104 protein-coding genes and 2 pseudogenes (2 of these 106 cut by a window edge) are annotated in these 115,343 nt (G+C 58.1%); 52 read left to right on the top strand and 54 right to left on the bottom strand.

The features are described from left to right. The 3 genes from ACXAH8_RS17730 to ACXAH8_RS17740 all read right to left on the bottom strand — a co-directional run. Nucleotides 1–81, bottom strand: the start of a protein-coding gene (locus ACXAH8_RS17730; RefSeq protein WP_475220075.1) for a FecCD family ABC transporter permease. 993 nt of this gene lie to the left of the window's left edge; the window shows 81 of its 1,074 coding nt (coding positions 1–81); it begins with the start codon at nt 79–81; its stop codon lies beyond the left edge, outside the window. Continuing rightward, the gene (locus tag ACXAH8_RS17735) at nt 78–857 is read right to left on the bottom strand and encodes a heme/hemin ABC transporter substrate-binding protein (RefSeq protein ID WP_475220076.1); all 780 of its coding nucleotides are present in this window, start codon (nt 855–857) and stop codon (nt 78–80) included. Before ACXAH8_RS17735 ends, ACXAH8_RS17730 begins: the two co-directional genes overlap by 4 nt. 71 nt (nt 858–928) lie before the next feature. Continuing rightward, on the bottom strand, nt 929–1,981 hold the full coding sequence (locus ACXAH8_RS17740) for a hemin-degrading factor (RefSeq protein ID WP_475220077.1): 1,053 nt from the start codon (nt 1,979–1,981) through the stop codon (nt 929–931). A gap of 238 nt (nt 1,982–2,219) precedes the next feature. Here ACXAH8_RS17740 and ACXAH8_RS17745 point away from each other — a divergent pair, with 238 nt between their 5' ends. Genes ACXAH8_RS17745 through ACXAH8_RS17770 form a run of 6 tightly spaced genes read left to right on the top strand, consistent with a single transcriptional unit; the run spans nt 2,220 to nt 6,963 of the window. Next, nucleotides 2,220–4,259, top strand: coding sequence for a TonB-dependent receptor domain-containing protein (locus tag ACXAH8_RS17745; protein WP_475220078.1), 2,040 nt, complete (start codon nt 2,220–2,222; stop codon nt 4,257–4,259). 22 nt (nt 4,260–4,281) lie between these two features. Next, a complete protein-coding gene (locus ACXAH8_RS17750) occupies nt 4,282–4,719 on the top strand; it encodes a hypothetical protein (RefSeq protein WP_475220079.1) in 438 nt (145 codons plus the stop codon). A 4-nt stretch (nt 4,720–4,723) separates the two neighbouring features. After that, nucleotides 4,724–5,389 carry a MotA/TolQ/ExbB proton channel family protein gene (locus ACXAH8_RS17755; RefSeq protein ID WP_475220080.1) on the top strand — a complete coding sequence of 222 codons (666 nt, stop codon included), beginning with the start codon at nt 4,724–4,726 and terminating at the stop codon, nt 5,387–5,389. Then, nucleotides 5,379–5,750 carry a biopolymer transporter ExbD gene (locus ACXAH8_RS17760; protein WP_475220081.1) on the top strand — a complete coding sequence of 124 codons (372 nt, stop codon included), beginning with the start codon at nt 5,379–5,381 and terminating at the stop codon, nt 5,748–5,750. The genes ACXAH8_RS17755 and ACXAH8_RS17760 overlap by 11 nt, the downstream gene beginning before the upstream one ends. Further along, complete coding sequence (locus ACXAH8_RS17765) at nt 5,747–6,142, top strand: ExbD/TolR family protein (RefSeq protein WP_475220082.1); 396 nt, start codon at nt 5,747–5,749, stop codon at nt 6,140–6,142. Before ACXAH8_RS17760 ends, ACXAH8_RS17765 begins: the two co-directional genes overlap by 4 nt. Further along, nucleotides 6,139–6,963, top strand: a complete 825-nt coding sequence (locus ACXAH8_RS17770) for a cell envelope integrity TolA family protein (protein WP_475220083.1) — start codon at nt 6,139–6,141, stop codon at nt 6,961–6,963. Before ACXAH8_RS17765 ends, ACXAH8_RS17770 begins: the two co-directional genes overlap by 4 nt. Before the next feature lie 174 nt (nt 6,964–7,137). Here the strand turns inward: ACXAH8_RS17770 and ACXAH8_RS17775 are convergent. From ACXAH8_RS17775 to ACXAH8_RS17850, 16 genes and pseudogenes are all read right to left on the bottom strand, one after another. Continuing rightward, nucleotides 7,138–7,897: pseudogene (locus ACXAH8_RS17775) on the bottom strand (IS5 family transposase). Between the two features lie 358 nt (nt 7,898–8,255). After that, nucleotides 8,256–8,951 carry an RraA family protein gene (locus tag ACXAH8_RS17780; RefSeq protein ID WP_475220084.1) on the bottom strand — a complete coding sequence of 232 codons (696 nt, stop codon included), beginning with the start codon at nt 8,949–8,951 and terminating at the stop codon, nt 8,256–8,258. Next, nucleotides 8,948–9,643, bottom strand: a complete 696-nt coding sequence (locus tag ACXAH8_RS17785; protein ID WP_475220085.1) for an alpha/beta fold hydrolase — start codon at nt 9,641–9,643, stop codon at nt 8,948–8,950. The genes ACXAH8_RS17780 and ACXAH8_RS17785 overlap by 4 nt, the downstream gene beginning before the upstream one ends. Further along, entirely contained in the window at nt 9,640–10,764 is a 1,125-nt protein-coding gene (locus ACXAH8_RS17790) for a cobalamin-independent methionine synthase II family protein (RefSeq protein ID WP_475220086.1), read from the bottom strand. The genes ACXAH8_RS17785 and ACXAH8_RS17790 overlap by 4 nt, the downstream gene beginning before the upstream one ends. A gap of 10 nt (nt 10,765–10,774) precedes the next feature. Continuing rightward, nucleotides 10,775–11,377 (bottom strand): class I SAM-dependent DNA methyltransferase, encoded by a 603-nt coding sequence (locus ACXAH8_RS17795; protein WP_475220087.1) that lies wholly within the window; start codon nt 11,375–11,377, stop codon nt 10,775–10,777. Beyond that, nucleotides 11,374–12,333: a cupin domain-containing protein gene (locus ACXAH8_RS17800; RefSeq protein WP_475220088.1), complete on the bottom strand. Its 960-nt coding sequence runs from the start codon at nt 12,331–12,333 to the stop codon at nt 11,374–11,376. Before ACXAH8_RS17800 ends, ACXAH8_RS17795 begins: the two co-directional genes overlap by 4 nt. A 148-nt stretch (nt 12,334–12,481) precedes the next feature. After that, on the bottom strand, nt 12,482–13,471 hold the full coding sequence (locus tag ACXAH8_RS17805) for a nuclear transport factor 2 family protein (RefSeq protein WP_170768220.1): 990 nt from the start codon (nt 13,469–13,471) through the stop codon (nt 12,482–12,484). Then, nucleotides 13,468–14,511 carry a LacI family DNA-binding transcriptional regulator gene (locus ACXAH8_RS17810; RefSeq protein WP_475220089.1) on the bottom strand — a complete coding sequence of 348 codons (1,044 nt, stop codon included), beginning with the start codon at nt 14,509–14,511 and terminating at the stop codon, nt 13,468–13,470. Before ACXAH8_RS17810 ends, ACXAH8_RS17805 begins: the two co-directional genes overlap by 4 nt. Then, nucleotides 14,511–15,275, bottom strand: a complete 765-nt coding sequence (locus ACXAH8_RS17815) for an SDR family NAD(P)-dependent oxidoreductase (RefSeq protein ID WP_475220090.1) — start codon at nt 15,273–15,275, stop codon at nt 14,511–14,513. Before ACXAH8_RS17815 ends, ACXAH8_RS17810 begins: the two co-directional genes overlap by 1 nt. Then, nucleotides 15,275–16,327 carry an ester cyclase gene (locus tag ACXAH8_RS17820; protein ID WP_475220091.1) on the bottom strand — a complete coding sequence of 351 codons (1,053 nt, stop codon included), beginning with the start codon at nt 16,325–16,327 and terminating at the stop codon, nt 15,275–15,277. Before ACXAH8_RS17820 ends, ACXAH8_RS17815 begins: the two co-directional genes overlap by 1 nt. Continuing rightward, nucleotides 16,324–17,655 (bottom strand): histidinol dehydrogenase, encoded by a 1,332-nt coding sequence (gene hisD / locus ACXAH8_RS17825; protein WP_475220092.1) that lies wholly within the window; start codon nt 17,653–17,655, stop codon nt 16,324–16,326. Before hisD ends, ACXAH8_RS17820 begins: the two co-directional genes overlap by 4 nt. Before the next feature lie 11 nt (nt 17,656–17,666). Continuing rightward, nucleotides 17,667–18,197 (bottom strand): ester cyclase, encoded by a 531-nt coding sequence (locus ACXAH8_RS17830; protein WP_475220093.1) that lies wholly within the window; start codon nt 18,195–18,197, stop codon nt 17,667–17,669. A 4-nt stretch (nt 18,198–18,201) separates the two neighbouring features. Further along, nucleotides 18,202–19,356: a carbohydrate ABC transporter permease gene (locus ACXAH8_RS17835; RefSeq protein ID WP_475220094.1), complete on the bottom strand. Its 1,155-nt coding sequence runs from the start codon at nt 19,354–19,356 to the stop codon at nt 18,202–18,204. A gap of 1 nt (nt 19,357) precedes the next feature. Next, on the bottom strand, nt 19,358–20,380 hold the full coding sequence (locus ACXAH8_RS17840; RefSeq protein ID WP_170380322.1) for a carbohydrate ABC transporter permease: 1,023 nt from the start codon (nt 20,378–20,380) through the stop codon (nt 19,358–19,360). Between the two features lie 67 nt (nt 20,381–20,447). Then, the gene (locus ACXAH8_RS17845; RefSeq protein ID WP_170641198.1) at nt 20,448–21,659 is read right to left on the bottom strand and encodes an extracellular solute-binding protein; all 1,212 of its coding nucleotides are present in this window, start codon (nt 21,657–21,659) and stop codon (nt 20,448–20,450) included. A gap of 75 nt (nt 21,660–21,734) precedes the next feature. After that, nucleotides 21,735–22,781 carry an ABC transporter ATP-binding protein gene (locus ACXAH8_RS17850; protein ID WP_170641200.1) on the bottom strand — a complete coding sequence of 349 codons (1,047 nt, stop codon included), beginning with the start codon at nt 22,779–22,781 and terminating at the stop codon, nt 21,735–21,737. 152 nt (nt 22,782–22,933) lie between these two features. Here ACXAH8_RS17850 and ACXAH8_RS17855 point away from each other — a divergent pair, with 152 nt between their 5' ends. Together ACXAH8_RS17855 and ACXAH8_RS17860 are read left to right on the top strand one after the other, a co-directional pair. Next, complete coding sequence (locus tag ACXAH8_RS17855; protein WP_475220095.1) at nt 22,934–23,947, top strand: ester cyclase; 1,014 nt, start codon at nt 22,934–22,936, stop codon at nt 23,945–23,947. After that, a complete protein-coding gene (locus ACXAH8_RS17860; protein ID WP_475220096.1) occupies nt 23,944–24,816 on the top strand; it encodes an amidohydrolase family protein in 873 nt (290 codons plus the stop codon). The genes ACXAH8_RS17855 and ACXAH8_RS17860 overlap by 4 nt, the downstream gene beginning before the upstream one ends. Nucleotides 24,817–25,025: 209 nt before the next feature. On the opposite strand, the gene ACXAH8_RS17865 is transcribed toward ACXAH8_RS17860, so the two are convergent. Then, nucleotides 25,026–26,273, bottom strand: a complete 1,248-nt coding sequence (locus ACXAH8_RS17865) for a flavin-containing monooxygenase (protein WP_475220097.1) — start codon at nt 26,271–26,273, stop codon at nt 25,026–25,028. A gap of 200 nt (nt 26,274–26,473) precedes the next feature. On the opposite strand from ACXAH8_RS17865, the gene ACXAH8_RS17870 reads away from it, so the two are divergent. From ACXAH8_RS17870 to ACXAH8_RS17940, 15 genes are all read left to right on the top strand, one after another. After that, nucleotides 26,474–27,616 (top strand): aromatic ring-hydroxylating oxygenase subunit alpha, encoded by a 1,143-nt coding sequence (locus ACXAH8_RS17870; RefSeq protein ID WP_475220098.1) that lies wholly within the window; start codon nt 26,474–26,476, stop codon nt 27,614–27,616. Nucleotides 27,617–27,618: 2 nt separating this feature from the next. Beyond that, complete coding sequence (locus ACXAH8_RS17875) at nt 27,619–28,035, top strand: RidA family protein (RefSeq protein WP_475220099.1); 417 nt, start codon at nt 27,619–27,621, stop codon at nt 28,033–28,035. 4 nt (nt 28,036–28,039) lie between these two features. Beyond that, complete coding sequence (locus tag ACXAH8_RS17880; RefSeq protein WP_475220100.1) at nt 28,040–28,714, top strand: DUF1028 domain-containing protein; 675 nt, start codon at nt 28,040–28,042, stop codon at nt 28,712–28,714. Between the two features lie 24 nt (nt 28,715–28,738). Further along, on the top strand, nt 28,739–29,848 hold the full coding sequence (locus tag ACXAH8_RS17885; RefSeq protein WP_475220101.1) for an aromatic ring-hydroxylating oxygenase subunit alpha: 1,110 nt from the start codon (nt 28,739–28,741) through the stop codon (nt 29,846–29,848). Between the two features lie 54 nt (nt 29,849–29,902). Continuing rightward, nucleotides 29,903–30,838: a LysR family transcriptional regulator gene (locus tag ACXAH8_RS17890; RefSeq protein ID WP_475220102.1), complete on the top strand. Its 936-nt coding sequence runs from the start codon at nt 29,903–29,905 to the stop codon at nt 30,836–30,838. Beyond that, the gene (argE, locus tag ACXAH8_RS17895; protein WP_475220103.1) at nt 30,835–31,980 is read left to right on the top strand and encodes an acetylornithine deacetylase; all 1,146 of its coding nucleotides are present in this window, start codon (nt 30,835–30,837) and stop codon (nt 31,978–31,980) included. Before ACXAH8_RS17890 ends, argE begins: the two co-directional genes overlap by 4 nt. 632 nt (nt 31,981–32,612) lie before the next feature. Continuing rightward, nucleotides 32,613–35,036, top strand: coding sequence for a DUF3141 domain-containing protein (locus ACXAH8_RS17900; protein ID WP_475220104.1), 2,424 nt, complete (start codon nt 32,613–32,615; stop codon nt 35,034–35,036). A 153-nt stretch (nt 35,037–35,189) separates the two neighbouring features. Beyond that, nucleotides 35,190–36,551, top strand: coding sequence for a V-type ATP synthase subunit B (locus ACXAH8_RS17905; RefSeq protein WP_475220105.1), 1,362 nt, complete (start codon nt 35,190–35,192; stop codon nt 36,549–36,551). Beyond that, nucleotides 36,529–37,134: a V-type ATP synthase subunit D gene (locus ACXAH8_RS17910; protein ID WP_170641219.1), complete on the top strand. Its 606-nt coding sequence runs from the start codon at nt 36,529–36,531 to the stop codon at nt 37,132–37,134. Before ACXAH8_RS17905 ends, ACXAH8_RS17910 begins: the two co-directional genes overlap by 23 nt. Beyond that, nucleotides 37,131–38,927 carry a V-type ATP synthase subunit I gene (locus tag ACXAH8_RS17915; protein ID WP_475220106.1) on the top strand — a complete coding sequence of 599 codons (1,797 nt, stop codon included), beginning with the start codon at nt 37,131–37,133 and terminating at the stop codon, nt 38,925–38,927. Before ACXAH8_RS17910 ends, ACXAH8_RS17915 begins: the two co-directional genes overlap by 4 nt. Continuing rightward, on the top strand, nt 38,924–39,367 hold the full coding sequence (locus tag ACXAH8_RS17920; RefSeq protein ID WP_170324458.1) for an ATP synthase subunit C: 444 nt from the start codon (nt 38,924–38,926) through the stop codon (nt 39,365–39,367). The genes ACXAH8_RS17915 and ACXAH8_RS17920 overlap by 4 nt, the downstream gene beginning before the upstream one ends. Continuing rightward, entirely contained in the window at nt 39,367–40,044 is a 678-nt protein-coding gene (locus ACXAH8_RS17925; protein ID WP_475220107.1) for a hypothetical protein, read from the top strand. Before ACXAH8_RS17920 ends, ACXAH8_RS17925 begins: the two co-directional genes overlap by 1 nt. 1 nt (nt 40,045) lies before the next feature. Continuing rightward, nucleotides 40,046–40,738, top strand: a complete 693-nt coding sequence (locus ACXAH8_RS17930) for a hypothetical protein (protein WP_475220108.1) — start codon at nt 40,046–40,048, stop codon at nt 40,736–40,738. Further along, nucleotides 40,735–42,576, top strand: coding sequence for a V-type ATP synthase subunit A (locus tag ACXAH8_RS17935; protein ID WP_475220109.1), 1,842 nt, complete (start codon nt 40,735–40,737; stop codon nt 42,574–42,576). The genes ACXAH8_RS17930 and ACXAH8_RS17935 overlap by 4 nt, the downstream gene beginning before the upstream one ends. Nucleotides 42,577–42,952: 376 nt before the next feature. Continuing rightward, the gene (locus tag ACXAH8_RS17940; RefSeq protein ID WP_475220110.1) at nt 42,953–44,695 is read left to right on the top strand and encodes a sugar phosphorylase; all 1,743 of its coding nucleotides are present in this window, start codon (nt 42,953–42,955) and stop codon (nt 44,693–44,695) included. Here the strand turns inward: ACXAH8_RS17940 and ACXAH8_RS17945 are convergent. After that, a complete protein-coding gene (locus tag ACXAH8_RS17945) occupies nt 44,673–45,908 on the bottom strand; it encodes a glycosyltransferase family protein (protein ID WP_170680121.1) in 1,236 nt (411 codons plus the stop codon). The genes ACXAH8_RS17940 and ACXAH8_RS17945 overlap by 23 nt on opposite strands. 18 nt (nt 45,909–45,926) lie before the next feature. Then, nucleotides 45,927–46,703: an HAD-IIB family hydrolase gene (locus ACXAH8_RS17950; RefSeq protein WP_475220111.1), complete on the bottom strand. Its 777-nt coding sequence runs from the start codon at nt 46,701–46,703 to the stop codon at nt 45,927–45,929. A 263-nt stretch (nt 46,704–46,966) separates the two neighbouring features. Here ACXAH8_RS17950 and ACXAH8_RS17955 point away from each other — a divergent pair, with 263 nt between their 5' ends. From ACXAH8_RS17955 to ACXAH8_RS17990, 8 genes are all read left to right on the top strand, one after another. Then, nucleotides 46,967–47,866, top strand: coding sequence for a LysR substrate-binding domain-containing protein (locus tag ACXAH8_RS17955; RefSeq protein WP_475220112.1), 900 nt, complete (start codon nt 46,967–46,969; stop codon nt 47,864–47,866). 93 nt (nt 47,867–47,959) lie between these two features. Continuing rightward, nucleotides 47,960–50,011: an ABC transporter substrate-binding protein gene (locus ACXAH8_RS17960; RefSeq protein ID WP_475220113.1), complete on the top strand. Its 2,052-nt coding sequence runs from the start codon at nt 47,960–47,962 to the stop codon at nt 50,009–50,011. An 89-nt stretch (nt 50,012–50,100) separates the two neighbouring features. Next, nucleotides 50,101–51,093, top strand: a complete 993-nt coding sequence (locus ACXAH8_RS17965; RefSeq protein ID WP_475220114.1) for an ABC transporter permease — start codon at nt 50,101–50,103, stop codon at nt 51,091–51,093. Nucleotide 51,094: 1 nt separating this feature from the next. Next, nucleotides 51,095–52,258, top strand: coding sequence for an ABC transporter permease (locus tag ACXAH8_RS17970; protein WP_475220115.1), 1,164 nt, complete (start codon nt 51,095–51,097; stop codon nt 52,256–52,258). After that, nucleotides 52,258–54,192: an ABC transporter ATP-binding protein gene (locus ACXAH8_RS17975; protein ID WP_475220116.1), complete on the top strand. Its 1,935-nt coding sequence runs from the start codon at nt 52,258–52,260 to the stop codon at nt 54,190–54,192. Before ACXAH8_RS17970 ends, ACXAH8_RS17975 begins: the two co-directional genes overlap by 1 nt. Nucleotides 54,193–54,288: 96 nt before the next feature. Next, nucleotides 54,289–55,476 (top strand): 2-aminoethylphosphonate--pyruvate transaminase, encoded by a 1,188-nt coding sequence (locus ACXAH8_RS17980; protein WP_475220117.1) that lies wholly within the window; start codon nt 54,289–54,291, stop codon nt 55,474–55,476. A gap of 14 nt (nt 55,477–55,490) precedes the next feature. Further along, on the top strand, nt 55,491–56,279 hold the full coding sequence (gene phnX / locus ACXAH8_RS17985) for a phosphonoacetaldehyde hydrolase (RefSeq protein WP_475220118.1): 789 nt from the start codon (nt 55,491–55,493) through the stop codon (nt 56,277–56,279). Between the two features lie 4 nt (nt 56,280–56,283). Further along, on the top strand, nt 56,284–57,720 hold the full coding sequence (locus tag ACXAH8_RS17990) for a sulfatase-like hydrolase/transferase (RefSeq protein WP_475220119.1): 1,437 nt from the start codon (nt 56,284–56,286) through the stop codon (nt 57,718–57,720). A gap of 54 nt (nt 57,721–57,774) precedes the next feature. On the opposite strand, the gene ACXAH8_RS17995 is transcribed toward ACXAH8_RS17990, so the two are convergent. Beyond that, nucleotides 57,775–58,608: an IclR family transcriptional regulator gene (locus ACXAH8_RS17995; RefSeq protein ID WP_475220120.1), complete on the bottom strand. Its 834-nt coding sequence runs from the start codon at nt 58,606–58,608 to the stop codon at nt 57,775–57,777. Nucleotides 58,609–58,854: 246 nt separating this feature from the next. On the opposite strand from ACXAH8_RS17995, the gene ACXAH8_RS18000 reads away from it, so the two are divergent. From ACXAH8_RS18000 to ACXAH8_RS18030, 7 genes are all read left to right on the top strand, one after another. After that, nucleotides 58,855–59,949, top strand: a complete 1,095-nt coding sequence (locus tag ACXAH8_RS18000; RefSeq protein ID WP_170556021.1) for a TRAP transporter substrate-binding protein — start codon at nt 58,855–58,857, stop codon at nt 59,947–59,949. Between the two features lie 81 nt (nt 59,950–60,030). Next, entirely contained in the window at nt 60,031–60,639 is a 609-nt protein-coding gene (locus ACXAH8_RS18005) for a TRAP transporter small permease subunit (RefSeq protein WP_170380353.1), read from the top strand. After that, nucleotides 60,632–61,996 (top strand): TRAP transporter large permease, encoded by a 1,365-nt coding sequence (locus ACXAH8_RS18010; RefSeq protein WP_170380354.1) that lies wholly within the window; start codon nt 60,632–60,634, stop codon nt 61,994–61,996. Before ACXAH8_RS18005 ends, ACXAH8_RS18010 begins: the two co-directional genes overlap by 8 nt. After that, on the top strand, nt 61,993–63,336 hold the full coding sequence (locus ACXAH8_RS18015; protein WP_475220121.1) for an amidase: 1,344 nt from the start codon (nt 61,993–61,995) through the stop codon (nt 63,334–63,336). The genes ACXAH8_RS18010 and ACXAH8_RS18015 overlap by 4 nt, the downstream gene beginning before the upstream one ends. A gap of 16 nt (nt 63,337–63,352) precedes the next feature. Then, nucleotides 63,353–63,547 (top strand): hypothetical protein, encoded by a 195-nt coding sequence (locus tag ACXAH8_RS18020; RefSeq protein ID WP_170380356.1) that lies wholly within the window; start codon nt 63,353–63,355, stop codon nt 63,545–63,547. 4 nt (nt 63,548–63,551) lie between these two features. Continuing rightward, on the top strand, nt 63,552–64,514 hold the full coding sequence (locus ACXAH8_RS18025; RefSeq protein WP_475220122.1) for a 2-hydroxyacid dehydrogenase: 963 nt from the start codon (nt 63,552–63,554) through the stop codon (nt 64,512–64,514). 15 nt (nt 64,515–64,529) lie between these two features. Further along, entirely contained in the window at nt 64,530–65,402 is an 873-nt protein-coding gene (locus ACXAH8_RS18030; RefSeq protein WP_475220123.1) for an NAD(P)-dependent oxidoreductase, read from the top strand. Nucleotides 65,403–65,506: 104 nt separating this feature from the next. On the opposite strand, the gene ACXAH8_RS18035 is transcribed toward ACXAH8_RS18030, so the two are convergent. The 7 genes from ACXAH8_RS18035 to ACXAH8_RS18065 all read right to left on the bottom strand — a co-directional run bounded on the left by ACXAH8_RS18035 (nt 65,507) and on the right by ACXAH8_RS18065 (nt 73,098). Further along, on the bottom strand, nt 65,507–66,652 hold the full coding sequence (locus tag ACXAH8_RS18035) for an ABC transporter permease (RefSeq protein WP_475220124.1): 1,146 nt from the start codon (nt 66,650–66,652) through the stop codon (nt 65,507–65,509). After that, the gene (locus tag ACXAH8_RS18040) at nt 66,649–67,575 is read right to left on the bottom strand and encodes an ABC transporter ATP-binding protein (protein ID WP_475220125.1); all 927 of its coding nucleotides are present in this window, start codon (nt 67,573–67,575) and stop codon (nt 66,649–66,651) included. The genes ACXAH8_RS18035 and ACXAH8_RS18040 overlap by 4 nt, the downstream gene beginning before the upstream one ends. Further along, nucleotides 67,572–68,534, bottom strand: a complete 963-nt coding sequence (locus ACXAH8_RS18045; RefSeq protein ID WP_475220126.1) for an HlyD family secretion protein — start codon at nt 68,532–68,534, stop codon at nt 67,572–67,574. Before ACXAH8_RS18045 ends, ACXAH8_RS18040 begins: the two co-directional genes overlap by 4 nt. A gap of 217 nt (nt 68,535–68,751) precedes the next feature. After that, nucleotides 68,752–69,534 (bottom strand): FkbM family methyltransferase, encoded by a 783-nt coding sequence (locus ACXAH8_RS18050; RefSeq protein WP_475220127.1) that lies wholly within the window; start codon nt 69,532–69,534, stop codon nt 68,752–68,754. Next, nucleotides 69,531–70,592 (bottom strand): glycosyltransferase family 4 protein, encoded by a 1,062-nt coding sequence (locus ACXAH8_RS18055; RefSeq protein ID WP_475220128.1) that lies wholly within the window; start codon nt 70,590–70,592, stop codon nt 69,531–69,533. Before ACXAH8_RS18055 ends, ACXAH8_RS18050 begins: the two co-directional genes overlap by 4 nt. Nucleotides 70,593–70,844: 252 nt before the next feature. Beyond that, entirely contained in the window at nt 70,845–71,972 is a 1,128-nt protein-coding gene (locus ACXAH8_RS18060; protein WP_475220129.1) for a Hint domain-containing protein, read from the bottom strand. Nucleotides 71,973–72,186: 214 nt separating this feature from the next. Next, nucleotides 72,187–73,098, bottom strand: a complete 912-nt coding sequence (locus tag ACXAH8_RS18065; protein ID WP_475220130.1) for a LysR substrate-binding domain-containing protein — start codon at nt 73,096–73,098, stop codon at nt 72,187–72,189. A gap of 90 nt (nt 73,099–73,188) precedes the next feature. Between ACXAH8_RS18065 and ACXAH8_RS18070 the strand changes: the two genes are divergently transcribed. From ACXAH8_RS18070 to ACXAH8_RS18080, 3 genes are all read left to right on the top strand, one after another. Then, complete coding sequence (locus ACXAH8_RS18070) at nt 73,189–74,709, top strand: trimethylamine methyltransferase family protein (protein ID WP_475220131.1); 1,521 nt, start codon at nt 73,189–73,191, stop codon at nt 74,707–74,709. Between the two features lie 119 nt (nt 74,710–74,828). Continuing rightward, nucleotides 74,829–77,297, top strand: a complete 2,469-nt coding sequence (locus ACXAH8_RS18075; RefSeq protein ID WP_475220132.1) for a GcvT family protein — start codon at nt 74,829–74,831, stop codon at nt 77,295–77,297. A gap of 15 nt (nt 77,298–77,312) precedes the next feature. After that, nucleotides 77,313–78,302 carry a GlxA family transcriptional regulator gene (locus ACXAH8_RS18080; protein WP_475220133.1) on the top strand — a complete coding sequence of 330 codons (990 nt, stop codon included), beginning with the start codon at nt 77,313–77,315 and terminating at the stop codon, nt 78,300–78,302. 30 nt (nt 78,303–78,332) lie between these two features. Here ACXAH8_RS18080 and speB read toward each other — a convergent pair whose 3' ends face one another. The 6 genes from speB to ACXAH8_RS18110 all read right to left on the bottom strand — a co-directional run bounded on the left by speB (nt 78,333) and on the right by ACXAH8_RS18110 (nt 84,212). Continuing rightward, nucleotides 78,333–79,316, bottom strand: coding sequence for an agmatinase (gene speB / locus ACXAH8_RS18085; RefSeq protein ID WP_475220134.1), 984 nt, complete (start codon nt 79,314–79,316; stop codon nt 78,333–78,335). 97 nt (nt 79,317–79,413) lie between these two features. Beyond that, the gene (locus ACXAH8_RS18090; RefSeq protein WP_475220135.1) at nt 79,414–80,892 is read right to left on the bottom strand and encodes an aldehyde dehydrogenase; all 1,479 of its coding nucleotides are present in this window, start codon (nt 80,890–80,892) and stop codon (nt 79,414–79,416) included. Between the two features lie 9 nt (nt 80,893–80,901). Then, nucleotides 80,902–81,936, bottom strand: a complete 1,035-nt coding sequence (locus ACXAH8_RS18095; RefSeq protein ID WP_475220168.1) for an LLM class flavin-dependent oxidoreductase — start codon at nt 81,934–81,936, stop codon at nt 80,902–80,904. Further along, nucleotides 81,936–82,856 carry a flavin reductase gene (locus tag ACXAH8_RS18100; RefSeq protein ID WP_475220136.1) on the bottom strand — a complete coding sequence of 307 codons (921 nt, stop codon included), beginning with the start codon at nt 82,854–82,856 and terminating at the stop codon, nt 81,936–81,938. Before ACXAH8_RS18100 ends, ACXAH8_RS18095 begins: the two co-directional genes overlap by 1 nt. Beyond that, nucleotides 82,853–83,641 carry an alpha/beta fold hydrolase gene (locus ACXAH8_RS18105; protein ID WP_475220137.1) on the bottom strand — a complete coding sequence of 263 codons (789 nt, stop codon included), beginning with the start codon at nt 83,639–83,641 and terminating at the stop codon, nt 82,853–82,855. The genes ACXAH8_RS18100 and ACXAH8_RS18105 overlap by 4 nt, the downstream gene beginning before the upstream one ends. Continuing rightward, nucleotides 83,613–84,212 carry an amino acid synthesis family protein gene (locus tag ACXAH8_RS18110; protein ID WP_475220138.1) on the bottom strand — a complete coding sequence of 200 codons (600 nt, stop codon included), beginning with the start codon at nt 84,210–84,212 and terminating at the stop codon, nt 83,613–83,615. Before ACXAH8_RS18110 ends, ACXAH8_RS18105 begins: the two co-directional genes overlap by 29 nt. Nucleotides 84,213–84,318: 106 nt before the next feature. On the opposite strand from ACXAH8_RS18110, the gene ACXAH8_RS18115 reads away from it, so the two are divergent. The 9 genes from ACXAH8_RS18115 to ACXAH8_RS18155 all read left to right on the top strand — a co-directional run bounded on the left by ACXAH8_RS18115 (nt 84,319) and on the right by ACXAH8_RS18155 (nt 94,480). Then, a complete protein-coding gene (locus tag ACXAH8_RS18115; protein WP_475220139.1) occupies nt 84,319–85,158 on the top strand; it encodes a LysR family transcriptional regulator in 840 nt (279 codons plus the stop codon). Between the two features lie 64 nt (nt 85,159–85,222). Beyond that, entirely contained in the window at nt 85,223–86,266 is a 1,044-nt protein-coding gene (locus tag ACXAH8_RS18120) for a pyridoxal-phosphate dependent enzyme (RefSeq protein WP_475220140.1), read from the top strand. Next, complete coding sequence (locus ACXAH8_RS18125) at nt 86,263–87,408, top strand: M24 family metallopeptidase (RefSeq protein WP_475220141.1); 1,146 nt, start codon at nt 86,263–86,265, stop codon at nt 87,406–87,408. The genes ACXAH8_RS18120 and ACXAH8_RS18125 overlap by 4 nt, the downstream gene beginning before the upstream one ends. Further along, the gene (locus ACXAH8_RS18130; protein WP_475220142.1) at nt 87,405–88,115 is read left to right on the top strand and encodes a maleate cis-trans isomerase family protein; all 711 of its coding nucleotides are present in this window, start codon (nt 87,405–87,407) and stop codon (nt 88,113–88,115) included. The genes ACXAH8_RS18125 and ACXAH8_RS18130 overlap by 4 nt, the downstream gene beginning before the upstream one ends. 136 nt (nt 88,116–88,251) lie before the next feature. Then, nucleotides 88,252–89,352 carry an ABC transporter ATP-binding protein gene (locus tag ACXAH8_RS18135; RefSeq protein ID WP_170556042.1) on the top strand — a complete coding sequence of 367 codons (1,101 nt, stop codon included), beginning with the start codon at nt 88,252–88,254 and terminating at the stop codon, nt 89,350–89,352. A 102-nt stretch (nt 89,353–89,454) separates the two neighbouring features. Continuing rightward, on the top strand, nt 89,455–90,546 hold the full coding sequence (locus tag ACXAH8_RS18140; protein WP_475220143.1) for an extracellular solute-binding protein: 1,092 nt from the start codon (nt 89,455–89,457) through the stop codon (nt 90,544–90,546). A gap of 70 nt (nt 90,547–90,616) precedes the next feature. Beyond that, entirely contained in the window at nt 90,617–91,891 is a 1,275-nt protein-coding gene (locus ACXAH8_RS18145) for an ABC transporter permease (RefSeq protein ID WP_475220144.1), read from the top strand. 5 nt (nt 91,892–91,896) lie between these two features. Further along, nucleotides 91,897–93,108 (top strand): ABC transporter permease, encoded by a 1,212-nt coding sequence (locus ACXAH8_RS18150; RefSeq protein WP_170680175.1) that lies wholly within the window; start codon nt 91,897–91,899, stop codon nt 93,106–93,108. 160 nt (nt 93,109–93,268) lie between these two features. After that, nucleotides 93,269–94,480, top strand: a complete 1,212-nt coding sequence (locus ACXAH8_RS18155) for an aminopeptidase P family protein (RefSeq protein WP_475220145.1) — start codon at nt 93,269–93,271, stop codon at nt 94,478–94,480. Between the two features lie 56 nt (nt 94,481–94,536). Here the strand turns inward: ACXAH8_RS18155 and ACXAH8_RS18160 are convergent, their stop codons facing one another. After that, on the bottom strand, nt 94,537–94,836 hold the full coding sequence (locus tag ACXAH8_RS18160) for a hypothetical protein (RefSeq protein ID WP_475220146.1): 300 nt from the start codon (nt 94,834–94,836) through the stop codon (nt 94,537–94,539). Between the two features lie 145 nt (nt 94,837–94,981). On the opposite strand from ACXAH8_RS18160, the gene ACXAH8_RS18165 reads away from it, so the two are divergent. Then, nucleotides 94,982–96,145: a Hint domain-containing protein gene (locus ACXAH8_RS18165; RefSeq protein WP_475220147.1), complete on the top strand. Its 1,164-nt coding sequence runs from the start codon at nt 94,982–94,984 to the stop codon at nt 96,143–96,145. Between the two features lie 92 nt (nt 96,146–96,237). Here ACXAH8_RS18165 and ACXAH8_RS18170 read toward each other — a convergent pair whose 3' ends face one another. Further along, nucleotides 96,238–96,975 carry an anti-sigma factor gene (locus ACXAH8_RS18170; RefSeq protein ID WP_475220148.1) on the bottom strand — a complete coding sequence of 246 codons (738 nt, stop codon included), beginning with the start codon at nt 96,973–96,975 and terminating at the stop codon, nt 96,238–96,240. Beyond that, nucleotides 96,972–97,544, bottom strand: coding sequence for an RNA polymerase sigma factor (locus tag ACXAH8_RS18175; protein ID WP_475220149.1), 573 nt, complete (start codon nt 97,542–97,544; stop codon nt 96,972–96,974). The genes ACXAH8_RS18170 and ACXAH8_RS18175 overlap by 4 nt, the downstream gene beginning before the upstream one ends. A 48-nt stretch (nt 97,545–97,592) precedes the next feature. Between ACXAH8_RS18175 and ACXAH8_RS18180 the strand changes: the two genes are divergently transcribed. Beyond that, nucleotides 97,593–98,531, top strand: a complete 939-nt coding sequence (locus ACXAH8_RS18180; RefSeq protein ID WP_475220150.1) for a c-type cytochrome — start codon at nt 97,593–97,595, stop codon at nt 98,529–98,531. A gap of 63 nt (nt 98,532–98,594) precedes the next feature. Here the strand turns inward: ACXAH8_RS18180 and ACXAH8_RS18185 are convergent, their stop codons facing one another. From ACXAH8_RS18185 to ACXAH8_RS18255, 15 genes and pseudogenes are all read right to left on the bottom strand, one after another. After that, nucleotides 98,595–99,047, bottom strand: a complete 453-nt coding sequence (locus ACXAH8_RS18185) for an SRPBCC family protein (RefSeq protein ID WP_170556048.1) — start codon at nt 99,045–99,047, stop codon at nt 98,595–98,597. Between the two features lie 106 nt (nt 99,048–99,153). Beyond that, the gene (locus ACXAH8_RS18190; protein WP_475220151.1) at nt 99,154–99,966 is read right to left on the bottom strand and encodes an XdhC family protein; all 813 of its coding nucleotides are present in this window, start codon (nt 99,964–99,966) and stop codon (nt 99,154–99,156) included. A gap of 12 nt (nt 99,967–99,978) precedes the next feature. Next, nucleotides 99,979–101,169, bottom strand: a complete 1,191-nt coding sequence (locus ACXAH8_RS18195) for a vWA domain-containing protein (protein ID WP_475220152.1) — start codon at nt 101,167–101,169, stop codon at nt 99,979–99,981. Next, nucleotides 101,169–102,035, bottom strand: coding sequence for an AAA family ATPase (locus ACXAH8_RS18200; protein WP_475220153.1), 867 nt, complete (start codon nt 102,033–102,035; stop codon nt 101,169–101,171). Before ACXAH8_RS18200 ends, ACXAH8_RS18195 begins: the two co-directional genes overlap by 1 nt. Nucleotides 102,036–102,135: 100 nt before the next feature. Continuing rightward, complete coding sequence (locus tag ACXAH8_RS18205; RefSeq protein ID WP_475220154.1) at nt 102,136–104,553, bottom strand: aerobic carbon-monoxide dehydrogenase large subunit; 2,418 nt, start codon at nt 104,551–104,553, stop codon at nt 102,136–102,138. Then, entirely contained in the window at nt 104,550–105,044 is a 495-nt protein-coding gene (locus tag ACXAH8_RS18210; protein ID WP_475220155.1) for a (2Fe-2S)-binding protein, read from the bottom strand. The genes ACXAH8_RS18205 and ACXAH8_RS18210 overlap by 4 nt, the downstream gene beginning before the upstream one ends. Nucleotides 105,045–105,056: 12 nt before the next feature. Next, nucleotides 105,057–105,890, bottom strand: coding sequence for an FAD binding domain-containing protein (locus ACXAH8_RS18215; protein WP_475220156.1), 834 nt, complete (start codon nt 105,888–105,890; stop codon nt 105,057–105,059). 139 nt (nt 105,891–106,029) lie between these two features. After that, entirely contained in the window at nt 106,030–107,127 is a 1,098-nt protein-coding gene (locus tag ACXAH8_RS18220; protein ID WP_475220157.1) for an MHYT domain-containing protein, read from the bottom strand. 138 nt (nt 107,128–107,265) lie between these two features. After that, entirely contained in the window at nt 107,266–108,357 is a 1,092-nt protein-coding gene (locus ACXAH8_RS18225; protein ID WP_475220158.1) for a ferritin-like domain-containing protein, read from the bottom strand. Beyond that, the gene (locus ACXAH8_RS18230) at nt 108,354–110,258 is read right to left on the bottom strand and encodes a GMC family oxidoreductase (RefSeq protein WP_475220159.1); all 1,905 of its coding nucleotides are present in this window, start codon (nt 110,256–110,258) and stop codon (nt 108,354–108,356) included. Before ACXAH8_RS18230 ends, ACXAH8_RS18225 begins: the two co-directional genes overlap by 4 nt. After that, complete coding sequence (locus ACXAH8_RS18235) at nt 110,255–110,731, bottom strand: hypothetical protein (RefSeq protein WP_475220160.1); 477 nt, start codon at nt 110,729–110,731, stop codon at nt 110,255–110,257. The genes ACXAH8_RS18230 and ACXAH8_RS18235 overlap by 4 nt, the downstream gene beginning before the upstream one ends. Further along, nucleotides 110,718–111,659, bottom strand: coding sequence for a hypothetical protein (locus tag ACXAH8_RS18240; protein WP_170463365.1), 942 nt, complete (start codon nt 111,657–111,659; stop codon nt 110,718–110,720). Before ACXAH8_RS18240 ends, ACXAH8_RS18235 begins: the two co-directional genes overlap by 14 nt. 57 nt (nt 111,660–111,716) lie before the next feature. Then, nucleotides 111,717–114,890 carry an adenylate/guanylate cyclase domain-containing protein gene (locus tag ACXAH8_RS18245; protein WP_475220169.1) on the bottom strand — a complete coding sequence of 1,058 codons (3,174 nt, stop codon included), beginning with the start codon at nt 114,888–114,890 and terminating at the stop codon, nt 111,717–111,719. A 21-nt stretch (nt 114,891–114,911) separates the two neighbouring features. After that, nucleotides 114,912–115,316: pseudogene (locus ACXAH8_RS18250) on the bottom strand (zinc ribbon domain-containing protein); the annotation flags it as partial. Continuing rightward, nucleotides 115,213–115,343, bottom strand: the 3' portion of a protein-coding gene (locus ACXAH8_RS18255) for a putative quinol monooxygenase (protein WP_475220161.1). Its footprint extends 223 nt past the window's final position; only the last 131 of its 354 coding nucleotides appear in the window; the start codon falls outside the window, past its right edge; the stop codon is at nt 115,213–115,215. The gene ACXAH8_RS18255 and the pseudogene ACXAH8_RS18250, both read right to left, overlap by 104 nt.

A 115,343-nucleotide genomic window follows, 5' to 3' on the forward strand; every position in this document is an offset into this window, starting at 1 on the left:
TAGAAACAGCGTCACGCGCCTGGCCCTGATCCTTCGCGCGTCAACGCGCATCGGAGCGCCGTGGTCCAACGCCAGCGTCATGATCCGCTCGCGTTTTGCAGCGCCGCCGATAGGTCCAAAATTGCATCTGCTGTACGCGGGCCAAAGCCCAGAAGATACGCACCTGCCATACGGATCAGGGCTTTGTTCTGCCCTGCCGGGGTCAGTTGGATCGCGGGCATTGCAAAAAGGTCTTCGTCCGAAGTTCCGTGATTGCCGCGCCGCTCCATCATCAGGATCACGTCGGGCGCGGTGACTGCCAACGCTTCTGACGTCATGGTCTTGAATCCATAAACGCCTGCCGCAGCGTTTTCACCGCCCGCCATGCTGATAATGCTGTCGGCCTGTGTGTCGGCCCCGCCAACGGTGATTTCTCCATCCTGCGCCGAGAGGATGAACAACACATTCAAGGGGTCCGCATCCGCGGCGGCCGAAGCGCTCTCTTGCGCCTGATCCAGTTGTTGAGCTGCGCTTGCGGCCAACTTTTCAGCCTCAGTCTCAACGCCCAAAGCAGCGCCCACTGCGCGGATTTTTTCTACTATCCCATCTCGGGTAAACTCTTCGTCGATTGTGACAAATTCCACACCGGCTTCTTGAAGCACCGAAATGGCATCTGGCGGGCCGGAGCCTTCCAATGCCAGGATTAGGTCGGGTGCGACGGACAGCACGCCTTCGGGCGAAAGAGCGCGCCGATAACCCACATCCGGCAAATCCATCGCATCGGCCGGGTAAGTTGAGGTCCGATCACGGCCCACCAGCCGGTCTTGTTGCCCGAGAGCATAGATGATCTCGGTGATTGAACTGCCGATCGCGATCACGCGTTGTTCTTCTGCTTGCAGAGTAGTGGCTGAGAGAAAAGCAGCTGTGCAGAGTGATAAGAACCGTCGCACTACACCACCTCTTTTTTGACTTCGTCGGGCAATCCTGCGACCAAAGCATCCCAGGCGGGGCGGTGGTCAGTATCGCCGGCGCGTCGACCGAATATCTGAAAAATCAATCCGCCTTCAGCGTCAAACGCTTCAACTGAAACAGCGGGTCCTCGTTGGGTGGGTTTGGTGACGGCCCAGACCTCGGCATTATAATCGGTGCGCAGATGTAGGTTGAAATCCGGGTCCAGCACGTTCAACCAAGGCCCCATCTGTTTCAGGGTTTTGACTGGGCCACCATGGATTTCAATGCAACCGCGATTGCCGACAAAGATCATGACCTCAAGTCCTTGGTCGCGCACCTGTTCGAACATTTGCGGAATTGTGTCTGGGTCAAGCGCCCGAACCAGAGGCGCACCGGCTATACGATAGGCCCCCAACCGGTTCATCTTGAGCTTGGACGTCAAGCGCAGGAACTGATGCGTATCCGTCATCTTGGCCCACTCGGTGCGCAGGATTTCAGCCTTGTCCGGATTGGCCTTAGGTGCCTCGGCTGGCTTGCGCTGCTCGACAGTCATCGTCTGCGATTGATCGTCCGCGGCCAGCGTCTGGACCAGATGTGCCCAGTGATCCAGATCTGAGCCGTCCCGCAGAAAAATCTTGTGAACCGCATCTCCGGCCGCATCAAATACTTGAATCGAGCGGCGTGTTCCGGGATTCGTTTCACGCTCGACCGCGAAGGCATGAACCCAATGGCTGGGGAACATGCGCAGGTCAATCTCTTGGGTCAGGACCATCGCGGCATGGGCGCCGGGATGATAGTTGTCGTATTGCCCGACTTTCTCGATCACGCAGGACGGGTTGCGAGTCAGCGCCATGAGCTCTCCCAACCCGCTCAACTGACCAAAAAGCGCGTCTATGTCTGATTTCAGCCTTGTTGCGCCTTGCCCAGCGAAGGCCGCCACCAGCTGCCCTTCGGACAAACCAAGTGATTCCGCCAGATCGCGATCACGTTTGCCAGCCTTCTCTGCATAGGCAGCACGAATATCCTGAGGGGCAGTAAGCACCTGTTCCATAGTGGATTTCCCATCTTCGAGTGGTTCTGTGAGGCGCTGGCCCGGCCCATGATCCCGTCATTGGCCCGCTGGCAGTGACTGAAAAATCAGTCACGGAAATATGTTGACTCTTTTAGTAAGCTTTATTAGCGAGCACAAGTCATCGCTGAAAGGCGATTCCAAAAAACACCAAAAAAGACTGACCTTAGCCAGCGAGCTGCAAGCATCTCCGGTCCTCAAACCACTCGAAGGGACAGAAATGCGTGCTTCAATTCGAAAGGCGGGCCTGCTTGGCACCGCCTCTTGCCTCAGTTTGATCGCAGCGGCCGCTTGGGCGCAGGAACAGGATGATGGGTTTCTAGGCACACTTGAGCTTGGCGAAAGCAAACGGGAAATCCAGACCGATACCGCAGTACCTATTACCAACATTGATCAGGAAGAGATCAACGACCGTCAGGCCAACACGGTTGCAGAGCTGATCGACACGGTGCCTGGTGTGACTCTGGTGAATGGCTCGACACCGCAGGGGTCAGGTATCAACATTCGCGGCTTCGGTGCCAACAGCACTTTCGGCACCGACCAGAAAGTTCTCATTCTGATCGACGGGGCAACAACCGGTTCGGAAGAGCTGTATCGGATCGGCAACCAACTCTTCACCGATCCACAGCTTTACAAAAGCGTGTCGGTGATCCGGGGCACTGTCGGGTCGTTTGAATTCGGCTCGGGCGTCGTCGGCGGTGTGGTTCAATTGGAAACCAAAGACGCCTCGGATTTCACCGGCGGTGAACCCGGGTTCCGGTTCCGCCAGACGCTTGAAGGGTATTCGAACGGTAGCGGCTTTGCCTCATCGTCGATTCTGGCGTGGCAACCGAACGAGCAGACCGAGTTCCTGTTCAACTACACCTATCGCGATCAGGACGATCAGAAAGACGGGAATGGCGATACAATCGGCAACAGCGCCTTTACCCTGCCTTCCCTTTTGGCGAAAGGTAAATACAGCTTCGGCGACAACCTGGAGCATTCTATCACCGCATCATGGAACCAATCGACCTCGGAAGAACGGGACGTTCCATATGACTCATTCGGTACATCTGCAGACGCTTTTGGAAATGTGGATCGTGATATCGAAACCCGGATTGGCATCCTGCGGTATCAATACCGGCCAGCAGACAACGATCTGATCGATTTGGATGTGAACCTCAGTTATTCCGAGCAGTCCATCGACAGCAGCTATGTTCCTGGCTCTTCCAGTTTAGAGGGAACCCCGTTTTTCCCAAGCATACGGGCTCTGGCGGACGCGTCACACAACTATGAAACCACCAAACTGACGATCAAAAATACCTCGTATTTCCAAACTGGAATCGCTTCGCATGATCTTCGAGCCGGGATCGAGTTCATCAATCGAGAGCGTCTGGATGCCCCGTCAGCTCCTGGTGGGACTGATCGTCGGATTGCCTTGTTCGCTGTCGATGACATTCAGATCGGCGATCAACTGACCATCACACCGGCGCTGCGTTACGAAACGCAGGACATCAAGGGGGATGGCGATACAGCACCTTTCGATGAGAGCTACGATAACGATGCTCTGATGGGGGGTCTGTCGGCGCGGTACGAATTCGCAAACGGTTTCGGCATCTTTGGCGGCGGTGCATACACTGAAAGCCTGCCCATCATCGACGACCTTGGTACCCCGGTATTCATGACCCAGCCCGAGAAATCGCGCACCTGGGAAGCAGGGTTTTCGTTCAATCGCGGAGATATCTTTGCCGAGGGCGACATCATACGCGCCAAGGTGAATTTCTACGACACTAACTTGCGGGATGTCACATCGTACAATCAGTCGAATCCGATTACCGGAGCCTCTGTTCTTTTGGACAAGGTCGAAACGCGCGGTGTGGAAATTGAAGCATCATACGCGAAAGTTGGCGGATTCTATGTCGACTTTAACGCGAATGTCGTAAGCGGCACGGAAACCAATGAAAACGGGCAGGAGTTCCGCTGGCGCAACGAACCATCGGATTCGGGGCGGATCACATTCGGCAAACGGTTTGGCGAAACGCTTGATGTCAGCTGGGAGCTTTTCGGAGCCAGGTCTGGCTTTGATTCCTCAGGCGACCCGGTTGCCGGATATGGCGTGAACACACTGCGCGCGTCCTACTTCCCGCAAGAAGGCGCGCTCGCAGGGTTCGAAGTTAGGGCAGGTATCGAGAACATCTTCGACAAAAACTACCTGCAGAACCTGTCGACGCGCAATGCGCCGGGCCGGAACTTCAAGCTGACCGTCGCCAAAACCTTCTGATCAAGAAAAGAAAGGACCAATAATGCGAATAGCGTCGAAAAGAAATGCTCGGTTGGTCCTGCTGGCCTTGCTCCCAATTCTGGGGGCAGGCCTTGCCTCCGCCGAAGAGGTCGGTGGCATTTCGATAGAGCTGAGTTCTGCGGAAGACCGAGGCCAAAGTTGCCTCATCAGCTTCTTAGTCAAGAATACCTATAACGCCGATATCGAAAGCGCCGTCTACGAAATGGTCTTATTCGGTGCCGAAGGTGGCGTTGCTCTGCTCACGCTTCTGGATTTCGAGGATCTGCCCGCAGGGCGCCCTCGAGTCCGCCAATTTCAGTTCGATGGAATGGCCTGCAACCACATCACTCGTATCCTAATCAACGACGCTCAGGAATGTGCGCATCAAGGAGGCATGGAGAATGCCTGCATGTCGAACCTGACACTCAAAAGCCGCCTTGAAACGGAAATAATTGGATAGGCCAATGGATACGATCATTCGGAAATTAACAGACGTCCTTGCGCTTGGAGGGCCGGTTGTTGCGATCCTGATCGCAACCTCGGTCGCAACCCTATCGCTAGTCATCTACAAGCTGTGGCAATATGGGGCCGCCGGGGTCGGTCGCCATATCGAGCTGTCTTTGGCGATTGAAGCCTGGGACCGCCGGGACCGGGTTGCTGCGATGGCGCATCTGGACAAAAGCCGCAGCTATCTGGCCCCAGTGATCGCCATGTCGTTCAGTGATGATAGCAGCACTCTGTCCGAGCGTGCCGATGCCGAGGCCGAAGCGCGCTTTGCTGGGCTTGAACGGGGCCTCAACGTACTTGATCTGGTGTCACAGCTTGCACCGCTACTGGGGCTATTCGGCACTGTTCTTGGCATGATCGAAGCCTTCCAAACCTTACAAGGCGCAGGAAATTCGGTAGACCCTGCACTGTTAGCAGGTGGTATTTGGGTTGCCTTGCTGACAACGGCTGCAGGGTTGGCCGTAGCCATGCCAACCTCGCTTGTGCTGACTTGGTTCGAGGCACGCATGACGCGTGAGCGCATTTTTACCAACCGTGCCCTACGCACCGTTTTCGCACCTGGTCACGCCGCAGAATGCAAAGCGACCGGGATACCAAAAGCAGCCCTTGCCCATGGCACTTGAGACCCGCGCCAAGCGGCGCAAGCGCCTGTCGATGACCTCGTTGATCGACGTCATCTTTTTGCTGCTGCTGTTTTTCATGCTTACTTCAACCTTTTCGAAATTCGGCGAGATTGAGTTTTCAACGGCTTCGGCAAGCGGGTCAGACCAAGACATCCCGATCCGTTTTATGAAGCTAGAACAGGGTCGTCTTCTGGTCGACGGGACCGAAACAACCATGGATAGCGTTACAGAGCTTTTCGACGGGACCTCCGAACAAATGGCATTGATCAGTCTCGGCAAGAACGTAACCTCGCAACAACTGATTGACCTGCTGACGGCTTTGAAAGGCGTGGCGCAGTTGCGGACGCAGGTGATCGGATGATGCAACTGAAGCCAAAAGCAAGGCGAACCCGAGAACCCACAATTGCGCTGATCAACGTCGTCTTCCTGATGCTGGTTTTCTTCATGATTGCCGGTACGCTTGCCCCACCGCTTGGCAATTCGGTGCAACTGGTCGAAACGCAGGACCTTGAAGGGCGCGAGCCGACAGATGCGCTCGTCATCCGTGCCGACGGTGTGCTCGAGTATCGCGGGGCCGAGCTGACAGATGTTGAAGCCTATGTTGAACGTGCCTCGATTGATCTGCCGCTGGAAATAGTGCGCTTGGTTCCTGACCGCGCGCTTCCGGCGGTGCGGCTGAAAGCGGTTAGTGATGCCCTTCGTGCCTTGGGCGCAAACAAGGTCTTTGTGGTCACACAAAGAGCGCTGCAATGATCCCCAAGTCCCGGGCCATAGCCGCATCTGCGATTGTATTGGCCGCCGCCACCCACGGTCTTGGTTTGCATGACTTTGGCACACAAACGACGACGCAAATCGAAGGTGGAAGCTCGGTCGACACTGCGGCACTTGGGACGTCCTTTAAGGATTTCACTCCTGGAACCATAGCGGCCGCGCCCATCGCGGTCCGGAACACGACTGTAGAGCCTGATCAACCAGTAAAACGAGCAAACCCCGAGGTGCTGGCGGCGAAGACTGCAAAACCTATCGCAAAACAGGTCGCGCCTTCGGCGAAAGGAGCATTGAAGCTAAAGGTTCTTCAAAAGGCAAGCCAGCCCGAATTGACCCAAGCCGAACAGCCTGAGGCTGAGCCCAAACGCAAAACTCCAAAGCCTCCCGTGCAAAACGCAGAACTTGAGGAGAAGAAAGTCGCCCAGCCCGCTGCGAAAGCAGGCAATGGTGAACGCACTAGAAAAAAAGGCAGTACAACGGGCAAAACCGCCAAGGGAGAAACCGCCGCAGAAAAGACAGCCCGTTCAACCTCGGCCCAGGGCAATGCCGATGCAAGCAACTACGCGGGCAAGGTCAAACGCAAGATCCTTCGTGTGCGACGCAAAAGCGTGAACATCCGCGGCGTGGTTCTAGTGACGTTTCGCATCGCTGACAGCGGAGCTTTGGTATCGGCCAACATTGCCCGCAGTTCAGGTTCAAAGCGTTTGGATCGGATCGCCTTGTCACAGGTGCGCGCGGCTGCACCTTTCCCAATTCCGCCTGCCGGGGCCCGTCGAGAATACACTATAGAAATTTTGAGCAAGTAGAGGTGAATGCACGAGGCCGGAAGGTTTCTGAGTACCATAAGATCAGCACCAGATCGCGACACCGTGAGTGCGAAAGACAAACTCGGAATGCGACACGGCACGCATTGGCTGACCTGTGCAACTGCCGTACAGGTTCTTCCGATTGGGGAAATTTTGCCACTTTAGGGTCAGGATTCATAACCGATGGATGACGGTTGCCGCGAGGAGGGCGATGGAAGAGAGGAAGACTTTCGGGCAACGGTCGTATTGGGTTGCCACGCGCCGCCAGTCCTTAAGCCTTCCAAACATGATCTCGATCCGGTTGCGGCGTTTGTACCTGCGCTTGTCGTATTTGACCTGAGTCTCGCGTTGTTTGCGGTCTAGGATGCAGGCGCTTATCAAGTTGTTTTTAAACGCTTCTCTGAACCAGCCGGCATCACAATCCCGGTCACCGAGTAGCCAATCGACGTCCTTAAGGCTGCTTAACGACTCCGGTGCACCAATTTAGTCACTGACCAGATCGGTAGTGACAAAGAGGTTGATCGGTTTGCACAAACTATCTCAGATGGCATTTAGCTTCGTGTAAGTGTAGGCTGGCGCCGACCCACTAGGCGTTCACGCGCCTCTTTTTGACGCTAAATCTGGTCGCTGTGCGGTGCGCGTTCAGGTAAGTCGCGTTGATCATCACGGTCTTCTCTTCGCCATGCGCGGTGGCCAGAGCAGCCATCATCCGGGCGAAGATGCCCTTATCGCTCCATAGCTTCAAACGGATGTACCGCGTCTTATGAGGCCCAGATACTACCGGGGCATCACGCTATCGCATGCCTTCGATTTTGATGACGAGAAACCCGCTCAATACGCGCCGGTCATCAACGCATGGCTTGTCACGGGACTTCGAGAAGAAAGGCCCGGGACGCGCCATCTGCGCGTCCGTCATCCAGAATAGATCTGATATGTTCAAAACTCAATTTTCAAATCGTGAATCATACCGCCTGAAGGATATCATGGATCTTGTCTCCAGTAGTCGTTCATTGGACCGATTTAGTCGCGGGGTCAGATGCTACGCGACCAAGCGGTGGAACTGCGCGGGAGTTCCGGTTTTGCCTGTTCCAGAGCCGAGGACTAATAGCCAGTAGATGAAAAGTGATGCCAATGCCATGGAAGAGGAGGGAACCTTCGGGCCTTCGCAGCAAACGTCAAAATTGGAAGCTGATTGACGCGCATAGGGCCTAGCTCACCGGCAGTTCAGAGCTACTCTTTCGCTAGCGCGAAGTCTTACTTTTCATGGTCGATCCGTCACTTGTTTGCTGCAATCAAACTCTTGCCTTTTCGAACTCGGCCCATGCGGTTTCAAAGGTTTCAAAATCAAACCCAGATTGGCGTGCAGCATCCAAGACGATACGCTCTGTCACCAGCAGTTTCTGGATTGCCGCTTCCAGTTGCACAGTAATATCCTCTGGTATCACCAGTGCTCCGTGACGGTCAGCGTGTACCAAATCACCTGGGCTTACAGTCATGCCAAACACGGAAACCGGTGTATCAATCTCGCGTATGTGGACGAAGCCATGGCTAGGGCCGACCGAACCAGCGACCACCGGAAACCCATCGGGTAGGTCCCCAAGATCGCGCATCACGCCATTGGTGACGACCCCCGACATGCCGAACCCTTTGTGGACCGATGTGTTGATCTCACCCCAATAGGCGCCGATACAGTCCGGGTAGTCTACATCCTCAATCACCGCGACAGATGGCTCCGGGGCCTCAGCCATATATTTGTAATAGGCCATGCGCCGCGCCCGGATCACATCTGCTGGCTCGGATGGGGGGTGAATGGCGGCGATTTTGGCGGTGCGTGCATAGCCGACAATTGCTGGCTCATCGGGGGCAGAGCACAGCATGGTGCCCCGGGTGAACTGATCAAAGCCTCGTTTGCCCTGCGCCACTTCAATGGCGTTGCATACGGTGGGCGTGTCGACCTTGCGAAGCAGAGACAGAAGCGATGGGGTCATGAGTCCTCCAGCCAGCGGATCAGGGCCGCTGTGGTTTCTTGTGGTTGTTCCAGTGTGGGCAGGTGCCCTGCGTCTTCAATGATCGTTAGCGCGCTGTTAGGCAGAAGATCGTGCATGAGTTGGTGGCGTTCGACAGGGCAAAGGCCGTCGGCACGCCCGCACAGAACCAGCGTTTTGCCGGTATAGGCCGACAGGGTCGCGCGTTGGTCGATGCGATCCATCAGCGCTTGCGACTGACGTAGAAAGACGTCCGGCCCCAGATCCGTGGCCATAGCCATGCACAGGTCCAGAACGGCGCCCTGTCGCGGACCGTCTGCCAGATAGTTGGGCTTCATCTCATCGCGCATCACCTGCCGCAAGCGCCCTTCGCGCACGGCGGCCATCTGCGGCGCACGGCGCGCTTTGACCTCGGACGCTTCTGCCAGCGGGTTGGTATCCAGCAAAGCCAGCCGTTCCACCCGATCCGGGGCCTGACGCAGCACTTCCATCGCAACAATCCCACCCATCGACAGCCCCGCCAAAGCGAAGCGCGGAGGGGCGTTGTTCAGAATCTCGGTGGCCATGGCCCCAACGCTGTTCTGCTCGCTCAGAGGGAAGCTCATCAACGGCACCCTGTTTGACAGTGCGTCGATCTGCGGACCAAAGAGGCGCGCGTCGCACATCATGCCGGGCAACAAGATCAAAGGCGTCATGACGCGGCCAGCTTTGCCCCTGCCGACAGCGCCGCCAATTTGGCATAGGCGATCTGCGGATCGACCGCCCCGAAGCCCGCGAAGGTGCCAAAACCGCAATCGCTGCCTGCAATCACCCGATCCGCCCCTACGATGCCCGAGAACCGGTCGATGCGCTGCGCCACAAGCTCGGGGTGTTCGATGAAGTTGGTGGTGGTGTCGACAACGCCTGGCACAAGTACCTTGTCATCAGGTATCTCATCTTTCCGGTCGCGGAACACGGTCCATTCATGGGCGTGTCGCGGGTTCGAAGTTTCAAACAGCACATAGCGCGATTTGGTCGCCATCAGAGTGGAGAACACCTTGTCCATTGCGATGTCACAGCAATGCGGACCCTCGTAGTTGCCCCAACAGATATGCACGCGCACACGGTCCTGCGGGACGTTCTGCAGAGCGTGATTCAGGGCCTCGACATGCATATTGGCGATCTTCACGAACGCGTCGTCCGACAGATCGGTGAACAACATATGGCGCGAAAGGGCCAGATCTGGGCAATCCAGTTGCAGGTCCAGACCGGCGGCCACAATTGTTTCGTATTCTTCTTTCATCGCATCGGCCAGTGCGGCCAGATACGCTTCGCGCGTTGGGTAGTGGTCATTCTGCAGAAACAGCGAAATCACCCCCGGCGACGCGGCATTCATGAAGCCTCGGTCGATCCCATGTTGGGACATCGCTGACTTGAGGTTGGCGATGTCCTTCTGCAATTCGCCTTGCCCTTTTGAACGCACCTCGCCCGTACACATGGGTCGCGCATATTTCGGGGTACCACCATCATCGGCCAAACGCTGCAAAAAGCTGGGAAACATCTTCAGATCCGCAGGTGCATTGCGCGGGCTGTCACCGGAAAAACCGGTATAGCGGTCTTTGACATAAGTGGCGTAGGAAATCTTCGAGGTCTCGCCATCGCTGACGATATCTACCCCGGCTTCGACCTGTTTGCGCACCGTCTCGGAGACCGCTTCGGTCATGCATGCATCAAAACCTGCGGGATCATAGGGCTTGCCGTTTTCACGGGCGAAGATGAAATCCACCACGTCCTGCGAGCGTGGCAGTGATCCAACATGCGTGGTCTTTATGATCATCGGGACCTCCTCAGATTTTGCGAGCCATCAGGATTGTGTGGCTTTGGGTTTCGGGGTCTTCGGCCAGAAACCCAGTCAATTGCAGCCCGTTCTCTTCGAGGCAAACGGCATAGCCTGCCGGAGACAGCGACGCGTGATAGACACGTTCCGATCCAACGGTTCCGCTTTCCTCTCCTGCGCGCGGACCGACGGTCAGCATCAGCATTCCACCGGGCCGCAAGTGACGGGACATGCGGGCGATGCAATCCCTTTGCTCGTCCGCTGTCAGATGGAAAAAGCTGTTCCAGGCGATGATGCCATCGAAGGTCTGATCCAGTTCGAAATCGCGCATATCGCCATGACGCCAATCGCCATCGGGCCATCGGGTTCGGGCAATAGTCAGCATCGCTTCGGAAAAATCGACACCCGTGACGTCAAACCCTTCGGCCTTGAACCACCGCGCAATGGGATCGCCTGTCCCGCAACCTAAATCCAGAACGCGATCGCCTGGCTTCAGGCTGGCAGTGAAGCGCGCCAGCCAGCGCGCTTCGAACAAGGCCTTTGAACGGCGCTTGTCATAGTCGGTCGCCTGCCGTTCATAAATGGCATGCGTGTCGTTTGGATCTGCGGTCATCCTGTCCAGGTGGCTCCTGCCGGGTCATCGGTCGCTGTAATCCGGTACAGACCTGCCTGTCCGGTCATCGACGGTTCAACGCTATAGCGTTCCCCTGGCAGAACCAAGGCAGTGTCTCCATTTGACAGAGTGGTCTCATATCCATCAATCGAGATGCGCCAGTGACCGCTGGCGGGCATTAGAACAACTGGCTTTTCAGCGACAATCGGATCATTGACACTCGACCCGCGCCCGAGGAAGTCGACCTCGAACCCTGGTTTATCTTTGATCAGAGCGTTTTCGCCAATCACCTGTGCTGGTTTATTTGCCGACAGCGCCATGAGATCCCAGTAGCGGGCGACGTATTTGCCCACCACATCCGCGACCGGCACCTCGGGGTAGTCTTTCAACTGTTCCTCGGTCAGCAGCGGCATCGGGCGCACGTTGTGGGGCAGCCCTTGGCCTTTCTTGCTGTCATACAGAACGCCATTGTCACCCAGCATCAGCCCGTGGGCCTGCGCGTCTTGAATGACTTGCGGCGCCCATGTCACACCACCCCCGGCATCGTCGCCGCCGAGGATCGACATGATCATCCCGTAATCCTGCCCCACATTTTCGAACCCGCGAAAAATGCCGGTTGGAATGTTGAAGATGTCGCCTTCCTCGGCAATGAACTCACCTGCAGTGCCATAGCGACCCCAGAAGAACCGCCAGCGGCCCTTGGCGACAAAGAACACCTCGGCCGTGGTGTGGCTGTGCAGAGAGTTCCGGCATTTCGGAGGCTGGCCCGCAGCGCCGATGTTAAAGCCGATCTTGTCGGTGATGTGGACGTGTTGATCGGGGCTTTCGGACACGCCGCCGCCGATGATGGTGAAGTTTTCCTTCTGATCGCTGCCCGGCGTGTGGGCGTCGATGAAGGCGGTTTTGCAGGGTTGCAGCTCGCCGTAGCGGACGATGCGTTGTTGGATTGTGCTCATGATGGTCTCCTTGAAAATGGGGGTGATGGGATCAAGCCCGTCCCCCGGGAGGTCGGTTGTTCAAACGCCGCGCGCGCAGTGAGGCGCGATGCGTGTGAAAGCGCCGTGCCGTCTGACTGGCGTTCAGGGAGAGGCCCATCGCAACCACTCAGCTCTCCTGTTCCTGTAGCAGGATCTGTTTCCAGACCGATGTCTCGTCGAATAGGGTGTATTCCCGGCGCAGCTGCGGCTGGCCGGTGATCAACTCGCCGAACTCGCCGTGGCTGATGCCCAGAACATAGACCTGTGCACCCGTTGGCGCGCCAAAGACACCCCAGCCATCATGCTTGCCCCACAGGCTCCAGCGGATCGCGGCGCGAGGCGGCATATTCGGGTCATCGCGGCCAATCTGGTGTTCGATCTTAAATTCGGCGTTGGGGAAGCTGGCGCGCAAGCCCATCCAGAACCGATCCACCGAGTCCCAGCCATGGCCGGTGACCCCACCTACATACTCGGACTGTATAGCGCGATCATATTCGGTTTCGATTGCACCCATATCGGCATTCATGATCCGGGTCAGGATATCGGCGTAGCGCTGACCCCATTCATTGTCGTTGCCGGTGCCCATGTAGGGGCCGGGCTGGTCGATCTCGGGTGTCAGCGGTTTGACGCAGTTCTCAGGACCACCTTCGCGCGCGATCAGATCGGCGGCGTATTCCTTGGGATCCCAACCCATCTGGCGCACGATCGCCCCCTGATCGCGGATCAGCCATTCGTCATTGATCTGATTGTCGATGGCGTGGCAGTCGGCGAGAATCCGATAGCGCAATTTGGTTCCGGTCGCTTTACCGTAAACGCCCTCAGCCAAATGTGTCGCGGTCGAGATGATCCGGTGAGAGCTCAGCATCCCTTCTTCCGGCGTACCGGACCAGATAACATCCTCGCCCAGCAATTGACGGTCGGGAAATTCGGCCAGCGTCGCCATGGTCGCGCCGATCACGTTCTGGTTGCCAAGCACCACCGACCCAGGCGAGCGCACGACGATGTCTTTGCTGTAATAGTCATGCAGCGTGGCGATGCCGCGATCTTCCCAGATCTCTTTGGTGATCCCGATGATGTAGTCCGGGAAATCCCGGAATTTCGGATCAAAGCCCTTCATGTTTCAGTCCTTTGTGGTTTCCACCCCTTCGGTAAACGCGCCGAGGTCCGCACGATCAGCGGCCCGTCAATGGCCACTTTGCGTGGTTCGGCCGTGGCCGGGGTGTCGATATGGTCAAGCAGTGCGGTGACGGTTTCAGCCACCATCAGATTTGCGCGCTGGCGGATTGTCGTCAGGTTATAGGCAGGCCACCCGGCGGGCGGCACGTCGTCATAGCCGATGACCGAGACATCCTCGGGCACACGCAGGCCTAGTTCGAAGCGGATCACGTCCATCACGGCCAAAGCCATGTGATCATTGGCCACAAATACCGCGTCGGGCCGTTTGCCGGGCGCCACATCAAACATCCGGCGGGCGGCGGCGCGGGCGTTTTCGGTGTGGAAATCTCCGACATCATGGGCGAACACATCCTGCCCGCCTTCTGCCAATGCCGCACGGAACCCCGCCTCGCGGTCGCGCTGGGTCGAGGCGCCCTGCCAACCCGCGATATAGGCGATACGATTATGCCCTCCGGCCAGCAGAAACTCGGCCACTTTGCGCCCGCCCGCATAGTTGTCCGAGGCCACTGTGGTGATCCCGTCTAGATCCTGCGTACGGTTGAACAATACAACCGGAACACCGGCCTGCTGGCAGCGCGTGGCAATATCCGAGGACATCGGAACCGAGGCCAGAATAACCCCGTCAACCTGATAATCCAGAATCTCGTCCATCACGTCGTCAATATTACCGGCCGAGCGTGAGGCCATGAAAATCAGCACGTGATAGCCCTGTTCCTGCAGCGCGTTGGAGAGCTTTTCTAACGCCTCGGGGTAGAAGTAATTCTCGAGATACCCCACCACCAGACCAATGATCCGGCTTTTGCCCGACACCATTGCGCGGGCCAGAACATTGGGTCTGTACCCGAGTTCGGCGGCCGCCTTGCGCACTTTGTCTTCGGTTTTTTTGCTGACCGAGGCACCGGGCGTGAACACCCGGCTAACTGCCGATTGGCTGACACCGGCCAGTTGCGCAACCTGCAGGGATGTGACTTTTTCAGCCATCAGTCCGCCGTCCACCCGCCGTCAATCAGCATCGAGGTGCCCGTCACCAAAGCCGAGGCGTCCGAGGCCAGATAGGTCACCGCGCCCATTATGTCTTCAACCTCGCCCACGCGGTCGAGCTTGATCTTGTCCATGATCCACGCGGCCCGTTCGGGGTTGTCGAAGGTGGATTGTGTCAGCGGCGTGCGGATGAAGGTCGGGCAAACCGTGTTGATGCGGATGCGCTGTTTGCCCCATTCTATCGCCATGGCTTTTACCATGCCCTCAAGCCCGTGTTTGGTGGCGCAGTACAGCGCCCGGTCCACACCGCCGACATGGCCCATCTGGCTTGAGATATGGATGATCGACCCCGGCCGCCCCGCCTCAAGCAGCGCTTTGGCCGCGTAGGATGACAAGAAATAGGCCGAGCGCAGGTTGACGTCGGTCACCGCGTCGAAATCCTCGGGCGTGGTGTCGATTGCCGGGCCGTGGCGCGCGGTTCCGGCGGAATTGACCACCACGTCAAAGGCGCGGCTTTCGAACAGCTGTTTCAGCGCCTGCAAGTCACCCTGATCCACCACAGCAGCCTCGGCCGACCAGCCCTGCGCCCGCAGCGCGGCGACGGTCTCTGCCAGTCGGTCTGCCCCGCGCGCCGCACAAACCACATGCGCCCCGGCTTCGGCCAGCGCCACGGCGCAGCCCTGACCGATACCCGAGGAGGCACCGGTAACCAGCGCGGTTTTACCGCTCAGCGAAAACGAGGGGGTGCGGGGCAGTTCAGTCATCAGCTCATTCCATCCGGTATTTCAATTCGGCCCATATTCCGGGCCTTGTTGAATTCCCGCAGACGGGCGAACACGTCAACGCCAAGTTGGCGATAAGCGTCCAGAAGATCGACCAGAACCCAGTTTTCGCGGATCAGGCCATTCTCGAGCCGCCAGAAATCAAGGCTGCGCATGGTGATCCGCTGGCCCGAGGGCGCAATCCCCATCCAGCCGTCATGGGTTACCGTCTGGATCATGTTCGGCCAGCCGGTGACAGCGGCATAGTCGCCATCGCCGAAGAAGTGATAGGTGATGTCATCCACATACTTCCCGCGATCCGGCATCCCATTCAGGAACGGAATCTGGTGCCAGTTACGAAACCCAGCATAGCCGCGCCCGGTGCCGATCCCTGCCGGGCCGTACCAGTTCATGCGGGGATGCCAGAACTTCTCCATCTCCATCACCTCTGGCCCGCCTTCCGAGGGGTGTTTTTTGAGGTGATCCAGCATGTCGATGATGTGCTGGCATGTCTGCTGGCCCTTAGCGGCATCATATGGCCCCGGTACCAAACCTTCCTGCGTCGCGGGACCTGGCACATGCCATTCGAGCCCCAGACTTGGGGCCATGGGCCAAGCGTTGGCCTGCATCATCACTTCGGGGATGTCCCACAGCGCCTGCATCTCGACAATCTTGCCTTCGCGGAAGCGATAGAACTCATGGAACCGCATCGTCACCTGATGGCCGGTCGGGGGGATATCCAGCCACGGCCCAATGAAGGTGCCGGTATAGTAGCCGCCGCACCCGACCCAATCCGCGCCGTGTTCATCCGGCCCGGCTATGACGATGTAGTCGCGCCGTTCCAGATCAGGCCACGCGTTCAGCAGGCCCTTAAAGGCGGTGTCATAAAACGCGTCGCTGCCTGTGCTGTCGCCGAACGGGTGGCACAACCGAAACAGGGCATCCGGAGCGCTGACATTTGCCAGCGACTGCCGCACACCCGTTTCTGTAAAGTCATACATAGCCGCCCTGAGAGGAGCGATCAGGGATTTGTGCTGCGTATGGACATCACTCATTCCGCTGCGTCCCGATACGGGGCCGCCTCGCCATAGGGCACGTTGATCCCGCCATAGCGCCGCACCCGGACATTGCATTGTTCGGCATGGCCAACAAAGCCTTCCAGCATGCACAGGCGAGAGCCGTATTCGCCGATCAGCGTCGCAGCCTCATCGGTCAGAACCTTTTGGTAGCTGTGTGTTTTCAGGTATTTACCCACCCAGAGTCCGCCGGTATAGCGCCCGGCCTTTTTAGTGGGCAGCGTATGGTTGGTGCCAATCACCTTGTCCCCGTTCGACACATTGGTGCGCGGGCCAAGGAATAGCGCGCCGTAGCACGTCATGTTCTCAAGGAACCAGTCATCGCGGTCGGTCATTACCTGCACATGCTCGGATGCGATGTCGTCGGCAACTTTCAGCATCTCGTCGTAGGTGTCGCAGACAATCACCTCGCCATATTCGGCCCAGGACACTTTCGCGGTGTCGGCGGTGGGCAGGATGCCCAGCAGGCGGTCGACCTCGGCCAGAGTATCCTCGGCCAGTTTGCGCGAATTGGTCAGCAACACGCAGGGACTGTTATAGCCATGCTCGGCCTGACCCAACAGGTCGGTTGCGCAGAGTTCCGCGTCTGCTGCGGTCTCGTCGGCGATCACCATGGTCTCGGTCGGGCCAGCAAACAGGTCGATGCCCACACGGCCAAACAGTTGGCGCTTGGCCTCGGCCACAAAGGCGTTGCCGGGGCCAACCAGCATGTGCACGGGATCAATGGTTTCGGTTCCCAGCGCCATCGCGCCGATGGCCTGAATACCACCCATCACATAGATCTCATGCGCGCCACCCAGATGCATGGCAGCAATCACCGCCGGGTTCGGCTTGCCCTGGAACGGAGGCGTGCAGGCGATGATGCGCGGTACGCCCGCCACGCTGGCCGTCGCAACCGACATATGGGCTGAGGCCACCATCGGGAATTTGCCGCCGGGCACATAGCAGCCAACCGATTGCACGGGGATGTTCTTGTGGCCCAAAATGACGCCGGGAAGGGTTTCAACCTCGATATCCAGCATCGAGTCCCGCTGCGCCTGTGCAAAGTTGCGCACCTGTTCCTGGGCGAACTTGATATCGTCTAGCTCGCGGTCGGTCAGCTGGCCGATCAGATCGTCGATCTGCTCCTGCGACAAGCGGAACGAGGCGGGGGAATAGTTGTCGAACTTCTCGCTCAGCTCGCGCACGGCGGCGTCACCACGGGTTTCGATGTCTTTCAGCGTGGCCTCGACCACGGCTCGGGTTTTTGCGTCATCTTCGGCCCGATCAGCGTCGGATTTGCCGCGTTTGAGATACTCGATTGCCATAATCCTGATCCTTACTTGTCGGGGCGGGGCGCGGTTTTCTCTCCCCGGTCATAGGATTCCCAGCCCTCACCGTTGAACAGATCGACCCCCAGCTGCGCGGCCACATGGGCGAAATCCACATTCACCCAGTTGTCGACGATCTTGCCGTCGACAACTTTCCAGAAATCCATGTAACGGATTTCAACCCGCTTTCCGGTGGGGGCGATGCCCAGAAACTCACCGGAATGGGTGGCCTCTTGCCGACCAAAGGCGGCGGCCCATTCGCCCATATAGAGGCGTGCCTCATCGATGCAGGTTTTGTCCGAAAACGCGGCCTGGAAGGGGCGCTGCCAGTTGTCCTGAAACTCTTTCAGGCCGGTCTTGGTGCCGCAGCCCTGATTGCCCATCCAGCGGAAACCCTGCGAAAAGAACTCGCCGATATCGTCAATACGGTGGTCGTTCAGACCGTCCACCATGGTTTCGATCACGCGGCGCGTGTCTTCGGTTTTGCTCAGATCCGTGTCACGGGTCAGAACGGCTTGTTCCGGGCGGGACCCCTTCATTTCTTTATCCTTTTACTGCGCCAGCGGTCAGTCCGCTTACGATTTGGCGTTGGAAGATCATCACAAGGAAGAACAGCGGGGCGATAATCGACACCGCAGCTGCCACGGCGACCACCTGATCGGTTGTCGTCGTCTCGCGGTTGAACATGCCCGCAATGGCAGGGACCATCGTCTGGTTCTGCGCATCGAGCAGCAGCGAGGTCACCAGAAAGTCGTTATAGGCCAGCAGGAAGCTGAACAGCCCGGTCGTGATCACCCCTGGCCACATCACCGGCATGATCACGCGGCGGAAGGCCTGAAAGTGGTTGCAGCCATCAACCCGCGCCGCCTCGTCCAGTTCGGCCGGAATGTTCTGGAAGAACGAGCGCAGCATCCAGATCGTGAACGGCTGGTTGATCGCAACCAGCACCGCGATCACGGCGAAAGGCTTACCATAAAGCGTCGGTGCATTCTCACCCAGAATTGGCGCCAGCCATTCGGCCGAGTTGATGAAGACCGGCAGATAGCCCGCCACCAGAACCGAATGTGGCAGCGCGCGAAAGATCAGCGCAATCAGCAAAATCCAGAAGGCCAGTGTTGAGCCCGACCGCGCCAGACCATAACCGGCCAGCGTGCCTACGGTCAGCGATACGGTCACAACTCCGGCGGTCACGATCAGCGAGTTTTTGAAGTTGTTGGAAAAGCCTCGGTCGACCCAGACGGTTTTGTAGTGCTCGGTCGTCACACCCAGCACATCGCGACCCAGAGGGCCGAACAGCGGGTTCAACACGTTCAGAACCGCAGGCAAGACTACAAAGAACACCAGCAGGAAGGCGATCAGGGCGACAAGCACTCCAACGACCCAGCCGAACCACGCCTGACCCGGCGCGGTGTATTCCTTGATTTTCGCGGGCAGCACCTTGGTTACGACCACGGCCGCACCCCAGATCACCGCGATCCCGAGAATGATATCCAGAACCGAAAGTCCGTTCCCGGTGGCCAGCGTTGCCGGGCCAAAGATCACGTTCAGCGCGTTGCTGTCATAGGCGTCAACGGGGGATTTGACGCTCATGATCGCAATCCAGACGATCGGGAAGGCGGCGACAAGGCACCAGAATGCCAGGAAGATGTTCGAGGTCAGCCGCAGGCTGAGAGGTTGGCGAAGCGCGCGCGAGGACATATCAGTGGCCTCCTTTATGGTCGCGCCAGGTGCGGCGCAGCGGCAGGATCAGCAGAATGACGATCCCGATCATGGTCAGCATCGCGCTGGCCGAGGCCCGGCTGATCGACCGGTTGCCCGCCTGATCCGGCACGAGGAAGTCGAAGGTCAGCCATTGCAGCGAGATTACATAAGCTTGGCTGGAGAAACCGACGATCTCTTCGAACACCCGGTAGGCGTCCATCAGGTGGATCATCGACACGAAGATGATCAGCGGCATCAGATGCGGAATGACGATGTATTTCATCCGCTGCCAACGCGTCGCCCCATCGATCACGGCGCTTTCCAGACTGTCCTGATTGACGGTCTGTAGCCCGGCATAGAACACCACGGCCGCAAAGGGGGCCACGTGCCAGACGCGGTAGAACATCATCAGTATTTCAATCGTCCAGGCCTGCGCGAACAGGGCGATGTCTCGGTTCAACCACCATTCCAGTAACGCCGTCAGGATGCCGTCACCGCGGAACAGCCAGTTGATCGACAGCGCGCCGATCACCGGCGTGATGATGAAGGGCAGCAGAGAGATGAAGATGACCGGCCCGCGGATCGACCCCGCGGCGTTGTTGATCAGAACCGCGATGCCCAACCCGAACCCAATGACCAGAGGCAGCGTGATCAGCGTGAAAGTCAGCGTGAATCGCAGCGCCTTCCAGAAGTTGATGGTGGACAGAACGGACCAGTTGCCCTCGGTGATCGCGCGCCAGGCCCGCTCGGGTTCCAGCACGTTGCGATAACTTTGCAGGCCGACATATTCGGTCTGGGTGATCACCTCGCCATGTTCGTCCAACTTGGGCTGCGATTTCTGCTCGGTCACGCAAGTCTGGGTCAGGAAGCCAGGGGTACAGGTTTCGACCTCGACCATCTCATAGACAGGCTGCGTGATGTAAAAGCTCTGCTTGAACACGCTGACCAACGGGAAAGCGATAAAGAGAAGCATCATAAAGACAGAGGGGCCAACAAAGGCGGCAAATGTCCTGAAATTCATGGCTCTGCCTTTCTCATGGTTCTCGGGTGGGGAAATAGGGAGGGCACGGGGCCCTCCCTAGAGAGGATCAGTTGCTGATCAGACCAGCTTCTTTCGCGGCGGTGATGTAGTCCGCCTCGATATCGGCCAGCGCAGTCTGTGCGTCCTTGGCGCCGGTCAGGTAATCGGCCAGACCGTTGCCAAGGGCGCTGTGCAGAACACCCATGGCGGCGCTGGCCGGGTAGGCCCCCGCACCGTTTTCCGCCGAGGCGGCAGCGCCTGCAGCCAGTTCGCCGGGCTGGTAGGCCGCGTTTAGCCAGACGGCAGTGTCATTGTTGGCACTGACCATGTCACCGTCGATCCCTTCCATGACCAAACGGAAGGCAGCGTCGGCCTCCTCATCGCTCATGTTCGAGGCCAGAACGATGCCGTCCCACCAGATCGTGGTCGAGGGGCGCTCGGATCCCATCGGAGCTGAGGCCATGGTGACCTTGCCGACCACTTGGCTTTCGGCCTCGTCATTCATGGCAGCAGCGCGGCTGGCCCACAGGTTCGCCATGGCGATCTTGCCCTGTTGGAACTGCTGCTGGACATAAGTGGAATCGGACACGAGGTATTCGGGATCCATGAACTCGGTCATGGCCTTCATCGTCTCAAGCGCTTTGACGCCCTTTTCGTTGTTGATCGCGGGCATATTGCCCTCACCGATGAACGTGCCGCCTTCGCCCATATACATGTTGACGAATTCCTGAGCCAGGTTCCAACCGGTTTTGAACGTGCCGCCGATTGGGTATTCCATCACGCCGGCCTCTTTGATCTTGGCTGCGGCAGCCAGAACGTCGTCATAGGTCTTGGGTTCTTCGATGCCCAGCTCGGCCAGAACATCATTGCGATACATCAGGTGCTGCGCGTTCACCATCATAGCGATCGCCATCACCTTGCCATCCACCTTGATCAGCTGGTTGGGCAGCAGGTCTTGCCCGTATTTCGCGACAAGATCATCCAGCGGGCGGATCGTGCCCGCGTTCAGAAGCGGGATCATGGTTTCGTTCGCCACGCCGCCAATCTGATAGAGCGAGGGGTTGGCAGCGAAAGCTTCGGGCTGCTTCTCGCGGAATTCCTGATCCAGCGAGGCGCTGAAATTGCCGCACTCGGCCATCGCATCCGTCACTGCTTTCCAGGCTTCGAACCCTGCCGACAGCGATTTCAGCGGCACTTCGTTTTCATAGGAACAGGCTGCCGATGCACCGCTTGCCGCGATGGCCATGGCGCCTGCCATTAGGATCGTCTTGAGTTTCATGCGTTTCTCCCTGTCAGGATGGGTCCGTCGTCGACGCCCGGACCGCTGTTATGCCCCGAAGGGCTGTTGGCGGGGTTACTCCCCGATCCGCGCACCGCTTCCAGCTTCGAAGAGGTGACAGATTTCTGTAGGCACCGAGAATGAGACATCATCCCCGATCTCGGCGCGGAAAGATTTATCGGCCTTGACCGACACCAAAGCCCCACCGACCCGGACCGATATCATGGTCGCGTCGCCCAGAAGCTCGAGCGTGTAGATCGGTGCGGTGATCTGGCCTGCGCCTTCGGCAAGACTGGCATCCTCAGCCCGGAAACCCAGTGTCATGGGGCCATCGGGCGCGTTGACTGGGATCTCAACATGTTCCGCACGGAACACGCCGCCCGCGACCTCACCCTCCATCAGGTTCATGGCGGGCGAGCCGATAAAGCTGGCGACAAATGTATTCGCGGGTCGGTCATAGATTTCGGTCGGGCTGCCGACCTGCTGCACCACGCCCTGTTTCATCACCACAACGCGGTCAGCCAGTGTCATCGCTTCGATCTGGTCATGGGTCACATAGATCGTCGTCACCGCCAGCTCATGGCTGAGGTTTTTGATCTGCGCCCGGGTCGAGACCCGCAGCTTGGCATCCAGGTTCGACAGAGGCTCGTCCATCAGGAACACGTTCGGTTCACGTACGATGGCGCGGGCCAAAGCCACGCGCTGCCGCTGACCGCCCGACAGTTCCGCGGGTTTGCGATGCAGGAAATCATCTAGCTCGACCATTGCGCTGGCACGGCGCACCTTGTCGTCATGGGTCGCCGGGTCGATGCCGCGGACTTTCAGCGGAAAGCGGATGTTCTCATAAACATTCATGTTGGGGTAGAGCGCATAGCTTTGGAACACCATCGCCACGTCGCGGTCTTTGGGTTCCAGATCGTTGACGACCTTGCCGTCGATCAAAATATCGCCCTCGGTCACGTCCTCAAGCCCGGCGATCATCCGCATCGTGGTGGTCTTGCCGCAACCCGATGGACCCAGCAGCACCAGAAACTCGCGATCTGCGATGGTTAGGTCAAAATTGTGGACCCCCACAAACGAACCCCATCGTTTGCCGACGTTACGCAGTTGAATTTCCGCCATGGTGCCCCCAACTAGGATTCGTTTTGCATACGTTTGCAAAACTGTAGTTCGCATGTATCAAATCAGGCAAGACTTTTTTGCATACGTATGCAAGAATGTGGAAAATACCCGATTCATTCTAGCGACACAAAACGCGCAACACCCTGACACAAATGGAAAATACCGTGACCTTCCAGAAAGAGAAAAAAGTTATCTCTGACTTTCATTCCGCATTGGATTCAGTGACGCCCCAAGACGTTCCCAACGTCATGAGCCGTTTCTGTACGCCTGATTCAGTTTGGCGCGGCTTTCACCCATTCAACTTAATCAATGATGCTGAACAGGTGGCCCAGCAATTCTGGATGCCCCTGAAATCCAGTCTGACACGATTGCAAAATCGGGTGGATATCATGTTCGCCGGGCAGAATTCGCTGCGTGATGAATCAGATGTGTGGGTCGTCACTATGGGGCATTTGATGGGCCTGTTCGACCATCCCTGGTTGGGCATTCGCCCGACCGGAAAGCTGGTGTTTCTGCGATATTGCGCCTTCTACAAGGTCGCCGATGGCAAGATCACGGAAACGGCGATGTATTTCGACATACCACACCTGATGGTGCAGGCCGGGCAGAACCCGTTTCCTCCGCAAACAGCGGCGCATCTGGTGCAACCCGGCCCAATGCCACATGACGGCCTGCTGCTCACGGAACAGCCGGTTGGAGAGGGTGAAAAAACACTGGCATTGATCAATGCGATGATCTCGGATCTTGGCCAGTGGAAAGGCGGGTTACCGCTTGAAGAGGAATTGGCCCGAACCTGGCATCAAGACATGATCTGGTGGGGACCCGAGGGAATTGGCGCGACCTACACGATCGAACGCTATGCCAAGCAACACTCGGGACCGTTCCGCGCGGGTTTCAAAGACCGGTCAAAGACAAAGCATATCTGCCGTCTGGCCGAAGGGCGTTATGGCGGCTTCTTTGGCTGGCCCAACTTCACCGCTACGCCCTCAGGTGGGTTCATGGGTATGCCGGCTACTGGCAAACCGGGCGAGTTCAGGGTTATCGACATTTATCGCCGCGCTGAGGACAAGCTGGCCGAAAACTGGATTTTCATAGACCTGCTGCATTTCTGGAAACAACAGGGCGTCGACGTACTGGGCCGCACTGCTGGGATCGAAACACCATGAAGATAGACGCGCATCACCATCTGTGGGATCTGAACGCGGTAGAGTATCCTTGGTTGATGGAAAAGGGCGCTGTTCGGTTCTTTGGCGACCCCACGCCGATCCAGCGCGACTATTTATTACCAGAGTATCGCGCGGATGCGTCGGCACAGGGCTTCTCGGCTTCGGTCCATATCCAGGTCGGCGCCGCCGATCCTTGGGCCGAGGCGCAGTGGGTACAATCCGTGGCCGACAAAAATCCGGATTGGCCGCTGTTTCAGGTCGTGTTCTGTGATTTGACAGCCGATAATCTGGAATACCAGCTGGATCGCTTTCAATCGCTACCCTCGGTCCGGGGTGTTCGTCAGATCGTCGGGCGCGCGCCAGGCGAAGATGCCAAGACCGGCACAAACAGATTGCTTGAAAACCCGGATTTCCGGACCGGCCTGAAAGCCGTGGGCGAGCGAGGCCTTTCCTTTGACCTGCAATTGCTTCCTGAACTGATGGAACAAACTGCCGAAGTGCTTTCTCATGCACCAAGTACGCCTGTCGCTCTTTGTCATGCTGGCTCACCACATGACCGCAGTGTTGAGGGGTTAAGTCACTGGGAAGAGGCGCTTAGTTCCCTGTCCAAACTGCCTCACGTCCATTGCAAACTCTCTGGGCTTGGCATGTTTGATCACAATTGGAGCGCCCAAAGCGTCGCGCCAATCGTTTCAACCTGCTTGTCGCAATTCGGCGCCGATCGTTGCATGTTCGGATCGAACTTTCCGGTCGACAGTCTTTCTTCGACTTACCATGAACTGGTGTCGCGCCTTCAAGAACTGATCCCTGACGCGCATCAGAACAGCGTGTTCCAAGATACTGCAAAGAGGTTCTACCGTTTTGAATGAGTTTGGAAACTGTATTCGAAGTTGATCGGCCCGTTGCAATTGAGGGTACCGCGTGGGGCGATACGTTTAGATATGCGCACGCCCGGATTCATTCGGTTTCAACATGTCAGGCAATCACAGCCAGACTTTCGACTTCAAATTAAAACCGAGCCAGGCAGATCAGGCCGCTCATGAGAACGGCCTGTATCTCTTTTGCTGATCAACACCTCTCAAGGAGAATTTGGTGCATAGGCCAGATAGTTTTCCTGAATAGAGATCTGGTCCGCGATGAACTTTGCATCATGCCAAACGCCCCAGATAAACGATGATCCGCGGCGCGATTGCCAAGGCAGCCCGACAAAATAGAGCCCCGGCACCGGAGAGACACCGCGTTGATGGATCGGTCTGCCCCGGTCGTCCAGCGTGTCTGCCTCCAGCCAGTCATAGTCAAACTGGAACCCGGTTGCCCAGATCACGGTGCGTATATTGTTACGCTCAAGGTCCAGCTCGCGAATGGGGTCCGACACACAAGCGGGATCGTCCGCTATGACCCAGGCCTCGGGCTCTTCTGGCAGGTCCATGCCGGTGCGCGCGACGTAGGCATCGGCGGCTTCGAGCAGGGACAACATGTTTGCGTCGCCCGCATCAAGATTGGCTTTGAGGTCATCTGCAATGTGGAGAACGCCGTTTTCATATCCCGACGACATCCCCAGCAAAGTGATGCCGCGCTGGGCAAGTTTCCTGAAATCTACGGATTTGCCGCCATGCGCACCACTGACCGCGATTGTGACATGCTCAGTGCCGGGCGCCGGTGTATCCAAATTCCAAATGCCGAGAACACCCAGCCACCAGACATTGTCTCGCCCACGATAGCGACGCGGAGGTCGGTCATGGGGGCCGATGGAGAAGAAAACCTCGCGCCCTGCATCATGCAACTCGGCTGCGATCTGCGATCCGGAGGAACCTCCGCCGATGACCAGAACGGCGCCCTCAGGCAAAGCCTCGGGATTGCGATAGGCGGTGGAATGCATCTGCAGAACGTTAGAGGATTCGGGAATGATCGGCGGAATCGACGGTTTCTGAAACGGCCCCGTGGCACAGACGAGGTGGCGCGCTTCTATGGGACCTTGCGAGGTTTCGACCAAAAAGCCCGCGCGGTTTTCATGCGGGCGCGCACGCGTCACCGTAACGCCGGTGCGCACGGGCGCGTCGATCATTTTGGCGTAGTCTTCAAAATACTGTGCCACGCATTCCTTGCGCGGAAAGGCGTCGCGGTCGCCGGAAAACTCGAGGCCCGGGAAGCGATCATGCCATGCCGGACCATTTGCAACGAGTGAATCCCACCGCTCGGATCGCCAACGTTCGGCAATGCGGCCCCGCTCCAAGAGGACGTGTTCTATGCCTTGGGTACGGAGATGCTCGCTTGTGGCAATGCCCGCCTGACCTGCGCCAATCACCACCGTGTCGAAGTTTTCCATCGCGTCACCTTTTTTGCCGTGCTGGGTATCTTTTGGCCCGGCTGCTTCTTTTGCTTGTGCAACCCTAATTTTGTATCATCTTATGTCGATTAGATTTTACCTAATCACCGGTAAGATAGACTTTTGGTTTGTTTCCGGCAAAAGCCGTCTCAGTATGTGAACGCGGTGGCCGCCCGCGACTCAGGCAAAGAGGTTCGTTCATGCCCAAAGACCACGTTGATCCTATCGCTGCTCTGCGCGCGAATACCTCGGTCCCCTTTGAACGTGCGCGGGCCATGCCGACCGAGGTCTATACCGAGCAGAGCTTTGTCGATGCAGAGCTTGAGCACATCTTCCGCAAGGACTGGTATTGTGTGGGCCGGGCCGACGCCTTGTCGTCTGTCGGGGACTATGTGGCCTGCGAACTGGCCGGGCAGCCAATCGTCGTGTTGCGCGACAGGGACGGAGATCTGCGCGCGATGAGCAATGTGTGCCTGCACCGCATGTCGACACTTTTGCATGGGCGCGGGAATGCAAAGACAATCGTCTGCCCCTATCACGCCTGGACCTATAACCTCGACGGCAAGCTACGCGGAGCACCCGCGATGAAGCAGAACGAGGGGTTTTGTAAAGAAAACTACGCGTTGCCTCAAGTCCGCTGCGAAGAATGGCTAGGCTGGGTCTTTGTCTGCCTTGATCAAAATGTAGCCGCCGTGGCCGAGCAACTGTCCGAAGTAGCGACAATGATCGAAGGCTATGACATGGCCAACTATTCCGAGGCGTTCTACGAAGAACACGTCTGGGATACCAACTGGAAGGTGTTGGCCGAGAATTTCATGGAAAGCTACCATTTGCCGGTGTGCCACGCGGGCACGATTGGTGGGTTGTCGCGGCTGGAGGACATGATTTGCCCACCCGGCAGCACGGCCTTCAACTACCACACGATTCTGAAGGATGAATCCCTGCGCATCGCCATGGCGCACCCCAGCAATGATCGGCTGAAAGGCGATGAACGCCGCACGACCTTTCTTCTGGCGCTTTATCCAAGCCTGATGATCACGCTAACGCCAGGGTATTTCTGGTATCTGTCCTTGCACCCCAAAGGGCCGGGTCAGGTGCATATCCGCTTTGGCGGCGGCATGTCGAATGACTTTGCGGATGACCCAGACGCGCAAGACAATTTCACCGCGCTCAAGGCTCTTCTGGATGACGTGAATGTCGAAGATCGCGGCTGTACCGAAAAAGTGTTCCGGGGCTTGTGTTCAGAGGCGGCAACGCCCGGGCATCTCAGCCATCTGGAACGCCCGAACTATGACTTTGCGCAGTATCTGATGTCAAAGATCGACGCAGGAGGCGCGTCCTAAATATGGCTCACACCCGCATCCGCCGTTTCAATACCGGCGATACCTACCCTGAACAGTCGCTCGACAATGACCTGTGCCAAGCCGTCGTCACACGCGGCGGGAGTACTGTCTGGATGCGCGGGCAGTGCCCGCAGAACCTGGACGATGCCAAGAACATCGACAGCCACGACCCGGCAGAGCAGACCCACAAGGTGATGCAGAACATCAAGCAATTGATCGAAGAAGCAGGCGGCGAAATGGAGCACCTCGTCAAAGTGGTCGTATACATCACCGACGTTCGCCACCGTGAGGCTGTGTATCGGACAATGGGCGAATACATTAAAGGCGTGCATCCTGTCTCGACCGGTCTGGTGGTGCAGGCTCTGGCGCGGCCCGAATGGCTGGTGGAGATTGACGCCACCGCCGTGATCCCGGACTAACCCCGTGACTTTCTCTCTTGTGGCCCGCTGCGCGCAGACCGGCATGTTTGGCATGGCGATCTCGTCTTCTTCTCCGGCAGTTGCAGCCCGTTGCGCCTATGCCCGTGCAGGCGTTGGTGCGGTGGCAAGTCAGAATGTCACCGATCCGAGCCTTGGCCCAAAGACGCTCGATCTGATGGAACAGGGCGCCTCGGCTGAGGCGGCGGTGCGCCAAATCATTGGTGAGGCCGCGCACATCGCGTACAGGCAGCTTCTGGCAATTGACGGAAACGGAACTACAGCCATCCACTCTGGCCAAAACGTGCTGGGCAACTGGAACGAAGCGCAGGGCAGGGATGTTGCATCGGGGGGCAATCTTCTGGCCCATGATGGTGTACCCGCTGCCATCGTGTCCGCTTTTGAGGACGCTAAGGGTCACTTGGGTAACCGGCTGATTGCTGCACTCCGCGCTGGGCTTGCTGCCGGGGGCGAGGCCGGGCCGGTTCATTCCGCAGGTCTGATACTGGTCGACAAAGTCAGCTGGCCCGTGGCCGACCTGCGCTGCGACTGGACCGAGGATTGCCCAATTGAAGCGGTTGCAACTGCCTGGGACGTCTACAAACCACAACTGGACGACTACGTGCGCCGCGCACTCGATCCCTCCGCCGCGCCCTCCTATGGCGTGCCCGGGGACGCGTAAGACATAACAACAAGGGAGGCCGGGATGACCCATTTGCGAACGAAACTTCAAGACTTGGCCGCCTTGCCCGCGGATCGCCCGATGGGTATGCCCGGCGCGTTCTACACCTCGCAGGAGCAATTTGACCACGAGGCGCAGACTGTGCTGCGCGGCGGGTGGCACTGTTTGGGTCGGGTCGACGAAATCCCGGAACCCGGTGATTTCTTTACCGTCCAGCTTCTGAATGAACCCTTGCTTGTCGTGCGCGGCGATGAGGGTGAAATCCGCGCCCTTGCGAATGTGTGTCGGCATCGCGGAATGCCACTGGCAGAAGGAAGCGGCAATACAAAGCGGTTTGTTTGCTCGTATCACGCATGGGCCTATGGGCGCGACGGTGCCTTGCTGCGTGCCCCACGGATGGAGAATGCGGGCTTTGACCCCAAATCCTGCAGGCTGCCGGAACACCAAGTGCAGCTTTGGAACGGGTTCATCTACGTGAATCTGACGCCGAACGCCCCGCCGTTTGAACATCCCGAGCTTGATGCCATGCTGGCGCCCTATGAGACTGAGGATTTCCGCCTTGTGCATGTGGCTGAAGAAAACTGGCAGACTAACTGGAAATGCTTGGTTGAGAACTTCATGGAAGGCTACCACCTGAGTGTAGTCCATCCGCAAACCCTTCACGGCTACACCCCGTCAGGGCTGTCGCGCAAGCTGGTCAGCGGGGATGGCTACACCTCCTACGCTGCCAATTACCCGGACAATATCACGCCGCGCGGAGACGGCGCGGCGGGCCTGAGCGAGGCAGAACGAAAACGGTCGTCCCTCTTTGCCAAGTTTCCCACGCAGGTGGCCAGCCAAGCCGCCAGCCTGCTTGTGTCACTTTCTATTTTCCCGATCAACGCGAACCTGATCCGCGTCAAATGGACGATGTCCGTCTATCGCGATAACCTCGATCACGACACGATCCAGGGGCGAATCGCGCTCTGGGAAGAGGTCAACCGCGAGGATCGCGAAAAGCTTGAGCGCATGCAGGTCGCGCTGCATTCAGCCCACGCGATCGAAGGGCCGCTGGCAGGGGATGACTATGAAGGCACGATCCGCGATTTCCAGACATGGCTGGCCCAACAGGATAGTGCCCCTGATCTGGCCTGAGACTATGCGAGCCGCTAAGACCTCTGCCAACGTTTCTAAAATAGGAGCGTCTGCGTGCCGCGTTTGACTCTCCGGCAGTTGGAGTACCTCGTTGCGGTTGGCGAAACAGGCAGTATAGCGCGGGCCGCAGACCGGCTGAACGTCTCGTCGCCGTCAATCTCTTCGGCCATCACCCAGCTTGAAGAAGAGTTGGCGATTTCGTTGTTCGTACGTCAACACGCGCAGGGCCTGTCACTGACACAAGGTGGGCAAAGGGTGCTTGAAAAAGCCCGCCAGGTCCTGAACGACGCAAGAGAGATCGCAAACATTGCCGCCGATATTTCTGGTACGGCGCGCGGCCCTCTTGCAGTGGGCTGCCTCCTGACCTTTGCGCAACTTGTTTTACCGCGGTTGCGGCGCGGGTTTGAAACCGGATTTCCCGATGTCAGGATCGCCCAGAAAGAACTGAACCAGGCCGAAATTTTCAACGCGTTGCAACGGTCCGAGATCGACATTGCGCTGACCTATGACATGGATATTCCAACCGATCTGAATTTCATAGGGCTGGTGCGCCTGAACCCTTTTGCATTGCTGCATGCCGGGCATGAATTGGCGACACGGACAACCGTATCCATTGATGATCTGGCGGACCTGCCAATGATCCTCCTCGATTTGCCGATCAGTACCGACTACTTCCTGTCGCTGTTTACGGCATCCTCGCGCCAGCCTCGTATCGTGGAGCTGACGCGAGACATGGCCGTGATGCGTTCAATGGTTGGGAACGCCTTTGGCTATTCCATCGCCAATGTGCGCCCGCAAAGCAATACATCACCGGACGGCAATCCGCTTGTTTGCGTGCCGATTACCGGGCCGGTTCGGTCCTTGAGAATGGGCCTTTTGACCACCCACGGTGCGGAAAAGTCGCGCACGGTGTCTGCGTTCATAGACTATGCGCAGGCTCAGGCCCGCGCGGGCGCCTTCCGCGCCATCGGAGGAGAAGCGCTTTTATGAGTGTCTCGCTAGAGGTTCTGGAGCGTCTGGTCGCCTTTGAAACCGTCAGTGCCCGATCCAACCTCGATATGATCGCCTATATCGAAGACTTTCTGCGAAATCGCGGCTTTCGGGTGCAGCGCATCGCGGATCCTAACGAACCCAAGGCAGGGCTTTTTGCAGAAATCGGGCCATCTGTTGAAGGTGGGCTGTTGCTCTCTGCGCATTCTGACGTGGTGCCGGTTGAGGGGCAGGATTGGAGCGTAAGCCCCTTCAAACTCACCCGTCAGGGCGACCGGTTGTTCGGACGTGGAACGACCGACATGAAAGGCTTTTTAGCTGAGATGCTGGCCCTCGCCGATGCCGTGCACGGTCGGGAGCTGAAAACGCCCCTAAAGCTCTTGGTGTCTTACGACGAAGAGATCGGCTGCGTCGGGATTTCACGCATGAAAAAGCAGCTGCCGTCGCTGTTGGGGCGTCCCAGACTGGCCATTGTAGGCGAGCCGACCGAGATGAAGGTCGCCATCGGCCATAAAGGCAAGCGTGCCTACCGCGCCGACATTAAAGGAGAGGCCGGACATTCCGCGCTCGCCCCGCAATTTGTCAACGCACTCCATGTTGCCGTCGATTTCGTCGCAAAGTTGCGCCAGATGCAGCAGAAGGCCCAACAAACCGGGATCCGCAACGACGCCTACGATGTTCCCTATACGACCTTCCATGTTGGCCAGCTGTCCGGCGGCACAGCTCTCAACCTTGTACCCGACAAGGCGACGCTTGTGTTTGAGTTCCGGCATCTGGCGGAAGATGACCCCGACGAGATCGAAGCCGAGCTTCAGCAGGCAGCAGACGCGGTTTTGGCCAAGTTTCCAACGGCTGCCCAAATCTCGCTTCGGGCGTTGGCGGGATACCCCGGGCTGTCGGTCGCCAGCTCTGAACCGGTGGTCTCACTTGTCAAATCCTCTGGCGGCGGCGACACAAGCCACGTTGCATTCGGAACTGAGGCTGGCGTTCTGTCAGACCTCGGCATCGCGACAGTGGTGTGCGGCCCAGGCTCTATGGCGGAACAAGGCCACAAGCCTGATGAGTACGTTTCCGAGGAACAATTGGTTGCTTGTTCCCTCATGCTCAGAAAAGTCGCGAATGCGGTGTTGTTTGGCGCTTAGAGCAGACGTGTTTTTGATGAGGTCAGTTGTGAAGCTTCTGAAAATTGACGCCCACAATTGCTTCGCATGAATGCCGTCTGCTCTGCGAGGGGGCGATCCGGGATTGGCGTGCAGCCATCATGTTAACCCTTGACCGTACTCTTGGATCGGTCGCACATCTGTTTCCTTCGATGCGCCACGTCGGAGATTGCTGCGGAATAGGATGGGCCACGAGCTCGCTTCTGGACGACTTTTACGCAGCGTTTGCGAGATAGTTTGACCATTCAATTGTTTCGAATCGATTGAGAAGTGGTATGCTGCACTGCAGAAATCGAGGCGCCACGATGTTCCACCTGAATAGGTCAAAAGCTGTCGTCATCGGAGTAGCGAGCGATCGGTCGATCGCGTGGGGTTATGCACGCGCGCTGCAGTCGCAAAGCGAAGATGTCGCCAGGCCTTCTGAAAACCCGCGTCGTCACCGGGATAGCCAATTGTGGTGCGCTGCAGCAAAGCATGCAACCACACATCACTTCGCGACCATCGAAGATGTCGACCTGTGCATCGTTTCTTGCAAGCAGCGAGGCGTTCAATTTGACCGGGGGCATACTCCCCATCGACGGTGAAACCAACATCGTCCGAGGAAGGATAGATCAATGGCTCGGAATTCATTCGCGAATGAAAAGGCATCGAACCTTGCAACGGGTGAAAACATAACGGCCGTGAACAGCAAATTGTTTGACGCGATTTCCAACGTGCTCGATCAATCTGGTGTTCAGTATGAAATTCTGTCCCGAGCCGCCACCATTCAGACACAGAAAATAACTGAGCACCATTCGGATCGGGTTCTGAACCTGACAAACGAACTGCGAGATCTTGCGGTGCAATTCACGCAGACGAAATCTGTTGGCTCGGCTTGGGCGGACTATCTCAAGGATGCTGGTCAGCGCGTCGCCTTGACGATGGACGCCTTGCGTGAGCGTGGTGATGTTTTCCTCGAACATGAAGCGGCCGGTTGCCCGCCGGTGCTTGCTTATGACTACGAAGTGATCGTTGATGGGGCCGAACTCGACCGGCCCTGTAACTATCACCTATTGCGCATCGTTCCTCCGCAAGGAATCCACGTAGACGATCACAAACGCCCCTACATTATCATCGACCCGCGTGCTGGGCACGGTGGAGGTATTGGTGGTTTCAAGTCCGACAGCCAGGTTGGCGTGGCGCTAGCCAAGGGCCATCCGGTCTATTTTGTGAGCTTCGACCGTGATCCGGTTGAAGGTCAAACATTAGCCGACGTCATGCATGCCGAGGCTGGATTTGTTCGCACAGTCAGCGCGCGTCACCCCAAAAGCCCGCAACCAGTTGTGACAGGAAACTGCCAGGGCGGTTGGGCGACATTGCTGATGGCGGCCTGCAACCCCGATCTGACCGGGCCTTTGGTGCTCAATGGAGCGCCGGTTGCACCTTGGTCGGGTGAAGTTGGTGAAAACCCCATGCGCTACAATGGTGGTATGCTTGGCGGCACCTGGCAGCCGATGTACTGGTCAGATTTGGGGGATGGTAAGTTCGACGGCGCCAATCTGGTGATGAATTTCGAGCAGCTAAACCCCAGCCGAAACTACTTTGGAAAATACTTCGATCTGTATCGCGATCCCGAAGGTGGTCGGCAACGTTTCATCGATTTTGAGCGCTGGTGGGGTGGGTTCTTCATTCTGAACGAGGCCGAAATTCGATGGATTGTAGAACAGCTGTTCGTTGGAAACCGGCTGGTCAAGAATACCGCGCAACTGGAACCCGGAGTTCCAGTTGATCTCAAGGCGATCAAAGCGCCGATATTTGTCTTTGCAAGCCATGGCGACAATATAACGCCGCCTCAACAGGCGTTGAACTGGATAGCCGAAACCTATGCAGACGAAGAAGAGATACGGGTACGCGGCCAGCGCATCATCTACATGCTTCATGAAGAAGTGGGGCATCTGGGCATCTTTGTTTCCTCCAAGGTCGCGCGCAAAGAGCACGCAGGCTTGGCCTCTACACTTGAGACGGTCGAGGCAATGGCGCCCGGTCTCTATGAAATGGTCATTGATAGCATCGAAGGGGACGGGGTCGATAAATCCTTCGAAGTTCGTTTCGTCGAACGCTCGCTGTCGGATGTCGCGGCATTGGATGACGGTCGGCAGGATGAAACCAGCTTTGCCGCAGTGGCGCAAATGTCCGAATTGCAAGCAGGGGCTTATGAAACCTTCGGTCGCCCGGCGGTGCAAGCCCTGTCGTCACCGGTGATGGCCCAAGCTTTGCGCAATGCACATCCATTGCGTGCACAGCGCGCTTCGATGTCTTCAGGCACATCTTTGGGGAAAGGAATCGAAACTCTGGCGAAGAATGCCAGAGCGCAGCGCGCTCCCGCCGATGCTGAAAATCCGTTTCTGAAATGGGAAAAAGTCACCGGTGAATGGATTGAGCAGTCGATGGATTTTGGCCGTGATCTGCGCGACGCCTGGTATGAGGCGTCGTTCTACGCAATTTGGGGCGGGCCGTTTGCGTCTTGGTTCGGGCAAAGGAATGCAACGCGCCGAACCCTGCCAGACCCGGCGACTTTGCGCGATCTGCCCGAGGTCAGCGCGGTGCTTGCTCATACGCGGCAAGGTGGTCTACCCGAGGCAGTCATTCGTATATTGGTTCTATTGGCTGACAGTCACAAAGGCTTTCGTGCCGAGATTTTACACCGGTGGGCGCATATCTTTCACCACGAAGCGCCGTTTAAATCCCTTTCGGTCACCGACCGTCAACGTATTCTGCATGAGCAATCTCTGCTCGCCACCTTCGATCCGAAGGGCGCGGTCGACACGTTGCCTTATCTATTGCCCGACAAAGCGCGGCGCACTGAAGCCGTCGAGCTTGTCAAGCACATCATAGGTGAAGTCCGAACGCCCTCTAAAGAACTGGAAGAAATGGCCAATCTGCTTGTACGGGTTTTGGACTACAGTGGGGATGCTGAAACTGAGGCAAAGCCAGCGTCAGAGTCATCACCGGCAAGACCCAGAAAGCGAAGAGTAAAGACAAAATCCAGTCTGAATTAAAACGATTTCATTGCTTTAGGCTGGAAACGTCTATTTACTTGGCGGCAACCAGATTTGCCAGATCAATATAAATCCCTCCGGCGCTGATGCTTTGGTGGGCAGCACGAAGGTGGAAAGAATTTAAACTCTTAAACATGCGACTTAGGGTAGGCGATGTCTCAGAGTCTTTTGAAGTATACACGTGTATTGGAAATTGTCGGAGACACGATCAAGGTTCGTGTGCCGGTTGACGATGGTGGCGCGCCGGCTGTTCGGTTCAATGATCTGGCGGTGATCGAAACGGTCGATGGGCATAAAACGCTGGCCCAGGCGATCTTTATCGACCGGGATGTGGTGACGCTGCAAGTGTTCTCGGGCACCAAGGGCATCTCGACCGAGGCGACAGCGACCTTCCTGGGTCACCCGATGCAGACGCCGTATTCCGCCAATATTCTGGGACGCGTTTTTGACGGAGCGGGAGAGCCGATAGACGGCGGCCCTGACCTGTCGGCCGAACCGCGGATCGAGATAGGCGGGCCAACTGTGAACCCGGCCGAGCGGGCCGTGCCCAACAAGATGATCCGCACCGACGTGCCAATGATCGACGTGTTCAATACGCTGGTCGAAAGTCAGAAGATCCCGATCTTTTCGGTCTCGGGCGAACCGTTCAACGCCTTCCTCAGCCGCATCGGGATACAGGCGGACGCGGATATCGTGGTCTTCGGCGGGTTGGGGTTGATCTTCGATGACTACCACACGTTTCGGACTTCGTTTGAGGATGCAGGGGTGTTCTCGCGCACCGTGATGTTCGTCAATCAGGCTATGGACCCTCTGGTGGAACGCCTTCTGGTGCCAGACATGGTGCTGGCCGTGGCGGAGAAATTCGCGGTGGAAGAGGGCAAGCGCGTTCTCGTGCTTCTGACCGACATGACCGCCTATGCTGATGCGATGAAAGAGGTGGGAATCAGTCAGGAGCGCGTCCCTTCGCAGCGTGGCTATATGGGCGATCTCTATTCGCAACTGGCGCGACGCTACGAGAAAGCCTGTGATTATGCCAAGGGGGGTTCGGTGACTGTTTTGACCGTCACGACGATGCCCGGCAATGATGTGACCCATCCGGTGCCGGACAACACGGGCTACATCACTGAGGGGCAGTTCTACCTGCATTCGGGTGTGATTGACCCATTCGGCAGCCTCTCGCGCCTGAAGCAGAACGTCATAGGCAAGACTACACGTGAGGATCACGGGCAGATCATGAACACGATGATCCGCTTCTATTCGGAAAGCCGGGATGCCGCGCAGAAGCAGGCGATGGCCTTTGATCTGTCGGACTACGATCACCAACTGCTGAAATTCGGCGCGCTGTTCCGCAAGCGGTTCATGGATATCAATGTCTCGATCCCGTTGGAGGACGCGCTGGATCTGGGTTGGAAAACACTGGCCGAGTGTTTTGCGCCTGAACAATTGCTGATGAAGCAAGCTCTGATCGACAAGTATTTCCCAAAGGACGGTGATGGCGCGGTTGCAGCTGAATAAGTCGTCGCTCGCCCGCGAGCAGACACAGCTGAAAAGCTATGAGCGGTTCCTGCCGTCGCTGGACCTGAAGCGCCAGCAGTTGATGGCCGAACGCGCCAAGGCACGAGAAGATGTAAAGCGTCTGGAAGACGAAGTGAGCGATCTGGCGCAACAGGTTGGCGCAAAGCTCCCCATGCTGGCGCAGAAGGGCATTGATCTTGATGGCTTGGTACAGCTGACAGACTACAAAGTCAAAGAGGTGAATGTCGTGGGCGTCAAGATGCCCGCCCTTGACCGGATTGAGGTTTCGGTTCGGCCGTACTCACGGCTGGCCAAGCCCCATTGGGTCGACGCCGCCGCGCAGTTGCTGCACGACATGATTGAGGCGCGTCTGCGGGTCAAAGTGGCGGAAGAGCGGGTGAAGATATTCGACAAGGCCGTCGCCACGATCACGCAGCGGGTCAATCTGTTCGAAAAGGTTCTGATCCCGCGCGCCAAGGCCAATATCAAGAAGATCCGCATCTATCTGAGTGATGAGCAGATGCAGGCCGTCGTGCGCTCGAAGATCTCCAAGCGCAAACATGCGCAGGAGGCCATGTCATGAGTGTTGCACGGCTTAAGAAGCTGTCTTTGGTGGGACGGGCGGCGCAGAAGATCGAAACGCTTGAGGCGCTGCAGGCTCTGGGCTGTATGCATGTTCTGCCCCTGGCGCCGCCGCCGGCTGAGCCGGAAAAGGTCAACGAACGGGGCGCGCATGAAGCATACAAGGCGCTGCGTTTCCTGACCGATGTCCCCGAGCCTCGCAGGCAAATACAACGCGATCCTGAGTTCCAGATGGATCAGTTCGTCAAAGACGTGCTGGACCTGATGCAGCGTACGCGTGACATGTCGGACCGGCGGGATTTTCTGGCCCATCGAATTGCTCAGGTGCAGCCTTGGGGGGATTTGGATTTCCCGCCCGACGATGTTCTGGCGGGCAACCGGTTGTGGTTCTACCAACTGCCCCTAAAGCACCGGGATGCGTTGGAAGGTCTTGCGCTGCCTTGGGCCATTCTCGAACAGGATCACCGCTTCATCTATGCCGTCCTGATTGCGCCAGACGAACCGGCCGACGATATCCTGCCGGTCCCGCGCACGCATACCGGGTCTTTGCCGATCCACGAGTTGGAAGCACAGCTGGAAGAGGCAGAGATCGCGATCGAAGCGCTTGAGGCGGAACGGGTTGCGCAGACCCGATATCTAACGCTGATGCGGCGCAACCTGTCCGTAGCTGAAAGTGCGGCAGAGCTAGCCCACGCCACCCAGAAGGTCCGCGACGAAGAGGCGATGTTTGCCCTGCAGGGCTGGGTGCCAGAAGATCGGATTGATGCGGTTCTGGAGATGGCGGGGGCGAAAGATGCCGCCGTTCTGATCGAAGACCCGGGCGCCGATGACACCCCGCCCACATTGCTGGAGCAGCCGGAACAGCGCAGCGCTGCTGTGGACTTGGCGCTGTTTTACCAAGTGCCGGGCTACAAGGACTGGGACCCGAGCGTGATCGTCGCTGCCTCTTTCGCATTCTTCTTTGCAATGATCGTGGCAGATGCTGGATACGGGGCCGTCATTCTGCTGGGCCTGTTGCTATTCTGGAAGCGTTTGGGCGGGACTGTCAGCCAACAATCCTGGAGGCGCTACGGTGTGATCGTCTCGGTGGCGACCATCCTCTATGGCGTGTTGGTCGGCAGCTATTTCGGGGTCGCACCGCCCGATGGGTCCCTTCTGGCAAAGGCAAAACTGCTGGATCTCAATAACTTCGGCGCGATGATGATGATCTCGATTGTTGTCGGTGTCTTGCATCTTGTGCTGGCCAACGCTTTAGCCGCGCGTGCGGCATGGGGGCAGCGCAAAGCTGTTGCCAATCTTGGTTGGATCGCGGCGCTGATCGGCGGGTTCGTCTTGTGGCTCAGCTACATGAAAGGCCAATCAGCAGCGCCGGGCGCGATGATATTGGGCGCGGGTCTTTTGGCGATCCTGCTGTTTACCAGCGAGAGGCAGATCAAAAAACCAATCGACTGGCTCTGGCGACTTATTGACGGTGTGCAGGGTCTTGCCGGGGCCATGGGCGCATTCGGAGATGTCCTCAGCTACATGCGCCTGTTTGCGCTTGGCTTGGCTTCGGCCTCGCTTGCGATCACATTCAACGATCTGGCGATCTCGGTGATCCACGCGCTGAAAGGGCCGGGCATTTTGTTCGGCCTGCTAATCCTGATCATTGGCCACATACTGAACTTCGCCCTCGCCATGATGAGCGGCGTCGTCCACGGTTTACGTCTCAATTACATCGAATTCTTTAAATGGGGTCTGCCGGACGAAGGCATCGTCTTTCGTCCGTTCGCCCGCAAGGAGGTTCAGGAATGAATGAGCTTGTTCTGACATTGGGTTGGCTGGGCATCTACGCCCCCATGGCGCTGGGCGCGGCGGCCAGTGCGATTGGCTGTTCGATAGCGGGCATGGCCAGTATTGGTGCGATGACCGAGACCGAGGGCGGCTATGGCCGCTTCGTCGGCGTCTCGGCCTTTCCGTCAACGATGGTGATCTACGGGATCGTCATCATGTTCACGCTCAACCGCGATGTAACGCCGGAAAACGCAGGTGGGTTGTTCGGGATCGGCATCCTGTCGGGCATCGCATTGATGTATTGCGGTATCTGGCAGGGTCGCGCCTGTGCCGCCGCGATCAATGCGACGAAAGAGAAGCCCGAAATATTCGGCCTCTCCTTGGCTCCGGCCGCTATTATCGAAGGCTTTGGAGTCTTCGCCTTCGTCTTCGCCCTCGTGATCAGCGCGGGGATCAGTTGATGGCACAGGATGGCATGATCTCGCATGGCGTTGACGCGCTGATCGACAAACTGCGCAGTGATGGGGTGGCCGCCGGGCAGGCGGATGCTGAGAAGCTGAGGGCGGATGCCAAGGCCGAGGCAGCAAAGATTTTGGCGGACGCCAAGCGTGAGGCGGACGCGTACCAGAAAAAGGCCCGCAGCGACTCCGATAGCTATCGTGCGGCAGGCGAAGAGGCGTTGAACACCGCCATGCGGGACGCGGTTCTGACCATGAAAGCGGGCCTGACGGATCGGTTTCGAGAGGATGTGGCGCGCCTCGTCACCAAGGAAATGGCAGACCCGGACCTGTTGAAACAGATGATCCTGGAGGTTGTAGGGCGCGCTTCTGAGGGGGCCAATCTCGAGGGCAAGGTTCAGGTCATCCTGCCGGCAAAGGTCGCCACGCAAGAGGATATCAAGCAAAACGCTGATGACATCCAGTCCGGTAAGTTGACGAAATACGTGCTTGGCCTGACCGCCGAAATGCTGCGCGAGCAGGTGGAGTTGCATGCTGCGGACGATACTCAGGATGGCATCCGAGTGCGGGCCGAAGATCAGGGCGTGGTTCTGGACCTGACCAACAAAGCCGTGGCCTCGTTGTTGATGCAGCATCTACAACCTCGTTTCCGCGCTGTGCTGGAAGGGGTGATCCGGTAAGATGTCGGACCCCGACGCCTATATCGCTTTGATCAGCAGCCTGCCGGGCTCGGAACGGTTGTTTGTCGCCAAGCAGCCGCCCTTGTCGCGCCTCCGCCTTGAGCGGCGTTTGACGGCGCTGACATCCGAGGACGCGCGCGTTTTGAAGGCGTTGGAGCATGCTCTGAACTGGAGCGGCTATGACATGGACGTGACGGATGCTCAGGCCATTGAGCGATGCAAAGAAGCACTGGAGGATACGCCGCAACCAACTTTGCGGAAGATCCTTGTGGAACGCATGGATCTGCGCACCGTCGTTGCCGCGCTTCGCCTGCGTAAGCAAGGCGGTGGCGCCCCGTCAGGGGTATTCGGAATGGGCCGTTGGAGCCGGCACATCCCCGAAAACTGGGGCGATCCGCATTTCCGTCTTGAAGGGGCGATGCCATGGATCAAGGACGCGAAACAGCTATTGGAGGCCGAAGATCCACTAGGACTTGAACGGTTGCTCTTGTCGGTCAGTCACAAGCAACTGAAACGGCACGCATCTCGTCACTACTTCGATTTCGAAGCCGTGGCGATCTACGTGCTGAAATGGAACATCTTCGACCGCTGGGCGCAAAGCAACGCGCAGGACGCGGCCAAGAGATTTGAGCATCTGGCGCAACAGGCCATGGCCGATGTCGCTGATATCGATTTTGAGGGAGCATACGCATGACCGCCCCAACCCCCGCCACGCAGACCGCCACCGCCCGCGTCGTTTCGGTGCAGGAGGGGCTGGTGCAGATCCAAGCGAACGCAGATGCCTCGGGCCAGCCCGGACAGCTGGTCAAGAACGAGGTGGTGTTCATCCTGCCCACGCGCCCCGGCCCAGGCGGCAGGCAAGAGCGGCTGAAGGCCGAAGTGTTGCGCGTACGCGGTGATACAGCGGATGTTCAGGTCTATGAGAGCACCGACGGTGTCGCGGTCGGCGATCCGGTAGAACAATCGGGCCAGTTGCTGTCGGTCGAACTCGGGCCTGGCTTGCTGGGGCAGGTGTTTGATGGCCTGCAGTCGCCGCTGCCCAAGGTGGCCAGCGAGTTTGGAACATTCCTGCCGCGCGGGGCAGACGTTGCCCCGCTGGATGATCAGGCAAAATGGTCGTTCACGCCGTCCGTTAAGGTTGGGGATACGGTCACAGCAGGCGACAGCATCGGAACGGTGCCCGAAGGCCACTTCAGCCACAAGATCATGTTGCCCTTCAATTGGACAGGCGACTACAAGGTCGTTTGGGTCCAGAAGGGCGCGGCCACGATCCACGACATCGTTGCCCGGCTGGAGGATGAGCAGGGCGGTGAACACACACTCACCCTTTCGCAGAAATGGCCGGTACGGCGCCCCTTGCCAGAGAGTATCCTCAAACGCGCCCTGTCCGAACGCCTCTACCCGACCGAGCCGGTTCTGACCTCGCAGCGCCTGATTGATACATTCTTCCCAATCGCCCGCGGCGGAACGGCCTGTATTCCCGGCCCGTTTGGAGCGGGCAAGACGGTGCTGCAAAACCTGATCGCGCGGAACGCCAAGGTAGATATCGTCATCGTCGTGGCCTGTGGCGAACGCGCCGGTGAGGTGGTCGAGACGATCCACGAATTCCCCAAGATGACCGACCCGACAACTGGCGGCAGCCTGATGGATCGCACGATCATCATCTGTAACACGTCCTCAATGCCAGTCGCCGCGCGCGAGGCTTCGATCTTCACCGGCATCACGTTGGGCGAGTATTACCGCCAGATGGGCTACGACGTTCTGCTGATCGCCGACAGCACCAGCCGTTGGGCGCAGGCGATGCGCGAAACCTCTGGTAAGTTGGAAGAAATTCCAGGCGAGGAGGGCTTTCCGGCCTACTTGGAAAGCTCGATCAAGGGTTTGTACGAACGCGCGGGCGCGTTGAAAACCAATGATGACGATCTGGGCAGCCTGACCCTGATCGGGACTGTGTCACCTGCCGGAGGCAACTTTGATGAACCGGTCACGCAGTCCACTCTGTCTACCGTGAAATGCTTCCTCGGCCTGTCCTCGGAGCGGGCCTATAAGCGGTTCTATCCCGCTGTTGATCCGATGCTCAGCTGGTCGCGCTACACGGATCAGCTTTCCGACTGGTACGACAAGAACGCGGAACCCGGATGGACAGGTAAGGTCCGGGACCTGTTGGCCCTGATCGAAAAAGGTGAGCAGGTCGACCAGATGATGCAGGTCACCGGCGAAGAGGGCGTCACCATCGAGGATTTTGTCACCCAACAAAAAGCGCTGTTTGTGGATATGGTCTACCTTCAGCAGGATGCCTTTGACCAGGTGGACGCAACCGTGCCGCTGGAGCGGCAAAAGATGACCTTCAAACTGGTCTACGACGTGACCCAGTCGAGTGCCGATTTCGCCGACAAAGCCGAGGTGCGGCAGGTGTTTACGCAACTCACCGGATTGATGAAAAACTTTCACTACGCAGCCGAGAACACGCCGGAATTCAAATCAATCTGGCAACAGATCAAGGACCTCTGCCATGAAAAATTCGGAGTCTGACGAGTTGCTGGCCATTGAGGACGGAAAGCCGACTGGTGAGGACAATGTCCGTGAGTATTCTGGTTGGCTTAAGCATCGGTCCCAAAGCTGTTGCATACTTTTGACAGCCCAAAGTGTCTTGGGCCGGAGCATGCCTTTCGATGTCATCGCGTTGAGAACCTATCCATGATTCCGTCATAGTACTCGATATCCGAAGGATGCTATGCGCGAGGGCCATATCGTAGGCGCGTTATTTTTTCTTTTACATTGACCAATTTACAGGCAGATGGATCGACAAACCTCGGGAAGATGCGCAGCTGGAATTGGACTTGTTTGACAGATCTACTGCTCTGGCGAACAATTGGCATTTGACGAAGCCGAGCCAAGCACAACGACCATGAGCCAGAATTTCTCCCGGCGACTGACGGATCTTCTGATCCGTATCTACCCGGACCATGACCATGCAGAATTATCCGAGCAGATTGTGCAAGCGTTCTGGCCGCCAGGGCACCACCAAAGAAAGCAGGGGCGAAAGCCCGGCAATGGTCTTTGGTCGGAGCGAGACAGTGTTCTGATCACTTACGGCAATTCCATCGAAGATCAGGTTCATAAACCACTGGACTTGTTGCACGATTTTCTTGTGCGTCATCTGCAAGGGGTCGTGAACGGCGTGCATATCCTGCCATTCTTTCCCTTCACATCCGACGATGGATTTGCGGTTTCGGATTACTACAGCGTCAGCGCGCAATTGGGGGATTGGCCGGACATTACGCGTATCGCGGATGATTTCCACCTGATGTCGGATCTTGTGCTCAACCACGTGTCCAGTCAGGGGCTGTGGTTCAACAACTACCTGCAGGGGAAACCGCCGCATGACAGGTTCTTCTTCGAGGCTAGGCCTGAAGATGATCTGCAACCGGTGGTACGGCCCAGAACCACGCCGCTTTTGCGTCAGGTTGAAACCAGCCGTGGCGACCGTCACGTCTGGTGTACTTTTAGCCACGATCAGATTGATCTGGATTTCCGCAATCCAGAGGTTTTGATCGAAATGCTTCGGATCATCCGACTGCATATCGACAAGGGCGTGCGCATCCTGCGGCTGGACGCCGTTGCCTTCATCTGGAAAGAGGTGGGTACGACCTCGATCCACCTTCCTCAGACGCACGCGATCGTGCAACTGCTTCGGCTGCTTTGCGATTTCACGACTGAGACGGTCGTCCTGCTGACCGAAACCAATGTTCCGCGTACAGAAAATTTGAGCTATTTCGGCAATCGGAACGAGGCGCATGCGGTCTACAACTTCCCCCTGCCTCCGTTGATCCTGCACGCCATGCAGTCCGGCACGGCCCGGTACTTGCGTGACTGGCAGGCGGCCATGCCTCCGGCACAATTGGGGTGTGCGTATCTGAATTTCACCGCCAGCCATGATGGTATCGGCATGCGGCCCGCAGAAGGGCTGCTGCCACCCGAAGAAAAGACGCGGATGATCGACACCGTGCGAAGGCTGGGCGGGCTGGTTTCCATGCGCGCCTTACCGGATGGTCGCGAAGAACCTTATGAACTGAACTGCGCCTTCTTCGAGGCCATGCGCGCGACCTTTGACGGCGAAGACCATTTTCACCTGGCCCGCTTCATCTGTTCGCAGACCATCGTGATGTCACTTGAGGGCATTCCCGCGTTCTACATCCATTCCCTGCTGGCCACCCCCAACGACCATGAGGCGGTTGAACGTCGCGGGATGAACAGGGCGATCAACCGGCATCGCTGGCACTATCCGGACCTGCTGTCAAAGCTCGCTGATCCTGGATCGGATCAATCCCGAGTGTTGTCGGAAATGTCGCGCCGGTTGCGCATTCGCGCGCAGCAGTCGGCGTTCCACCCGAATGCGACGCAGTTCACCCTGCGGCTTGACGAAAGGGTTTTCGGCATCTGGCGGCAGAGCCTGGATCGAAGCCAATCTATTTTCGCCCTTCACAACGTGTCTTCGGATCACGTTCAGATCAACCCGACAGAGGTGAACCTGATTGCCGAAGAAACGTGGATGGATGCGCTGACCGGCGAGGTTTTTGGCGCCAACATGTCCGAATTCTCGCTGGCGCCTTACCAGTGTCGCTGGATCACGAACGCCCCTGCGGTGTGAACTCTTCCAGATCCAGAGCGACCGCTTCGCTCAAGTGGTGCAGGAACTCGGCATCTGCGGCATGGACCCGGTTCCATGTCGGGATAAAGGGCGTTTCATGGGGGTTTTCCAAAAAGACCCGACCGGCGCGGATGATATTTTCGGCAAACAGCTCAATCGACTTTTCCTCAGTATGGCGATCAAGTGCCAAGCCGTTCATCTTTGCATCGGTATAGTACCCCTCGAGCAAATCCAGAGCCGAGCGATAATAGGTCGCCTTGAGCGTGCGGAACGTGTTGGCGGTGAACACGGTGCCGTCTGCGGCCAGTTTGCGGAAAATGGCCTTGCAAATGTCGGTCGACATCCGGCTCAGCCCTGTGTTTGCATCTTCGGGCGACAGCTTCTGATGCTTGTGATCGTAATTGTCGGCAATCTCGACCTGGCAGACGGATTTGGGCGCGAGGTTCCTCCAGGCCTCAGATAGAACGCCGATTTCAAGCCCCCAGTCGGACGGGATGCGCAGATCGGGCAAGGTTGGTGTGCGAATGGCAAACTCGCCTGACAGCGGATAGCGGAAGCTGCGCAGGTAGTCGATGTAGTCCCGATCTCCGATCACCTTTTTCAGCGCGATCAGCAGAGGGCTGACCAGCAGCCGCGTGACACGGCCGTTCAGGTTGCCATTGCCGATGCGCGGATAAAAACCTTTTGCCATCTGGAACGGGAAGGTCGGGTTGACCACAGGGTAGACCAGCCGATCCAGCATATCCCGTTTGTAGGTCACGATATCGCAGTCATGGATCGCCATGACCGAGCTGTCGGCGCAGGCCAGCAGATAGCCGATACAGGACCAGACGTTTTTGCCCTTGCCGGGTTCCTGTGGTGCAAGGCCAAGGTCGCGCAGCCGGTCTTCCAGCTGCAACATCCGGGGGCTGCTATTCCAGATCACAACATGTTTCTGGGGCAAACGCTCAAAAAACGCTCTGGCGCTTTGGTATTGTTCTGCGTCGGCCTGATCTAGCCCGATGATAATGCGATGCAGGTAGCTGACCTTGGACAGCTCATCGATAATCCCCGTAAGGGCCGGACCTTCCAGTTCTGAGTAGAGACAGGGCAGGATCAGCGTGACCTTACGCGTTTCGGCAAAGACCGAGATTTCGTGCACCAGATGCTCGGCCGGGCGGCTTCGCAGGTTGTGAAGCGTGGTGATGTTTCCGTTTTGATGGAAGTCTGCCATTTGGGCTGCCTGTCTTGGTTAACTGTCTTTGTGATCGGCTGCGGTGAGGGTCAGAATGGCCTCGGCCCAGCCTTCGGGACCTTCACGTGAGGTTCTGAGGATCCGCTGTTCGGTTTCTGGCGCCTGGACCGGAATGGATGCACCATGCCGGTTTGCGACAACGACACCGGTGTTGGCGGCAAGGATCATTTCCAGATCGTTCGGTGCATCCCCAAGAGCGATGGTTCTTTCCGGTTTCAGCTGGCGGATCACGTCGGACATGGCATCTGCTTTGGTCTTTCCAAACGATAAGGTGAGAAATCGACCACCTTGCCTGGCCTTTAGACCGTACCGCCCGGCTTCGGAGAGAAACCTGTCAAGATCCTCTGGCGCGCCATCCCACACGCCCGGTTCGCTGAAATGCCGATCCTGGGCTTTCTCTGCCTCGACGAGATCAAGGCCGGTCCTGTCGCTCACCTCCTGCACGCTCATATCTGCGAAGCCGCGAAAGCCGGGTGGGAGGTGTTGCAGGATATTCAGAATGTTCAGATATTCAGATGGCCCGCCGGTTTCTGGGTGGCCCGGTGCCAGAATGCCAGCACCATTTTCAACTATCGACGGCATGTTCGAAAAGCCTATGGCTTGGCGAAGCCCAATAATCTCAGCAGCGGTTTTACTGCTGGCTAGCACGAGCCCCGCGCCAATGTCCCGAAGCCGTTTTAGTGCGGGTTGCGCCACGTCCCAGCTATAGTCGTGATGGTTCAGCAGAGTACCATCGAGATCGGAGAAAACCAGAAGTGGCAGGCGTTGGGACATGGCTTCTGACTAGCATCCGAGATTGCGCGGCTACATCTCAAATCAGAAGAACATGCGGATTTAGTGTTTAAAAAATCAGCAGACAAGTATGGTAGCTGAAAAAATAGGCAAACTAGGCCGGCAATACCTAACGTAGCCCGCTCTCATGTGCACTGGACGCGCGGGAAAGGAAAACGGATAAAGCTAGGAAAGTGTATCCGGGCATCGAACTTTGTGCCCGTTCCGGATCACCTGCACGACAGCGCGAGCGAAGGACGCCAACCATGCCCAGCAACGTAGAACCGAGCATCCGCCAGCTCAAAGCGCTTGAGGCGGTTGCCCGCACCGGCAGTTTCACGGCTGCGGCAGAAGAGTTGGGCGTCTCTCAACCCACGGTTTCCAACCTGATCGTCGCCTTGGAGCGGCAAACCGAGTGTCGCTTTTTGCGGCGGGGCAACAAGGGTATTGAAACCACCGAAATGTTCGAAACACTGCGTCCGCAGATCAAGGCTCTGCTGGCGTTGAAGTCCGAGGTCGATCTAGCGATTGGCGCGCGGAAAGACCTGAAGTCGGGCAGTTTTTGGGTGGGCTATTCAACCTATCAGATCGCTATGCCTCCAATTGCCCGATTTATCCAGACCCATCCGGGTGTCACCCTGAATGCGCGTGCCATGGCCAGCCTCGACCTGATGCCCTTGCTGCGCACGGGTGATCTGGATGTCGCCTTTGTCACCGCGCGCGAACCGCTGGAGACGATGCATTGCCAACAAGTTGCCTCGTTCCGGATCGGCATTGTGGCCCAAAGCGAAGGCGCGTTGCGGGACGTCGAAAGCCTCAGTTGGGCCGATGTCGGGAAACTGAGACTGATACAGCGTGAGCCGAATGCCGGTACGCGTCAGATTTTTGAACGCGCAGCTTCAGAAGCTGGTATCGCGCCGGATACCATTCTGGGTCTCGGCTCCTGGGGGTCGATCACCTCTCTGGTCCGGGCTGGCGTAGGCGAGGGGGTAGGCTTCGAATCGGAGTTGGTGGCCGCCGACAAGGATCTGAAATTCATCCCGATTAACGATCAAAAACTAAGCGCTCATCAGTTTCTAGTTTCGATGCCCGCCATGGCTGCGTCGGCCACCGTCCGGCAATTCTATGAAATTACTCAAGAAACTTTGGCGAGTACAAACGAATAGGAATAGCATAGTTTAAAGCTATAAACTCTCACTCATTATTAAACTGTTACAATAGCCCCTTAACCGGGTCGTCGAACAAACCTGGAGGTTGTCATGACGATCCGTCATATTCTGATGTCCACTGCCGCGACGATGATTGCGGTTCCCGCGCTGGCAAATTGCCCGGTCCCCACCGTCGCTGATCCAATGGGGCTAGAGCCCGCGTTCCCGCAGCAATTGGAACTGGCCGAGCTGCAATCGACCGCATCCTGCACCCTGGAATTCTCGGAAAACCCGGCGATTGCCGACCTTAACAGCAAAATCCTTGGCAACGCCGACCTGGCCGCTGTCGCAGATCGCCTGCCGGCCGAGCCTCTGGTCGTGATGCCCTATGAGAGCATCGGCCAATATGGCGGCGCAATTACTGGCATTTCGAAAGCGACCGAGTCGGGCACGTCGGACCTTCTATCCGTACGCCACGTGAATTTCGTGCGCTATGCGGATGACTTGCAGACGGTTGTGCCCAACGTCGCCAAGGCTTGGGACTGGAACGAAGACAAAACCGTTCTGACGATCACGCTGCGTGAAGGCCACAAATGGTCGGACGGCGAACCCTTCACCGCCGAAGATGTTGCCTTTTGGTACAACGACCTTCTGTTGAACACCGACATTCTGGAAAAAACCCCGGATCGCTGGCTGTTTGCAGGCGAGCCGATCAATGTTGAGGCGGTTGACGACGTGACCGTCCGCATGACCTTCCCGGTGCCGACGCCGGGCATTCTAAACCGTTTTGCCGTCGACTATGGCCAGCCGTTCCAGCCCAAGCATTTCCTGGGCCAGTTCATGCCCAAATACAACGAAAACGCCGATGCGCTGGCGCAGGAATACGGTTTCGCCAATGGGGCCGAAGCAGTTGATTTCTACTATGGCGGTTCGGACTGGAAAGACGTTCCCTCGCCGCTGCTGAAAGACGCTGACAAAGCTGCTGCCATCGGCCGCGCGGTTGTGCCGACCCTGGAAAGCCACATCGTTGTTGAAGAGACCTCGGAAGGCCGCAAACTGGTGGCGAACCCCTATTTCCACCAGGTCGACACTGCGGGCAACCAGCTGCCTTACATCAACGAAATCGTTGAGAGCTATGTCAGCGACAAGGAAGTTCAGAACCTTAAGGTCATGAACGGAGAGGTTGTCTGGAAACAGCAGGCGATCTTCCTGGAAGACTTCCCGCTGCTGAAAGAGAACGAAGGCAAAGGCGGCTACACGATCCAGTTCGCGCCGACCCTGGGTGAAAACGTGTTCTTCTCGTTCAACCGCACCCATAACGACGAGGTGCTGCGCGAAATCTTCAACGATGTGCGCTTCAACCGTGCCATGTCGTTGGCGATGAACCGTGATGAAATCAACGAGATCGTCTATCTGGGTCAGGGTACTCCGATGCAAGGTGTTCCGGCCGAGCCCAAGACCGTGTCGTTCATCTCGGATGACGTGCTGAACAAGGACATCGCCTATGACGTCGAAGGCGCCAAGGCCCTTCTGGCTGAAATGGGTCTGAGCGACAGCGACGGCGACGGCACGTTGGAGCGCCCGGACGGCAAGCCTTTGGTCATTCGCCTGGTCTATTCCTCGCAGGGTGTGCCGGTGAAAATGATGGAGCTGGTGCGGGACTACTGGACCGCCGTGGGCGTGCGCGTTGACCTGAAAGAAGTTACCTCGGACGAATACCGCGCCTCGGGCAACAACAACGATCTGGACCTGACGACCTGGAAGTATGACGGCAATGCCGGCCCGACCATCTCGCAGGATACCACCGTTTTCGTGCCGCCCTTTGGTGACTTCTTCAACCCGGGCACCGGTGCCAAATGGGCCACATGGAAGCAAACCGATGGCGCTGAAGGCGTTGAACCCCCAGCCGATATCCAGAAGCTGTGGGAGCTGAGCGAGCGGTTCATCCAGGCTGAGTTCGGCTCGGACACCAGCAATGAAATCGGTGCAGAAATCGTCAAGATCCACACGGATAACATGCTGAAGATCGGCACCGTCGGTGACATCGTTGCCCCCTTCCTGTGGCGCAACGATCTGCAGAACGTCAAACCCATCAAGTCGAAAACCTACGACTTCTACTGGACCTACCCCTACCGCCCCTCGCAGTGGTGGCTGGAACAGTAACCCCCATACGGGTTTGGCACTTTCCTCCGGGGCGTTTGCAGCAGACGCCCCGGAGTTTGCAGTCCAAGCTGCAATCTCGGGACAGACGCATGCTCAGATTCACCGCCGAACGATTAGTAGGAATGGCCATCACGATGGTTCTGGTGTCGATGATGGTATTCCTGATCATGGAAATCCCGCCCGGAGATTACGCCGACCGCTACGCGTTCCGGAAATACTCGGGCACCGGGGTCAACGTAACCGAGGCCGATGTGCAAGCCATCCGTCAGGAGCTGGGTTTGGACAAGCCGATGTTGCTTCGGTATTTCGACTGGATTGGTGGCATCGTCCTGCGCTGGGATTTCGGGCAGGCATTTGCCTTTGAAACCTCGGTCACCAAGGTGATCGGTGATAAAGTCTGGCTGACCGCGGGCATCCTGTTCGCGACGCTGATCCTGACCTATCTGATCTCAATCCCCGTTGGAATTTATGCGGCCGTCCGGCGCGGTTCGGCCATTGACTATGGTCTGACGATTTTCTCGTATCTGGGCCTCGCGCTGCCGAACTTTCTGCTGGCGCTGGTCATGCTGTATTTCGCCAACCGCTGGTTCGGGGCGGATATCGGCGGCTTGTTCTCGGCCCAGTATCAGGATGCCCCGTGGAGCATGGCCAAGGTTTGGGACATGCTAAAACACCTGTGGTTGCCCGCGGTGGTTCTGGCCTGGTCGGCGGTGGCCTATCAAATCCAGACCGTGCGCGCGACCATGTCGGATGAGTTAAACAAGCTATCCGTCACCGCAGCCCGCGCGCGCGGTGTGCCTGAGCGGAAGCTGCTGATCAAATACCCGGCCCGGCTAGCGATCAACCCGGTCGTCTCGACCATCGGGTTTGACGTGAACCGTATCTTTTCCGAGCTGCCCATCGTGGCCGTGGTTCTGGGCCTGACCGAGCTGGGCGAGCTGCTGCTGAAAGCGTATCTCGACCTCGACATGAACGTGGCGGGTGCGATCCTGCTGATGCTGACCTTTGCCATCGTGTTCATGAATTTCCTTTCTGATCTGCTGTTGGCGTGGCTCGACCCGCGCATCAAGCTGGGGGCGTGACATGACCGATATGACAGATCCCGAAATGACCCTGGCCCAGCGTCGGGCTGCGGAAAAAGAACGTCAGCAGCTGCTGAAATACTATTCGGCCTCGCAATGGACCCTGATCTGGTGGCGCTTCAAAAAGCACCGCGCCGCGATGTATGCCTCGATCGTGCTGGGGCTGATGGCGTTGGCCGGTTTGTTTGCTGAGATCGTCGCCCCCTATGGCCCGGTCACGCGCGATACCTCCTACATCGAAGGACCGCCGCAGATCCCGCGCTTTTGCGATGACAACGGATGCTCTGTCGTGCCCTTTATCAACGGCACCAAGACCGAGCGTGATCCGGTGACCCTGCGCGCCGTCTCGGTGCCCGACCCCGACGTGCGCAACTATCTGGGGCTATTCGTCAAAGGAGAACCGGTCAAGGTTCTGGGCTTTATCCCAACCGACCGCCACCTGATCGGCTTGCAGAACCCGGAGGCCAAGATCCATTTCTGGGGTACGGATGATCTGGGGCGGGATGTGTTCTCGCGCACGATCTATGCCACGCGCACCTCTCTTTCGATTGGTGTGATCGGGGTGCTGATCTCATTCGTACTGGCGCTGATTATCGGCGGGATTGCCGGGTATTTCAGCGGCCTCATCGACAACATCATCCAGCGTGTGACCGAGGTGATCCGCGTTGTGCCCATCATCCCGCTTTACATGGGACTGGCGGCCGCCATGCCGAAGGAGTGGTCGACCACGCAGGTCTATTTCGCTATGACACTGATCCTTGGCCTCTTTGGCTGGCCGACGCTGGCGCGGCGCATCCGGTCGCAGCTTCTGTCGATCCGGAACGAAGATTACGTGGTCGCGGCCCGACTGGCCGGCGCGCGCCCCAAGCGCATCATCGGTCAGCACATGCTGCCCAGCTTCACCAGCTTCATCATCGTCGATCTGGTGATCTCTTTCCCCTACATGATCCTTTCGGAAACCGCGCTGTCCTTCGTTGGCCTGGGCCTGCGCCCGCCGTCGGTCTCGTGGGGTGTTCTGTTGCAACAGGCGCAATCGGTGCGCGCGATCGAGCAAACTCCATGGCTGTTCATTCCCGCCGTGTTCGTGGTGGTAGCCGTTCTGGCCTTCACAGTGATCGGTGACGGGTTGCGCGACGCGGCCGACCCTTATACGGAGGCGAAGTGATGGCAAACATCCTCGACGTCAAAAACCTGACCCTGTCTTTCCGCACCGATGAAGGGTTGATCCAGCCGGTTCGCGATGTCTCCTTCTCGCTTGAGAAGGGCAAGACGCTGGGCATCGTGGGCGAAAGTGGCTCGGGCAAATCCGTGTCGAACAAGGCGGTGATGCAGCTGCTGCCCGGCATTGCCAGCATCGATAAGGGGTCCGAGATCAACTACGTCATGAAGGGCGGCAAAGCCGTCGATCTGGCCAAAATTCGCCCCCATGACCCGCGTATGGGCGTGATCCGCGGCGGTGAGATCGGGATGATCTTTCAGGAGCCGATGGCCAGCTTTTCCCCGATCTACACCATCGGCAACCAGATCATTGAAGCGATCCAGCTGCATCGCGGGCTGAACAAACGGCAGGCCCGCGAGCTTGCGATTGAGATGCTGGACAAGGTGGGTATCACCAACCCCTCTGCCCGCGTGGATCAATTCCCGCATGAGATGTCGGGTGGCATGCGCCAACGGGCCATGATCGCGCTGGCCCTCTCGGCGGGTCCGCAGCTGCTGATCGCGGACGAGCCGACAACCGCTCTGGATGTGACCATTCAGGCGCAGGTTCTGCAACTGATGCGTAACCTGCAGGCCGAGCTGGGCATGAGCATGATTTTCATCACCCACGATCTGGGTGTGGTGGCCCAAGTCGCGGATGACATCGCCGTTATGTATAAGGGCGAGATTGTCGAGCGTGGCACCGTGCGCGAGGTCATCAACAACCCGCAACAGGCCTATACTCAGCGCTTGCTGGACGCGGTTCCGAGGTTGGACAAGGTCGTCCCGCCTGCACCATTGAAGAAGGCCAGAAAGCTGATTGACGTCAACAATCTGGGCGTCGAATTCGAGGTGAGAAAGAAGAAACTGTTCCGAACCGAGGTTGAAACGGTCCGCGCGGTGAGTAACATCACTTTCGACATCCTCAAGGGCGAAACCGTGGGTCTCGTCGGCGAAAGCGGATCGGGCAAAACCACCGTTGGGCGCGCGATGCTGCGCGCCATTGATCCCTGCGAAGGCGAGGTGATCTTTCACCGCAAGAAAAAGGGCGATATCGACCTTGCCCACGCGTCCGAGGCCGAACTTCGTGCGGTACGCAGCAAGATCAACATGGCGTTCCATGAAGGCCCGGTTCAGTTGAACAACCTCGGTGGCAACTTGCTACGCAGCTTCCGCCCAGAAATGAGCCTTGTCTTTCAGGATCCGTATTCCTCGCTGAACCCGCGGATGACGGTGCGAGATATCATCGCCGAACCGCTGGTGGCCTCGGGTCTGTTGACAGACCGGGACCATATCGACGAACGGGTGCGCGAGATCGCGGCGCGTTGCAAGATCGACCTGGAGCATCTGCGCCGCTTCCCGCATGCGTTCTCCGGCGGCCAGCGGCAGCGGATCTGTATCGCGCGCGCTTTGGTGTCCAAGCCCAAGTTTGTTGTTTGCGACGAATGCGTTTCGGCGCTGGATGTGTCGATTCAGGCCGAGATCGTCGCGCTTTTGAAGGACGTGCAGGCCGAGCTTGGTGTCAGCTTCCTGTTCATCGCACATGATCTGGCGGTGGTCGCGCAGATCTCGCATCGGGTGGCGGTGATGTATCGGGGGCGGTTCATGGAATATGGCCCGACTGACAAGATCTTTTTCAACCCGCAGCACCCTTACACCAAGGCGTTGCTGTCCGCCGTGCCGCATCCCGATCCTAACGCCGAATTCAAACCGATCCGTTTTGAAGGCGCCATGATCCACCCCGTTGCCTCCAATGGCCAGGACGGGGTGTCGCTGCGTATCCCGAAACAGCCCTCGGACGAGCCGATCCAGCTGGTAGAGGTGGAGGAGGGTCATTTTGTTGCCTGTCATCTGGACCAGCACGTGACCACGGAAAGGACCAAGGCGCTGGAACCCGCTTAGCCGGTCGAAACACCCTTGCGGGGGCCACCGGAAAACTGTAGCCAAGCCATAGCTAAAACCTATTTTATGGCAGCCTTCATATAGAAGATGAATGACATGATTGATCACACCCAAAAACTGCCATCGCCGCATTTCGGCGAACCGTATCTGTTGACTCCGGGCCCGTTGACCACGTCGCTGCCAGTGAAAGAGGCGATGCTGCGCGACTGGGGCAGCTGGGACGCCGATTTCCGCGCCATGACGGCCGAATTGCGTAGCCGCCTGCTGGATATTCTGGGGCAGGACAAAGCCCGCTATGACTGTGTGCCCTTGCAGGGCAGCGGCTCTTACGTGGTCGAGGCGATGCTGGGCAGCTTTGTGCCCAAGGACGGCAAGGTTCTGGTGTTGTGCAACGGCGCCTATGGCAAACGGGCGGTGCAGACGCTGAGTTATCTTGGTCGCGACTGTGTCGTGATCGACATGGGGGACTATCTGCCTCCGCGCGGGGATCAGGTGGCGGAGGTGCTTGAGGCCGACCCCGCGATCACGCATGTGCTGGCCATCCATTGCGAGACCAGCTCGGGCATACTCAACCCGCTGCAAGAGATCTCGGACGCCACACAGGCGGCGGGCCGTAAGCTTCTGGTCGATTCCATGTCGGCCTTCGGTGCTGTTCCGCTCGAGCCGCATGTGATCCCATTTCAGGCCATGGTCAGCTCGGCCAACAAATGCATCGAAGGCGTGCCGGGCTTTGGTTTTGTGATCGCCGAAACAGATGCGATCAAGGCGGCGGAAGGCAACAGCCATTCGCTCAGCCTGGATGTTCACGCCCAATGGACCGCGATGGAGAAGACAGGCCAGTGGCGCTTTACCCCGCCGACTCATGTGGTCGTGTCTTTCGTCGAAGCGCTGCGCGCGCATGAGGCCGAGGGAGGCGTCGCTGCACGGGGCGCGCGGTATCTTGAGAACCGCAAGACGCTGGTCAAAGGGATGCGCGCGCTCGGCTTTGTCACATTGCTGGACGATGAATGGCTGTCGCCGATCATCACCACCTTCTTCTGCCCAGATCACCCGCGTTTTGCGTTTCCGGATTTCTATAACCGCATGAAAGCGCGCGGATTTATCCTGTATCCCGGCAAACTGACCGCTGCCGAAAGCTTCCGGGTTGGCCACATCGGACAGGTCGATGCGCATGTGATGCAAGCGGTCGTTGACACTGCAGCCGAGGTGCTGCGTGACATGGGGGTCGACAGTGCCAGCCCCTCGGACGAAACACTCAAACAGAAACAGGTTGAACCGGCCTGACGAAAGGAAAGACAATGAGCAAATTCAAAGCCGCCGTGTTTGATTGGGCGGGAACAATGGTCGATTTCGGATCATTCGCGCCGATGGGCGTGTTTGTGAAAGCCTTCGCCAAGTTCGATATCGAAGCCACCATTGAACAGGCCCGCGCACCGATGGGCGCGCCCAAATGGGATCACATCCGCTCCATGATGGATATGCCCGAAATTGCCGCCCAATGGGAGGCGAAATACGGCAACGCGCCAACCGATCAGGACGTCGACAAGGTCTATGAGATCTTCGTGCCAATGAACGAAAAAGTCGCTGCCGACTACGCGGATCTGGTTCCGGGTGGTAAAGCTGCGATTGATGATCTGCGGTCCATGGGCCTCAAGATCGGATCGACCACCGGCTACACCCGCTCGATCATGGAGAACGTCCTGCCAGTTGCCGCCGCTCAAGGCTATGAGCCGGACAATTTGGTCTGTTCCGATGACCTGCCCGAAGGCCGCCCCGGACCGCTGGGCATGTATAAATGCATGGTCGATCTTGTGGCCTATCCGCCTGCGGCGATCATCAAGGTCGATGATACCGAACCGGGCATCAAAGAGGGCGTCGCTGCTGGCTGTCTGACAGTTGGCGTATCCCTGTCCGGCAATGCTGTGGGTAAAACACCGGAAGAACTGGCTGCGCTGTCTGCGGAGGAGGTTGACGCGCTGCGCCAGCGTGCGACCAAGATTCTGAAGGACGCTGGTGCGGACTATGTAATCGACACGGTCGCCGATCTGCCCGCGCTGATCCGTGAACTGGACGGTGCAGAGGCCTGACCCCATGCTGAAGAAGGCTCCGCGCAATTTTCTGTTCATCGTCATCGATCAGTTCCGTGCGGACCTTCTGACGGGCGCTTTGGGCCAGCATGTGCCGCTGCCCAACATTTGCGCTCTGGCCGCGCGAGCGGTACATTTCCGCAACCACCATACGGTTGTGGTGCCCTGCGGTCCGGCTCGTGCAAGCTTGCTGACGGGCCAATACGCCATGAACCACGGATCGGTTCAGAATGGCGTTCCGCTGCGGCGCGATATCCCCAACCTTGCAACGGCGCTGCGGACCATCGGGCGAGAGCTGTTGCTGTTCGGCTATACGGACACGCAGCCCGATCCCAGAGGTCTGCACCAGAATGACCCTGCGCATCTCTCCTACACAGGGCCGATCCCGGGCATCACCGAGGTCACCGAGATGCGCGAGGAAGCGTGGGAGTGGCTCGCCCATCTCAGATCGCGTGGCTATGACGTGCCGGATGCGGGCGACCTGACGGCGCTCTACAGACCTCAGAACAACACTCTCGGAGGGCCGGCGCTTTATGATGCGCGAGACAGTGATACCGCGTACTTGACCGACCGAGTTCTGGCGCATCTTGACGTTCGCAAATCTCAGCCGTGGTCTGCCATGGTCACCTATATCCGGCCGCATCCTCCGTTTGTTGCCCCCGCGCCGTACAACGATTTGATCAACCCGCAGGACATCCCGCCACCGGTTGAGGCCACTTTTGAGCATCCGTTCTTTGAGGCCCATCATTCCCGTCCAAGCGGTACGGACATGTTCTGGGGTTTTGACGGACAGCAAGACGCAATGACGCCCGAGCAGATCGCGCTGTGCCGGTCCACCTATCTGGGGCTGGCCGCCGAGGTCGATCACCATATCGGTCGGATTTTTGACTGGTTGCGAAATGTGGGTCAGTTGGACGATACGCTGATCGTGTTGACCGCCGATCACGGAGAGATGCTGGGCGATCTCGGTCTTTGGGGAAAACAGACCCCGTTCCGCGCAGCGTCCCACGTGCCCCTGATGATCGGGCATCCGGATCTTGAGCCTGAAGATATCGACGCATTGACCCAATCGATTGACGTGGCCCCGACGGTTCTGTCGGCGCTTGGGGCTGCTTCGCCCTCCGAGATGCAGGGCTGTAACCTTTTGGCGCCAGACCGAGCCTACGGGCAAGAGGCCATGGTCGAGCTTGAGCTTGGATCAGAAAACGGCCGGGGGCGCTTTGAAGCCGCGTGGCAGAGCTCGCCTGATCATTGCCGCGCTCTTGCGTTTGAGAAAGACGGATATCGGCTTGCGCATTTCGCGACGGATATTGAGCCAATGCTGTTTGATGTCGAAAATGATCCCGATTGCACCCGAAATCTCGCGCGGGAAGATCTGCCGCGACTGCAACACCTGCGGGCTGAGGCGCTGTCACACAGAATGAGAAAAGGCTCGGTCTGAGGCGACCTCGGGTACTGACCCCCAAAGCTCAAAACGGTTGAAAAAGCAAAGAAATTAACTCTGAGGTGGGGAATTCCGGAGCTTTTCAGAAATGCTTGCCGCAGTCTCAACAACCGACGCGGCCAAGGTTTCAAGCTTGTTGTCGGGGAATCTGGTGATGGGCCCTGATACTGAAACGCCAGCGACGACATTTTCCAACGAGTCGAAGACAGGCGCTGCGATACAGCGCAGACCTGGAAAACGCTCTTCATCGTCGATTGCCCACCCTCTTTGCCTGGATGTCTGCAGCTCGTCTTTGAGCTGTTGTTTGTCTGTTATCGAGTTGGGCGTCTGCTGGACCAGTGTCAGAGGGGCCAGCAGCTTTTCAAGCGCCACATCATCCATATGCGCCATGATGGCTTTGCCGACACCGGATGTGTGAAAGTAAGCTGCCGTGCCATTTTTGATCGAGGCGCGGATCGGATTTTCGGATTCCACCTGAATCAGATACAGCAACTGCCCACCTTCCTCGATGGCAAGGTTCACGGTTTCTCCAGTTTCCTTGGACAGTTTACGCATCGCGGCTGGTGCGACCTCCAGCAGATTCGAGGTTTCCTCAAACGTGTTGCCGATCCGATAGGCCTGCGGTCCGACGCGCCACTTACCATGTTCGGCATCGTTGACCACCATGCCTCGCTGCTGGAGTGTGGTCAGAAGCCGGTGCGCCGTTGCCGTTGGAATGCCTGTCGTTCGTGCGATATCGACAAGCGTCGCGCCCCGGGCATCCGCGACGGCAATCAGGACACGAATCCCACGATCAAGCGCCCCGACCAGAGAACCTGCGGGCTTTTCTTCATTCGCTTTCAGGCGCGGGCGCCCGCGTCTTGCAATTGTCTTTGGTTCGTTCATTTTTGGCGCGTTTGTCATCTGGCTGGTTGTGAAAAGAGTCTAGCTTGTTCGCAAGTGCAAAAAAATGAAAATAATAATGAAAGCTAAAACAATTAGTTGCGCACATTTTGACGCTCAAAATGAAAGAGTTTCCAAAATATTTTGAAAAATCGCGAATCTGGCTTATCGTAGATTCTATCCGCTGGAGGGCGGGTTTGGTGCCAATGCCGAAGGGATATCGGCGACGGCCCAGTCTAGGGAGGAAACATGACAAAATCTTTGAACCGCAGAAACTTTCTGCGTGGCTCTGCTGTTGTAGGTGCTGGCGCGCTTGCTGCTCCGGCTGTCCATGCTCAGGAAGGAACGACAATGAAGATGCAGGCTGCCTGGGGCGGCGGCATCTTTCTTGAGAACGCTCAATCCTACGTCAACCGCGTCAACGAAATGTCCGGTGGCAAACTGACGATCGAACTTCTGCCTGTGAATTCGGTCGTAAAAACCAGCCAGATGCAGGACGCGGTCCACCGCGGCGTTCTGGACGCGGCGCACTATGTTCCGGCCTACTGGTACTCGAAATCCAAGACAGCATCGCTGTTCGGGACGGGTCCGTGCTTTGGCTGGTCCAGCCAAGAGGTTCTGGGCTGGGTGAACTATGGCGGCGGTCAGGAGCTGTTTGACGAGCTGATGGGCATCCTTGGCCTGAACGTTGTGTCGTTCTTCAACTCGCCCATGCCCGCACAGCCGCTGGGTTGGTTCAAAGAGGAAATCACAAGCTCGGATCAGATGAACGGTCTGAAGTACCGTACAGTTGGTCTAGCGGCAGACGTTCTGCTTGAGATGGGCATGTCCGTTGTGCAGCTGCCCGGCGGCGAGATCCAGCCCGCGATGAAGTCCGGCCTGATTGATGCGGCCGAGTTCAACAACCCAACATCCGACCGCGACTTTGGTATGCAGGACGTGTCCAAACACTATCACCTGGCCTCGTTCCACCAGAGCCAGGAATTCTTCGAGGTCACGTTCAACAAGGACAAGTTCAACGCGCTTGCGCCCGAGCTTCAGGCCATCCTGAAATACGCGTCCGAGGCCGAGAACTCGAACTTCTACTGGAACAACACCAAGCGCTACGCCGACGATCTGGTGACGCTGGCCGAAGAGCAGGGCGTCAACGTGTATCGCACGCCTGACAGCGTGATGCAGGCTCAGCTAGAGGCTTGGGATGTTGTGGTCGAAAGGATCTCGAACGAAGATCCGTTCTTTGCCAAGGTCGTCGACAGCCAGAAGGCCTATGCTGAGACTGTCATGAACTACCTCAACCTCAACCAGCCGGACTACAAGCTGGCGTATAAGCACTACTTCGGCTGAGGCCTGACACTCTTTGAAAACGGAAGGTCGCGCTGGTGCGCGGCTTTCTGAACTGCGGGCGGAACAGGCGAGGAACTGACCTTGATCAAGACAATCCACGCCATCGAAGGGCTAAGCCAATGGGTCGGCAAAGCCTTCGGTTGGTGCATCCTAATACTGACACTATCGGTGTCCTACGAAGTGTTCGTCCGGTATGTGCTGAACAAGCCGACCGTCTGGGCGTTTGATATGATGGTGCAGATGTATGGCGCCCTGTTCCTGATGGCCGGGGCCTATGCGCTGGCGCAAGACGCGCATGTGCGCGGCGACGTGCTGTACCGCCTGTTCTCGGTCCGCTGGCAGGCGCGGGTCGATTTCGTTCTGTATATCATCTTTTTCTTCCCCGGCATGTTTGCCCTGTTCTGGTACGGGTGGGAAATTGCCAAGGACAGCTGGCGCTACGAAGAAGTCAGCTGGAACAGCCCCGCCAGAATTCAGATTTACTTCTTCAAAACTCTGATCCCCGTCGCCGGTGTTTTGCTGATGCTGCAAGGGCTTGCCGAGATGGCAAGATGTTGGCTTGCGATGCGAAATGGCGTCTGGCTCGACCGTCTGGATGACGTACGTGAGACCGAAGACATGCTCATGGAATCAACCGTCGACCGAATTCATACAACAGGCACCAAGCAAGGAGGTCGCAGCGATGACTGACCCACAAGTCGCCATCCTGATGCTCAGCCTCTTTATTGTGCTGGTGCTGTTGGGCTTTCCGATTGCGTTCACACTGCTCGCCATGGGCGTCGCGTTCGGGTACTACGCCTATTACCAGTCCGCGCCCGAGAGCATTGCGGACATCTTCAACAACAACATCTTCTACCTGCTGAACCAGAATACCTATTCGGTGATGGAGAATGACACGCTTGTTGCCATCCCCTTGTTCCTGTTCATGGGCTACGTGGTCGAAAGGGCGAATATCGTCGACCGGTTGTTCTTTTCGCTCTACATGGCAGCCCGTAACCTACCCGGATCTCTGGCGATTGCGGCTCTGCTGACCTGCGCGGTGTTCTCAACGGCGTCGGGCATCGTGGGCGCGGTTGTCACCCTGATGGGTTTGCTGGCCTATCCGGCAATGGCCAACGCGGGATATCAGCGTAGCTTTGCCTCGGGCGTGATCTGTGCCGGTGGCACGTTGGGCATCCTGATCCCACCGTCGATCATGTTGATCGTCTACGCCGCCATTGCCGAGCTTTCTCCCCTGCGCCTCTATGCAGCGGCGGTCTTTCCGGGCCTCATGCTGGCGGGTCTCTACATCGTCTACGTCATGGTGCGTGTCTGGCTGAACCCGTCGCTGGCCCCCAAGCCGCAGGAGGATGATGTTCCGCCAAAACGGCAGATTTACATGGACCTGCTGATTTCGTTCGTGCCGTTGACCGTTTTGATCCTGCTGGTGCTTGGATCAATCCTCGGCGGTCTTGCAACACCGGCCGAAGCGGCGGCGATGGGTGCCTTGGGCGGGCTTGTGCTGGCCGTGCTCTACCGGTCGCTCACCTGGGACAAGGTGAAGCAAAGCGTGTTCCTCACGGCCAAAGCCACTGCGATGGTGTGCTGGTTGTTCGTGGGCTCGTGGACCTTTGCGTCGATCTTTTCGTATCTCGGCGGGCATGACGTGATTGAGCATTGGGTTGTTGGCATGAACCTTCAGCCTTGGCAGTTCCTGGTGCTTGCACAGTTGATCATCTTCCTGCTGGGCTGGCCGCTTGAATGGTCCGAGATTCTGATCATCTTCGTGCCGATCTTCCTGCCCATGCTCGAGACGTTTGGCGTCAACCCGTATTTCTTCGCGATGCTGGTGGCTTTGAACTTGCAGACCTCATTCCTGACACCGCCGATGGCCATGTCAGCCTACTACTTGAAGGGGGTCCTCAAGAACCAGATTCAGCTGATGGAGATCTTCCGAGGTCTGATGCCCTATCTGGCCATCGTGATCCTGTGCATGGTGCTGATGTATCAGTTCCCGGGCATCGCGCTGTGGCTGCCTGACTACCTCTTCGGGGTCTGGGTGCCATGACCAAACACGATCTGTCATTGTTCTCGGCGGTTCAATCCGCCGAGGGCATTCGGGACGGGCGTATCTTGTCCGAAGCGCTGGTTGAGGACTGTCTCAAACGCATCGAAGAGACCGACAGCACCATCCGCGCTTGGGCTTATCTGGATGCGGGCGTGGCGCTAGATCAGGCGCGTGAGCTGGATCGCATTCGCAAGGCCGGACGGGCGACAGGCCCCTTGCACGGCGTGCCCATCGGGCTAAAGGACATTGTCGATACAAAAGACATGCCCACGCAGCGGGGCACACCGATCTTTTCGGGCCGACAGCCGGAGGCAGATGCAAGGCTGGTCGAGTGCCTGCGCGAGGCCGGTGCCGTCATCATGGGCAAGACCAAGACGACCGAGCTTGCCTTTATGCATCCGACCGACACCACCAACCCTTTTGATACGACCAGAACTCCAGGGGGGTCGTCCAGCGGATCGGCAGCGGCCGTTGCGGCAAGACATGTGCCTCTGGCCATCGGCACCCAGACTGGTGGTTCAGTCATCCGTCCGGCCTCTTACTGCGGCGTCTATGGTTTCAAACCCACGCGCGGAATGATCTCGCGACATGGGGTTTTCAGGACGTCGGTCTCTTTGGACCACGTTGGGGGGTTCGCCAACGCGCTGGAAGATATCGCTTTGCTGACAGACGTGGTCGCCGGATATGACCAGCGCGATCCCGCCAGCTTTGCCCGGCCGCGAGCGGGTATGCTGTCCGGCGCGCAGGCGGAGGTTCCGGTCGAGCCTAACATTGCCTGGCTGGAATTTCCATTCAACGACCGCCTTGATGAAGATGCGCTTGAGGGGCTGAACGCCGTTATCGAGGGGCTTGGTGGAAGGGTCGAGCGTTTTTCGGTATCGCCGCAACTGGCCGATCTGATCACCGTTCACAAAACGATCTATGACTATGAAATTCGCCAGAACATGGCCGAAATCTCGAATGCGCATTGGCCGGACCTCAGCCCCGAGATGCAATCCGCAATAACCCGTGGAGGAGATATCAGCGAGGCCCAATATGAAGACGCCTTGGCCGTCATGGCGTCCGCTCAGGGCTTCTTTGCCGAGTATTTCAATGAATTCGACGCGATCTTGGCCCCGGCAGCCACCGGTGAAGCCGTTCCGCTGAGCGCAGGCCATACCGGAGATTCCGTTTTCTGCCTCACCTGGACGTTGGCGGGTTTGCCCTGCCTCACGTTGCCTTTGTTGGTGGGGCAGAATGATCTTCCCATTGGTGTCCAGCTGATCGGCGCGGTTGAAGAAGACGATCGGCTTCTTCGCACAGCTTCATGGGTTCAAAGAACCCTCAGAACGCAAGAATAGAAGGGAGAGTAATCCTATGTCACGACTGACAAATATTCTCATGGGCCTCATTGGCACCGGCTTGATGATGGTGTTCGTTCTCGGCCTTGCCCACAGTATCTCGACCGGTTTCGCCGGGTTCTGGGGTGGTTTTCCATTCTTGTGTATTGCGGTCTTCGTCATTGCCCTTGCGCTGTACAATTTCTGGGAAGACGCGATCAAAAAGGACTGACCCCATGAGCGATAGACCCGTTCTCTGGCTACCGCGTCGGGTGTCCGATGCCACGATTGCGCGCGCACGACAAGGCTATGACGTGATCCTGAACGAGGCCGACACGCCAGGCACGGCAGACGAGATCATCGCCATGAGCGCGAAGGTCGACGCGATGATGCCCTGTCACTCGGAGCATTTCTCGGCCGAGGTCGTCTCAAAGCTTGATCCACGGCTGAAGATTGTGGCGAACCATTCAGTGGGCGTAGATCATTGTGACCTTCCGGCGCTGGCGGCGAAGGGGATTGTCGTGACAAACACGCCTGACGTCCTGTCAGACGCCACGGCTGAGCTTGCGATGTTGCTGACGCTGGGCGCGGCGCGGCACGCGGTCCGAGGGGACCGCCTAATGCGCACCGGTGCCTGGGACAGCTGGAGCCCGTCTTTCATGGTCGGCAAACAGCTCACCGGCGCTCGGCTTGGGATTGTCGGTATGGGCCGTGTGGGCCGCGCATTCGCAGAAAAGGCGCGCGGATTTGATATGGAGGTTCACTACTTCAACCGCACCCGCCTGTCGCCTGAACAAGAGCAAGGCGCGACATATCACGACAGCATCGACACGTTGTTGACGGTCGCGGATTTCCTTTCGCTGCATTGTCCCGCAACACCTGAAACTGTGAACCTGATGGATGCCGAAAATCTGGCAAAACTGCCTGACGGCGCGGTTCTGGTGAACTCGGCAAGGGGTGCGCTTGTTGACGAAGACGCTTTGCTGAGCGCAATCGAAAGCGGAAAGCTGGCGGCTGCCGGGCTTGATTGTTTCAAGACCGAGCCGGGTGGAAACCCAAAATTCGCCGCGCATGAAAACATCTTCATGCTGCCGCATATCGGCAGCGCCACAACCAAAACCCGAGACGCTATGGGCTTTCGAGCGTTGGACAATCTGGATGCTTTTTTTGCGGGTCAAACACCGCGAGACCTTTTGTAGTAGAGGACATAAGTAATGGCTAAACTTGCTTTTCTCGGCCTGGGCGTGATGGGCTATCCGATGGCAGGCCACTTACAGGCTGCAGGCCACGACGTGACTGTTTTCAACCGGACGGCAGCCAAAGCCGAAGCCTGGGTTGCCGAACATGGTGGCTCGATGGCCGCAACCCCGCGCGAGGCGGCCGAGGGGGCAGAATTTGTCATGACCTGTGTGGGGAATGACGATGACCTACGCAGCGTGTGCACCGGGGCAGACGGAGCTTTCTCCGGGATGTCGCAAAGCACAACGCTCGTGGATCACACGACCGTTTCAGCTAAAGTCACACGCGAGTTGTATGCGGCAGCGAAGGATCAGGGTTTGGGCTTTGTTGACGCGCCGATTTCGGGCGGTCAGGCGGGGGCCGAAAACGGTGTCCTTTCGATCATGTGCGGCGGGGATCAGTCTGTTTACGATGCAGCCGAGCCGATCATGCAGGTCTATTCGAAGATCTGTCGTCGGATTGGCGAAAGCGGTGCGGGTCAGATGACGAAGATGAGCAACCAGATTGCGATCGCAGGTCTGGTTCAGGGTTTGAGTGAAGCCCTGCACTTTGCCGAGAAAGCCGGTCTGGACGGGCGCGCGGTCGTCGAGGTTGTCAGCCAAGGCGCAGCTGGAAGCTGGCAGATGGCGAACAGGTACGAGACGATGCTGGACGACCACTTTGACCACGGGTTTGCCGTAGATTGGATGCGCAAAGATCTGGGGATTTGTCTTGATACTGCAAATGAAACCGGGGCGAGCCTTCCGGTGACGGCGTTGGTCGATCAGTTTTACAAGGATGTTCAGAAACTCGGCGGCGGCCGCTGGGATACTTCGTCTTTGCTAAAGAGACTTCGGGCTCTGGATTGAACAACACGTCTGCGATTTCGATGCCTCCCAGCTGAGCGCTTGCAAAGCAAACCGAGGTAGGGCGGCGATTTGCCTGACACGCAGTTCAAGCGCCAGATGGTTCGCTAACCCAGACGCTTTTTGAACCTCAGCGTTGCTGCCAGCAATCCGAAAATGGCAAAGCCGATCATCCACAGGATCTCTGACCGCAGATCATAGAGAGAGGCATCGCGCAGAACCACGCCTCGGATCATCTCCATGAAATGCGTCGCCGGCAGCACCTGTGCGATGATTTGCACCGGATGGGGCATGCCGTCGAACGGGAACATGAACCCCGACATCAGGATCGATGGCAGCAGGATAAAGAGGGTCATCTGCATCGACTGAAGCTGGTTCTGGGCCAGAGTTGAAATCACCAGCCCCAACGACAGGCTGGCGATGATGAACAACAGCGTCACCACCAGCAATGTGCCCAGCCCTCCGTTTATGGGGACGTCAAACAGCAGATGACCTAGCCCCAGAATGATCGCGACCTGGATCAGACCCAGAAAGATGTAGGGGATGATCTTGCCCAGCATCAACTCGATCGACTTGATCGGCGTGTTGATCAGCATCTCCATATTGCCGCGTTCGCGTTCCCGAACGATCGCGGCCGAGGTGAACAGGATCATCGTCATCGTCAGGATCACCCCCACAAGACCCGGCACGATATTGACCGCTGATCGCTGTTCAGGGTTGAAGTACAGCGTCACCTCAAATGTCGGAACCTGCCGGTTTGCAGGCAGTCTTAGTAGTTCGGTCAAGGGCATTGTCCGCAGGGATTTGATCGCGCTTGCCACCATCGTGTCCGAGCCATCGACGATCCAATGCGCGACGGGTCGACTGCTGGTTTGATCTGTTGAATTGGGCAAGCCTAGCCCGACAGACGGGCTGCGGGCAAGGCGTTGGCTGACGTCTGGGGGGATGATCAGTGCGGCCCGCACGCGGGATTGTGTGATCGCGCGCTCGGCCTCTTGTGGGGTTGCCAGTTGTTCGGTGACCGTCACGACCTGCGTGGCCTGAACCATCTGCGTCAACATGCGTGACAGCTCGGTTTGGGATTGATCGACAACAGCCACAGGCACGTGGCGCAGATTGGTATTGATCGCGTATCCGAACAACAAAAGCTGGATCAGCGGGATCATGATGACCATGGCGAAGGTCATCCTGTCCCGCCGCAGCTGCAACAGCTCTTTCCTAAGGACGGCTGCTATCCGGCGGGCCGAGATCATTGGTCTTCCCCCCGCGTGGCGCTGACAAAGACGTCTTCTAGATTTGGCCTCTGAGGTGTCAGGGACAGATCGGAGAACCCCTCGAGCCGGGCGCGCAGCATGTCCACCGGCTGAGGCTCGGCTTTGTCCACCAGAACCCGCAAGCGAGAGCCGACCTGAGCGGTTGACAATATCTTTGGCGTGCCGTCCAGCTCATGTTTGACGTTGCGCAGATCCGGGCCTTCGACCTCGACAACGTCGGCTTGAAGATCATTCATAAGCTGGCGCGGTGATCCGTCCGCTTTCTTGACACCATGCTGAAGGATGGCTAGGCGGTGGCAGCGCTCGGCCTCATCCATAAAATGGGTGGAAACGATCATGGTGGCACCCTGATCGACAAGATCGAACAATTGCTCCCAGAATGTGCGGCGTGTTTCGGGATCAACGGCCGAGGTCGGCTCGTCCAGAAACAGCAGTTTAGGCCGGTGCAGGATCGTGGCCGCAAGGGCCAGCTTTTGCCGCTGCCCTCCGCTCATGCTGCCGCTGAGTTGATTTACGTTGGTCGTCAGGTCGTAAGTGTGTAGCAGCTCGTCGATCCGATCTTTCGCTGCTTTTGCCGGGATACCGTAGATTTCTGCGGCGAACCTGAGGTTCTCCAGTACCGTCAGGTCGCGGTAGTAGGAGAAGATCTGGGTCATGTACCCGATCTCATTCTTGAGCGGTTCTGCCGCTTCGGGCATGGATCGACCCAGAACCGAGATGGATCCGCTGGTCGGCGTCAGTAACCCGGTCAGCATACGCATGGTCGTTGTCTTGCCGCAGCCGTTAGGGCCAAGAAACCCGTAGATCTGGCCTGTTCTGATCTCAAGATCCAGATCGTTGACGGCGGTGTTTGTTCCGAATTGCCGGGTCAGGCCGCGTGTCGACACAACGACATCTGTCATGGCATGGGAACCTGCACTGGAACGCCGGCAGGCAGGTCCGGCGACGCGGTGGGCAGATCAATTTCGGCTAGATAGACAAGCCGCGTCCGGTCATCTTGGTTCAAACCATAGTAAGGCGTGAAGGACGCGTCGTCACTGATCCACCGGACCACGCCGTCCAGCGGGGCATCCAGCCCATCGACATTCACCTCCAGCGTATCGCCGGGTTTCAGTTTCACGCGATGCGGTTCGGGTACATAGACGCGGGCATAGGGTGTCTGCCCCGTGACCAGAACGGCCACGGGGCTGCCGGTCGTCACCCGTTCACCAAGGTTCCAAGGCAGCGAGTCCAGGACGCCATCGCGCGTCGCGACAACGGTCAGATCCTCCAATACGGTCTGTTCCGCGTCAACCGACGCTTCGGCTGCGCGGACGTTGGCTTCGGCGACGGCGAGATCTTCGGGGCGGGTGCCGTTCTGAAGCTCTTTCAATGTTTCCTGAGCACCGACCAATTCGGCCCGCGCCGAGTCCCGCAAGGCCAGATCATTTGCGACCTGCGCCTCGGTCACGACCGAGTTTTCAACCAAACGGGCATTGCGTTCATAGATTGCTTCAGCATCGGCCAATCGCGCGGTAGCTCCGGCGACCTTGGCTTGGGCAATCGCGATCTCTTCCTCGCGCGGCCCAACCTGCAGCTTCAAAAGCGTGGCATTTGCCTTTTCCAGTTCGGCCTGCGCCAAGTTCAGCTTTGCGGTCTGCAATGTTGGGTCTAGTTGAACCAGCGCGTCTCCGGCCATGACGACCGAGCCTTCGGCAACTGGCAGATCGACGATGATTTCGCTGGCCGTCGCGGTCAATGCGACGCGGTCGCGTGCCAGAACACCTAGGGCGACACTCGTATCCGAGGCAGAGCATCGGTCCAGAATCGCAGGCAGTATTGCCGCCAATATCAAAGGTACGGGGATCGACAAATTCAGCAAGGGGTCCCTCCGGGTTTTAACCTCTGGTCGCGTTGGACGGTTTGTTGAACCATACAATCATGAAATCGGAATTGTATATATTTTCCAGCCTTCCGCGGAGACCACTCCAGGGGATCACGCAATGCGTTGTGCTGGCTTCAAACCTTAAGCTTGTCCTGACACACCATTTCCCTGCCATGCCATCGGCAGTTTTGGATCAATCGGGTTCTCAAAAGCGTTAAAAGTCAAAACGCGCGCTGTCATAGCGGGCGAAAAGAACATCGCAGTCATCAGACTCCTGACGAATGGGTCTGGGGAAATCCAGAATTTCAAACCCGTTCTGACCCATGAAAGAGACCAGCTCCGAGAACCTGTATCCACCCACATAGCGCCGTTTCACGTTCGCTTCAGCTAACACAAACTCCGTTCTTTTCAGGGTTTCTGTTGCGCCTTTCATGACCTCCAACTCGAACCCTTCGGTATCAATCTTTATGCCGATCGGGCCCTGCAGGTCCGCCGTCAGACTGTCCAGCTTGCGCATTGGAACCTCGCGCGTTTCAAACGATGCGAACTGGGCTTTATTCCGCCCTTCGAACTCCATGGCCGTTGCTCGGCTTGTGCGGGTTTTCGTAGCCGTCGAGGGGATGTTGACCGTGATGTTGCCGTCTTTGGGACCTAGGGCGCAGCACTCGAACCGAAAATCCAGTTTGCCTTCGTATTTTTGGACCCTTTGCTGGGATTCGATCAACGGGTCTACAAGCAGGAACTTCGCTTGCGGAAAGGCGTCGTAGATCATCGGGGTGCCCTGATCTACGCCAATATCAATGACGGATTCAGGCTGGAACCCAAAGCCTCTCAAAACTGCGGCGGTAGGTTTGGTCTGTTCGATCTCAAACCCCCGGCGCGACAAGGCTCGAAACAGTTTGCGCGGGCGGATTTCGGCGCCCGGCTCTTTTGGCGCTAGGTCTACCCCCAGCTCGCGCAAGTGACGAAGGAACAGGCGAGGTGTCGAACGTGTCATGTCTTGGGCCGGTCTGGTTGGTGTTCAAGAAGGATGTTCATCAGCTTGGGGCTTATCACCTCGGGCGAGCGCATTTGCGCATGGTTCAAACAGGCCTGTCGCAGCCTCTGATACTCTGAGGTTTGCATCTGCAGCGATCTGATCATGGCGCGGATCAATCCCCGGGACAAGCTTGGGTCATAGAGTGTTGTCTCATGCAGTTCCGGCGGCGTGATTTCTTTCATTTCGCGCAGGGCAGGGCCGATGATCGGCAATCCGAAACTTAAGGCAAGCGAAACGGTGCCCGAGCTGAAAAGCTCGGAATAGGGGGCTAGAAAGAAATGCGCGTTCGAGAAGATTTGGGGGATCTCCTCATCCGGGATTCGGTCGGTTCTGAGCGATATTTTCTCATTCCAGCCTAGGCGCCTCAGCAGCCGTTTTTGGCTGCTGAAAGCCTTGCCGTACATGTTCAGACGATAGTCATAGTCCCGCTTTGTCAGCTTAGCGGCGGCGTCCCGGATGCGCTCTGCCCCTTTTTCTCCTCGAAACATTCCGAAAAACAAAAACGCGGTTGGGCTGCGATCCGGCATGGGGCGTGCCAGCGTGATGTCTTGCGGCTCGTACGACCCGAGGTAGCTTGGATGGGAAATCACATGAATACGGCTCGGGTCGGCCCCGTATTCCGAGATCATGTGATCGCGGGCATGGGGGGCGTGAACGTGGATGGCGTCGACCCGTTTGACCAGCGATTGGCGGGCTTGGCGAAAACCGTAAAGGCTGATCACTTTGTGCGGGCGGGCGTTGTGAATGGTCCAGACCAACCGACCGCCCTGCGCGCGGTAGCTGTCAATCGACAGTTCAGCCTTGTGCAAAAGATCCGTATTGTTTTGCGCATCTGCGTCACGGCCAAAGATCCGGTCATCCCAATGTAGATGGGTTACTGGGTGTTTGGCCGCATCCAAATTCAGAAGTGCGCCTTTGCCGCCGCCGACGAACTCGACCATGTCCGTCGCGCAGCGATACATCAGATTGCGCTGATAGGGGTTTCCGTCGGCGGTCGGAATGTTGAGGACTTGCACCGGATTTCCGCCGTTCACAAGGACCCGCCGATTTCGTCTTGGGCGGGCGTGGCGTGTTTCTTTTTGGGGTTCGGTGAAACTGTCACTTGGCTCATATCTACCCAAATTAAAGGGTCTGTTATCGACTGCATCCAACGAAATTGGATGCTCGGCGTATGCAGGCTTGCTTGATGATGGGGTTGATAGCAACCCTTTTCTGCCAGCAACCCCGGCCTTGGCCAAGCGCATGGTCGCCTGGGCAGGGGTCCCCGCTCAGCTATGGGCAACCTGACCGTCGAACAGCGGTTTGCGGTTCCCGCGGTGACGCTCGATAAGCTTCGAAATCCACTTGCCCTTTTCAGGCACCAGCCGTGCCGTCAGCGGCTGAAAATCAACCGCCGCACATTCTGGGAAAAGCTCTTTGATCTCTTGCCGCGCTTCGGGCGAGATGGCCTGCATGGTCAGCGGCCCTAGAAAGAGGCTTTCCGTGGGCGTGCCGTTGGACCAAATGATCTCATGCTGATCGAACAAGATGTGGTGATACCGAACTCCACCAGACAGGTCGTCCAAAACATCGACACCGCTCAATGGCAGCAATTTCTTCGCGGGCAGCAGGACATCCTGACAGTCGAACATCCGCTTGGCGATAGCTGAGGAAACCAAAATCCGGTGCTGAGGTGACACGATCAGATCGCGCCGCGGATAGCGAGGACCCAGCGCATTCGCCCTGATCACAATGGGTTTGAGGTGCGGTTTGTCCTCAAGCTGAGTTTGGCTCAGGCCACGAGAACCAATCCAGCAGACCGGCCGCAGCCCGTTGTCATATGTGAGGACCTGATCTCCGACCTTCAGACCCTCGACGCGAACAAGCCCCTCTGATGTTTCGATCAGTGTTCCTGATGCAAAACAGGGTACATCCTCGAATTCACCGCTCGCATTGGTGGGGCCGGTCACGACCTGATCGATTTCGATGGTGTTGTCACCATCCTCGTTCCAGGCTGCCGCGATTGCGTCGGTGTTGACGGTCAGGCCGTTGAACAATTCCAGCGGGACAAGCGCGCCGTCGTCGGACTTCACACCGAACAGAGCAATGGTCCCGTCCGGGTTCACCTCGAGCCGGACAACAGGATCAGTGTCCGAGTTTTGAAGTTGCCAAACGGCGGGCGTATTCACCTCGTATCGATCACCATCAGCAAATCGCACGGTTTGACCGGAAGTCCCGCTTATCTGGAATTGCAGTTCATTGGGTGCTCCGGCAGGGCCGCCGACAAAAAGATCAACACCGTTGATCTGCACGCTGAAGCTGTTGTCGAGCAGCCTGAAGTCGATGACAAACCCCCCGCCTGGGGTCGTGTCGGTAAATGTGGTGGATGCGCCGCCGACGATGCTGAAATCTGGCATTCAAGTCTCGTTTCAACCTGTAACCTGTTTTCTTCCCGTAGACGCGTAAACCCTTGCTTCTTCAAGACAGAAATTCGTTCATTTTGTGAAAAATTCGACCCTGACGTCAGGTCCATTGGTTTTGGCTTTGCCCTAGACCGACGTGAGAATCCGCGGGCAGCGCCCTGACGCATATTCGGGACGGGAGCACGCACCTCTCAATGACGTGTCGTGCTCAAGCGGCCTCATCCAGAGTGCGCAAAATCCAATCTCTTACCTTTCGCGCATCATCGGACAGAGGGGTTTTCTTGGACCAGACCAGATAGAACCCTTTGCCCGTCGTCCATTGCCAATCGGATCGGGCAGCCAGCAGACCCTGATCGACAAGACGGTCAGTCAGGTGTTTCCAACCGAAGGCAAACCCCTCACCGGCCATGGCCGCCTGCAGGACAAGCGCATAGTCATTCAGCCGCAGCCCCGTGTTCGGAACTGCTGTCCTGATCGAGAAATTGGCGAACCAATCGCTCCAACTCGGACGCTGACGAATGGGTTCTTCCAGATGAATGAGGCGTTGGGACAGGAGATTCGGCAGGCTTCGCAGATCGACTGCGGCGGCCATGACACGTGGTGATGCGACGGGATAGATCGCCTCGGGCGCGATCAGGGTGCTTTCGCAATCCGCCCAGTTTCCATCCCCCAGACGCACCGCAAGGCTGATGTTTTCTGCGTCGATATCCGGTTCCCGGTCACTGGATTGTAGGCGCAAGTCGATCTTCGGATGCTGACTTTGCAGATCGGCCAGTCGCGGCATGATCCAATAGTTGTTGAAGGCCGTTGATGCGCTGAGGGTGACATAGCCCGCCTGTTTGGTCTGTCGGATGGACTCAACCGACAGGGCCAATTGATCGAACGCCCGCGAGACATCAGCCAGCAGCCGCTCGCCTGCTCCGGTCAGGACGACCTGACGGTGACCGCGCGTGAACAGAGGCGTTCCCAAGCCTTCTTCCAGCCTGCGAATGGCAACGCTGACGGCGGGTTGTTGCACGTTCAGCTCCTGCGCGGCGCGGGTAAAGGATTGAAGACGGGCGGCGGCTTCGAAAACGACCAGATTGCGAGGAGAGCCAAGCTGTTTCCAGAGTTCTTGCATAAATTGTGTTTATGCTAATCATTCAAATTTTCAAGCGTCACATGAATTTTCTTGTTGATTAATATGCACCAAAAAAATGGAGTGCTATTAATGGCTCGGCGCGTACGTCAATCCCGTTCCCGCGGTTCCGAGGCCGGTTCTGTCCCGGCCTCCCCCTATATCCAACGAAAGTTGGCGTTCTTTGATCCTCTCAATGAGGAAGATCTGGCCCGTCTTGAGGCTCAGGTCGACTGGATTTTTCAGGATGTGGGAATCGCCTTCCGCGACGACCCCGAAGCGCTGGAGCTGTGGCGCCGCGAAGGGGCGCGGGTCGAAGGTGATATCGTGCGGGCCGACGCGCAATGGATTCGCAGCCTGTGTGCCAAGGCGCCCAAAAGCTTCACTCAGGTGGCGCGCAACCCCGACCGTTCGGTGGTCATCGGTGACGGCAATCAGGTTTTCGCGCCGGTCTACGGCGCACCTTTCGTGCGTGATCTGGAAGGTGGTCGCCGTTACGGCGATATCGAGTCGTTCGAGAAGCTGGTGAAACTGACCTACCTGCATCCGAACCTGCACCATGGCGGTTTCGTGACCTGTGAACCCTGCGACGTGCCGGTCAGCAAGCGTCACCTCGACATGATGTTTGCGCATATGACCCTCAGCGATAAGCCGCATCTGGGTGCCATCACCGAGATGAGCCGCGCGCAAGACAGCGTTGACATGGCCGAGATCATCTTCGGCGCGGATTTCATGGAAGACAATTGCGTCATTATGGGCAACGTCAACACGAATTCTCCGCTGTTGGTTGACCGCGTTGTTACCGAAGCAGCGCGAGTCTATTCGACGCGCGGACAAGGCATGATCGTGGTTCCGTTCATCTTGTCCGGCGCGATGGGTCCAGTCAGCACTGCCGCCAGTATCGCACAGGCCATGGCGGAGGCGATGATGGTCTGTGCTTACGTCCAACTGCTGCGCCCTGGAGTGCCTTTTGTTCTGGGCAACTTCCTGTCGTCCATGTCGCTGAAATCCGGCGCACCGACCTTTGGTATGCCCGAGCCAGTGATCTCGAACTACGCCATCGGCCAACTGGCCCGCCGTGCCGGTCTGCCGCTGCGTTGCGGTGGCTCTCTGACGGCCTCCAAGATCGAAGACGCGCAGGCTGCGTGTGAATCGGCGGATTCGATGCATTCGACCATGTTGGCCGGTGCAAACTTCGTTCTACACTCGGCCGGTTGGCTTGAAGGTGGTCTATGTACCGGTTTTGAAAAGCTGATTATAGATGCGGATCGTCTTGGTTCGTACCAGAAGGTCCTCAGCCAGGGACTGGACACAAGCGACGACGCCTTCGCCCGTGACGCCTATGAAGAGGTTGACGCAGGCGGTCACTTCCTGGGCTGTGCCCACACCATGCGCAACTACCAGACCGCATTCTACGAACCCAAGCTGAGCGACAGCGAAAACGTCGAAAGCTGGGAAGAGGGCGGTTCCAAGGACATGCGCCGCCGCGCCTATGAACGCTGGAACCAGATGCTGAACGAATACCAACCCCCCGCAATTGACGAGGCCAAGAAAGACGAACTAGCCGCCTATGTGGCCAAACGCAAAGAAGAGATCCCGGACGCCTGGTACTAAAACCGGGATCCCTTCATCTGGCCAGAAATACCTTCGGGGGTGAATTGAGCCACAGGCTCAAGAGGGGGCAGACAGCCCCCTTCCCCCATCACCACAAGAAAACGACACAGGAAATTCCCATGCCTGAGATTCAAAAAGACGAAACCACGTCTGGCAAAAAGCTGCCCTCCCACGCCAAGGTCGTTGTCATCGGCGGCGGCGTTGTCGGCTGTTCGATCCTCTTTCACCTGGCCAAGTTCGGCTGGAAAGACGTTGTCCTGCTGGAACGTGACGAACTGACATCCGGATCCAGCTGGCACGCGGCGGGTCAGATCCACACGATCAGCTCGGACCCCAACATCTCGCGCCTGCAGAGCTATACCATCGATCTCTATAAAGAGATTGAGGAAACCTCGGGCCACTCGGTCGGCATGCATATCACCGGCGGTTTCTACGCGGCGTCGACCAAGGAGTGGTACGACTACCTCAAGCGTGAACGCTCGAAAGCGCGCTACATGGGCCTGCATCAGGAATTCATCAGCCCGCAGGAACTGGCCGAGCGTCACCCGCTGATCGACCCCAAACACTATCACGCCGCCCTCTGGGACGAGCAGGATGGCGATGTCGATCCCTCGGGCGCAACTTACGCCTTCGCCAAATCCGCCCGTCACCACGGCGCGCAATACTTCACCCATTGCGGCGTGACCTCGATGAGCCAGCGCCCCGATGGAAGCTGGGATCTGAACACCCCTAAAGGCGTCATAAACGCCGAGCAGGTTGTGAACTGCGGCGGCCTCTGGGCGCGCGAAGTGGGCCATATGTCGGGCATCCACCTGCCCGTACAGCCGATGGAGCACCACTATCTGATCACCGACGCGATCCCGATGATCAAGGACCGTATGGAAAGCATGGGTGAAGCCGGTCGTTTGCCCGCGGGCATCGATTATGAGGCCAACATCTACTTCCGTCAGGAACGCCACGGCATGCTGTTGGGCACCTACGAGCCGAAATCGACCCCGTGGAAAGTGGATGGCACGCCTTGGGATTTTGGCCACGAGCTTCTGCAACCCGATCTGGACCGGATCGCCGACCGTCTGGAAATGTCGTTCGAGCGTATCCCGGCCATCGGTGAATCCGGCATCAAGGACACGATCAACGGCCCGTTCACGTTTGGCCCCGATGGCAACCCGATGATCGGCCCGGTTCCGGGTATGAAGAACTACTGGGTCGCTGTGGGCGTCATGGCAGGCTTCTGTCAGGGCGGCGGTGTTGGTCTGACCATGGCCGAATGGATGATCGACGGCGAGCCTTCGATCGACGTCTGGGCAATGGACGTGGCCCGCTTTGGCGAGTTCGCAACGCCGGACTGGGGCACCATCAAGTCCTCGGAAAACTATGAGCGCCGCTTCGTGATGACCTTCCCGAACGAAACGCTGCCCAAGGGCCGGATGCAGAAAACCACTGCGCTCTGTGACCGTCTGGTCGAAAAGGGCGCCGTGATGGGGCAAGGCTTTGGTCTGGAAAACGCCCTGTGGTTTGCCGACAACGCCGAAGACGCGCATGAAACGCCGACTTTCGAGCGGAACCGCAGCCACGACTACGTCGCGCGCGAAGTCAAAGCCGTGCAAGAGGCTGTAGGTGGCATCGAAATCGCCAACTTTGCCAAGCACGAGTTCAAGGGCGCTGGCGCGCGTGAATATCTGAACCGCACTCTGGCCGGTTACGTCCCGAAACCGGGCCGTCTGGCGCTGACCCCAATGTTGACCGAAAAAGGCCGTCTATACGGTGACTTGACCGTGGCATGCCTGGGTGACGATCACTTCATGCTGTTCGGTTCCGGCACGATGCAGGACGCACACAGCCGTTGGTTCCAAAAGGACCTGCCTGCGGATGTGAGCTATGCGAATGTCTCGGATGACTGGCACGGGATCGCTCTGTCCGGTCCCAAGTCGCGCGAGCTGCTGGCCCGTATCACCCGCGACGACGTCAGCGCCGATGCGCTGAAGTTCCGCGACCTGCGTCAGACCTTTGTGGGCGGCGTCCCGGTGATCCTGAACCGTATCTCGTTCTCGGGCGAGCTGGGCTTTGAGATCTACTGCAAGCCGATGTACCTGCTGCGTCTGGCCGAGGCGATCGAAGAGGCCGGGGCCGATCTGGGCTATCGCTGGTACGGCGCACGTGCGCTGATGTCGCTGCGCCTTGAGAAAGGCTGGGGCGTCTGGACCACCGATTTCCGTCCTGATTTCAACGCGGTCGAATCCGGCATGGATGTCTTCATCAACTGGAAGAAGGACTTTGTCGGCAAGGATGCGACGCTGAAGTTCAAGGAAGATGGCGTTGCCCGCAAGCTGGTCACCATGAACATCGACGTGGACGGCATCGATGTGTCGAATGACGAGGCGATCCTGAAAGATGGCGAAGCGGTCGGCTATGTCTCGTCCGGCGGCTACGGCCACCGCGTCGGCAAGTCGATGGCGATGGGCTATGTCGCAACCGAGAGCGCCGCTCCGGGAACCAAGCTGCAGGTGGAAATCCTGGGTGAGTTCTACGACGCCGAAGTTCTGGGCGCTCCCGCCTATGACGCCAATGGCGCCAATATGCGGACGTAAGAAAGGAAAGCCGGAATGGGTCGTCCCGAGATCAATTTTGCAGATGCAAGCACACGGGTGAATGAGCTGAACCGCTTCATTTTCCTGCTGACGCCGGGGTTCTCTGCTTTGGACCTTGGGGCCGGGATCGACTCATTGGGGGCGGCGAATGCCGCCTCCGAGCAAGCTATTTTCGAATGGAGTATCGTGAGCGAAACCGGCGAGGCGGTGACCTCATCCTCGGGGATGACGGTTTCTGTTGATGGCGGTTTGATCAAGACCCGCCGGGGCGATTGCATTGTCATTTGCGGGCCGATGACCGTGGATCGGTCGATCTCGAATGAGTTGAAATCCTGGTTGCGGCAGGGGCGTCGGTTCGGCGTTCAGCTATGCGGCATCGGGGGTGGGTCCGGCATTCTGGCCATGGCCGGGGTGGCCAGCGGCCAGAGCCTGAGCGCGCATTGGAAACAGCAACCCGTGATGGTTGAGCTGTTTCCAACGGTGGAATCCAACTGCTCGGTCTTTGTGGATGAAGGCCCGATTGCGACCTGCGGCGGAGGTGTCACCACGCTCGATCTGTTCTCATCGCTGATCGGGCAGGCCTGTGGTCAGACCGTTGCCTCCCGCGTGGCGGATCAACTGTTATATGCATCGGTGCGCCCAAAGGACGGCAGGCAGACGCAGACGGATCTGTTCCGCTTTGGCCGCCGTCATGAGAAACTGGCAGCTGCCATCATGATCATGCGGGAAAACCTTGAAAATCCGCTGTCGCCCAGTGTCGTAGCCGAAAGCGCGGGCCTCTCGACCCGACAGCTTGAGCGCCTGTTTCAGCGCTACGTGGGCACGAGCCCAAAGAACTATATGACGCGCCTGAGGCTCGAGCGTGCGCGCACCTTGTTGCAGCAAACCGATATGCGGGTGCTGGATGTGGCCATCGCCTGCGGCTTTGGCTCAGCCAGCTATTTCTCCAAATGCTTCCGCAGGTATTTCGGAACCTCTCCGCATATGCAGCAGAAGTCGGTCTGAAAGACCGAGCTGTAGTCCAAAAACCTGCACTTACCCCGCGCTGGGCGAACCTTTGTGGTGCAGAATACGCCCAATCGTGTTCATGAGGATCTGTGCCGCCAGAATGGCGGTGCTGCCCGTGTGATCATAATCCGGGGCCACTTCGACCAGATCCAACCCCACCACATCACCGCGCTGGGTCAGACCGTCGAGCAGTTCCAGCACTTCGTAGTACAGGAACCCACCATGGCTAGGCGTGCCGGTACCGGGCGCGATGGAGGGGTCGAACCCGTCGATGTCTATGGTGACGTAGTACCTGGCGCCCTCCGGAATACGGTCCAGAACAGCCTCGGTTCCCAGTTTGCGCAACTGCCGAACGGACAGGATGTCTGACCCCATACGACGGGCGTCCTCATAGCCCTCTTTTGCGGTCGACGAGACGTTGCGGATGCCGATCTGTGTCAGGCCCGAGACATAGGGTTTCTCCGCCGCACGCCGCATCGGGTTTCCGTGGCCGAACCGAACCCCGTGCCGTTCATCCACGAAATCCAGATGCGCGTCGATCTGAACAATGTGAATGGGGCCGTTCTTTTCGCAATCCGCGGCGAAAGCATCTATGCAGGGGATGTTAACCGAATGATCTCCGCCCAGAACCACGGGCAGGGCCCCGGCCTCAAGGCATTTTTCGACACCGAATTTGATGTTCTGGTGGCTTTTTTCGGTGCTGGTATGTACGATATCGGCATCGCCCAGGTCCACAATCCGGGTGGTTTCCGACGGCAGGTAGGTGATGTCATCCTCGTGGTCGTATGCACCGCCGTGCCCGAAGGAAAACAGGGTCGAGGCTTCGCGAATGGAGCGCGGGCCGAACCGCGCGCCGGGCCGGAACTGAGTGCCAAAATCGAACGGAGCGCCAAGGATCGCGATATCAGCGTCGATGGCATCCCAGTCGCTGACATAGGGATATTTGCCAAAGGTCGAGATGCCGACAAATGGCAAGTTTAACCGACCGCCTTCATATCCATGTGCGCTCATTCTTCAGTCTCCAACCGCTATTCTTGCGCCATAGTGTGGGATAATTTTCCGAAGGGCCATAGGGTTGTGATGAAGGAGGCGAAATCTATCGCCCACGTCAGCGCATCACAAACGGGTTCGACATGGGTTGATCAGAGGTGTTCAGCCACACGGTCTTGGTGCGCGTATAGTCCTGAATAGCCTCGATCCCGGCTTCGCGGCCATAGCCGGACTGGTTGTAGCCGCCAAACGGCGCGATGGGGGACACCGCGCGATAGGTGTTGATCCAGCAAATACCAGCCTTCAATCGGGACGATACCCGGTGCGCGCGGGCGACATTTTCGGTGAACACGCCGGATCCCAACCCGAACGGGGTGTCGTTGGCCAGAGCGATTGCTTCCTCTTCGGTGTCGAAAGGCAAAAGTGACATGACGGGCCCGAACATCTCGACCTTCAGGGTCTCGGTCTCGGGCGATGCACATTCCACCAAAGTGGGCGCCATGAAGTTTCCGGGTCGGTCAAGCGGCGCGCCGCCAAATCGGATGCGCGCGCCTTGATCGGAGGATTTTGCCAGTACCGTCTTGATATTGGCGATCTGCGCGTTGGTGCAAAGCGGCCCGATATGGGTTGAGGCGCTCAACGGGTCACCCACGACAACGTCTTTCATCTTCTCTTCGATCCTGGCTGCCAAAGCGTCCAGAATTGGGCGATGTATCAAACCGCGTGATCCGGCGACGCAGCTTTGGCCGGAGGCTCCGAAATTACCTGCGATCAGGCCATTGGCGGCCCCGTCCAGATTGGCATCGTCAAATACCAAAATCGGGGATTTTCCCCCAAGCTCCAGCGTGGTTACGGCGAAGTTTTCGGCCGAGTTGCGAACCACATGGCGCGCGGTTTCCGGGCCGCCAGTAAAGGCGATGCGATCCACGTCGGGATGTCGAGTCAGGGGGATGGCGCAGTTTTCTGCGTCGCCCGTGATGACCGAGACGACGCCGGGCGGGAAGCCCGCCTCCTCGACCAGACGCGCGAATTCCAGCATCGGCGCTGGCGCAATCTCAGAGGCCTTCAGCACCACCGAACACCCGGCGGCAAGGGCTGGCCCCAGCTTTGTTGCCGTCAGGAACATCTGCGCGTTCCAAGGCACAATTGCGACGACGACGCCGATCGGTTCGCGGCGGGTAAAGACATGCAGGTTGGGCTTGTCGATAGGAAGCACCGCGCCTTCAATCTTGTCGGCCAAACCAGCATAGTAGCGATAGTAGTCGCCGACATAGGCCGTCTGACTTGCCGTTTCGGCCAGAAGCTTTCCGCTGTCTTTCGTCTCAATCTCGCCGAGGCGTTCGGCATTTTGTTCAATCAGCTCTGCAAGCCTGAACAACAGTTTGCCACGCGCGGTCTGCGTCAGATCCCGCCAAGCCGGGTCATTCAGGGACCGACGCGCCGCAGAGATCGCGCGATCCACATCCTCGGGCGCGGCACTGGCGAAACTGGCCCACGCCTCGCCCGTAGCAGGGTTTTGCGAGGTCATGACCTGCCCGTTGGCGCCCTCGGTCCAGGTTCCGTCGATGAAAAGCTGATAGTGTGGGTTCTGTTGCATCACGGGTCCTTATTGAAACTTTGGCATCACGTCGTCGATGAACCGGGCCAGCGAAGCGCGCTTGCGCTCAAAGCTCATGCCGCTGTCGATCCAGAACGAGTATTCATCATAACCAAGGTCTTCATAGTGCTTCAGGCGATCCGCGACCTGTCCAGCCGTGCCAACTGTCAGATCGCGGCCCATGTTTTCAGGGGCCATCATGGTGTTGGCCGCTATTTCCTCATCCGTCAGAGTTTGGATCAGCCCTTGATTTACGGGTCGCTTGTTCTGAAACCACGCGCCGAAATAATTGTAAAAACGCGAAAGCTCTTGCGTGGCCTGATCCACATCGGCGGCGTCCTGCCCGACATAGGTGTGGTGAAGCAGCATGATCTTGGGGCGCGGTCCGTCATAGTTGGCGCAGGCATCATTGAAGCGGCCCATCAAGCTCTCAATCTCTGCGTTGCCTTGCCAGAGAGGCGTGACCTGAATGTTAAAGCCATTCTGAACGCCGAATTCGTGGCTGTTCGGGTCGCGGGCGGCGATCCAGATCGGTGGCCCTCCGTCCTGAACGGGTTTCGGGGCAGAGGTAGTGGCGGGGAATTGGAAATACTCTCCGTCATGGGCGCAATCGCCTTCCCACAATTTGGGCAGCAGGGGGGAGATTTCCCGCATGCGCTGGCCCGCGTCCCAGGCATCCATGCCAGGGATCAATCGTTCGTATTCGTAGGAATAGGCCCCGCGTGCGATACCCAACTCGATGCGCCCTCCGGTCATGAGGTCGGCAGCGGCCGTTTCGCCGGCCAGTTTGATCGGATGCCAGAAAGGCGCGATGACGGTGCCGGTACCAAGGCGGATGTTTTTGGTGTGATGCGCGATATCGACGAGGGACATCAATGGATTGGGCGCGATGGTGAAATCCATCCCGTGATGCTCGCCCGTCCACACCGCGCGCATACCGGCGTCATCGGCCATTTTGCACAGCTCGATGAACTCTTCATACAATTTCTCATGAGGCTGTTCGGGGTTGAGCCGCTCCATGTGAGCAAAGAGGGAAAACTCCATCATTCAGTCCTTTCCGAGAGGGTATGTACATCGCCCCGCTGCGCGTCGCCGAGGTATAGGGAAAAGTCGCGGGTCAGGCTTTCAAACGCAAAGCGGGACACCATGGTGGCGATGGCCGGGGTTGCGAATGCCAGGTTTGCAAGGTTTTCGATGGCAACCGCTTCAAGGTTGCTGTTGAGCGGCAAAACCGGTGCCGACGCGAGCGTATAGACATGGTGGGTCGTGGCATCGTCGTAAACTGAATAGACCGTACCCAACTGCGCTGTGATCCCGCGCGCTGCCAACTCATGATGAAGGCTTTCGCGCAGGGCTTGATGATCCGACAAGCTGATCTGCGGCGGGCGGTATCCGGCTTCGGTTTTCTCCAACAGCACCTTTCCGTCGCATTCGATGATCGCGCCGCAGACAACGGATCGGTCTGCGGCCTCGAATGCGCCGCGTTCAAGGCCGAGGCTGAAATACTGCCCGTTTGCGTATCCGAGGCCTCGGGTTTCGGCATAGGAATACGCCTCAACCTCTCCGATCAGAACGCAGTGATCTCCGGCCTCGATGGTCTGATGGGTCCGGCATGAAAACGTCGCAACTGCGCCCTCCAAAAGAGGGAGACCATGGGCGTTCAGCTGATGCGCGGTTTTCGCAAATCGATCCCCTTTGAACCCGGCGAAGGTGTTTGAAACATCCTCTTGCCCCTCAGCCAGAATGTTCACCGCGAAATGCGCGCAGCTTGCGAAGGCATCGTAGGAGGACAGGTTCTTACCCGGACAAACCAGCAAAAGCGGCGGGTCCAGAGACACGGATGAGAAGGAGTTGGCAGTAAACCCCAATGGCGTGCCCGACGCATCGCGCGTCGTTACAACAGTGACGCCGGTCATGAAGCTGCCAAAGGCGCGCCGCAGGTCGCGAGGATCGAGACCGGTCATTGTTGTACCTCGTTCAGAAAGGATGACAGGGCGGCGTTAACCTCTGCGGCATGGGTCATCGGCATCATATGAGCGGCGCCTTTGATGATCTGCGCCCGCCCGTTCGGAGCAAGCTCGGCCATGGCGCGTGACATGTCCGGGGTCGAATTGGGCTCAAGATCACCCGTTATAAACAAGGCGGGGCAGGTGAGCGTCTTCAAATCGTCCCGGCGCGGGATCGGGCTATTGGCAAACACTGTATAGGCTTGCTTGTATGCCGCAGGATCATTCGCCGTCAGCCACGTTCGGCAGGCGGCGCATTCAGGCGGATCAGTATCACCAAACCAACGCTTCAGAGTGCCCATCGGATCGGTTGGTGTTTGACCGTCAAGTGCGGCCGCGCGGGCTGTAACAGCCTTCGTGGCCTCGGCACTGCGTTCGAAAATGGCGTTCAGTGCAACGACACCGGCGACATGTTGCGGTGCCCTTGCAGCAAGATCGAGCGCGATCATTGCGCCCATGGAATGACCAACAACTACCGTTGGTCGGCCCAGATGTTCAAGAACCCGCAATGTGGCTTCTGTGTATCCCGACAGCTCTGCGCGCGTGTTGCCCAATGGGCTTTCGCCGTGACCGGGCATGTCCGGTGCGGTCAGACGCGCTGCTGATGCCAGCGCGTCTAATTGGGCGCCCCAGGCCTCGGCGCGCAATCCGACGCCGTGTAGCAACAGGACATTCGGTCCCGCGCCAGTCTGGATTGCTGAGAGCCCGCCGATCTCAGACCGCGGCCGGGTTGTCCACGTCATGGCCCAAATCCTTGAGGTCCTGATAGCGGTCGCTGATGCGGTGATGCGGCCTCCCCGAGGTCGCCGCGCCAAGCACAACAACGATCTCGTCGTCTCGTGGTGCGTCGGGGATCGCAAACTGGATGGTCAGATAGTGCGAGCGTCGCCCGGCGTCGTTCTTGTCCATCAGCGGCACCATGATCGGAGCGTTTGCGGGCCCTCGGGTGTTGGTAAAGGCGAGATATGACTTTGCGTCGACGGCCTGCCGGTAGTGATTGCCAAAGCGCAGAGTGTGAATGAGGCCCGAGGCATGCTCGACCTCGCCATTCAGACCAACCACGGCGGCCTTGCCATAGGCTTCGATCGCATCGCCGCTGCCAGCCAGCGTAATCATGCGCTTGGTCATCATTTCACCCAGGACGGGACCGTAGGCCTGGATTTCGGGCTTCAGGTCTTCGACATATCGGCCGGCCCACGGGTTGGTGACCACAGCGGCCACTGCAAACATGCGCCATGGGGTCTTTGCGGGGCGAAACCCCTCGACCAGAACCTCTTCGTCATAGGTTACGATTTTGCGTATTTCCGGCTGCATAAAACTTCTCCTGTCGCGCGGGCCGACGTTAGAAACGGGGCTGGTTTTTGACAAATGATAGAATTATGTGCTTTGACATAAACAAGACTAATGACTGGCTTGGCCTATGGCAAAATCACTTCCCCCTCTGACCTGGTTCCGTTCCTTCGAGGCCGCCGCCCGCACGCTTAGCTTTACCGCGGCGGCCGAGGAAATCGGTCTGACGCAATCGGCGGTCAGCCAGCAGGTGAAATCACTTGAATTGCGTTTGGGGGCATCCCTCTTCGTGCGCCATCCGCGCAGTTTGGCGCTGACGGATGCGGGGAGAAAGCTGTTGCCCGAGGTGGGTAAGGCGCTTGAGGCGCTGGCTGTCGCCGCCGGGCAGGTCGACACCAACGCATCCGGCGACGTTCTGACAGTCGCGACCTCGGTCAGTATCGCGCAATGGGTCATCGCCCCACATCTGCCCGCGTTTGCGCGTCAGCACCCGGACATTCGCGTGCGGCTGCTCAGCGCGATTTGGCCCGATGACTTCAATGCATCCCAGGCGGATGTACAGGTGCGGTTCGGATCGAAGAAACAAGTGGGGCAGGGCGCTGTTCGCCTGATGCCGGACCGGCTTGTTCCTTTTAGATCACCGGCCCTTTTGGGAGATATATCGGACTTGCCTTTGATTGAGGCTGTAGGGACGTCAGGTGGGTGGAGTCGATGGTTGGAAAGCCAAGGGCTACAAAGCCAGCCCACCATTTTTGTGGATACTTTCGGAATGGCGCTTCAATTGGCGGTGCATGGGGGGGGCGTGGCTTTGGTGAGTGAGCTTTTAGCAAAACACGCGCTTGATACGGGCGTGGTCGAGCGCGCGCATGACGGCTCAATCGACAGCAATGAGGGGTATTTTCTATCCGCCAACACCGCGAACCCGGCGGCGGGGTTGTTTCATGACTGGTTGTTGGATCAGGTAGGCTAACGATTAGGAGAGTTGACAGATCAGGGGCGATCGGATCACGTCAGGCGAAAAGGCGGGGGGATAAATGAAGATCGTTGCGAACACACACCGGGCAGGGCCCAGACTTGCGCCCTCGGCCCCTTATCCGTCGACAGATGCGGCCCGCGTTGCGGCGTTGTTGTCCATGTGTCCGGCGGCGAAGGAGACTCCGTTGGTGGATGCCGTGGGCCTCGCCCCGGTTGCGAAGCTTTGGGTCAAGGATGAGCGCGCGCGTATGAATTTGGGCTCGTTCAAAGCCCTCGGCGCGGCTTATGTGATTGCGCGCCACGCTGCCGACGCCTCGGACGCGCCGGGTGCAGACGCGTTGGCAGGGTCAACCTACGTGACCGCCAGTGCCGGGAATCACGGGATGAGCGTTGCGGCGGGCGCGCGGATGTTCGGCGCGAAGGCGGTTGTCTATATCGCCGAGACGGTGCCCGAGAGCTTTGCCGCCCGATTAAAAGGCCAAGGTGCCGACGTGGTTCGCAGTGGGTCCGATTATGCAGCCAGCATGCAAGCCGCAAGCGACGCTGCTGAGGAAAACGAGTGGATCTTGCTCTCGGACAGCTCATGGGAAGGGTACTATGATCTGCCGTGGACCCTGATGGAGGGGTATCTGCAAATGGCGTCTGAAGCGGTGGATCAATGCCCCGAACCCCCGACTCACATAATGTTGCAGGCAGGCGTTGGTGGTCTGGCCGGGGCTGTCGCTGCCTATGCGCGCAAAGCTTGGGGTGACGCGCCAAAAATTGTCGTGGTCGAACCTGAAGCCGCGCCCGCCCTGCAGGCCAGTATCGAGGCCGGGTCATGCGTGTTCGCCGATGGGCCGGACAGCATCATGGGGCGTTTGGATTGCAAGGAGCCTTCGCTTATCGCGCTGAACGGATTGGCGCGCGACGCCGACTTGTTCCTGACACTTTCGGATGAGGACGTGTCCGAGAAACTGGCCGCCATGGCCGCAGCGGGGTTGGAGACAACAGCCTCGGGCGGCGCTGGGCTCGCAGCAGTTCTGAATGACCAGGCGCGGGCCGAATTGGGAATGACCGAGGCCTCGCGCGTGCTGTGCATCCTCTCCGAGACCGCAGAATGAGGGGGTTTGCGCCATCCGAGTTTGTAGCGCGCACCAAGCGCGCACAGCAGTTGATGGATGCGGCGGGCCTGTCGGCGCTTTTGCTGACAACCGAGACGGATGTACGCTATTTCACCGGGTTTCTGACCCGGTTCTGGGAAAGCCCGACCCGCCCGTGGTTCCTCATTGTGCCGGCCACGGGCAAGCCGATCGCGGTGATCCCGTCGATCGGGGCAGCCCTCATGGCGCAGACATGGATTGACGACATCCGCACCTGGAGCGCGCCTGATCTGGAAGATGATGGAGTCTCACTGCTGCGCGACGCGCTGGTCGAGGTGACACCGGCAGAGGGGCGAATTGGGGTGCCGGATGGGCATGAGACGCATCTCCGCATGCCTTTGGCAGACCTTGAACGTCTGCGCGGCCAGCTTGGACCAAGGGTGCTGAAAGGCGACAGCGGCATCCTGCGCCAGTTGCGTATGGTCAAGTCCGAGGCCGAGATTGCCAAGATCGAAACCGCTTGCGGCATAGCCGGTCGGGCCTTTGCCCGCGTCCCTGAGATCGCGGGGGTGGGGATGCCATTGGATGAAGTGTTCCGCCGCTTTCAGATGTTGTGCCTAGAGGAGGGCGCCGATTGGGTGCTTTATCTTGCCGGCGGGGCAGAGCAGGGCGGCTACGCGGATGTGATTTCACCAGCCTCTGGCGTACCGCTGGCGCTTGGTGATGTGTTGATGTTGGACACCGGATTGGTTTGGGACGGGTATTTCTGCGATTTTGACAGAAACTGGTCAATCCGCCCGCCTCGGCCTGATGTGGCAAACGCCCACGCCCGGTTGATCGAAGCCTCGGATGCTGCGTTCGATATCGCCCGGCCGGGCGCAACCGCAGCGGATTTGTTTCATGCTATGAACACCGTTCTCACGGCGGATGCAGAGGGTACGGATGCGGGTCGTCTGGGCCATGGTTTGGGAATGTCACTGACCGAATGGCCCTCTCTGATCCCGACGGACAATACAGTTCTGGAACCGGGCATGGTTTTGACACTGGAACCGGGCATCGCCGTTGGTGCCAAAATTCTGGTGCATGAGGAAAACATCGTCATCACTGACAGCGCCCCACGGTTTATCAGCCCTAGGATCGGGCCGGAGATGATGCAGCTATGACCCAAGTCCCTTACACTCTGGACGCAGACGATCCAAACGCCTCACCGCTTGGGCTGATCGTTTTGCAGGTCGATGAGACGCTTGAACCTGAGTTCGGCGCATATTTCGCAGACCGCAAATACCCCCTTCACGTCACGCGCATTCCCAGCGGTATTGAGGTTACGACCGAAAGCCTTGCCGAAATGGAGAAGGCGCTGCCCGCAGCAGCGCGTTTGCTTCCCAATGCGCGACCCTACAATGTTGTGGGCTACGGCTGCACCTCGGCCAGTTCGGTGATCGGGTCAGAGCGCGTGGCAGAACTGGTTAAACAGACATGCAACACAAGCGAGGTCACGAATCCCATGCGCGCGGCGATTGCCTGCGCCGCTGACCTCGGTGTTTCGAAATTTGCCCTGCTGTCGCCTTACATCGAAGAGGTCAACATACCGCTGCGTACTGCGTTTCAGGCCAGTGGAATAGGCATGGATGTTTTTGCAAGTTTCGGGCAGGCAGAAGAGGCCAAGGTGGCGCGGATATCGACGGAATCCGTGGTTGAGGCGGCCTCTGAATTGGGGGCGGATCAGGCGGTCGAAGCGGTGTTCCTGAGTTGTACCAACCTGCGAACTCTCGACGCGATACCGAAAATCCAAGAGCGGATCAGAAAACCGGTTTTGTCGAGTAATCAATGCCTTGCATGGCATATGAGGCGCTTAAACGCTGTGCATTGACTGGTAAGAGTGAACTCAATTTTGGCAAAAGCACCATAACTTGTTGCCAAGTGCGTATCGCTTGGTCTTAACTGTGGATCACAGATCAATGAAATCCGAAAGCCTCGGGTAATCATTTGACGAAACAGGGGGTCTTGTGACCGGTACAACGAACGACGCCGCGTTTGTCGAATTTCAACGCGTTCAGAAGTCTTATGATGGCGAGAATCTCGTCGTTAAAGATCTCAACCTTGCAATGCCGAAGGGCGAGTTTCTGACAATGCTCGGGCCGTCAGGTTCAGGCAAGACAACTTGCCTTATGATGCTCGCCGGCTTTGAAACCGCTACCCATGGTGAAATCCTGTTGGATGGAAAGCCCATCAACAATATCCCGCCGCACAAACGCGGGATTGGCATGGTGTTTCAGAATTACGCTCTGTTCCCGCACATGACGGTGGCCGAAAACCTTTCCTTTCCTCTGGAAGTACGAAAACTGGGCAAGTCCGAGCGTGACGAAAAGGTCAAGCGCGCTTTGGACATGGTTCAGATGGGTGCCTTTGGCGGGCGTCGTCCGGCGCAGCTGTCTGGAGGTCAGCAACAGCGGATCGCCCTGGCGCGGGCCCTGGTGTTCGAGCCGGAACTGGTGCTGATGGACGAGCCGCTGGGCGCGCTGGACAAACAGCTGCGTGAGCATATGCAGTTCGAAATCACCCGACTGGCGCATGAGCTGGGCATTACCACCGTGTATGTGACCCACGACCAGACCGAAGCTCTGACGATGTCAGACCGTGTCGCCGTGTTCGACGATGGACGCATTCAGCAGCTGGCCCCGCCGGATCAACTCTATGAAGAGCCCGACAACAGCTTTGTCGCGCAGTTCATCGGCGAGAACAACACGCTGGAAGGTGTGGTCAAATCCATCGACGGCGACGGCTGTGTGGTGCAGCTGGATGACGGATCAGAAATTGATGCGGTGCCGATCAATGTGCACAATCCGGGCGAACGGACCAAGGTTTCGATCCGGCCGGAACGTGTCGAATTCAACAAGGATCGTCTGCATGCCGACGCGCATACGCTGAAGGCGACGGTCAAGGAATTCATCTATATGGGCGACGTGTTCCGCTTCCGCATGTCTGTGGCGGGCAATGACGAGTTCATCGTCAAGACACGGAACGCCCCCGATGCCATTCGCCTGCAACCCGGTCAAGAGATCGATATCGGTTGGCTGGCAAAGGATTGTCGTGCGCTTGACGCATAGACCAAGCCGCGCGGCACAAGCGCGGTTACACTGAGGGACCGGCTGGCGAAAACCCGTGCGTCGGCTGACCATACAACAAACGGGAAATACTGGGAGTTTTACATGAAACCAACAAAGACACTGCTGACTGCAGCGGCTCTGGCAACAGCGGCTGGTGGCGTTTCCGCCGAAGAGATGACCATCGTCTCATGGGGCGGGGCCTATTCCAAATCGCAGCTCAAGGCCTATCACGAGCCCTATTCGGAAAAGACTGGCGTCACCATCCTGAACGATGACAGCTCGGCCGAAGCGGTTGCCAAGCTGCGCGCGATGAACGAAGCCGGGAATATCACTTGGGACGTGGTTGACGTTGTTGCGGCGGACGCGATCCGTCTTTGCGACGAAGGTCTGGCGATGGAAATCGATCCCGATTCCATGCTCGCCCCGGCACCTGATGGCACGCCGGCATCCGAAGACTTCGGTGACCTGCTGGTCAGCGACTGCTTTATCCCGCAGATCGTTTACTCGACCACATTCGGCTATCGCACCGACCTGGTTGGTGACACACCGCCGACAGACGTCTGCGCCGTGTTTGATCTGGAAAACTATCCGGGCAAGCGTTCGCTGGAAAAGCGTCCGATCAACAACATGGAATGGGCTCTGATCTGTGACGGCGTTGCCAAGGACGACGTTTATGACGTGCTGGCGACTGCAGAGGGTCAGGATCAGGCTCTGGCCAAGCTCGACACCATCAAGGACAGCGTTGTCTGGTGGTCGGCAGGTGCAGACACGCCCCAGCTGCTGGCTGATGGCGAAGTCATCATGGGCTCGACCTATAACGGTCGTCTGTTCAGCGTGATCGAAGAACAGAACCAGCCCGTCGCCATGCTGTGGGACGCGCAGGTGTTCGATTTGGACGGTTGGATCATCCCGGCCGGTCTGAGCGAAGAGCGTCAGGCACGCGCACTGGACTACATCATGTTCGCGACCGACACCCAGCGTCTTGCGGATCAGGCCAAGTACATCTCGTACGGTCCGGCCCGTGCCTCGTCGGCTCCGCTGGTGGGTCAGCATGCCGATCTGGGTATCGACATGGCGCCGCACATGCCGACCGATCCGAACAACGCCAAGAACACGTTCCTGTATAACTACGAGTTCTGGGCTGACTACCGCGACGACATCGACGCCAAGTTCCAGGCGTGGTTGGCGCAATAAGCGTCTGATTTCATGACAAAGTCGGGGGCGGTGCGCCGCCCCCGGACCAAAGAAAACCCAAGGGGCACTGATGACTGACGCAAGCCAAAACGCCGGACCTATGCTGGCAGCGGATGGAACGCCGCTCAAGCAATCGCTGGCGCGTTCGTTGAGGCGACAAAAGCTGCGGGCGCTGATGCTGGTGGCCCCTCTGCTACTGTTCGTGCTGTTCTCGTTCATCGTGCCGATTGCATCGATGTTGTTCCGGTCGGTGGAAAACAGCATTGTGCAGCAAACCCTGCCCCTGACGGTCGAAGCCTTGCAAAGCTGGGACGAAAGCAGTGGCGAACTGCCTGACGAGGCCGTCTATGACGCCTTTGTCCGCGACATGGTCGTGGCTGTCGACAACAAGACACATACCCGGCTGGGCTCGCGTCTGAACTACGAAGAGACAGGGATGTCCTCGATGTTCCGTCGCTCGGGTCGGAAAATGGGCAAGCTGGACCCCGAAACCGATGGTCCGTTCAAGGATCAGGTGATCGAAATCCACGAGGGCTGGGGCGAACCGCAGACTTGGGCGGTGATCAAGACACATTCGCCCGCTGTGACGAACGGATACTTCCTGAACGCGGTTGATATGCGCCGCACACCCGAAGGCGCGCAAGCGCAGCCTGAGGACAAGCAGATTCTGATCAAGCTCTTCGGGCGCACCTTGTTCATGTCGCTGGTAATCACTGCGTCCTGTATTTTGTTGGCCTATCCGGTCAGTTACCTGCTGGCGACCCTTCCAATGCGGGTGTCAAACCTGCTGATGATCCTAGTTTTGTTACCTTTCTGGACCTCGCTATTGGTGCGAACGTCTGCGTGGAAGGTCATGCTGCAACAACAGGGTGTGATCAACGAAACGCTTGTTTGGCTTGGGTTGGTGGCCGATGACGCCCGGCTTGTCATCATCAACAACCAGATCGGTACGATCATCGCGATGACGCATATTCTGCTGCCATTTATGATCCTGCCGATGTACTCGGTGATGCAGACCATACCCGAGTCCTACACCCGCGCCGCGAAATCTATGGGCGCGACGAATTGGACAACCTTCTGGCGCATCTATTTTCCGCAATCCATTCCGGGCATTGGCGCGGGGTCGATCCTCGTGTTCATTCTGGCCATCGGCTACTACATCACGCCCGAGATCGTGGGCGGCACCAAGGGCGTCTTCATCTCGAACCGGATTGCGTACCACATCTCGTCCTCGCTGAACTGGGGGCTGGCGGCTGCGCTGGGCACGATCCTGTTGGCCGTCGTGTTGTTGCTCTACTGGTGTTACGACAAGATCGTCGGCATTGATAACGTGAAGTTGGGATAATCGACATGGCCGCACTTACTCCGATTTCCCGCAAACCGATGTCCATGGTTCTGCCAAGCGTTGCGCTGGCAGGGGCCTTCGCCGGTGTCTTCGTTGGCGCAGGTAACGGTTCGATCTTTCTGGGCATCATTGGCGGAGCCGCCCTGATCGCGGCACTGGCTTGGATCTACATCGCTGTTCTGAAAAACGAGCAACTGGCCCGCTGGATCACCATTTTGGGCTTCGGCATCGCCGGATTTCTGATTTCGGGTCCGATGGGCGGCGTTCTGGGCCTGCTGGGCGGCTGGTTCTTCGCATGGTTCATCTACTGGCTGTATGAGGGCCGCTATCGCCGCAAACTGCTGCCCTATCTGACCGCGAAACAGGTGTTCTATCACTACCTGTTCCGGGTGATCTGCGGTGCGATCTTTGTTTTCCTGATCACGCCGATCCTCGTGGTTCTGCCCCTGTCGTTCAACGCACAGGACTTCTTTACCTTCACGCCCGAAATGCTGCGGCTGGACCCCGAGGGGTACTCGCTGAAGCATTACCGCGACTTCTTCACCAACAATGAATGGCAGCGCAGCTTCAAGAACTCGTTGATCATCGCACCGATTGCGACGGTGATCTCTGTTTCGCTGGGCACATTGGCGGCCATTGGGCTCAGCCAAAGCCACGTTCCCGGTCGCCGTGCCATCATGGGTATCCTGATCTCGCCGATGATCGTGCCACTGATCATCTCGGCCACCGGCATGTTCTTCTTCTACAGCGATATCGGTCGCTTCATGGAAGGTACGCTGGGCATGAACAAGAACTTCGTGGGCTATGTGAAAGTGATCCTCGCCCACGCCGTTCTGGGCATCCCCTTCGTCATCATTACCGTGACCGCCACGCTGGTGGGCTTTGACCGATCGCTGACGCGAGCGGCGGCGAATATGGGCGCAGGGCCGGTACGGACCTTCTTCAAGATCCAGATGCCGCTGATCCTGCCGGGCGTGATCTCAGGTGGTTTGTTTGCCTTCATCACCTCGTTTGATGAGGTGGTCGTTGTGCTGTTTGTCGGCTCGGCCAGCCAAAAGACCCTGCCATGGCAGATGTTCACTGGCCTGCGCGAACAGATCAGCCCGACAATTCTGGCGGTGGCGACGATCCTTGTGGTGATCTCGATCGCGCTGTTGACCACTGTCGAATTGCTACGCCGCCGGTCCGAGCGTCTGCGGGGGCTTTCCCCCGCTTGACGCAAGCGCGCGCCTGATCTAACGATTCACCTGTTCATCCCAGCCGCGATGGCGTCGCGGGCGCACTGGGATGATCGGCTCTCGGACCCCGAGACCGCCTGTCCTGAACGCCGGGACAAGTGGCCGGGTTTGCCGCCCGGCAAAGATGAGAGACCTGAACATGACAAATCGCCCCGAATTCTTTACCTGCCACAATGGCGACAAGGCCCCGCTGCCGTTCAGCAAAGGCGAATACGATCGCCGTCTGGGCAAATTACGCGCCATTATGGCCGCGCGGGATATTCCCGTCGTGCTGCTAACGTCGATGCAGAACATCGCCTATTACTCGGGCTTTCTGTACTGCGCCTTTGGCCGGCCCTATGGTTGCGTAGTCACGCAGGACGCCTGTACCACGGTTTCGGCCAATATCGACGCGGGCCAGCCGTGGCGCCGCTCGGTCGAGGAAAATGTGATCTACACCGATTGGAAGCGCGACAATTACTGGCTCGCGGTTGCCAGTCTTATCGGTCGCGCGAAACGGATCGGAGTTGAGAGCGATCACATGACCCTAGCCGCGCGCGATACGGCTTTGGCGATGCTGGGCCAGCCTGAACTGATCGACATCGCGCCCGAAACCATGGCGGCCCGCATGGTGAAATCCGCCGAAGAGATCGAACTGATCAAAGGTGGTGCCCGAACCGCTGACGTGGGCGGAGCCGCCATCCACGCCGCCATCCGCGAAGGCGCAACCGAAATCGAGATCGCCATGGCCGGTCGCGACGCAATGGAGGCCGAGATCGCCCGCGCTTATCCCGACGCGGAATACCGTGACACTTGGGTCTGGTTCCAATCCGGCCTCAACACGGATGGCGCGCACAACCCGGTCACCAAACGGGCGCTGCAAAAGGGCGATATCCTGTCGCTGAACACCTTCCCGATGATTTCGGGCTACTACACGGCGCTGGAGCGCACCCTGTTTTTGGGCGAACCCGACGCCGACAGCCTGCGCATCTGGAAGGCCAACGTCGCCGCGCATGAGCTTGGCCTGAGCCTGATCAAACCCGGCGCGACCTGTTCCGGCATCACCGCCGAGATCAACCGCTTCTTTGAGGATGAGGGCCTGCTGCAATATCGCTCCTTCGGTTATGGCCACTCCTTCGGCGTGCTCAGCCACTACTACGGGCGCGAGGCTGGTCTGGAACTGCGTGAGGATATCGACACGGTTCTGGAACCCGGCATGGTCGTGTCCATCGAACCGATGCTGTGGATCCCCGAAGGCCAGCCCGGCGCCGGAGGCTACCGTGAGCATGATATTCTAGTGGTCGAAGAAGACGCGGCCGAGAACATCACCGGCTTCCCCTACGGTCCCGGCCACAACATCATCAACGCGTGATACTAAGGGGGTGGGGCGTGTGCCTCACCCTTTGCAACAAACACGCAGAGCGCGGTCTAGGCTTGATAAAACGGATCCAGTTTGGCCTTGGCTTTTTCGTTTACGATCGGGATATAGTTCAGGCGATCCCCGGCCGATTGTGGAATAGCTTGCTTTAGAGCCTCAAGGCTCTGCACTGCCAAAACGACAGCATCGCCGGTTTCTCCGCCAAAACCCGCGATCTCTTCTTCTGTGAAACCGATCAGTTGAACGACGTCTTTGGCAAGAAACATTTTGACCTCAACAGATTGCGATAGCTTGAGAATTTCGTCCTTCAGCCGTTGGGCTGTCTGCGCAGGCATGGTAACGACGGCCATATTCGGTCCTGATTGATTGGGGTACGCTGTATTTGATCACACTACAGGAAAATAATTCTAGGCTTGTCAATTTAAGGATGCGTTAATACGCATGGCATAGAGTACCCTTATTTCACACAGTTTAAGCGGTTTGGGAGAAGCAGTAGTGCCATTCCTATTTGATTGGTCAACTCTGGGCAGTGCGAACAGTTCGACCGTGCTGACAGACGGTTCGAACTCGTCGACGCTAACCGTGGCCTCTGATCCAGGGGTATTCTTCAATGGGTTTCTTGGTGGAAACCTGTTTGTTTCGGGCATCCCGGGCCCTGCGACATCAGAGGTGACGTTTTCAACCGCTGTTAAAAACGTGACGTTCGAAATTCTGGATCTGGACAGCAACGAATTCTCTTTCGACGATAGAGTGACGGTTCTGGCGTTTGATGTGAACGACAATCCGGTCCCGGTTGTTTTCTCCAACCTTAGCCCATTTCACGTCCAGACCGGCAACACGGTCGAAGCCAACGGGAATGTGTCTCCGGGTGTCGAAGGACCGGGCGCGCCAGATTCGCTGACCGTTTCCATTGCAGGCCCGGTGTCCCGGATTGAGGTCATCTTTGAAGGGGGTCTGTCTTCGGGTGCCAATACCGGTGCAATCGGCTTTGGTGATATCTCCGGCGATATTCTGTGTTTGTGCGCGGGAACCATGATTGAAACGCCGAACGGCCCAACCGCTGTTGAAGGTTTGTCTGTGGGGGATGTCGTTCTGACCAAGGGAAATGGCCCGCAGCGGTTGCGGTGGGTTGGTTCCAAGACAGTGGACTTTGCGGCCCAAGGTGTAGCTGCGGAAAAACTACGACCTGTCCGTATCTCTGCCGGCGCGCTTGGGCAGGGGCTTCCGGCAAAAGACCTGCTGGTGTCCAGACAACACCGCATGTTGGTGTCTTCCAAAGTGTCCGAGCGTATGTTCGGCAGTCCCGATGTCCTTGTGTCAGCAATAAAGCTGGCCGCGCTACCTGGGATTTATGTGGATGAAGAGATCAGCGAGGTTGTCTATTTCCACCTTCTCTTCGATCAGCACGAGGTTATTTTTGCCGATGGCGCCCCCTCGGAAAGTTTGTTTACAGGCCCTGAAGCAATCAAGACAATATCGGAAGAGGCCCGAGAAGAAATCTCTACTCTCTTCCCGGAAGTGAAACGTCAGGGCTACGCCCCGGAAACGGCATATCCCGTGCCAGCCGGTCGTTTGCAGAAGAAGTTCGTCGAGCGGCATCTGAAGAACGGAAAGCTGGTTCTCGAGGACGCGTCCACGCCATCGAACCGCCTGCATTAAGCGTTCACAACTCGGTCATTTCGCTATTCGTTTCGAAAGTCCGATGTGGTGTAGTCTTCAACCTCCGCGATTGGCCAAGGTCCAGGCGCATTTTAGCTGGAAATTGCCTCGGAAAATGCGGTCAGGCGATCGCTCAGATCGCTCTGCCCATCGGCGCCGATGATCATGTAGCCATAGCCGTCTTTCGCCCAAGTGGCTGTTGCCAGCCCGCTGAGAACGGCAAGGTTCACATCCTTGTCAGGTGCCCCTGGCCCTTGACGGATCACGCAAAAGGCAAAGGGCCGCCCCTGATCATCCGCAAAGACGACCTGAACCAGTGGCTTTCCTTTGAAAGACAGAACCTGAGCGCGCTTCAGCTCGGCCCCCGGCAAGACGCTCAGGGCTTCGCGATTCAGGGACCGGCCTAGCGTGGCCTCGGCCTGCGCAAACTGGGCCTCAAGCGCTTCGGGTGCGGTGTCTAGTGTGGCGATTGTTTCAGGCACATAGAGCGATTGGTAGATTGCCGCCTGTTGCGCCCAGCCCAACGGCGCGGGTCGCGTCGCCCACAACGTCGCCGAAACCGCCACAATCGCGACCGAGGCCGCGACGGCCAGCAATCGAAAAGGTTGAGACGCGGGTTGAGACGTCGCGCGGTCCGGCAAGGTGATCTGAGGCGCGTCCTGCGGAACATCCTTGAAGACCGCATGCACAACGGGTGCAAACGGATCAAGCGCCATCAGGCGCTGTTCCAGTTCTGGATCGGCTTCGACCGCGCTCTCGATCTCTTGCGCGTCGGTCTCGCCCAGATTTCCATTCAGATACGCCAACAGCGTTTCATCGGAAAACGTCATTTGCCACCCCGTCGAACGGCGTCCGCAGCCTCGTGCTGCATCACGGTTTTCAGTTTCTGCCGAGCCGTAGATAGTCGGCTCATGATTGTTCCAATCGGCACCTCAAGTAAGGCTGCTGCCTCGCGATAGCTATACCCTTCCACGAAGACAAGCATCACGGTCTCGCGCTGTGCCTCTGGCAGGTGCATCACTTGAGTAAACACTTCAGCCGCGAAAATATTCGTTTCTGAATCCGGTCCTGTTGCAATTAATTCGGTTTCTGGGGTCACAGACAAGGCCTGCGCCTTGCGAACCGAGCGCGCGCGCACCTCATTCAGCCAGATCGAGCGGCAGATCGTCATCAGCCAGCTGTCCAACCTGTCATGGGATATCACCTGATGGTGACGCTCAAGCGCGCGCAGGCATGTGGATTGCAAAAGGTCGTCGGCCACATCTCGGGCCCCCGACAGGGCAAGCCCGAACCGCCACACGCGTTTCGAATGCGTCTGGATCGCGCCGCGTACGGCCTGTTCCGAGCTGATTTCACCACTCATCGAATAAATCGCGACCTGTGTGTGTTTGTCTTTCACGGACCGGGCCCGCGAGGTCAGAAATTACATAACCTGAGGAGAAATGAAATGAAACTTCTGTTGAAAGCAGTCACGATTGCGTCTGCAATTGTTGCAACCCCGGCCCTTTCGGAAAGTTGGACTCTCTCCTCGGAGGCCTCTCATCTGGCCTATGGCACGATTAAGAAAGACACAGTGGGTGAGGTCAATTCTTTCACCTCGCTGAGCGGTCATGTCAGCCCCGATGGCAAGGCCGAGATCGAGATTGATCTATCCTCGGTGGAGACCAATATCGACATTCGCAACGAACGAATGATCGAATATGTATTCCGCAAGGCAGGCACCGCTGCCTTGACCGCTGAATTCGACATGGATGAGGTCTCGGGCCTTGCTGTGGGCGCCTCGTCGATCATCGATGTCGAGGCTGCGTTGTCTCTGATCGGGACCGAGATCGAGTTCGACGCTGAGATGTTCGTGGTCCGACTGACCGAGACGTCGGTTATGGTTTCCACCAATGACATGGTCTTTCTCAGCACCGAGGATGCAGGCGTGGATGCAGGCGTCGACAAGCTGATGGAACTGGCCGACCTGCCCGGCATCACACGGACCGTACCGATCACCGCACGTCTTGTGTTCACCTTGGACGAAAAAAAGGCCGAAACCGCGCCCGCCGCTCCGGTTGCAATCGCCGCGATGGACGGAGACCTCAAAGCGGGCAAGAAGGTCTTTCGCAAGTGCAAGGCTTGCCATCAGCAGAAAGAAGGCCGCAATGGCGTAGGGCCCTCGCTGTTCAACGTGGTGGGTGCATCTGCGGGGCAGGTGGACGGGTTCAAATATTCCGACCCGCTCGCAAATGCCGATCTTGTCTGGACGCCGGAGAATCTGGCGGCGTTTCTGGCCGATCCAAAAGGGTTTCTACCCGGCAACAAAATGCAGTTCCCCGGCCTGAAGAAAGAGGCCGACATCACCAATGTCATCGCCTACATGCAGGATGAGGCTCAGGGCTGAGGGAAACAAAATGCGGTGTGGCAGACCCTGCCACACCCGTTGGATGCGCGTTAGGCGCGGCGCTTATTGCACGAATTGTTCTGCAACAACTTCTCCGAACTTGTCGAAGAACTTGCCGGATAGCTTTTTAGCCGTCCCTGCAATCAGGCGGCTGCCTAATTGTGCGATCTTACCGCCGATCGTGACCTTGGCGGTGTACGACAGAACCGTCTCATCCCCGTCGGCGGTCAGGGATACATCTGCGCCGCCTTTGGCAAAACCAGCCGCGCCGCCTTTGCCTTCGCCGGACAGTGAAAACGCATCTGGCGCCTGGGAGTTGTCCAGCGTCACTTCGCCGTTGAAGCGGGCCTTGACCGGGCCGATTTTCAGGACGACTTTGGCCTCTAGATGTTCGGGCGAATGCTGGATCAACTCTTCGCAGCCCGGAATGCATTCGCGCAGCACATCGGGATCGTTGAGCGCACGGTAAACGGCATCCTTGGGGGCAGCGATGCGGATTTCGTCAGTGAGTTCCATCTGGGGGGTCCTTTTTCAACAACATTTCGGAAAGACAAGGAGGGCTTTTTCGGTTGCCTCCTCCGCGGTCAACTCGGGCTGCGCCGCCTTGAAAGCGTGCAGCCAGCTAAGCCATTTTCTCATCATGGGATGTCTCCTGGGCTTTATCAGAATTTCGCCACATGATGATTTCAGCCAAAATCGAAAGTGCGATTTCATGCGGGTCGATGGCGTGGATATCCAACCCAGCGGGCGATTTCAGGCGCTTGGTCTGCTCTGTGCTCAGCCCTTGTGAATCCAGTTTGGCACACAGCACCTCGGCCTTGCGGCGGCTCGCAACCATAGAAACGCGGCGCGCGGGTGATTGCAGCGCGGCTTTCAATGCCGCTCCGTCGCCTTTGCCTTGCGACGCCACCACAACAAAATCACGCGCTTCAACGCCCAATGCGTTCAGGTCTTTGGGATCAAAGGGGGTGTATTTCACCGTGTTTTCAGCACCCTCAGGCAAACACACGCGCAACCCAGCCAGTGCCGCATGGGACGCCAACGCCTGCGCGATCGGAGAGTCTCCGAATATGATCAAGCGCGGAGCGTGTTGATAGGGTTCGATCAGCATGTCCACTGTCCCTCCGGATGGGCACCCGCTTTTGTAGGTCTGAACACCGTCCGGGTCGGCCATTGACACAACCTTGTCCGAGGGTTTGACGCGGATCATTTTTGGCTCACCCGACACCAGCGCCTCTTGTGCTGCGGCGCGTACGGCCCGTTGTACGCAGGCACCCCCCAGATGGCCTAGAACCGTACCGTCGCGGGTGATGGCCGCCTTGCCTCCGGCCTTGGCCGAGGTCGCATCGGCGGTGCGCAGAACTGTCGCCACGCAAAAGGCATCGCCGGTGCGCCGCAGCTCTTCAATTGTGTCGAAAATGTCGAAACCTGCCATCGGTATATCCTTTCACAGTTTTCTGAATTCAGGTTCCAGCGCTGCCAGCGCTTCAAGCGTATTGGCGGGCAGATGGGCGTCCAGATGGGGTTCTGCGGCCTGCATGGCAGCGGCAACAGGCTGGTAATTTTGCCAGCCTTTCAGAGGGTTCAGCCAGACGACCCGGCGCGCTTTGCGTTGAACCCGTTCCAGAACCTGCCCCAAGGCCTGCGGAGCCGTGCTGCAATACCCATCCGACAAGATTAGCACGATCGTCCGTCCGTTCAGAGCCCGCGCGCCGTAGCCGTCCAAAAAGCTTTCGAGACTGCCAGAGATGTCGGTCCCGCCGCCAAAACCCTCGGCCATCAATGAAAGCCGTCCCGCAGCGCGGATTGAGTCGTGATCGCGCAGTGCGTCCGTCACGCGCATCAGACGGGTGTGGAACAGATAGGCGTCGGCTTCAGTTCCGCTGCCGATCAGGCCCTTGAGAAACGCCAGGAAAACGCGGGAATAAACGGTCATGGAACCACTGACATCGCATAGCGCAACGATCCGCATCGGTTGCGGCGGTCGCGCACGGCGATAGAGGTCCATCGGCTCTCCACCCCGCGCCAGGCTGGCCCGTTGTATCCGCCGCATGTCCAGCGTCCGACCACGCTGTGCCTGTTTATGGCGGCGCGAGCGGCGGTCGCGGATCGCCCGGGCCAGCTGGGTTGCGGCGCGTTCAGCCTGTCTCAGCGACTCGTCATCCATCAATTCGCGCAGATCCCGGCGCGACAGGTTGGCCGTTCGGGTCGCAATCAGCTTCCCATCCATCCCTTCGGCCTCGCCGTCGCCCGGATCAGGAGTGGCGGCTGCCTGATCTGTATCCGTTTGCGGATCCTGTTCGTCTTGTGTTTGCTGCTGCCAGATCTTCGGTTTCGCCGACTGCACCCGTACATGTGCGGTCTGCGCTGTCCCACTGCGCTGCTTGCCGACGTTGAACCAGTAGGCGTCGAACAGCTCATCAAAGCGTCGCCAATCCTCGGCGCTGCCTGTCAGCAACACGCACAAGGCCTGCCTGGCCTGTGTCGCGTCGGTTGCCTCGACCGCTGCCAAGGCGGCCAGCGCGTCACCGGTTTCGGCGGGACCCACGCGCAATCCGTTCATCCGCAGATGGGCCATGAAGCCGCTCATGCGGTCCGCCAAGCCTGCCGCGCGGGAAGGGAACCGGGTGACCTGCATCACGCGACCTTCCCGATCAACCGATCCAGCACCTCAGGCGGAGCGGCGTCATAATCGGCGGCCGTCTTCAGCAGGCAAACCAGCGTCGCCTGCACTTCGCCCCGAGACTGGGCCATGTCGTTCACACCTAGCCCCGACAGGGCGGCGGCCCAGTCCAGCATCTCGGCAATGCCTGGTGTTTTCTCAAGGTCTTCTTTGCGCAGGGCTTGAACAACCCCGACGATCTGACGTGCCAGCAAGCCTTCAACAGAGGGCATACGCGCCTTCAGAATGGCCATCTCTGTCTCGCGCGAAGGATAGCCGAGATAGCTATACAAACACCGCCGCCGCAATGCGTCGGACAGGTCCCGCGTGCCATTGGCCGTCAGGATTACAATCGGGCGGGAGCGCGCCTTGATTGTCCCAAGCTCCGGAATCGTGATCTGAAAATCAGACAAGATCTCGAGCAGATAGGCCTCGAACTCCTCATCCGCACGGTCAATCTCATCAATCAAAAGAACCGGTGGGTCCTCTTCACTGATCGCCTCCAAAAGGGGTCGTTTCAGAAGGTAATCATCCGAGAACAACTGCGCTTCGCTTGTGCCACCTTGGGCTTCGCTCGCGCGGATAGCCAGCAATTGGCGCTGATAGTTCCATTCGTAAATGGCGTGGCTGGCATCCAACCCCTCATAACACTGCAGGCGGATCAAGCGCGCGTCGTGTTGGGCGGCCAGAGCCTTTGCCACTTCGGTCTTGCCAACGCCTGCCGGACCTTCCAGCAGCAAGGGCCGCCCCAAAGCCTGCGCCAGATGCAGCGCCATTGCCAACCGATCATCAGCAACATAGCCCTGCGCGGCCAACCCGTTCTGCACATCACTCAAAGTCACAACCAGGATCCATTCTTCATCTGGCTAAAAATATCCCGGGGGTCCAAGGAGGCAGAGCCCCCTTGCTTGATCGGACCGGCATCGGCCGGTCCGACCCCAATCACCCATGCATCCCCAACCCATTGGCGATCTTCCAGATCCGCCAGTGGTCATGCGGCATATGGCTCTGCACCAACCCGAAGGGTCGGAACGCATCATGCACCGCGTTCGAGAAGCAAGGTACGCCACCTACGTTCGGGCTTTCCCCAACACCCTTCGCGCCAATCGGATGGTGCGGAGACGGCGTCACCGTGTAGTCGGTGATATAGTTCGGCGTCTCCCAAGCGGTCGGCAGGAAGAAGTCCATCAGCGTGCCGGTCTTCACATTGCCCATCTCATCATAGGCAATCTCCTGCCCCATTGCGATGGCCAAGGCCTCGGTCACACCACCATGTACCTGCCCGTCAATGATCATCGGGTTGATCCGGGTGCCACAATCATCCAGCGCATAGAACTTCCGAACGTCCCACTCACCGGTATCCACGTCGATCTCCATCACGCAGATATAGGCCCCAAACGGATAGGTCATGTTCGGCGGGTCATAGTAGCTGACGGCCTCCAAACCGGGCTCCAACCCCGGAATAGCCTGATTGTATGCAGCGAAGGCGATCTCCTTCATGGTCTTGAACCGCTCGGGCGCGCCTTTGACCGAGAACCGATCGACGTCCCATTCGACATCGTCGTCGTGGACCTCAAGCAGGTAAGCCGCGATCATCTGCGCCTTGGCGCGGATTTTGCGCGCGGCCATAGCCGTTGCAGCCCCCGCGACCGGCGTGGATCGAGACCCATATGTCCCAAGACCGTAAGGTGCGGTGTCGGTGTCGCCTTCCTCCAGCGTGATGTCATCAGCGGGCAGGCCGATCTCACTGGCGATGATCTGTGCAAAGGTCGTGGCGTGGCCTTGACCCTGTGAGATCGTCCCTAACCGCGCGATGGCCGAACCAGTCGGATGGATACGGATTTCGCAGCTGTCAAACATACCAAGCCCGAGGATATCGCAGTTTTTGACCGGTCCTGCGCCGACGATTTCGGTGAAATGCGTCAGACCAATACCAAGCAGCTTGCGGGTCTTGCCAGCCTTGAATTCCTCGACCCGTTGCGCCTGTTCAGCCCGCAGACCTTCATAGTCCACGGCCTTCAGAGCTTTATCCCACGCAGTGTGATAATCGCCCGAGTCATACTCCCAGCCCAGAGCCGACTGATACGGGAACTGATCGGCCTTGATGAAGTTTATCCGGCGCAGCTCGGCCGCGTCCATGTTCAGCTTGATGGCCAGAACCTCGATCATGCGTTCGATGAAATAGGCCGCCTCAGTCACACGGAAGGAACAGCGATAGGCCACCCCACCCGGCGCTTTGTTGGTATAGACGCCGTCCACAGCCAGGTAAGCGGTGGGGATGTCATAGGACCCGGTGCAAATGTTCATGAACCCGGCAGGGAACTTGGTCGGGTCGGCACAAGCGTCAAAGCCACCGTGATCCGCCGTGGTGTGGCACCAGAGACCAGTGATCTTGCCATCCTTAGTGGCGGCAATCTTGCCCTGCATCCAGTAGTCGCGGGCAAAGGCGGTGGACATCAGGTTCTCCATCCGGTCCTCGACCCATTTCACCGGCTTGCCAGTGACAATCGAGGCCACGACCGAGCAGACATAACCTGCATAAGCCCCAACTTTGTTACCGAAACCACCACCGATATCAGGGCTGATGACGCGTATGTTGTGCTCGGCGATGCCGGAGATCAGCGAGACAACCGTCCGGATTGCGTGAGGAGCCTGAAACGTACCATATAGCGTCAGCTTGCCGGTCACCTTGTCCATGCTGGCCACGGACCCGCAGGTCTCCAGCGGGCAAGGATGGGTGCGGTGGTAATAGACCATCTCTTCCGCCACCACGTCAGCCTCGGCCAGAATGGCTTCGGTCGCGTCTTTGTCGCCCTGTTCCCAGGTAAAGATGTGGTTGTGATGCTTGCGGGGGCCATGCGCACCCTCGGTCTGACCTTCTAGGTCTTCGCGCAGGACCACATCGGATTTCAACGCCTCGAACGGATCGGTGAGGACCGGTAGTTCTTCGTATTCGACATCGATCAACTCGACGGCATCGGCTGCGATATAGCGGTCTTCGGCGACCACAAAGGCGACTTCCTGGCCTTGGAACAGCACCTTGCCGTCGGCCAGAACCATCTGCTTGTCACCCGCCAACGTTGGCATCCAATGCAGGCCCAGCGGGGCCAGATCCTCGGCGGTCAGAACAGCGATCACACCGGGCATCGCCAAGGCGGCCTCTTTGTTGACGCTGACAACGCGGGCATGTGCGTAGGGAGAGCGCACGAAGTCGCCGAACAGCATCCCGTCCAGCTTGATGTCATCGACATAGTTGCCCTTGCCTTGGGTAAAGCGCACGTCCTCGACGCGTTTGCGCGAGCTGCCCATCCCCTTGAGATTGGCGGCGCGTTCTTCGGGGGTCAGAGTTTGATCGTTCATTCCGCAGCCTCCTTCTGAGCGTTCAGCATGTCAGCCGAGGCCGAGATCGCCTTGACGATGTTCTGGTATCCGGTGCAGCGGCACAGGTTTCCAGCCATGCCGAAACGGATATCTTCCTCAGACGGGTTCGGGTTTTCTTGAAGCAAGCGATGCGCGCGGGTGATCATACCCGGCGTGCAGAAGCCGCATTGCAGCCCGTGATGCTCGCGGAACATTTCCTGCAATACGCCAAGGCTGCCATCTTCATTGGTGAGGCCTTCGACGGTGGTGATATCGGCTCCGTTCACTTGCGCTACAAAGGTAGTGCAGGATTTGACGGATTTGCCATCGATATCCACGGTGCAAGCTCCGCAATGGCTGGTCTCGCAACCAATATGAGGACCGGTGATTTTCAGATCTTCCCGCAGGAAGTGGATCAGCAGCGTGCGCGGCTCGGCCAGACCTTCGACCTCTTTGCCGTTCACGGTGAGTTTGACGTGCATTTTCGACATGGTTTCCTCCCCTCAACCCGCGCGGCTTTGCGCACGGTCGATGGCGCGGCGCAGCATCACGCTCGCCACATGTTTCTTGAATTCGACGGGTCCACGGTTGTCGGCCACGGGTTCAATGGCATCCAGCATGGCGGCAACACAGCCGTCCACATCGCCATTGGCCAATGCAGCGCTGGCGCTTTCGGACCAGATCGGAGTGTCCGCCAGGTTGGTCATCGCAACCGAGGCCGTGCCATTGCCGACCATAACGGCGGCGGCGGCCGTCGCATAATCCCCGATCTTGCGCTTTTGCTTCTCATACGCCTGACCAACACCGGCTCCCGGCACAGGGATCGAAATCCGGGTCAGGATTTCCTCATCCTCGCGTGCGGTGAAATAGGCGGCCTCATAAAACTCACGCGCGGCGACACTGCGTGACCCATCGGGACCGGATAGTTCAAAGGTCGCGTTCAGGCACTGCATCAGACCCGGCATGTCATTGCCAGGATCGCCGTTGGCGACATTGCCACCGACGGTGCCCATATAGCGAACCTGAGGGTCGGCGATCTGCAAGGCCGCCTCGCGGATCAGCGGAATGGCAGCGGCGAGACCGTCATGGGTGATCAACTCATGCTGCGTCACCATAGCGCCAAGGGTCACGGTATCGGACCCGACCTCGATGCCCTTAAGTTCTTCAAGGGCCTGAAGGTCTATCAGATGGCCCATCTCGGCCATGCGCAGCTTCATCATCGGGATCAGGCTGTGCCCGCCCGCGATCACGCGCGCTTCGTCTCCGTGTTCTTGCAAAATGCCGATGGCCGAGGCGATGTCGCCTGGCCGGTGATACTCAAAACCGGCTGGTATCATGTTTTTCCTCCCTGGGTCCAAGCGGTATACCTTGGGGTACCTTCACTCAGGAAAGAGGGGTGCGCTCAGCGGTTCCAGCCGTATGGAACGGGGCGCGCAGCTTGTTTCACGAAATGCGAATGAGCTGCACGAGTTGCGATCACAGGCCCAAAGCGTCGCGGATGTCTGACAGGCGAGATCGGCTGACAGGTACTTTGCTGAGGGCCTCGACAGAGTCGAAATAGCATGTCCCGTTGTCCTTATGCCTCTCGAAGCTTGAGACATGTTTGGGGTTCACCAGATAACTTCGATGGGCGCGCAGGAAGCCATCGGGTTGCAGGCGCGTCTCGGCCTCGGTGATGGACCAGGGGCAGAACAGCTTCTCGGAATCGATATAGAGAATGGTGTAGTGCCCCTCAGCACGGATGGCGGCAATTTGGGCGGGTTCGGCAAAGAAGGTTTGGCCTTCACGTTCAAAAGGCACCCCGGCGCGTAGGGTTGGGGTTGGTTCTGGTTGAGGGGCGGGTGTTGGGACTGAGGCGGGTTCAGGCTTGGGTTCGATGAAGGTGATCCCGGTCAGCAGGAAGGCCCCACAGATCAGGAAGACTGCAACCGTGACGCCCATAGCCAGAATCTGGTTGTCCAGCGCAGGCCCGGCGGCCCCGGCAGTCTCGGTTGCGACGAAATCCGTGAGACCGGTCGCGACGAAGTGCATGGAAAACACCGCAATGCCGAAACAGGCCGTGCCCAGTAGGATGTTCCGATGGGTCCGGCTGTCATAGGCCACCCAGATCGCCAGAACCGACAGAATAACCGAGGCCGCGGTCGACAAAACGATGTCGAACAGGCTGTGGACGGGTCGGCACAGTTGCATCCCGGCCATGCCGACATAGTGCATGACAACGATGCCAAGCCCCACGATCACGCCCGCGCCAACGATGGTCGGCGGGGTTCTGGGACGGAAATGCAAAAGCAGCAGCGCCAGTCCCACCATAAGGATGGCAACAAGCGCCGAGATCAGCGTCACCAGCGCGTCGTAATAAAACAGGATCGGCAGTTGCAGGCCCAGCATGGCAACGAAATGCATGGACCAGATACCGCCACCCAGTATCACGGCTGCGAGGGCGACGATGAACTTGCGCCGTTGATTGTCCAGTTTCGACGCGCCATGCGTCAGGTACAGACCGGTAAAGCCGGCCATCAGCGCCACGGCCAACGAGGCCGCCACGAGCCACGCATTGTGCGAATAGTCCAACATTGAGATGCCGCGCCCTCCCCAGCGCGATCATGACGTTATCAAACTGAAATTATCCGCACAATCTTTGTTGGCCTCAGCGGAAGACACCTGTTTCGACTGACGCGCATAAACAGGTCTCGCCGGTTTTGAGGATACAGGTCAGCCCCGCTTTTTCGGCGCAAGGTAGGTCCATGTCGGTCCGGCTGTCTCGCCCGATCCGTCCGGCAATGGGATGCGCATCAGCTTTTGCGCCAGCGACTTGATCGAGTACATCGTTGGAACAAGGTCGCGCAAAGCGGATTTATCCTCGTTGAAGGCGATGTGCAGACCGTCCAGCAAACCGGACCACGCGGCGTTGAACTCGGCCGAGATCGCGGCGATTTCGGGGGCGGATTTATAGTTCTCCTCACACGGGTCGTCTTTCATGGGCGAGACCGCGCTCCAATCGACGATCAGGTCACCGCCAGTCGGAGGGTCGGTCACAAGATCTTCGGGGCGATAGTAGCGGCTATGTAGGATTTCGTTGAACTTGAAGAAATGCGCAACGTCCTCATGACCGGCTGGCCCCGGAATGGTGTCTCCGTCGCCAGCTTTGCCACCCAGATCTGCGCCTTCACCTTCTTCCATGATCTTTTGGATGGCATCAAAAGCCGCTTTGCGACGTTGCGTGGGGGTGCCGGTGATCTCGACAACTTCACCGCCCGCGCCGAAATAGTCGTCATTGGAGATCTGACGCGTGGGGTCGCCGATGAAGATCTCTTTGTCCCCGAACTCCTTACACGCTTCTTCCAGCAGCTTCCTGACATAGGCGTAGAACCCTCCGATGGTGGAATAGTGCCCCCTCAATGCCTTGCGGAGGTCTTTCGGCGCGGTTTCGATCTTGCGGAAGCTTTTGACCTGTTTGGGCGAGAACTTACGCAGACGCACCTCGGGTCCGGCCCCGTTCAGTAGCTCTGTCGGGTATTTCGGCAGCAAGTTGGGATTGTTCAGCTGAGGCGTACCACCGATCGCGTTCATCACATTCGCCGCAAGAACCATATGCAACATCTCTTCAACCATGACCTGACGGATCACCTCGATCGGCTCAGCGTTGACGATGGTCGGCTCGGACCGGTCGTATTGCCCTTGCTCCAGGATCGAATAGCAGGCTGTCGCGTAGGGCGGGATCGTTGAAAGCTCTAGCATCAAGGCGTCTTGCAGATGTTTGCAGAGATTTTTGCGCGCGGCGTCCAGTTTCTTTTTCGAACTCATTTCGCACCCCCTTTCCGAACGGCCTTCTGGATGGCTCTGGCGGCCCTGAAGGCCATGGCCGACATCGTCAGTGTTGGGTTGGAGGTGGCAATCGTCGGCATCGAGCCTGCGCCCACCAGCCACAGATTGTCGTGGTCCCATGCGCGCATCTCGTCATTGGTGACCGAGTTGTGCCGATCCGTCCCAATCCTGTGCGTACCGACCAGATGGCCTGCACCGAAGAAGGTGTAACCCTTTCCATCATAAGTTAAATACCCCGCATCCGATGAGCTGTAGGAGGTATGGTTCTTGATACCCAGCCGCTGGAAAATCTGCGCGCAAGTGTCATTCGCAGCGGCCAGCCCGGCGCGGGAATAGTCGTCCAGATCATAGCTGATCACCGGGCGGTATTCGCCCATGGGTGTGCGGTAGGCTGGGTCGATGGTGACTCGGTTTGTGGCTCTGGGCAATTGCTCAACCATCGTGCCAATTCGGACCTGCCGCTGGACATCGTGATAGAGCTTATCGCGCAGGGCGGTGCCATAGAGGTTGTCCTGCTCGACCAGCCGCGCCACGTCGGAGTTCGGGGAGCCAGCGGCAAAGTTCCATCCCCAATTACCGATCTCCAAACGGAAGGCTGCATTCTTGTTCCTAAAGTTTCCGTCCCGGAAATTGGCATAGCTAGAGGTCGATCCGGGCCCACGAAACGGTCCAACCGGCTCTGGCGCTGCACCCCATGTCATCATGTAGGGGTGGTCCATCAGGTTGCGGCCCAGCTCGTCACTGCTGGTGCAAATCCCCGAGGCCAGCGCCAGAGTAACGTTTTCCACCGCACCGCCAGCCAGCACATATTGCTTCCCTCTGGCCCGGCGCAATTCGTACTGAGGCACACCGGGGAACGGGTATTTCTTGTAAACAATACCAGATACACGCCCGCTTTCGGCCAGTTCGACCTTTGAGGCGATGGCCTGCGTGATCGTCTCCATCTGATGCTTGGCTTCGTGCTTGGCATCCTCGAGCGTTTTCATCGCGTTGTATTTGGCCTGGATCGGGCAGATCGGAATGCAGCTTGAGTTTCCCTCGCATCGCTGACCCATATAGGCGAATGGTCCGGTCGCGCCGCGCGGGCGGAATTGCTGCCTGCGCTTGTCGCCAACCTGAATGCCCTTGGCAGTTCTTGGCTTGCGCGGAGTTGAGTTCCGGCCCTGCGGCGTGCGCGAGACTTTCAGGTGAACCGTGCTGGTGGCATCCTCGCCGATTTCGATGGGCATCCCATCTGCCTTGGCAAAGAAGCCATCCACGTAAGACGACGGGATCGAATGCATCGGGTAGTCGTATTCCTTGTCGAAATACCCGACATTGTCGTGCCGACCCGACGTGCGAATACCCAGTGCCTTGGGCGTCTGTTCGTCGGCATCGGCCGAGACACCGATCTCCCACTCGGCGCGCTCATAGTCTGCGCGCAGGTCCTGATAGCCAAAGGGCCAGTCAACGCCTTTGCCGAAACGGCTTTGCATCTCGAAATCCGCAGGCATCATGCGCAGGCTTGTTCCCAGCCAATGCAGTGAGGTTCCGCCAAAGGCCATCAGATAGTTGCTGCCAAAGGGCAGGGGGCCGCGTTGGACGAAATACCCGTTTGTATCGGGCTCGGTGCCCCGAACAGCGGTGATATCCAGCACCGAAGGTGAGGGCAGGGTTGGTAGGTTCGGATAGGGAGAGTTCGGCGTCTTGGCCAGCGACAGATAGTACTGATCCAAGTAAGAGCGATAGGTCTCCCACGTCTTGCCATGGTCTTCCCCGGCTTCGAGGATTAGAACCGAATGACCGGCCGAGACCAGCTCCTTTGCCAGAATGCCCCCGGTAAACCCGGCTCCCACGATGACCACATCATAGGTCCGGTCGTCATCTGCAATTGCGCTCATTTGCCTGCCCCCCGCTGTTTTGGAGGTTCAAGGCCCCATGCGCCAAAGCCCTGTTGCTTGGCCCCTTGGGGATGCGCGCCGATGGCGTCCCAGACCAGCCCTTCCTTGTAGGACCGGGTCGAGATGATCTTGACCACGTCAAACCGCGACGCGCCGTAGCTTTCGCGCCATTCCTGCGAAAGCGGCACCCATTGGCCGGTATACCACAGCTGGATCAGCGTCCGCGACAGCGGGCCGAGACACTTGTCCGACAGATAGGTCTGACGCATGATCCGGTCGTCGTCCTGCTTGCCCAGCTCGTCGGAATGAGACAGGAACTCCTTAAGGATCTCGGCGGGGAGGACCTGCCGAAACTGATGCCAGTATTCGCCTGCGCATCCGGTGCCTTGCAACTCTGCGCTGCTATAGCCGGTCAGGGCGGCGCTGACGGTCAGAAAGGCGTTAAACTCGGGGGTGTCATCATGCGTCTTCATGGCGATCCCCATCAATTGCGTCCACATAGAAGCCACGCGGCTCAAAGCAGGCGGGCGGGCTTTCAAAGACCTGCACGGCCACCGGCGTCATATCGGTGAACAGCGTGCGCATGTCGCGGGTCATCGGGAAATCGTTGTTCCCTAGTTTCAGCTTGAAGCTTTTTGCGATGCGTTTGCCCTCTTTCGTGGTCAACATCGCGGTTTCAAACAGGCCCGAAATGGTCCAGCGGGTCCAAACGGTGCGTCCAAGCCCGGTGGCGAATTCGGGGATCGGTGTGCAGTTGGTCAGGGTCCAATGATCGCCCTTGAGTTTGCCCAGATCCGCCGTCAAATCGTAGACGATGGTTTGCGGATCGTCGGGATTGACCAGTTGGATCCACCATTTCTTGGGTGAGATCGGAGGGTGTCCCTTCATCTTGGCATTCAGCGAAGGAACCTTGTAGTTGAATTGGCCCAGAAACTTGGGCTCTCCGAACGCTTGGCGTCCGGCCTTGACGGCCATGGCATTATCGGCGGCCACATGAACCCGCAGATGGCCGATGGTTTTCGTCTGATCGCGGCCGTGAAGATACTCGGTCAGCGACATCTTCGGCACGCCCGGCACCCGGTTCTTGGGATAGGCCAGCAGGTTGAATTCGACCTCGTTCACGAAGCCCAGCGAGTTATCATAATGCGCTGTATAGCGTTGGAAGTTTAGCAGGATGACGGCCTTGTTCTCGCCGTCTTCATCAGGAAATTCGGCGACACACAGGCCGGTGCCTTTCACAAACTGGCGGGCAACTTCGACCGAGGTATACCAATACATCCATTGGCATTGCAGCGAGGCATAATAGAAGGGGAACGTGTCAAACTGCTTTGGCAGTTTCGGCATGACGCCAGTGACATCCGTCTGATGGCACGGGTCGCTTTTGGCTTTTTTCTTTGTCATTTGGCTGTGATCTCCCCCACTGGCTGTGACAATTCTACTTGCTCAAATTCCGCCCGATCATGCCTCCGGCTGTTTTGTTTTTAGGGTTTTCATAATGGCTTTTGCCTCGACCAGCGCGGGTGCTTTGGTCTTGTCGGCGGCCACGGCTTTCGAGATCTCACCAAGGCAGTTTGACGAGGTGTCAAGCTCGGCCAATTCCCGAACGACATGCAAAAGCGGGCCGTAATGGCCCAGTTGCAACGCCCCCATGGCAGCCTCTTTAAGGTGGCCGATCCCGGCGCTTTCGTCCCCGTGGGCCATGGCCAACCGACCGCGCAGACAGGTCAGGCCGACGATCCAGAATTTCTCACCGCTGTCGTTGGCAAAGGCTTCGGCTTCGTCCAACAGCTCCTCGGCCAGTTCCAGTTTGCCGTGCAGAATGGCCGCATCGGCGTAGAGGCAAAGGAAGAAACTCAGACCAAGGCGGCAGCCGGTATCGCGCCATTCACGCAGGCCCAAGGCGATCTCTTCTAAGGCCTTTTCACCATCTGTGCTTCGGCGCACCCAGCCATTCATGACCCGCGCCCAACCGCGCCAGAACTGGAAAGAATATTCCTCGGACAGGGCGATCAAAATGGCTGAACTGTCTTGAACCGTCGCCTCATCGCCCCGGAAATGGGAAATCCATCCAAGGAAAGCATTGGCGAAGGACTGGCTGAACGGGTGTGCGGTTTCTTCGGCATGGACCAGCGCTGCCTTGATCGCTGTCAGGGCACTGGATTCGTCGCCTGACAGCCAGTAGGAAAGCGCGCGATAGCCCTGAAGAGCCACTGCAAGGTCAACCACATCGAAATCGAGGCCCATGAAACGATGTTCGATGGACAGATTAACCTCAAGCCCGGCCTCAAGATGTTTCAACGCGTCCTTGGGATGGCCCAGATAGGTCTGCAGCGATCCCATTGAACGTTCGGCCGAGACAATGGTCAGCGGGCTCGACAAATCCTGACAGAGCGAGACCAGCCGATCCGCATTCTGTTTCGAGATCTCATATTCCCCGCCCAACATGGTCGAGCGGAACTGCCCGTAGACCACTTTGAACAGCCGTTCGGTCTCACCATATTCACGACACAGGGACTGCGCCCGCGCATAGGCCGACAGAACCGATTTGTGCGCATAGCCCCGGACGAAGGCCAGAGGCACGGCGATCATGATCTGCATGTCTATTTCGCGCCGGTCGCGTTCCTGCGATTGCGGCATTTCCTGCAAGCATTCCAAAGCATGCTGCAAATGGGTGATCGCCTCGACATTTGCCGAGTGGTCCAATGCCTGCCGCGCCGCGGTCATCAGTTTGCCTTCGGCGGCGGGGTAATTGCCGGCACGCCAGTAGTGATGGCCCAGAATTTCAGGCTCTCGCGCGACTGTTTCGGCGTATTTCTCCTCAAGAACTGCAGCGATTTGGCCATGCCATCTTGAGGCTGTCGAGCGCAGCATGGATTGATACGCGGCATCCTGGACCAAGGCATGGCGGAACCGGTAGGCATCTGCCGTACCCGGCTGGCCCGCGGGCACGATCAGCTCGGTTTCAAGAAGCTGGTTCAGCGCTTCGGTGATGTCGTTTTCAGTCCAGTCCAGAACCTCGGACAGCAGCTTGCGCTCAAAGTTTCGGCCGATTGCTGCGGCGACCTGAACGATCTCGCGGCTGGCCGACAAACGGTCTAATCTGGCCATCAGTGAGTCCTGCAGCGATTCCGGGATCGCCATGGACAGCTCGGCCTGACTCTGGCCGCGGTTGACCAAAAGACCGGATTCCATCGCCATCTTGGTCAGTTCTTCGACAAAGAGCGGCACGCCATCCGTGCGGTCAGCCAGTTGACTGAGAACTTCCGGCGACGGTTGCAGGCCCGAAATGCTTTCAACCAGCTTATAGATGTCACGACGTACAAGCCGGTTGAGCTCCAGGCTTGTGACATGGGACTGGTTGCGCCATGGCGATTGGAACTCGGTCCGGGCGGTCATCAGGATCAGGCAGCGGCAATTCGACACCTGTTCGATCCAGCCGTTGACGAATTCCAGCGTCGAGGCATCGAACCAATGCACATCGTCGAGCAACAGCAATAGCGGGTGGTGCTGCTCCAGACCCGCGCATAGCTGCAAAAGCGCCTCGATCAGCGCACCCTTTTCCCGCTCGGGCCCCATCGGCGCGACCAGAGAGGTGCTGTCTTCCAGCCCCATCAGGCGCAGGATAGGGGCGGCGCAGGTTTCAGCATCAAGGTTCAGATCGGTCAGAAACCGGGTGACTTTATCCCGGCTTTCCTCAGGAGGTGCGTTGGGCAGCATGCCCGTCAGCGTCGTCAGCGCATTCTTGATCGGGAAAAACGCGCTGCTTTGATGCAATGGCGATCCGAACAGGGTGAACTGGGTGGAGTCCTCGCTGGTCAGCTTGTCCTTCAGGCCAAAGGCGATCTTGGATTTACCAACGCCCGCGTCACCAGTCAGCAGCAGAACCTGCCCCTCTCCGTCCAACGCTCCGTCCCATCTGGACTGGACCAGAGCGATTTCGGCTGTGCGCCCGATGGTCGGTGTTTTGTCATGCGCGAAGTTCTTGCGCCCGGTCTCAAAACCGGAAATCCTCGGACCGACCACGTAGAGCTGCAACGGTGTGCTGACACCCGCCAAGGGCGGACTGCCGATCGAGGTGAAATCCAGACGCTCTCCGATCAGTCTGCGTGTCACTTCCGAGACAACGACCTGACCCACATCTGCCGCAGCCTGAATCCGGGCCGCCACATTCGGTGTATCGCCAAACAGCCAGACCTTTTCCGAGCTTGATGTGCCGGCTGCCGTACCCACCACCACAGGTCCGGTGTGGATCCCGATCCGCACATTTGTCGAAACCGACTTGTCCGTCAGCCCCGCGTTCCCGTCACGTGTCGCGCCCGCGATCTCAAGCGCGCAAAGAGCGGCGGAATAGTGGCTGAGTTCCTGCGCGGTGGGATAGCCGAAGATGGCGACCACTCCGTCGCCTGCATAATTGGCAATCTCGCCGCCGAATTTGGTGACGGTCCGGCCAACCAGCTCGCGGTATTGCGTGATCAATTCGCGGTAATCCTCGGGGTCAAGCCTTTCGGACAAGGCCGTTGAACCCACCAGATCGCAGAACATGACGGTCAGTTGGCGACGTTCGGCCACGTCTTCTGGTGCGTCCTTGGGAGAGGGTAAAGGGGCACTCGGTGGGGGACTGTCCTGACCCATCAGCGAAGCCCCACAAGCGGTGCAAAACTTTGCATGCGCCATCGCTGACGCACCACAGGACCCACAGGCTAGGGTCAATGCATTGCCGCAGCCGTGGCAAAAGTTGGACCCGGCAGGATTGGCCGCACCGCATTTGCTGCAATTGACATTCGGACGTCCCAATATGACTGCCCCTGAGCGCTGAAAATTGCGCCGTATATGAAACAAAGAAACAATTTCGCTTTCTTTAGTATCACATAATCTACAATTCGTCGCCCTTGAATTGTGCGCGGGTTTTGTGCGCCCGCAAAGGGTTACTGACTGATGCGTGCTGGCACCGTAGTTAGCACCCCGCCTGCGGGCGCAGAAATCCTCCAATTCTGTCGATGTTTTCGACCAGAAAGAACGGGCTGTCAGAGCCTGGTATGGGCTGAAAAAGCTGCCCATGGTCTTTTTTGAATGCGGTAAAGATCG

The organism is Ruegeria sp. ABV3_008 (assembly GCF_056161185.1).

Bases quoted from the DNA above. Each gene is read 5' to 3' on its own strand.
- ACXAH8_RS17900 (WP_475220104.1), top strand. From the start codon at position 32,613: ATGGCTCGGAATTCATTCGCGAATGAAAAGGCATCGAACCTTGCAACG.
- ACXAH8_RS18025 (WP_475220122.1), top strand. From the start codon at position 63,552: ATGAGCGATAGACCCGTTCTCTGGCTACCGCGTCGGGTGTCCGATGCC.
- ACXAH8_RS17830 (WP_475220093.1), bottom strand. From the start codon at position 18,197: ATGAAGGGGTCCCGCCCGGAACAAGCCGTTCTGACCCGTGACACGGAT.
- phnX (WP_475220118.1), top strand. From the start codon at position 55,491: ATGAGCAAATTCAAAGCCGCCGTGTTTGATTGGGCGGGAACAATGGTC.
- ACXAH8_RS18235 (WP_475220160.1), bottom strand. From the start codon at position 110,731: ATGAAGACGCATGATGACACCCCCGAGTTTAACGCCTTTCTGACCGTC.
- ACXAH8_RS17745 (WP_475220078.1), top strand. From the start codon at position 2,220: ATGCGTGCTTCAATTCGAAAGGCGGGCCTGCTTGGCACCGCCTCTTGC.
- ACXAH8_RS18105 (WP_475220137.1), bottom strand. From the start codon at position 83,641: ATGACGTGGACAACCCGGCCGCGGTCTGAGATCGGCGGGCTCTCAGCA.
- ACXAH8_RS18080 (WP_475220133.1), top strand. From the start codon at position 77,313: ATGGGTCGTCCCGAGATCAATTTTGCAGATGCAAGCACACGGGTGAAT.
- ACXAH8_RS17915 (WP_475220106.1), top strand. From the start codon at position 37,131: ATGAGTGTTGCACGGCTTAAGAAGCTGTCTTTGGTGGGACGGGCGGCG.
- ACXAH8_RS18040 (WP_475220125.1), bottom strand. From the start codon at position 67,575: ATGACAGATGTCGTTGTGTCGACACGCGGCCTGACCCGGCAATTCGGA.
- ACXAH8_RS17820 (WP_475220091.1), bottom strand. From the start codon at position 16,327: ATGAGTGATGTCCATACGCAGCACAAATCCCTGATCGCTCCTCTCAGG.
- ACXAH8_RS18220 (WP_475220157.1), bottom strand. From the start codon at position 107,127: ATGTTGGACTATTCGCACAATGCGTGGCTCGTGGCGGCCTCGTTGGCC.
- ACXAH8_RS17870 (WP_475220098.1), top strand. From the start codon at position 26,474: ATGCCCAAAGACCACGTTGATCCTATCGCTGCTCTGCGCGCGAATACC.
- ACXAH8_RS17785 (WP_475220085.1), bottom strand. From the start codon at position 9,643: ATGACGCCTTTGATCTTGTTGCCCGGCATGATGTGCGACGCGCGCCTC.
- ACXAH8_RS18010 (WP_170380354.1), top strand. From the start codon at position 60,632: ATGACTGACCCACAAGTCGCCATCCTGATGCTCAGCCTCTTTATTGTG.
- ACXAH8_RS18065 (WP_475220130.1), bottom strand. From the start codon at position 73,098: ATGCAAGAACTCTGGAAACAGCTTGGCTCTCCTCGCAATCTGGTCGTT.
- ACXAH8_RS18210 (WP_475220155.1), bottom strand. From the start codon at position 105,044: ATGTCGAAAATGCACGTCAAACTCACCGTGAACGGCAAAGAGGTCGAA.
- ACXAH8_RS18245 (WP_475220169.1), bottom strand. From the start codon at position 114,890: ATGGGTCAGGACAGTCCCCCACCGAGTGCCCCTTTACCCTCTCCCAAG.
- ACXAH8_RS17770 (WP_475220083.1), top strand. From the start codon at position 6,139: ATGATCCCCAAGTCCCGGGCCATAGCCGCATCTGCGATTGTATTGGCC.
- ACXAH8_RS18095 (WP_475220168.1), bottom strand. From the start codon at position 81,936: ATGGAGTTTTCCCTCTTTGCTCACATGGAGCGGCTCAACCCCGAACAG.
- ACXAH8_RS17755 (WP_475220080.1), top strand. From the start codon at position 4,724: ATGGATACGATCATTCGGAAATTAACAGACGTCCTTGCGCTTGGAGGG.
- ACXAH8_RS17920 (WP_170324458.1), top strand. From the start codon at position 38,924: ATGAATGAGCTTGTTCTGACATTGGGTTGGCTGGGCATCTACGCCCCC.
- ACXAH8_RS17910 (WP_170641219.1), top strand. From the start codon at position 36,529: ATGGCGCGGTTGCAGCTGAATAAGTCGTCGCTCGCCCGCGAGCAGACA.
- ACXAH8_RS18075 (WP_475220132.1), top strand. From the start codon at position 74,829: ATGCCTGAGATTCAAAAAGACGAAACCACGTCTGGCAAAAAGCTGCCC.
- ACXAH8_RS17790 (WP_475220086.1), bottom strand. From the start codon at position 10,764: ATGATCATAAAGACCACGCATGTTGGATCACTGCCACGCTCGCAGGAC.
- ACXAH8_RS17765 (WP_475220082.1), top strand. From the start codon at position 5,747: ATGATGCAACTGAAGCCAAAAGCAAGGCGAACCCGAGAACCCACAATT.
- ACXAH8_RS17800 (WP_475220088.1), bottom strand. From the start codon at position 12,333: ATGAGCACAATCCAACAACGCATCGTCCGCTACGGCGAGCTGCAACCC.
- ACXAH8_RS18100 (WP_475220136.1), bottom strand. From the start codon at position 82,856: ATGACCGGTCTCGATCCTCGCGACCTGCGGCGCGCCTTTGGCAGCTTC.
- ACXAH8_RS17975 (WP_475220116.1), top strand. From the start codon at position 52,258: ATGGCAAACATCCTCGACGTCAAAAACCTGACCCTGTCTTTCCGCACC.
- ACXAH8_RS17930 (WP_475220108.1), top strand. From the start codon at position 40,046: ATGTCGGACCCCGACGCCTATATCGCTTTGATCAGCAGCCTGCCGGGC.
- ACXAH8_RS18090 (WP_475220135.1), bottom strand. From the start codon at position 80,892: ATGCAACAGAACCCACACTATCAGCTTTTCATCGACGGAACCTGGACC.
- ACXAH8_RS18240 (WP_170463365.1), bottom strand. From the start codon at position 111,659: ATGACAAAGAAAAAAGCCAAAAGCGACCCGTGCCATCAGACGGATGTC.
- ACXAH8_RS17740 (WP_475220077.1), bottom strand. From the start codon at position 1,981: ATGGAACAGGTGCTTACTGCCCCTCAGGATATTCGTGCTGCCTATGCA.
- ACXAH8_RS18120 (WP_475220140.1), top strand. From the start codon at position 85,223: ATGAAGATCGTTGCGAACACACACCGGGCAGGGCCCAGACTTGCGCCC.
- ACXAH8_RS18150 (WP_170680175.1), top strand. From the start codon at position 91,897: ATGGCCGCACTTACTCCGATTTCCCGCAAACCGATGTCCATGGTTCTG.
- hisD (WP_475220092.1), bottom strand. From the start codon at position 17,655: ATGGCAATCGAGTATCTCAAACGCGGCAAATCCGACGCTGATCGGGCC.
- ACXAH8_RS17840 (WP_170380322.1), bottom strand. From the start codon at position 20,380: ATGAATTTCAGGACATTTGCCGCCTTTGTTGGCCCCTCTGTCTTTATG.
- ACXAH8_RS18180 (WP_475220150.1), top strand. From the start codon at position 97,593: ATGAAACTTCTGTTGAAAGCAGTCACGATTGCGTCTGCAATTGTTGCA.
- ACXAH8_RS18195 (WP_475220152.1), bottom strand. From the start codon at position 101,169: ATGCAGGTCACCCGGTTCCCTTCCCGCGCGGCAGGCTTGGCGGACCGC.
- ACXAH8_RS17995 (WP_475220120.1), bottom strand. From the start codon at position 58,608: ATGAACGAACCAAAGACAATTGCAAGACGCGGGCGCCCGCGCCTGAAA.
- ACXAH8_RS18230 (WP_475220159.1), bottom strand. From the start codon at position 110,258: ATGAGCGCAATTGCAGATGACGACCGGACCTATGATGTGGTCATCGTG.
- ACXAH8_RS18170 (WP_475220148.1), bottom strand. From the start codon at position 96,975: ATGACGTTTTCCGATGAAACGCTGTTGGCGTATCTGAATGGAAATCTG.
- ACXAH8_RS17965 (WP_475220114.1), top strand. From the start codon at position 50,101: ATGCTCAGATTCACCGCCGAACGATTAGTAGGAATGGCCATCACGATG.
- ACXAH8_RS18160 (WP_475220146.1), bottom strand. From the start codon at position 94,836: ATGGCCGTCGTTACCATGCCTGCGCAGACAGCCCAACGGCTGAAGGAC.
- ACXAH8_RS18125 (WP_475220141.1), top strand. From the start codon at position 86,263: ATGAGGGGGTTTGCGCCATCCGAGTTTGTAGCGCGCACCAAGCGCGCA.
- ACXAH8_RS18155 (WP_475220145.1), top strand. From the start codon at position 93,269: ATGACAAATCGCCCCGAATTCTTTACCTGCCACAATGGCGACAAGGCC.
- ACXAH8_RS18035 (WP_475220124.1), bottom strand. From the start codon at position 66,652: ATGATCTCGGCCCGCCGGATAGCAGCCGTCCTTAGGAAAGAGCTGTTG.
- ACXAH8_RS17780 (WP_475220084.1), bottom strand. From the start codon at position 8,951: ATGACCCCATCGCTTCTGTCTCTGCTTCGCAAGGTCGACACGCCCACC.
- ACXAH8_RS18000 (WP_170556021.1), top strand. From the start codon at position 58,855: ATGACAAAATCTTTGAACCGCAGAAACTTTCTGCGTGGCTCTGCTGTT.
- ACXAH8_RS18145 (WP_475220144.1), top strand. From the start codon at position 90,617: ATGACTGACGCAAGCCAAAACGCCGGACCTATGCTGGCAGCGGATGGA.
- ACXAH8_RS17955 (WP_475220112.1), top strand. From the start codon at position 46,967: ATGCCCAGCAACGTAGAACCGAGCATCCGCCAGCTCAAAGCGCTTGAG.
- ACXAH8_RS18070 (WP_475220131.1), top strand. From the start codon at position 73,189: ATGGCTCGGCGCGTACGTCAATCCCGTTCCCGCGGTTCCGAGGCCGGT.
- ACXAH8_RS17795 (WP_475220087.1), bottom strand. From the start codon at position 11,377: ATGACCGCAGATCCAAACGACACGCATGCCATTTATGAACGGCAGGCG.
- ACXAH8_RS17835 (WP_475220094.1), bottom strand. From the start codon at position 19,356: ATGTCCTCGCGCGCGCTTCGCCAACCTCTCAGCCTGCGGCTGACCTCG.
- ACXAH8_RS17885 (WP_475220101.1), top strand. From the start codon at position 28,739: ATGACCCATTTGCGAACGAAACTTCAAGACTTGGCCGCCTTGCCCGCG.
- argE (WP_475220103.1), top strand. From the start codon at position 30,835: ATGAGTGTCTCGCTAGAGGTTCTGGAGCGTCTGGTCGCCTTTGAAACC.
- ACXAH8_RS18130 (WP_475220142.1), top strand. From the start codon at position 87,405: ATGACCCAAGTCCCTTACACTCTGGACGCAGACGATCCAAACGCCTCA.
- ACXAH8_RS17805 (WP_170768220.1), bottom strand. From the start codon at position 13,471: ATGAAGGGCTTTGATCCGAAATTCCGGGATTTCCCGGACTACATCATC.
- ACXAH8_RS17945 (WP_170680121.1), bottom strand. From the start codon at position 45,908: ATGGCAGACTTCCATCAAAACGGAAACATCACCACGCTTCACAACCTG.
- ACXAH8_RS18215 (WP_475220156.1), bottom strand. From the start codon at position 105,890: ATGATACCAGCCGGTTTTGAGTATCACCGGCCAGGCGACATCGCCTCG.
- ACXAH8_RS18060 (WP_475220129.1), bottom strand. From the start codon at position 71,972: ATGCCAGATTTCAGCATCGTCGGCGGCGCATCCACCACATTTACCGAC.
- ACXAH8_RS17905 (WP_475220105.1), top strand. From the start codon at position 35,190: ATGTCTCAGAGTCTTTTGAAGTATACACGTGTATTGGAAATTGTCGGA.
- ACXAH8_RS17860 (WP_475220096.1), top strand. From the start codon at position 23,944: ATGAAGATAGACGCGCATCACCATCTGTGGGATCTGAACGCGGTAGAG.
- ACXAH8_RS17940 (WP_475220110.1), top strand. From the start codon at position 42,953: ATGAGCCAGAATTTCTCCCGGCGACTGACGGATCTTCTGATCCGTATC.
- ACXAH8_RS17810 (WP_475220089.1), bottom strand. From the start codon at position 14,511: ATGGCTGAAAAAGTCACATCCCTGCAGGTTGCGCAACTGGCCGGTGTC.
- ACXAH8_RS18205 (WP_475220154.1), bottom strand. From the start codon at position 104,553: ATGAACGATCAAACTCTGACCCCCGAAGAACGCGCCGCCAATCTCAAG.
- ACXAH8_RS18030 (WP_475220123.1), top strand. From the start codon at position 64,530: ATGGCTAAACTTGCTTTTCTCGGCCTGGGCGTGATGGGCTATCCGATG.
- ACXAH8_RS17855 (WP_475220095.1), top strand. From the start codon at position 22,934: ATGGAAAATACCGTGACCTTCCAGAAAGAGAAAAAAGTTATCTCTGAC.
- ACXAH8_RS17935 (WP_475220109.1), top strand. From the start codon at position 40,735: ATGACCGCCCCAACCCCCGCCACGCAGACCGCCACCGCCCGCGTCGTT.
- ACXAH8_RS18225 (WP_475220158.1), bottom strand. From the start codon at position 108,357: ATGAGTTCGAAAAAGAAACTGGACGCCGCGCGCAAAAATCTCTGCAAA.
- ACXAH8_RS17925 (WP_475220107.1), top strand. From the start codon at position 39,367: ATGGCACAGGATGGCATGATCTCGCATGGCGTTGACGCGCTGATCGAC.
- ACXAH8_RS17865 (WP_475220097.1), bottom strand. From the start codon at position 26,273: ATGGAAAACTTCGACACGGTGGTGATTGGCGCAGGTCAGGCGGGCATT.
- ACXAH8_RS17950 (WP_475220111.1), bottom strand. From the start codon at position 46,703: ATGTCCCAACGCCTGCCACTTCTGGTTTTCTCCGATCTCGATGGTACT.
- ACXAH8_RS17990 (WP_475220119.1), top strand. From the start codon at position 56,284: ATGCTGAAGAAGGCTCCGCGCAATTTTCTGTTCATCGTCATCGATCAG.
- speB (WP_475220134.1), bottom strand. From the start codon at position 79,316: ATGAGCGCACATGGATATGAAGGCGGTCGGTTAAACTTGCCATTTGTC.
- ACXAH8_RS17850 (WP_170641200.1), bottom strand. From the start codon at position 22,781: ATGGCGGAAATTCAACTGCGTAACGTCGGCAAACGATGGGGTTCGTTT.
- ACXAH8_RS18110 (WP_475220138.1), bottom strand. From the start codon at position 84,212: ATGCAGCCGGAAATACGCAAAATCGTAACCTATGACGAAGAGGTTCTG.
- ACXAH8_RS17815 (WP_475220090.1), bottom strand. From the start codon at position 15,275: ATGACTGAACTGCCCCGCACCCCCTCGTTTTCGCTGAGCGGTAAAACC.
- ACXAH8_RS18115 (WP_475220139.1), top strand. From the start codon at position 84,319: ATGGCAAAATCACTTCCCCCTCTGACCTGGTTCCGTTCCTTCGAGGCC.
- ACXAH8_RS17970 (WP_475220115.1), top strand. From the start codon at position 51,095: ATGACCGATATGACAGATCCCGAAATGACCCTGGCCCAGCGTCGGGCT.
- ACXAH8_RS18140 (WP_475220143.1), top strand. From the start codon at position 89,455: ATGAAACCAACAAAGACACTGCTGACTGCAGCGGCTCTGGCAACAGCG.
- ACXAH8_RS18190 (WP_475220151.1), bottom strand. From the start codon at position 99,966: ATGGCAGGTTTCGACATTTTCGACACAATTGAAGAGCTGCGGCGCACC.
- ACXAH8_RS17980 (WP_475220117.1), top strand. From the start codon at position 54,289: ATGATTGATCACACCCAAAAACTGCCATCGCCGCATTTCGGCGAACCG.
- ACXAH8_RS17845 (WP_170641198.1), bottom strand. From the start codon at position 21,659: ATGAAACTCAAGACGATCCTAATGGCAGGCGCCATGGCCATCGCGGCA.
- ACXAH8_RS17760 (WP_475220081.1), top strand. From the start codon at position 5,379: ATGGCACTTGAGACCCGCGCCAAGCGGCGCAAGCGCCTGTCGATGACC.
- ACXAH8_RS17750 (WP_475220079.1), top strand. From the start codon at position 4,282: ATGCGAATAGCGTCGAAAAGAAATGCTCGGTTGGTCCTGCTGGCCTTG.
- ACXAH8_RS18185 (WP_170556048.1), bottom strand. From the start codon at position 99,047: ATGGAACTCACTGACGAAATCCGCATCGCTGCCCCCAAGGATGCCGTT.
- ACXAH8_RS18020 (WP_170380356.1), top strand. From the start codon at position 63,353: ATGTCACGACTGACAAATATTCTCATGGGCCTCATTGGCACCGGCTTG.
- ACXAH8_RS17960 (WP_475220113.1), top strand. From the start codon at position 47,960: ATGACGATCCGTCATATTCTGATGTCCACTGCCGCGACGATGATTGCG.
- ACXAH8_RS18015 (WP_475220121.1), top strand. From the start codon at position 61,993: ATGACCAAACACGATCTGTCATTGTTCTCGGCGGTTCAATCCGCCGAG.
- ACXAH8_RS17875 (WP_475220099.1), top strand. From the start codon at position 27,619: ATGGCTCACACCCGCATCCGCCGTTTCAATACCGGCGATACCTACCCT.
- ACXAH8_RS18050 (WP_475220127.1), bottom strand. From the start codon at position 69,534: ATGACACGTTCGACACCTCGCCTGTTCCTTCGTCACTTGCGCGAGCTG.